Genomic DNA, 111571 nt, shown 5'->3' with positions numbered 1-111571 from the left:
CCGGCATCCCGCTGGCCGACGGCCGGCCGCCGGCGGCCCCGGCGGTGGCGACCGGGGTCACGGCCACCGTCGCTGTCGCGGTGGCGCTGCTCTGGCGGCGGGCGGCGCCGCTGACGACCATCGGGATCGTGGCCGCGGCGCTGACCGCGGGCACCTGGGGCGTCCCGCCGGACGCCCTGCTGATCATCTCGCTCGCCGACCTGGTCGCGCTCTACAGCGTGGCGGTGCGGCGCTCACACCGGCTGACGCTGGGTGCCGGGGCCGCCGTGGTGCTGTGGCAGTGCGCGCTGATCGCCGCCGCCTCCGGCCTGGGCCCGGACTACCCGGCCGAGCTGGTGATCCTCCTGGTCGTCTATGCGAGCGTGGTGGCGTTCGGCCGGGCCCGGCACCGCTGGCACGCCGAACGCGGCGCCGCGGCGGCCCGGCTGGCCGAGGCCGAGGACCGCCGGGCCCGGGCGGCCGACACCGAACGCCACCATCTGGCCCGCGAGCTGCACGACGTGACCGCGCACCACCTGACGTCGATCGTGGTGATCGCCTCGGCCGCGCAGCGCCTCGGCGCGACCCGGCCGGACCTGGTCGCCGAGGCGCGCGACTTCGCCGCCCGGACCGGCCGGGACACCCTGGCGGCACTGCACCGGCTGGTCGCCCTGCTGCGGCTGCCGGACGAACGGCCCGGTCCGGCCGCCGCCGGCCTGACCGAGCTCGCCGAGGGCTTCCGGCTGCTCGGCCAGCAGGTGACCGTGCGGGCCGAGCCGGGCGACCTCCCGGCCGCGACGACGGAGGCGATCTGCGGGATCACCCGCGAGGCCCTGACCAACACCCTGCGGTACGCCCCGGCAGCCGCGGTGCGGATCAGGCTCACCCCGGTGGCCGGCGCCCTGGAACTGACCGTCGACGACGACGGCGCGCGGGCGGAGGGCGTCGCCACGATGGGCTCCGGCCGGGGCGTCACGGGCATGCGGGAACGGGCGACGGCCCTGGGCGGCACGCTGACCGCGGGCCCCCGGCCGGGCGGCGGCTGGCGCGTCCGGGCGGTCCTGCCGGCGGCGGGCACCCCACCCGAGCCGCGGCGCCGCCCCCGCCGGCCCGGCGCCGAGCGGGTGATCGACGTGGTGGTGTTCCTGGTGGCGCTGTTCCCACCGGCCGGCGCGCTGCTGCTCGGGGAGGACGACCCGCAGGTGACGGCGGCGTCCGTCCCGCTGCTCGTGCTCGTCTCGGCCATCCACGCGATCCCGCTGCTCTGGCGCCGCACCCACCCCTGGACGGCGCTCGGCGCGGTGGCGGCGACCGGGTGGATCGTGCCCGCGCTGATCGCCGCCGGCGTGGTCGCCCCGGCGCAGGGCTGGGTGCTCCTCGCCGGCCTGGGCGCGGAAGCGGCAGCCGTCTACGGGGTGGCCCGCTACGGCCGCCGCCCCGAACTGAGCGCGCTGGCGATCCCGCTCGCGCTCTCCTCGGCCGTGCTGGCCACCGCGGCCACGCTGGCCCTGGACCCGCCGCCGGAGGGCGACCTCCCGTACCTGGTGTGGGTGGTCGTGCTGGCCGCGATGGTCGGCTGCCCGGTCGGCCTGCCGATGGGCGCCTCCTGGCTGGCCGGCTACCTGGTCCGCCGCCGCCACACCACCATCCGGACCCGCGAGCACGACGCGGTCGCCGCGGCCACCGCCCAGGCGCTGCTGGAGGCCGGCCGCGAACGGGCCCGGGTGGCGGCGGGCCTGCGCGAGGCGGTGCTCCGCGACACGGCCCGGGTGGCGACGGCGGCCGACGCGGGCGACCTCGACCAGGTGCTGGCCTCGGCCCGGACGGCCCTGGACGCGATGCGCGGCCTCCTGAACGGCCTCCGCGACGACCCGGACCCGGCCCGCGACCCCCAACCGACCGCGGCGGCCCTGCCCGGCCTGGCCGACCGCTGGCGTGCCGGGGGACGCCGGGTGGCGCTGGAGATCCGGGGGGCGGGACGCCCGCTGCCGGCGGACGTGGACCTGTCGGTCTTCCGGGTGGTGGAGCTGCTGCTGGCCGGGGACACGGGGCCGGTGACGGTCCGGGTGGACCTGACGGGCGACCCGCTGCGGATCGGGATGCGGCCGATGCCGGCGGACGAGGGCGGGGAGATCGCAGCGGGGCTGCGGGCGCGACTGGCGGCGGTGGGCGGCAGCATGACCACGGCCGCGGACGGCCTCCCGGAGCTCCATCTCCCGGGCTCGTCCCCGGCCCCGGATCCTCATCCGGACGACTCCCGCCCGGATGAGCGTCGGAGTGATCCCGGAGCGGGCGAGGCCCACCCGAGCAGCGCGGACGATGCGGACCCTCCAGCCGGTGCGAGCAGTCCGACCGACGCGGCCGGCCCAGCCGGTGCGAGCAGCGCGACCGACGCGGCCGGCCCAGCCGGTGCGGGCAGCGCGACCGATTCCGCCGATGCGGGCGGGCCGGGCGGCGGGGGTGGGTCGCGGGTTGGGACCATTTCTGCCGGGGACGGGCCGGGCACGCCGGCCGGGGACGACAAGGAGGTGGCGTCATCGCCGTTCGCGTGATGGTCGTCGACGACCAGCTCATGGTGCGCGCCGGGATCGCCGCGATCGTTGCTGCCGAGGAGGGCCTCGAGGTCGTCGCGGAGGCGGCCGACGGGCAGTCCGCCCTTGATCTCGCGCTGCGGCTGCGGCCCGATGTGGTGCTCATGGACATCCGGATGCCCGGCATGGACGGCCTGACCGCCACCGCGCTGCTGACCGCCGCCGCGCCGGAGACCAAGGTGCTGGTGCTGACCACGTTCCACCAGGACCGTTATGTCTATGAGGCGCTGCGGGCGGGCGCCGCCGGGTTCGTGCTCAAGGATGTGCTGGCCGCGGACCTGCTCGCCGCCATCCGGGTGGTCGCCGACGGCGAGGCGATGCTCAGCCCGGCGGTCACCCGGCGGCTGATCGACGCGTTCGCCGGCGGTGGCCTCGGCGGGCCGGCCGAGCCGGACGAGCGGCCGGCCGGGCTCACCCCGCGCGAGCGTGAGGTGCTGGTCAGCATCGCCACCGGCATGTCCAACGCCGAGATCGGCGCGGCCCTGGGCATCACCACGGGCACGGTGAAGGTGCACGTGAACGCGTTGCTCGCCAAGCTCGGCGTCCGCGACCGGGTGCAGGCGACGATCGCCGCCTACGACCTCGGCCTGGTCCGCCCCAACCCCTGACCGGCAAGCGCCCGGTCGGCCGGATCGGCCCTGGCGGCGGGCGCCGTCCGGGTCGCACAGCGAGTCCGATCGAGATCAGTCGTTGCGGATCAGCATGGAACCGGTGGGTGGCTTGCACCCGCCCACCCGGACCGTTGCCAATCCTGGAGGACGAAGACATGGCCGACATGGAAGTTGCGCTCAAGGACGCGATGACGATCGAGGGCGCCCTCGGCGTCGCGCTGGTGGACCACACCAGCGGGATGGCGCTCGGCGTCGCCGGCGGCTCGCGGGACTTCGACCTCACCGTCGCCGCGGCGGGCAACACCGACGTGGTGCGGGCCAAGCTGCGCGCCATGGATCTGCTCGGCATCCAGGAGCAGGTGGAGGACATCCTGATCACGCTGGAGAACCAGTATGACCTGATCCGGCCGCTGCAGGCCCGGTCCGGGCACGGGCTCTTCCTCTACCTGGCGCTGAACCGCGACCGGGCCAACCTGGCGATGGCCCGCCACCACCTGCGCCGGATCGAGGCGGCGCTGGACATCTAGCCGGGGTCGGCCCAGGTGCGCAGCCGCACCGAGTTGTGGGTGAAGCGGGACCGGTACGCCGAGGCGCTGAGCCCGTAGTGCGCGCGGAAGCGGCGGGCGAAGTAGTTCTGGTCCGGCCAGCCGACGGACTCGCCGATCCGGCTGATCGCGTCGTCGGTGTGCAGCAGCCGCGCCGCCGCCAGCTCCACGCGGTGCCGGGACAGGTAGGCCATCGGCGGCAGCCCGGTCGCGGACTTGAAGAGCCGGACCAGGTAGCCCGGCGCCAGGTGCAGCGCCTCGGCCAGTTCCGTGAGCGTCCACTGGTGCGCCGGGCGCGCCTCCATCATCCGCATCGCGTCCATGACCGCGGGGTGGCTCTGGCCGGCGCCGGCCTCCACGCCGTCGACGACCGCCCGGGCCAGGCAGCTCAGGAACAGCGAGAGCCGCCCGATGATGTCGCCGCGGTGCCGGCTCACCGGCTGGAACCGCAGCCGGTCGAGGGCGTCCAGGTGCTCGACGCACTCGGCCAGCAGGTCCGGGCCGAGCCGGGTGGTGAGGATGCCGCGCCGCTGGTCGGAGTACGGCCCGGTCCAGAGCAGGTAGCCGAGCAGCGGATCGGCCCGGGTCCAGGCCAGCTCGCGCTGCAGCAGCTCGGTGGAGAAGCAGCAGTTGTAGAGGTCCAGGTGCCGGCAGTCGTCGTAGCCGTGCCACACCCCGGGACGCAGCAGGATCACGTCGCCGACCACCAGCCGCTGGCGCCCGGCAAGGCTGTGGTGCACGCCCTCGCCGCCGGTCATCACGGCCACCTCGACGAAGCTGTGCGTGTGCACCGGGTGCAGGCCCTCGTGCAGGTAGTGCCCGGCGTAGGCCAGCGAGCCGTCGGAGAAGTACAGCATGGCGTGCGAGTTCTCCACCGGGGGCTCGGCCATCCGCCGACCATACGACACCCCGGGGAAGCCGGCGCCAGGTGAATTTTGTCCTACCACCGGTGCACTGCGGGCTATGTCACACCCGGCGCCGGGCGCAGGATCGAAGGCAGACGTAATCCTCCCGAAACACCTTCGACAGCGTGGCACCGCGGTGCTGTTGAATCGTTTCAGCACGTTAGGAGCGCCCATGCCCCCCGCTGCCGCCCCCGTCGGGGTCCGCTTCGAGCACCACACCGGCGACGGCCCCGTCCTCGGCATCGGCTCCCCCGCGCCCCGGCTCTCCTGGCACCTGCCCGCCGCCCCGGACGCCTACCGGCAGAGCGCGTACCAGGTCGAGGTCACCCGCGGCCGGGGGCCGGTGGAGCTGACCACGGTCGCCTCCGCCGAACAGGTGCTGGTGCCGTGGCCCGGCGCCGCGCTGGCCGCCCGCGAGCCGGCCCGGGTGCGGATCCGGGTCTGCGACGCGGCCGGCGACTGGAGCGAGTGGAGCGCGCCGGCCACGGTCGAGCGGGGCCTCGACGACTGGGCCGCCCGGTTCATCAGCCCGGCCGCCATCGGCGGCGAGGGCATGCCGGCCCCGGTGCTCACCGGCCGGATCGTGCTGCCCGGCGGGATCGTCCGGGCCCGGCTGTACGCGACCGCCCACGGCCTCTACACCGCCGAGCTCAACGGCGTCCGGGTCGGCGACCACGAACTCGCCCCCGGCTGGACCAGCTACCAGCACCGGCTGCGCTACCAGAGCTACGACGTCACCGGCCTGGTCCGGCCCGGCCAGAACCGCCTGGACGTGCTGCTGGGCAACGGCTGGTTCCGCGGCCGGCTCGGCTTCCAGGGCCGCCGCGGCCTGTACGGCGACCGGCTGGCGCTGCTGGCCCAGCTGGAGGTGACCACCGCGGACGGCACGGTGCACCGGCTCACCACCGACAGCTCGTGGACCGCGGCCGACAGCGGGGTGCTCGCCGACGACCTGTACGACGGCCAGCGCACCGATCTGCGCGACGGCGCCCGGCGTACCGATGCCGTCGAGGTGATCGACGCGGACCTGGGCCGGCTGGTCGCGCCGGACGGCCCGCCGGTCCGGGTCACCGAGGTGCTGGCGGCCCGCCGGGTGTGGACCTCGCCGGCCGGGCACACCCTGGTCGACTTCGGCCAGAACGTGGTCGGCCGGGTCCGGCTGCGGGTCCGCGGCCGGGCCGCCGGCGACGAGGTCGTGGTACGCCACGCCGAGGTCCTCGAGAACGAGGAACTGGGCGTGCGCCCGCTGCGCACCGCCCGGGCCACCGACACGTACCTGCTGGCCGGGCCGGACGAGGCGGTGCTGGAGCCGACGCTGACCTTCCACGGCTTCCGCTACGCCGAGGTGACCGGCGTGCCGGACCTGCGGGCGGCGGACGTCGAGGCGGTGGTGATCGGCTCCGATCTGCGCCGTACCGGCTGGTTCGAGTCGTCGCACGCGTTGCTGAACCGCTTCCACGACAACGTGGTGTGGGGCATGCGCGGCAACTTCGTGGACGTGCCGACGGACTGCCCGCAGCGCGACGAGCGGCTCGGCTGGACCGGCGACATCCAGGTCTTCTCCCCCACCGCGAGCTTCCTGTTCGACAGCGCCGGCCTCCTCGCCGGCTGGCTCGCCGACCTCGCCGCCGAGCAGCAGAAGGACGGCTCGGTGCCGTACGTCATCCCGGACGTGATCCGCCGGCCCGGGCCGGCGACCGCGGCCTGGGGCGACGCCGCGACGATCGTGCCGTGGGTGCTCTACCGGCGCACCGGGGACCTCGGGCTGCTCGCCCGCCAGCTGCCCAGCATGCGGGCCTGGGTGGACCGGATGGCCGAGCTGGCCGGCCCGGACCGGCTCTGGTCCGGCGGCTTCCAGTTCGGCGACTGGCTCGACCCGACCGCGCCGCCGGACTCGCCGTTCCAGGCCCGGGCCGACCCGGACGTGGTGGCGACCGCGCACCTGGCCCGCTCGGCCGAGATCGTGGCCCGGGCCGCCGCGCTGCTCGGCGACACCGCCGGGGCCCGGCAGTACGACCTGCTGGCCGCGCAGGTCCGGGCGGCCTTCGCCCGCGAGTACGTGACCAGCACCGGCCGGGTCCTCGGGGACGCGGCAACCACGTACGCCCTCGCCCTGCAGTGGTCGCTGCTGCCGGCCGAGGCGCAGCGCCGGCACGCCGGGCGGCGGCTGGCCGACCTGGTCCGGACGGCCGGCTTCCGGATCGGCACCGGCTTCGTCGGCACCCCGCTGATGACCGACGCGCTCACCGACGCCGGCGAGCCGGAGCTGGCCTACCGGCTGCTGCTGCAGACCGGCTGCCCGTCCTGGCTCTACCCGGTGACGATGGGCGCGACGACGGTCTGGGAACGCTGGGACAGCATGCTGCCCGACGGCGGCATCAACCCCGGCGAGATGACCTCTTTCAACCACTATGCCCTCGGTGCGGTGGCAGACTGGCTGCACCGGCGGGTCGCCGGGCTGGCCCCCGCCGCCCCGGGCTACCGCCGGCTGCTGGTCCGGCCGGTGCCGCACCGCCGGCTCACCTTCGCGGCGGCCCGGCACCTCACCCCGTACGGCGAGGCCGCGGTCTCGTGGCGGCGGGCGGACGGCCGGCTGCGGCTCAGCGTCACCGTGCCGGTGGGCACCGAGGCGGAGGTGCACGTGCCGGGCGCCACGGCAGCGGTCGAGGTGCGCCACGGCACCCACGAGTGGACCGTCGCCGATCCGTACGCCGAGCCGCCCGCGCTGCCCGCCGAGCCGACCATCCGCGAGGTCATGGACCACGAGCCGGCCTGGGACCAGGTCGTCGCGGCGGCCGCGGCGGCCGGCGGCGGCGACGAGGCGCAGGTGGCGCGGCGGCTGGGGCCGTACCTGGACACCACCGCGACCGGTCTGGTCGACGCCCTCACCGCCGGGGGTTTTGTGCCCGGCGCCGCAGACCTGCAGGCCCGGCTCGCCGGGCTGTCCTTCCTGTAGCGAACCCACTCCCCCGGAGGCCCCCCGATGAAGAGATTCCGACCCCTGATAGCCCTCGCCGTCACGTCCCTGGCCCTGTCCGCGTGCAGTGCCGGCAGCCTCGGCTCCAGCGACGACGAGGGCGGCGGCAAGGTGACCTTGTCCTTCCTCGTCGACAACTCCTCCGACGGCGTCCGGATCGGTGAGCAGCTCGCCAAGGACTTCACCGCCGCCAACCCGGACATCACCGTCAAGGTGGAGACCCGGCCCCAGGGCGGCGAGGGCGACAACCTGATCAAGACCCGGCTGTCCACCGGCGACATGACCGACGTGTTCCAGTACAACTCGGGCTCGCTGTTCCAGGCGCTGGCGCCGCAGAAGAACCTGGTGCCGCTGGACGACCAGCCGTGGACCGGCCGGCTCGACGACAAGTTCAAGACCACCGTGTCGGTCGGCGGCAAGACCTACGGCGCGCCGTGGGGCGGCTTCATCGCCGGCGCGATCATGTACAACCGGGCCGTCTACGCCAAGCTCGGCCTGCAGGTCCCGAAGACCTGGGGCGAGTTCATGGCGAACAACGCCAAGATCAAGGCAGCCGGGGTGGACCCGGTGATCCAGACCTACCAGGACACCTGGACCTCGCAGCTGTTCGTGCTGGGCGACTTCCACAACGTCACGGCCGCCGAGCCGGACTTCGCCGGCAAGTACACCAAGAACCAGGCCAAGTACGCCACGTCACCGGCGGCGCTCAAGGGCTTCCAGCACCTGCAGCAGGTGCACGACGCCGGCTACCTGAACAAGGACTTCGCGTCGGCCAAGTTCGACGACGGGCTCAAGAAGCTGGCCCAGGGCAAGGGCGCGCACTACCCGATGCTGTCCTCGGCGATCAGCACCGTCGTGGCCAACTTCCCGGACCAGGCCAAGGACGTCGGCCTGTTCGCCATCCCGAGCGACGACCCGGCCCGCAACGGCCTGACCGTCTGGTCGCCGGCCGGCGTCTACATCCCCACCTCGACCGAGGGCGCCGCGCTGGACGCGGCGAAGAAGTTCCTCGCCTTCATCGCGAGCCCGGCCGGTTGCACCTCCGCCGGCACCGCGAGCACCCCGGTCGGCCCGTACGCGGTGAAGGGCTGCACGCTGCCGGCCGACGTCACCCAGGTCGCCAAGGACACCCAGCCGTATCTCGACCGCGAGGGCGGCTCGGGGCTGGCGCTGGAGTTCCTCTCCCCGATCAAGGGCCCGGCGCTGGAGCAGATCACCGTCGAGGTGGGCTCGGGCATCCGCAAGGCCGCCGACGGCGCGGCGCTCTACGACAAGGACGTGCAGAAGCAGGCCCAGCAGCTCGGGCTCGAGGGCTGGTAGGAACCGCGGTGGCGCCCCGGCCCGCGGGACGGCGGGCCGGGGCGCAGGCCAAGGAGGACCCATGGCGACGACAACCATCCAGCAGACGCCGGCCCGGCCCGGGACCACCTCGGCACGGACCACCGGCGGGCGGGCGCGCAGCCCGTACCCGTACTGGTTCTACCTGCCCGCGGCCGTGGTCTACGGCCTGCTGTTCGTCATCCCGACCGTCACCGCGTTCTACTTCAGCCTGACCCGGTGGACCATCTTCGACTCCCGGTTCATCGGCTTCGACAACTACGTGACGTTCTTCCGGGAGCCGGCGCTGGTCTCCGGGCTGACCCACACGCTGATCTACGCGGTGGTCACGTCCGCCGCCAAGGTCGTCCTCGGCATGCTGCTGGCGATCCTGCTCACCTCGCAGATCATCGGGCGCGGCTTCCTGCGCTCGGTGGTGTTCTTCCCGGTGCTGGTCAGCACCATCGGCGTCGGGCTCACCTTCACCGTGCTGATGGACCCGGAGCAGGGCCTGATCAACGACGCGCTCGCGGTGGTCGGCATCAACGGCCCGGCCTGGCTCACCGATCCGCGGTACGCGCTGCTGTCGGTGGCCCTGGTCGACGTCTGGAAGGGCGTCGGGCTGGCCACCGTCATCTACATCGCCGGCATCGTGTCCATCCCGAGCGAGTACTTCGAGGCCGCCAAGGTGGACGGGGCGGGCGCCTGGGACACCTTCCGCCGGATCATCCTGCCGCTGGCCCGCCCGGCCACGGTCACCGTGATCCTGCTGTCGCTGATCGGCGGCCTGCGCTCGTTCGACCTGATCTGGGCGATGACCCGGGGCGGGCCGGGCTTCACCTCCGACGTGATCGCCTCGGTCATCTACAAGCAGTACCAGGCCGGCTTCTACGGCCTGTCCACCGCCGGCAACGTGGTGCTGTTCCTGGTCGTGACGGCGATCGTGTTCCCGCTCTGGCGGCTGCTCAACCGCAAGGAGGTCGACCTGTGAGCAGCCCCGTGCGACGCCCGAACTACCTGCTCAGCACCGTCGCGATCCTGGCCGCGCTGGTGCTCTTCGTGGTGCCGTTCGTCTTCATCCTGCTGACCGCGGTGAAGGACCGGCGGCAGGCGGCGGAGTTCGACTTCTCCTGGCCGCAGCGGTTCCAGCTGGTGCAGAATTTCGTCGACGTGATCCAGGCCCGCGACTACCTGCTGATCATCGCCTACATCAACAGCACCGTCCTGACCGTGGCCAGCGTGACCATCATGGCCGTCACCTCGGCGATGGTCGCGTACGTGCTGCAGCGCCGGCGCAGCCGGTGGAACGGGCTCGTGCACTTCCTGGTGCTGTCCGGGCTGATCATCCCGCCGGCCGTGGTGCCGACCATCTGGGTGCTGCAACGGCTCGGGCTGTTCCGCACGATGCCCGGCCTGATCCTCGTCGAGGTGGCGTTCGGGCTGGCCTTCTGCGTGCTGCTGTTCCAGGCGTTCATCGCGACGATCCCGCGCGAGCTGGACGAGGCCGCGGTCATCGACGGCGCGGGCCCGGTCCGGCTGTTCTTCCGGGTCATCTTCCCGCTGCTGCGCCCGGTGATCGTCACGGTGGTGCTGGTGCAGTCGGTCTTCGTCTACAACGACTTCGTGAACCCGCTGTACTTCCTGCCCGGCGAGCAGAACGCGACCGTGCAGCTGACCCTCTACAACTTCAACAGCCAGTTCAACACCCAGTACAACCTGCTGTTCATGGACATCCTGCTGATCACCGTGCCGCCGCTGATCATGTTCCTGGCGTTCAACCGGCAGATCGTGGCCGGCATGACGGCGGGGGCGGTCAAGGGCTGACCGGCGGGGCCGGCCGGGTCCGGGCCGGGCGCTCCCCGGCGACCGCGTGCCGGCGCCCGCCGGTGCCCGCCCACCACGCGGCGAGGACGGCCGGCTGTTCCCCCGCGATCCGCGCGGCGGCGCCGGAGCTCCGGCGGAGGTGGATCGCCCTGCGGCTGCTCGACGACGTCGAGGTGTCCGCGCGGGCCCTCGACTCCGGTGGGCGGGAGCGGCTCGTCGCCGCGTTGCGCACACTGTCGGAACACCTGCTGGAACACCTCGACGTCGAGGAGCGGACGGTGGTCCGGGCCTGCTCAGCCGGGAGCACCGGCTCGGGTCAGGAGCCGTCGGTGGCCGGCGCGGTCGGGGTGACCGCCGGCTCGGCGGTGGGCGAGCCGGTGACGGCCGGCGGCGGGATGGCGGCATCGGTCGCCGTCGGCTCCGGTGCCGGGCCGGTCGTGGGCTCAGCCGTCGGCGCCGCAGTCGGCTCAGCCGTCGGAGCCGCAGTCGGCTCAGCCGTCGGAACCGCAGTCGGCTCAGCCGTCGGAGCGCTGGTCGGTGCAACGGTCGGCTCGGCAGTCGGAGCCGCGGTGGGCTCAGCCGTCGGAGCCGCAGTCGGCTCAGCCGTCGGAGCGCTGGTCGGTGCAACGGTCGGCTCCGCAGTCGGAGCGGCAGTGGGCGCAGCGGTCGGCACCGCGGTCGGGTCGACGGTCGGGGCCGCCGTCGGGTCGACGGTCGGGGCCGCCGTCGGTGCGGCGGTGGGGACCAGTGTGGGCGCAACAGTCGGTTCAACCGTCGGAGCGCCGGTCGGTGCAGCGGTCGGCTCGGCCGTCGGGCCCGCCGTCGGCGTCGGGGTCGGGGTCGGGGTCGGGCCGCCGGTGGCGGGTGGTTGGTGGCCGCCCATCGGCCAGCCCGGCAGCCAAGGCCAGGTCAGATGCCCGGTGAAGATGATGATCAGGGTGCCGGTGAGGCCGCCGGACTCGTGCTGCGGGCATCCCGCGCTCGGCGCGGCCGGTCCGGTGGCCGGGTCCGGGGCGCAGGCCGTGGCGCCGTGCGGGTCCGGCGAGCCGGCGCCGCCCTGCGCCAGTGCCGCCTGGCCCGGGGCCATCGCCACCGCGACGCCGGTGGCCAGGCAGATGCCGGCCCGGGTCAGACTGCTGATTCCGCTGCTCATGACAATCCCTTCGACGAGTGGGTGCGACCTGCCCAGCACAGCACCGCGGTGGTGCGATCTCGGGCGTTCCGCGGAATCCGCGGGAACCTGGGACGGCTGGCGGTCACCCGTGCGGAAGGGGCCGCATGGGCTCAGAAAGCCCGGCCCGGCATGCGTTTCCGGCGCGGCGGCGGGTAGTGACGCAGCTGTTGACCCCCACACCCGGCGGCACTAGCGTTTCCCCCACGTTTCGGGGCGAACAGCTGTTCGCATGCCGAACACACTCGGGAGGTGGCTCGTGACCCAGTCCAGAAGCCTGCTCATCGGCGGCGAGGAGGTGGCCGCCGCGGACGGCCGCACCACCGAGGACCTGAACCCGCACACCGGCGCCGTGGTCGCCACGGTCGCGGCGGCCTCCCCCGCCGACGTCACCCGGGCGGTCGACGCCGCGGATGCCGCCTTCGCCTGCTGGGCCGCCACCGCGCCCACCGAGCGCCGGCGGATCCTGACCCGGGCCGGCGACCTGCTCGAGGAGCGCGGCGCCGACGCCGCGGCGCTGATGGCCCGCGAGACCGGCGGCACGCTCGGCTGGTCGCTGTTCAACGTCGGGCTGGCCGCGAGCATGTTCCGCGAGGCCGGGGCCCTGACCACGCTGCCGGTCGGCGAGGTGCTGGCCGGCGCCGACCCGGACGCGCTGTCGCTGGCCATCCGGCAGCCCGCCGGGGTGGTCGCCGCGTTCGCGCCCTGGAACGCCCCGCTGATCCTGGGCGCCCGGGCGGTGGCCGCGCCGCTGGCCGTGGGCAACACCGTGGTGGTCAAGGCCAGCGAGGACGCGCCGCTGGCCTGCGCGCTGTTCCTGGCCGACCTGCTGCGCGACGCCGGGCTCCCGCCGGGCGTGCTCAACGTGCTCACCAACGACCGCGCCGACGCGGCCGCCGTCGCGGAGACGCTGATCGGCGACCGGCGGGTGCGGCGGGTCAACTTCACCGGCTCCACCGGGGTCGGCCGGCGGATCGGCGAGCTCGCCGCCCGCCACCTCACCCCGGCGGTGCTCGAGCTGGGCGGCAAGAACTCGGTGCTGGTGCTCGACGACGCCGACCTGGAGCATGCGGTGAACGCGGTCGCCTTCGGCGCGTACCTGAACTCCGGGCAGATCTGCATGTCGGCGGACCGGGTGATCGTGCACCGGTCGCTGGCCGAGGAGTTCGGCGCGCGGCTCGCCGAGAAGGCCAAGGGCCTGCCGGCCGGCGACCCCGCCGACCCGCACACGGTGATCGGACCGCTGATCAGCGCCGGCGCGGCCGGGCGGGTGGCGGCGCTGGTCGACCAGGCGGTCGCGGCCGGCGCGCGGGTGCTCAGCGGCGGCGGCACGCCCGACGGCGCGCACTACCCAGCGACCGTGCTCGCGGACGTGACCCCGCAGATGCGCATCCACACCGAGGAGATCTTCGGTCCGGTCGCCACCGTGCTGACCGTGGCCGACGAGGAGCAGGCCGTCGCGGTTGCCAACGACAGCCCGTACGGGCTCACCGCGGGCGTGCTCACCCGCGACGTCAACCGGGGTTTCGCCGTCGCCCGGCGGCTGCGCACCGGCATCGCGCACGTCAACGACCAGTCCGTGGACGACGACCCGACCGCGCCGTTCGGCGGGGTCGGCGACTCCGGCTACGGCCGCTTCGGTGGCCGCGCCGGGGTGGAGGCGTTCACCGATCTGCGCTGGATAACTCTCCAGCAGCGCCCGAAGCACTACCCGTTTTAGCCGCCTGGATCTGCGAATAGACGCGGGTGCGCTGCGCGGCGAAGCGCGGATCCGCCCGGGTGTGCAGCTGGTCGCGCTCGGCGGGCAGGTCGACGACCAGCTCGTCCTGCACGACCGTCGGCGACGCCGAGAGCATCAGCACGCGCTGGCCGAGGTATACGGCCTCGTCGATGTCGTGGGTGACGAACAGGATCGTCATCCCGAGTCGCTGCCACAGCGCCCGGACCAGATCCTCCAGGTCCGCCCGGGTCTGCGCGTCGACCGCCGCGAACGGCTCGTCCATCAGCAGGATCGACGGCTCGTAGGCCACCGCCCGGGCGATCGCGACCCGCTGCTGCATGCCACCGGACAACTGCCAGGGGTACGCGGACTCGGTGCCCGCCAGCCCGACCGCGGTCAGCGCCTCGTCGACCAGTTCGCGGCGGCGCGCCTTCGGCACCTTCTTCTGCCGCAGCGGCAGGTCGACGTTGTCCCGCACCGACATCCACGGGAACAGGCTGCGCCCGTACTCCTGGAAGACGATCGCGAGGCCGGCCTCGTCGCCGACGGTGACCTGGCCGCCGGTCGGTTCGAGCAGGCCGGCGATGCAGCGCAGCAGCGTGGTCTTGCCGCAGCCGGACGGGCCGACCAGGCAGACCAGCTCGCCCTCCGCGACTGTGAAGGTCAGGTCGCGCAGCGCCTCCACCTCGCGGTTGCCCGACCGGTAGACCTTCCGCAGGCCCTTGACCTCGAGCATCGTGGTTCCCTTCCTCAGGAGCGGCGCTGGGCGTCGCGCAGGCCGTGGTACCAGCCCAGGGCGCGTCGCTCGGCGAGCCGGAACAGCTCGGACAGCGCGAAGCCGAGCAGCCCGAGCAGGATGATGCCGCTCCACATCTCCGGGATCGCGAAGCTGCGCTGGAACTGCACGATGGTGAAGCCCAGGCCGTTGCTGGCGGCGAACATCTCGCTGATCACCATGAGGATGATCGCGATCGACAGCGCCTGCCGCAGCCCGGCGATGATCTGCGGGGACGCCGCGGGCAGCAGCAGGTGGCGCAGCCGGGCCGGGCCGGTGATCCGGTACGCGCGGGCGGTGTCGGACAGCACGCCGTCAGTGGCGCGCACACCCTCGACGGTGTTGAGCAGGATCGGCCAGACGCAGCCGGACACGATCACGATTACCTTCATGCCGTTGCCGATGCCGGCGAACAACATGATCACCGGGACCAGCACCGGCGGCGGCACGGCCCGGAAGAACTCCAGGACCGGCTCGACGGCCGCGCGCAGCCGCGGGTTCGCCCCGATCGCGACCCCGGCGGCGATGCCGATCAGCGCCGCCAGCAGGTAGCCGGCGCCGAGGCGGGCCAGGCTGGGCAGCACGTCGGCCCGCAGCCGGTCGAGGGTCCAGGTGTCCGCGAAGGCCACCAGGATCTGCCGCAGCGGGGGCGCGTAGAAGTTCTCGCTGTCCGCGCTGGCCAGGTACCAGCTCAGGAACAGCGCGACCGGCAGACCCAGCACCAGCAGCAACCGCTTGATCATGCGGTGCAGACCGGGCATGGCCTTGCCGCCCTCGCGGTCACGGCCGCTGCCGACTTGCGGCGGGCGACGCTCGGCGCGGGCGGTCACGCCGCCACCTCCCCGCGGACGGACTGGTGCCAGGCCAGGAAGTGCCGCTCGGCGTAGCGGGCGGCCAGGTTGATGGTCACGCCGAGCAGGCCGGTGACCACGATCAGGGCGTACATGGTGGGGATGGCGTTCGAGGTCTGCGCGACGGCGATGACCGAACCGAGGCCGGGGGCGCCGATCACCAGCTCGGCGGTGACCGCCAGCACCAGCGCCACCGAGGCGGCCAGCCGGATGCCGGTGAAGACGTACGGCAGGGCGGTCGGCCAGAGCACGTGCCGGACCCGGGCAAGGGCGCTGAAGCGGAAGCTGCGGGCGGTCTCGTCGGCGACCGGGTCGACGTCGGCGACGCCGTACAGGACCTGGACCAGCACCTGCCAGAAGGCCGCGTACACCACCAGCAGCAGGGTCGAGCCCAGGTCGGAGCCGTAGAGCAGGACCGCGAGCGGGATCCAGGCGACCGACGGGATGGGGCGCAGGAACTCCACGGTCGAGGCGGTGACGGCCCGCAGCACCGGCACCGCGCCGATCAGGATCCCGGCGGCCACCCCGGCGACCACCGCGATGGCCAGCCCGGCCGCCCACGCGGTGAGGGTGTCGCCGACAGCCACCCAGAACGCGCCGGTGACCGCCTCGTCGCCGAGGGCGGCCAGGATCCGGCTGGTCGGCGGCAGGTAGTCGGCGGACACGATCCCGGCGCGGGGCAGCACCTCGACCAGCAGGAGCAGGCCGGCCAGGCCGGAGAGGCCGAGCAGAGCCCGGCCTCCCGGCAGCGTGCGCGGTGCCCCCGCGCCGAGCGCGGTCACGGAAGGATCTTGGCCAGGTCGGGGGTGGCGCCGCCGAAGATGCCGTCCTGCGCGCCGAGCTTGGCGATCGTCTCGACCGACGGCTTGTTGATCTCGGTGGGCCACTTCGGCAGGGTCAGCTCCGCGCGCACCTTAGGGTCGATCTTGGTGTACGTGCCGAGCACCTCCCGCACCTCGTCGGGGTGCGCGTCGGCGTAGGCCAGCGACTCGTTCACCGCCTCGGTGAACCGCTTGACCAGGTCCGGGTCCTCGCCGATGAGCTTGGCGGAGGCGAAGTAGCCGGCCACGGTGAGGTTCGGCGCCGCGTCGACGAAGTTCCAGGCCACCACCCGGCCACCGGCGGCCTTCACCGCCGACAGCGACGGCTCGACCACCCAGGCGGCGTCCACCTGGCCGGCCTCGACGGCCGCGGGCATGTTCGGGAACGGCATCTCGACGAAGTTGATCCCGGCCGGGTCGCCGCCGGCCTTGCGGACCGACTCCCGCACCGTGGTGTCGCCGATGTTCTTCAGCGTGTTCACCGCGATCTTCTTGCCGGCCAGGTCGGCGGCCTTGGTGATCGGGCTGTCCTTCTTGACGACCACCCCGCCGAAGTCCTTGCCGGCCTCGCCGGTCGAGGCCACGCCGTTGGCGACCACCTTGATCGGCACGTTCTTGGTCTGCGCGATGAGCAACGAGGTGATGTTGCTGAAGCCGAACTGGAACTGGCCGCTGACCACGCCGGGCACGATGGCCGCGCCGCCCTGGCCGCTCTCCATGGTCAGCTCGATCTTGCGGTTGCCGAAGAAGCCCTTCTTCTGGCCCAGGTAGATGGGCGCCACGTCGACGATCGGGATGACACCGACCTTGACCTTGTCGGTGCCGCCGGTGGTGGCGGCATCGTCGTCGGCGGACGACCCGCAGCCGGCCCCGGCTCCGACGAGGGCGAGCACGGTCATCCCCGTGATGAACCGGCGCATTCTGCTGACCTCCAGTAGGTTGTTCTTGTGCGCACTCCGCACGTAAGTTCTCAGGGAGAACGTAGGGTGTGGCCTGGCCCACGTCAACGACCAACATCGATTTGGAGGCCGGGATGCGCACTCAGGTCGGCATCGTGGGGGCCGGTCCGGCCGGGCTGGTGCTCGCCCGGCTCCTGCACCGGGCCGGGATCGACGCGGTGGTCCTCGAACGCCGCTCGCGATCCTATGTGGAAAGCCGGGTCCGCGCGGGGGTGCTCGAGCACGGCACCGCCGAGCTGCTCGACGAGCTGGGCGTGGGGGCCCGGATGCGCCGCGAGGGCATGGTGCACCGCGGCATCGAGCTGCGCTTCGGCGGCGCGGGGCACCGGATCGACCTGGCCGGGCTGACCGGCCGGACGATCACCGTCTACGGCCAGCAGGAGATCGTCAAGGACCTGATCGCCGCCCGGCTCGCCGACGACCTGCCGCTGCACTTCGAGGCCGAGGTCACTGCCGTCGACGGCACCACGCTGGAGTACGAGCAGGACGGCGTCCGCCACCGCCTGGAGTGCGACTTCGTGGCCGGCTGCGACGGCTCGCACGGCGTGGCCCGGCTGGCGCTGCCGGACGGGGCGCTGCGCACGGCCGAGCGGGTGCACCCGTACGCGTGGCTCGGCATCCTGGCCCGCTCCCCCGCCGCGGCCGACGAGCTGGTCTACGCCTACCACGAGCGTGGCTTCGCGCTGCACAGCATGCGTACCCCGGAGATCACCCGGCTGTATCTGCAGGTGCCGCCGGAGACCGACCTGGCCGGCTGGCCCGACGCCCGGATCTGGGACGAACTGCGCACCCGGCTGGACCTGCCGCTGAAGGAGGGCGAGATCCTGGAGCGCGGGGTGACCGCGATGCGCAGCTTCGCGGTCGAGCCGATGCGCCACGACCGGCTCTTCCTGGCCGGCGACGCGGCGCACATCGTGCCGCCGACCGGGGCCAAGGGGATGAACCTGGCGATCTCCGACGTCCGGGTGCTGGCCGAGGCGCTGACAGCGCACTACCGCGAGCGCACCGACACGCTGCTGGACGGCTACTCGCGGACCTGCCTGAAACGGGTCTGGCAGGTGCAGCGCTTCTCCAACTGGATGACCACGATGCTGCACCGGCACGTCGGCGACGACGCCTTCGGCCACCGGGTGCAGCTGGCCGAGCTGGAGTACGTGACCAGCTCCACCGCCGCGGCGACCACGCTGGCCGAGAACTACGTCGGGCTGCCCCGGTGAGCGCCCGGATCGTCCCGCTCGCCGACGCCGTCGCCGAGCTGGTGCACGACGGCGACACGGTCGCGCTGGAGGGCTTCACCCACCTGATCCCGGTCGCCGCGGGCCACGAGATCATCCGGCAGGGCCGGCGCGGGCTGACCCTGGTGCGGATGACCCCGGACATCGTCTACGACCAGCTCATCGGCGCGGGCTGCGCGGCGAAGCTGGTGTTCTCCTGGGCCGGCAACCCGGGCGTCGGCTCGCTGCACCGCTTCCGCGACGCGGTCCAGCACGCCTGGCCGGCGCCGCTGGAGATCGAGGAGCACAGCCACGCGGGGATGGCCAACCGGTACGTGGCCGGCGCGTCCGGGCTGCCGTTCGCCGTCATGCGCGGCTACCTCGGCACCGACCTGCCCGAGCACACCGCCACCATCGCGCCGATCACCTGCCCGTTCACCGGCGAGACGCTGACCGCGGTGCCGGCGCTCAACCCGGACGTGGGCATCGTGCACGCCCAGCGCGCCGACCGGGCCGGCAACGTGCAGTTCTGGGGCATCACCGGGGTGCACAAGGAGGTCGTGCTCGCCTCGGCGCGCTCGCTGGTCACCGTCGAGGAGGTGGTCGACGAGCTGACCCCGGTGGCCGGGGCGGTGGTGCTGCCCGGCTGGGCGGTCACCCGGGTCGCCCTGGTGCCCGGCGGCGCGCATCCCTCGTACGCGATGGGGTACAGCGACCGCGACAACGACTACTACCGGGCCTGGGACACGATCAGCCGGGACCGGGACGCGTTCACCGGATGGCTGGCGGGGGTGACCGGATGAGCTGGACCGCGGACGAGATGATGACCGTCGCGGCGGCCCGGGCGCTGCGCGGCGACACCCGCTGTTTCGTCGGCATCGGGCTGCCCAGCACCGCGGCCAACCTGGCCCGCCGTACCCATGCTCCGGACCTGGTCCTGGTCTACGAGTCCGGCACGATCGGCGCCAAGCCGGACCGGCTGCCGCTGTCCATCGGCGACGGGGTGCTGGCGGCCACCGCCGACGCGGTGGTCAGCGTGCCGGAGATGTTCAACTACTGGCTGCAGCCGGGCCGGATCGGCGTCGGCTTCCTCGGTGCCGCGCAGATCGACCGGTACGGCAACATCAACACCACCGTGATCGGCGACGACTACGCCGACCCCCGGGTCCGGCTGCCCGGCGCGGGCGGGGCCCCGGAGATCGCGGCGTCCTGCGGCGAGGTCATCGTGGTGGTGCGGCAGAGCCCGCGCACGTTCGTCGAACGGGTCGACTTCGTCACCTCGGTCGGCCACGGCAGCGGGCCGGGCGACCGGGCCCGGCTGGGCCTGCGCGGGCGCGGGCCGGTGCTGGTCATCACCGACCTGGGGGTGCTGGAGCCGGACCCGGCGGACCGCGAGCTGACCCTGACCCGGCTGCACCCCGGGGTCACCGCCGAGCAGGCCGTGGCGGCCACCGGCTGGAAACTCCGGGTCGCCGCCACCGTGACGACCACCGAGGCGCCGGACGAGCGGGAACTGACCGCCCTGCGCGCGTTGACCGCAAGTGAGGAGCCCGCATGACCAGCCCGCACCCGCCGCTGCTGTCCCCCGGCTACAAGTCGACGATCTTGCGGGCGCCGCAGCAGACGCCGATCCTGCTCCCGCACACCCTGACCGAGCTGACCGGGCCCGCGCTGGGCGAGGGCCCGGTGGCCGCCGCGGACGCCGACCTGACCCTGGACGGCGCCGGCGAGGCGCTGGGCCAGCGGATCGTGGTGCACGGCCAGGTCCGCGACGCCGACGGACGGCCGGTGCCGGACACCCTGCTGGAGGTGTGGCAGGCCAACGCGGCCGGCCGCTACCGGCACAAGTGGGACCGGCACGACGCCCCGCTGGACCCGCACTTCGCCGGCGTGGGCCGCACGATGACCGACGCGCGGGGCCGCTACCGGTTCGTGACGATCAAGCCGGGCCCGTACCCGTGGGGCAACCACCCGAACGCCTGGCGGCCCGCGCACATCCATTTCTCGCTGTTCGGCCGCGCGTTCACCCAGCGCCTGGTGACCCAGATGTACTTCCCGGACGACCCGCTGTTCGCCTACGACCCGATCTACAACTCGGTGCCGGAGTTCGCCCGGGACCGCCTGGTGGCCGGCTTCGACCTGGCCGCCACGGTCGAGTCGTGGGCGCTGGGCTTCCGCTTCGACATCGTGCTGACCGGTGCGGCCGCCACCCCGATGGAGACGAAGTGACCGCCCCCGGCACGCCGTCGCAGACCGTCGGGCCGTACCTGTCGATCGGGCTCACCTGGGCCGAGGGCCCGCACGTGGTCGCGGCCGACGCGCCCGGGGCGGTATGGATCCGCGGCCGGGTCCGCGACGGCGCGGGCCAGGCGGTGCCCGACGCGCTGGTGGAGACCTGGCAGCCCGACCCGGCCGGGCGGTTCCACACGCCCGGCTTCCGCGGCCTGGGCCGCTGCCCCACCGACGACGACGGCCGGTACGCGATCCGCACGGTCAAGCCCGGCGTGGTCGAGGACCAGGCCCCGCACCTGGCCGTGACGGTGCTCGCCCGCGGGCTGCTGCACCGGGTGGTGACCCGGATCTACTTCGCCGACGAGCCGGCCGCGAATGAGGCGGACCCGGTGCTCGCCGGGGTCCCGGCGGAGCGGCGCGGCACGCTGATCGCGGAGAAGTCCGAGGACGGCTACCTTTTCGACATCACCCTGCAGGGGCCCGATGAGACCGTCTTCTTCACCGTCTGACCGCCACGGCGACGCGGGCCTGTTCGACGGGGTGCTGGCGGCCGGGCAGGTCCGCGCCGCCGTCGACGACCACGCCTGGGTGCGGGCGATGCTGGACGCCGAGGCGGCGCTGGCCCGCGCGGCCGCCCGGACCGGGACCGCCACCGCCGCGGACGCCGAGGCGGTCGCGGCCGCCTGCGCGCGCCTGGACGTGGACCCCGGCGAGCTGGGCGCCGAGGCGGCCGGCACCGGCAACCCGGTGGTCCCGCTGATCCGGCGGCTGCGGGCGGCCCTGCCCGAGCCGGTCGCGCCGCTGGTGCACCGGGGCGCCACCAGCCAGGACATCATGGACACCGCCGCGATGCTGGTCGCCCACCGGGCGCTGGCGCCGCTGCTGGCCGACCTCGCCGCGTCGGTCTCGCTGACGGCCGCGCTGGCCGACCGGCACCGCGGCACGGTGCTGGCCGGGCGCACGCTGCTGCAACAGGCGCTGCCCACCACCTTCGGGCTGGTCGCGGCGGGCTGGCTGACCGGCCTGGACAGCGCCCGGCGCCGGCTGGCGGAGGTCCGCGAGCACCGGCTCGCCGCCCAGCTCGGCGGCGCGGCCGGCACCCTGGCCGCCTACGGCGACCCGCCCCCGGACGCCGCGGCCCCGGACGCCGCGGGACCAGTCGGCGCGGGACCGGCCGGCGCGGATCACGCGGGGCCGGTGCGCGGCGGTGGCGGGCCGGGCGGCGCGGGACCAGCCGGCGCGGATCACGCGGGGCCGGTGCGCGGCGGCGTCGGGACGGGCGGCGCGGGACCAGCCGGCACGGGACCGGACGGCGCGGACCGCGCGGGGCCGGTGCGCGGCGGCGTCGGGCCGGGCGGGGATCCCGGGCTGCTGATGCTGGCCGCCTTCAGCGCCGAGGTCGGGCTGGCCGAGCCCGAGCTGCCCTGGCACACCGAGCGGACCCGGATCGCCGAGCTGGCCGGCGCGCTCGGCGCCGCCGCCGGTGCGGTCGCCAAGGTGGCCCGCGACCTCACCCTGTTCGCCCAGACCGAGGTCGGCGAGCTGGCCGAGGGCGGCGACGCCGGCGGCTCCTCGACGCTGCCGCACAAGCACAACCCGATCGCCGCGGTCAGCGCCGCCGCCGCGGCCGCCCAGGCCCCCGGGCTGGTCGCCACCCTGCTCGCCGCGATGGCGCACGAGCACCAGCGGGCGGCCGGCGCCTGGCATGCCGAGTGGCAGCCGCTGCGCGCGCTGCTCGTGGCCACCGGCTCGGCCGCGTACCAGCTCCGCCGCGCGCTCGACGGGCTGCGAGTCGACGCCGGCCGGATGCGCGCCAACCTCGACCTCACCCACGGTGCGCTGCTCGCCGAGCGGGTCGCCGGGGCGCTGCGCCCGGCGCTGGGCACCGGGGCGCACGCCGCGGTGCGCGCGGCCGTCGCCCGCGGCGCGCTGGGCACCGACCCGGCGATCACCGCCCACCTGGACCCGGCGACGCTGGCCGGCCTGCTCGACCCCGGGAGCTACCTGGGCAGCGCGGACGCGCTGATCGACCGGGCGCTGCGGGCGGCCCGCCGATGAGCGCGGTCGCGGTGCACCACCGGGTGGACGGGCCGGCGGAGGCGCCCGCCCTGCTCATGATCAACTCACTGGGCGCGGACCTGAGCATGTGGGAGCCGCAGCTGCCCGCGCTCACCGGCCGGTTCCGGGTGATCCGGTACGACGCGCGCGGGCACGGCCGTTCCCCCGTACCCCCGGGTCGTTACGCCCTGGCCGATCTCGGGCGCGACGCGCTCGCGTTGCTGGACCGGCTCGGGGTCGGGCGGGCCCACGTCTGCGGGCTGTCGCTGGGCGGGATGACCGCGATGTGGCTCGCCGCGCACGCCCCGGAGCGGGTCGACCGGCTGCTGCTGTTCTGCACGTCCGCGCTGCTCGGGCCGCCGTCCGGCTGGGCCGAGCGGGCCGCCACGGTGCGGGCCGCCGGCACCGGCGCGGTGGCCGGCGCGGTCGTCGACCGCTGGCTCACTCCGGCCTACGCCGCGGCCCACCCGGCCGAGCGGGACCGGCTGCGGGAGATGATCGCGGCCACCCCGGCGCCCGGGTACGCGGGCGCCTGCGCCGCCATCGAGGAGATGGACCTGCGTCCCGACCTGCCCCGGATCGTCGCGCCCACGCTGGTGGTGGCCGGCGCGGACGATCCGGCCACCCCGCCGGAGCACGGCGCCGCCATCGCCGCCGCGGTGCCCGGCGCCCGGCTGGAGGTGGTGCCCGCCGCGGCGCACCTGGCCAGCTGGGAACAGGCCGGCGCCGCCAACCGACTCATCCTGGAGGCCCTCGATGGCTGACGATCTCACCGACGGTATGGCCGTGCGGCGCGAGGTGCTCGGTGACGCGCACGTCGACCGGGCGGTCGCGGCCACCACCGCCTTCACCGCGCCGTTCCAGGAGTTCATCACCCGCTCGGCCTGGGGGCAGGTGTGGACCCGCGACGGGCTGGACCGGCGTACCCGCTCGTGCGTCACGCTGGCCCTGCTGACCGCCCTGCAGTGCCACGACGAGCTGGCCATGCACGTGCGGGCCGCCCGCCGCAACGGGCTGAGCCCCGACGAGATCGGCGAGGTGCTGCTGCACACCGCCGTGTACGCGGGCGTGCCCGCCGCCAACGCCGCGTTCAAGATCGCCGAGGCCGTGCTGGCCGCCGACGACGGGCCGGCGGCGTGACCGGAGCGATGAGCGAACCGGCCCGCGAGCCGCACTTCGTGCAGTCCCTGGAGCGCGGGCTCGCCGTCATCCGGGCGTTCGACGCCCACCACCGGGAGCTGACGCTCAGCGAGGTGGCCCGGATCTGCGACCTGACCCGGGCCGCCGCGCGGCGTTTCCTGCTCACCCTCACCGACCTGGGCTACGTGCGCACCGACGGGCGGCTGTTCTCGCTGACCCCGCGGGTGCTGGAGCTGGGCTACGCGTTCCTGTCCAGCCTGTCGCTGCCGGATGTGGCCGAGCCGCACCTGGAGCAGCTCTCCGCCGAGGTGCACGAGTCGTCGTCGGTGTCGGTGCTGGACGGCGACGACATCGTCTACGTGGCCCGGGTGCCGACCCGGCGGATCATGGCCGTGGCGATCAACGTGGGCACCCGCTTCCCGGCGTACGCGACCTCGATGGGGCGGGTGCTGATCGCGCACCTGCCGGCCGAGCGGGTGGCGGCGTACCTGGCGCGGGTGCGGCTCGACCGGCTCACCGACCGCACCGTCGGCACGGTCGCCGAGCTGCGCGCCGAGCTGGACCGGATCCGCCGGCAGGGCTACGCGATCGTGGACCAGGAGCTGGAGGAGGGGCTGCGCTCGATGGCCGCGCCGGTCCGCGACCGGGCGGGCGCGGTGACCGCCGCCGTGAACGTCTCGGTGCACGCCAGCCGCACCTCGGTGGCCGCGATGCGCGCCGAGCTGCTGGCGCCGCTGCTGGCCACGGCCGAGCGGATCACCGCCGACCTGCGGGTCACCAGACCGGCGCGCTGACCCGCCGCTTCTCCCGGTACATCTCCGCGTCGGCGGTCGCGGCCAGCCGGGCGAAGTCCTCGCCGGCCCGGCCCAGGGCGTACCCGATGCTGGCACCGACCTGGTGCATGCCGCCGGGGCCGCGGATCGGCTCGCGGATCGCCTCGCGCAGCCGCTGCGCGGTCTCCGGCAGCGCCCGGGTCAGGTCCTCGCCGACCAGCACGGCGACGAACTCGTCGCCGCCGGTGCGGGCCAGCACGTCGTCGGGGCGCAGATGGTGCTGGAGCCGCTGGGCGACGATCCGCAGCACCTCGTCGCCGGCCTCGTGCCCGGCCTCGTCGTTGACCTTCTTGAAGCCGTCCAGGTCGACCACCAGCACCCCGACCTGCGGGGCGCCCTGCTCGGGCAGCGCCTCCACCCGGGAGCGGAGCAGCGCCCGGTTGGCCAGGCCGGTGAGGCTGTCGTGGGTGGCCGCATACTCCGCGTCGGCCTGGCTGCGCTCCAGCTGCGAGTGCAGCCGGGCGTGCTGGATGGCGATGGCCGCGTGCTCGGCGAAGAACGACAGGATCTCCTGCTGGTGGGCGTCCGGGCGGCGGCCGTCGTCGGGCAGGTCGACGCTGAGCACCCCCAGCCACTCCCCCGACGGGGCCATCAGCGGCGCGAACAGGCTGTCTAGCGGGTGCCACAGCGCCGGGTCGTCGGTGGCCTCGATGTCGGGCACCCAGAAGTAGAGCGACTCCGGCACGCCGGTGTTGTGGTCGACGAAGTACAGCGGGCCCCAGCGCTCGGCCGCGTTGAGCAGCTCCCGCCAGTTCTCCGCGGAGCCGCGGGTGCCGAGCAGCTCCCGGCGCAGGTCGTCGCTGCCGGCCACGGCCACCGTGCTGTAGTCGCCGTTGTCCTCGGCGAGGTTGACCGCGGCCAGGCCGAAGCCGGCGGCCTCGACCACCCCGGTCGCCACGGCGTCGAGGGTCTGGGTGAGGTCCAGGCTCGCGTGCACCCTCTTGGTGACCGCGTGCAGGGCGCGCAGCGCCTGCAGGTGCGGATCGGAGGCTGTCACCCACGCTCCCTTCGCCACCTCGTGATCAACCGACCGTAGTGCATCCGGCTACGGTTCGTGGACCCGGTTCATCGGCTCCGCCCGGGCCGAGCTGAGCAGTTCGGCCGCGGCCACGGTGTCCGCGAGCGTGTCGTGCACGATCAGGCCGGGGCGAGCCAGGGCGAGCTGCACCCGGACGTCGAGCCGGCGCGGGTAGGCCGGGTCGGCGCCCACCGCCAGCGGGACCCCGCGGGTGACGTGCACGCCCAGCTCGTACAGGGTGATCGGCTGGACGCTGCCGCCGGGGGCGAACCAGAACAGCACCACGTCGGCGCGGTGCAGGTGGGTGTGCTCCCAGGTGATCTGCTCGGTCGCGACGGCCGGGTCGGCGAGGTCGAAGGCCGACCGGCGCGGATCGAGCACGGTCAGCCCGGGCGCGTCCCGCAGCAGCGCCACGGCCTCGGCCTGCCAGTCGGCACAGCCGGAGATGCCGCCGGCCAGGAACAGCACCGGACCGGGACCCGTATACGGCTGCGGCGCCTGCACATATCGCACGGTCACCACGGTATCCGTCACACAACCGTCATGCGGCCGGTGGCGGATCGCCATGTCCGTCCCCGACCATGGGCCCGGATGACGCGGTCGCGTGGCCGCGCCGCTCCTGTGCCCCCGGGACCGGCGGCGCCCGCGACCGCGGCATCCCCTGCCGGCCCGGTGAGGTCAGGCGGCGGGCTCGGCGCGCAGCCACTCCAGCGCCGCCTGGCAGTCGTCGAAGACCGGGAAGAGCCCGTCCACGTGCATGGTGTGCAGCACGGTGAGGACGAACCGCGACGGCCCGGCGAAGATCACCATCCCGTCCCGGCGGCGGGCCCGCCGGTGCGCGCGGACCAGCAACCCCAGCCCCACGTCGTCCAGCGTCGGCGCGGCCGACAGGTCCACGATCACGTACGGATGCCGATCGACCGCCTCGCTGAGCGTCTCCCGCAGGGTCGGCGCCACCGCGGCGTCCAGATCCGCCCGGACGTGCACGACCGCGGCGTCCGGCCGCTCGACGAGTACCACCTCAGGTGCGGTCATCGGGCCTCCTCGACCTCCAGCACGTGATCCACGCGGGCCAGGCCCAGCATCCGGCGCACCCGCGCCACCGGGGCGCGCAACGTCAGCCGGGCATCGGCGCGGATCAACTCCCGGTGCAGCTGCAGCAGCATCACGATGGCAGCCGCGTCTATCCGTGGGCTGTGCCGCAGGTCCAGGATCAGCCGCGCCGGACGCCCGGCCACGGCGTCGCCGAACCGGGCCCGCCACCGGTCGACCGTCGCGCCGGCCAACGCCTCGGTGACGACCACGGTCGTCTCCCGCACCGCGTGCTCGCTCACGTCTGTCAGGTTCGCCCCGGCGTGTGGCGGCGGCTCCGCGGCTGTATGACGGTTCCGTGACAGTCCGGCCGGCCGCGCACTCCGGCTTTCCGCGGCCGCGGCCGAGCGGGGATGATGCTGGCATGTCAGCGGTACTGGTGATCGAGGACGACGACCGGATCCGGCTGTCGCTGGTGCTCGCGCTCGAGGACGAGGGCTACGACGCCACCGGCGCGCCGACGGCCGAGGAGGGCATCGCCGCGCAGCGCCGCCGGCCCGCCGACACCGTGCTGGTCGACCTGATGCTGCCCGGCATCGACGGCTTCGAGTGCATCCGGACCCTGCGCCGCGGCGACGACGTGCCGATCGTGGTGATCAGCGCCCGCGACGACACCCACGACATCGTCGCCGCGCTGGAGGCCGGCGCCGACGACTACCTGGTGAAACCGGTCGCCGTGAAGGAGCTGACGGCGCGGCTGCGGGCGCTGCGCCGGCGGGCCCGGTCCGGCGCCGGCGACGAGGTGCCGGTGCTGCGCTTCGGCGACCTGGAGATCTCCCCCGAGGCCGGCGAGGTGCGGCTGGCCGGCGCCCCGGTGCCGGTCACCCGCACCGAGTTCCAGCTGCTCTGCGAGCTGGCCGAGCATCCCGGCCGGGTGCTGTCCCGCCAGCAGCTGCTGCAGCGGGTGTGGGGCTACGACGGCGGCGACGAGCGGCTGGTGGACGTGCACGTCGGCCGGCTGCGGCAGAAGATCGAGGACGGCGCGGGCGGCCCGCGGCACCTGGTGACCGTCCGCGGCCTGGGTTACAAGCTGCAGCGATGAGGCGCGCCGGGCTGCGGGTACGCGTCGTCGCCGGGTTCGCCGCCGGGGCGCTGGCGCTGTCGGCGACGATGGCGCTGGCCTCGTACCAGGTGGCCCGGCAGTCGCTGGTCAACGAGCGGGAGCGCACCGCCGTCCGGGCCGCGTACGACGACGCGGCGGTGGTCCGCACCGGCCTGGGCGCCACCAGCCGCCCGGACGTCGCCGCCGTCCTGCGCGTGCTGGACGCCGGGGAGAACCGGCGGGTGCTGCTGCAGCGCCAGGGCGAGTGGTACGCGCTCAAGGCCGACCGCGGCAGCACCGGCGCGATCCCGGTGGCCCTGCAACGCCAGGCCGCCGCGGGCGCGGTCGCGGTGCAGCGGGTCCGCACGGACGGGCACGTCAGCATCGTGGTGGCGGTGCCGCTGGCCCCCGGCGACATCTTCTACGAGATCGACTCGCTGCGCGAGCTCGAGCACACGCTGCGCGTGCTGACCGTCGTGCTCACCCTGGTCGCCGTCTGCACGGCGGCGCTCGGCGCGCTGCTCGGCTGGTACGCGAGCCGCTACGTGCTGCGCCCGCTCAAACGGGTCGCCGACGCCGCCCAGGAGATCGCCGGCGGCGCTTCGAGATACCGGCTCGACCCGGCCGCCGAGCCGGACCTGACCCGGTTGACCACGTCGTTCAACCACATGGTCGACGAGCTGTCCGCCCGGCTGGAACGCGACCGCCGGTTCGCCGCCGACGTGAGCCACGAGCTCCGCTCCCCGCTGCAGACCCTGGCCGCGGCGGCGAGCGTGCTGGAACGCCGCCGCGAGCACCTGGACCACCGCACGGCGACCGCGGCCGGCCTGGTCACCGCGGAGATCGCGCACTTCCAGCAGCTGGTCAACGACCTGCTGGAGCTGTCCCGCGGCGACCGCCCGGCCACCCGCACCAGCACGGACGTGGCGGACCTGGCCCGGCAGATGTGCCGCGAGCGCCAGGTGCCGGCGACCATCGTGGCGGCCGACGGCGAGTCGCGGTGGTGCGTGGACCGGCGCCGGGTCGGCCAGCTGCTCGGCAACCTGCTGGACAACGCCCGCGCGTACGGCGGCGGTGCGGTCGCGGTCCGGCTGCGCCTGCACGGCGACGTGGGCCGGATCGACGTCGACGACGAGGGCCCCGGGGTGAGCCCGGAGGACAAGCCGGTGATCTTCGACCGCTTCGTCCGCGGCCGCTCGGCGGGCGCCCGGGCGGACGCGGGCGGCGCGGGCCTGGGCCTGGCCCTGGTCGCCCAGCACGCGGCGGCGCACGGCGGCACGGCGGCGGTGCTGGACCGGCCGGGCGGCGGCGCCCGCTTCCGGGTCGACCTACCGGGATGCCGGCCATGAGCCGTGCGGTGCCGGTCCGGTGCCGGGTGGTGACCGGGCTGCTGGTGCTGGTCGCGCTGGTCGCGCTGGCCGCGGCCGGGTGCGGGGTGCCGGTGGACGCCGAGCCGCGCCGGCTCGGCGAGCCCGGGCGGGTGGACGCCTCCGGCGGGCCCGCGCCGAACGCGGCCGGCTCGACGGTGCTGCGGCTCTACCTGGTGCGCGACGGCCGGCTGGTGCGGGTGCCCCGCCGGGTGCCGGCCCCGCTGACCGCCGCCCAGCAGCTCGACAACCTGCTCGCCGGCCCGACCGCCGAGGAGAGCGAGGACGGGCTCGGCAGCGCGCTGTCCACCATGACGGTGACCAGCGTGAGCGTGGCCGACCGGCGGGCCACCATCACCCTGGGCGACCGCGCCGGGCAGGAGTTCCGCAGCGACGAGGTGCTCGCCTTCGGGCAGATCGTCTGCACGCTGACCAGCCTGCCGGACGTGGGCACGGTCTCGTTCGTGGCCGACGGCGCGCCGCTGTGGGTGCCCCGGGCGGACGGCTCGCTGGCCGACACCCCGCTGACCATCGCCGACTACAGCGGACTGCTGGACTGACGAGCCCGCATGTCCGGGCCCGCCGCGGCCCGGCCCCGCTGCCGCCGGACGCGCAGATCGACGTGGTGCTGCGGGCCGCCGTGACGTTCGACGACGCCCGACGGAACCGCTATCGGGTGCCCAGCAGGCGGCCCATCCGGCGGGCGGCCTCCAGCAGCCGGTCCGGCGGCAGGGCCGCGTAGCCGAGCACCAGGCCCGGCGGCCCGGGGAGCTGCCGGTGCCAGGACAGCGGATGGGCGCGCACCCCGGCCTCCTCGAGCCGGGCGGCCAGCTCGAGGTCGCCGGCCGGGCCGGGCAGGGTGATCAGCAGGTGCAGCCCGGCGGCGACGCCCTCGACCCGGGCCTGCGGCAGGTGGTCGCGCAGGCCCCTCAGCAACGCGTCGCGGCGGCGGCGCTGGCGGAGCCGGACCGTGCGCAGGTGGCGTTCGTAGTCGCCGCCGGCCAGCAGCCGGGCGAAGATCAGCTGGGGCAGCGCCGGGTTGCCGAGGTCGCTGGCGTGCTTGGCGGTGACCAGGTCGGCGTGCAGCGCGCGGGGCGCGATCAGCCAGCCCAGCCGCATGCCCGGGGCCAGCGACTTGGAGACGCTGCCGGCGTAGGCCACCCGGTCGGGGGCGGAGGCCTGCACGGCGGCGACCGGGGCGCGGTCGTAGCGGTGCTCGGCGTCGTAGTCGTCCTCGATGATCAGGCCGGGCCGGGCCAGCAGCGCCCGGCGGCGGGCCGGGCTGAGCACCACCCCGGTCGGGAACTGGTGGGCCGGGGTGAGCAGCACCGTCTCCAGCCCGGTGGCGGCCAGCCGGTCCACCCGCAGACCCTCGTCGTCGACCGGCACCGGCACCGTCCGCAGCCCCCAGTGCGCCAGCTCGTCCCGGGTCCCCCGCGAGCCCGGATCCTCCACCGCGACCCGGCTGACGCCCCGCGCCCGCAGCGTCTGGGACAGCAGCGCGAGGGCCTGCGCGACCCCGTTGACCACGATCAGGTCGTCCGGGCCGGCCTGCACGCCGCGGGTGCGCGCCAGCCAGCCGGCCAGCTCGGCGCGCAGCAGGGGGCTGCCGCGCGGGTCGCCGTACCCCAGATCGGTGCTGGTCGCGGCCGCGAGCACCGCGCGCTCGGCGCGCAACCAGGCCGTGCGGGGAAAGGCCGACAGATCCGGTACGCCCGGAGAAAGGTCAAGATCGATGCCGGGCGCCGGCGGCAGCGGCAGCCGCAGTCCCGACGCGGCCCGCGGGCGCCCCTGCGGCAGCGGCGCGGTGCCGAGCCCGGTCACCACCGTGCCCGCCCCGGTACGCCCGCTGAGCAGCCCCTCGTCGGTCAGCCGCTGGTACGCCTCGACGACCACGCCCCGGGACAGCCCGAGATCGCCGGCGAGCACCCGGGTCGCGGGCAGCCGGGCCCCGGCCGCCAGCCGGCCGTCCGCGATGGCCGTGCGCAGCACGTCGACCAGCCACGCGGTCACGCCGTGGGCGGGCGCCGCGCCGGGATGCAGCTCCAGGAAGTCGATTTGGTCCACTCCTCCGGCCCGCGATTGGTCCTTTTGACAGGACCATACCCGGGTCGAGCATGGTCTGCGTGTCCCGATTCCTGCCCCTCGCCGCCGGGTCCGCGGCCATGACCTGCGTCGGCGGCAGCGTCGCCGTCTCCGCCGAGATCGCCGACGCCCCGCTGTTCACCATCCAGTCACTGCGGTACGCCCTGGCCTGCCTGCTGCTGCTCGGCTTCGCCCGGCTCACCCGGGCCGGCCTGGTCCGCCCCCGGGGCGCCGAGTGGCTCTGGCTGACCGGCATCGCCGGCACCGGGCTGGTGATCTTCAACCTGGCGCTGGTGCAGGGCGCCCGGCACGCCGAACCGGCGGTGCTGGGCGTCGCGGTCGCCTGCGTGCCGCCGCTGCTGGCGGCGCTCGGCCCGCTGCTGGAGGGCCGCGGCCCGGCCCCGTCGGTGCTGGCCGGAGCGGTCGTGGTGACGATCGGGGCGGGCCTGGTGCAGGGCCTGGGCCGCACCGACGGCACGGGCCTGGCCTGGGCGGTGGTGGCCTTCGCCTGCGAGGCGGCGTTCACCCTGCTCGCGGTGCCGGTGCTGGGCCGGCACGGACCGGTCGGGGTGTCCGTGCACACGACCTGGCTGGCGGCGGCGCTGCTGGCGGCGCTGGGCCTGGCCCACGAGGGCCCGGCAGCGGCCCTCCGGCTGACCGGCGCCGACCTGCTCGCCGGGGCGTACCTGGCGGTGGCGGTGACGGCGGTGGCGTTCGTGCTCTGGTACCTGTGCGTGTCCCGGGTCGGCGCCGGGCGCGCCGGGCTGCTCACGGGGATCGCCCCGATCGCAGCGGCCCTGGCGGGCATGGCCCTGGGCGGGCCGGCGCCCCGGCCGCTGGTGTGGGCGGGGATCGCGGTGGTGGGCCTGGGCCTGGCGATCGGCCTAAGCACCACCGGCCCACAGCCCGGCGCGGTCGGCCCACCGGCCGCAGTCGGCCCACCGGCCGGCGCCTCGCACGCCCACCCGGCCCGCGCCCCCGGCGACCTGCAGGCGCTCGCTGCTCCTGGCACGGCCGCGCCGCACGCTCTCGCCCGGGCTCTGCCCGCGGGTGCCGGCCACCCGGCCGGCGGGGTGGCCGCGCCGAGCGGGGAGGTCGCCTGATGTTCCGGCACCACGACACGGTCTGGCGGGACTTCCCGGCCCTCGCCGCCGGCGCCCTGCTCGTCCCCGCCCCGCCCGGCCCGGATCACGTCGACGACCTGATCGCGCGGCACGTCGACGTCGCCCGCAAGCGGCTCGCCGCCGGGCCCGAGGGTCAGCTCCCCGAGATCCAGGCGTGGCGGCGGGCCTTCACCGCGATGGGCGTCAAGCCGACCCAGTACCGCTGCGCCTCCGAGTCCCTGTTGCGCCGGCTGCGCCGCGACGGCGAGCTGCCGCGGGTGCATCCGCTGGTCGACGTCTGCAACGCGATCTCCGCCGCCTTCGCCATCCCGGTCGCCGCGCTCGACCTCGGCCGGGTCGCGGGTGATCTCGAGGTGCGGCCCGCCACCGGCGACGAGGTCTATCTGACCTTCGGCGGCGAGCGGGAGCATCCGCGGCCCGGCGAGATCGTCTTCGCCGACGCGGCCGGCAACGCCCACGCCCGGCGGTGGACCAACCGGCAGAGCGGGCTCTCCGCGGTCACCGCCGGGACCACGGTCGCGCTGGTCGTCACCGAAGCGCTGCACGGCACGGCGGCCGCCGATGTCGCCCGGATCACCGGCGCGCTGGCCGAGGCGCTGGGTGCGACTCGCGCAGCGGTGCTCACCCGGGCGGTGCCCCGGTTCGCGACACAGTGAGCAGCTGGCCGGGTGACCGGTGTCCGACCAGGTGCGCGGAGCGTCCGGTCAGCGGAACGCGGCCCGAGCCGACTGATCGGCGACCGTCCTCAGCTGCGCGTCGGTGAGGCCGGTGGCGTAGCGGGCCAGCGCGTGCTCCTGGGAGAGCGTGACGTCGCTGACCCGGGGGTTGTCGGTGTTCAGCGTGACCGCCACCCCGGCGGCCAGCAGGGTGTGGATCTGATGGTCGCGGTAGCCCGGCGCCGCCCCGGTCTGGGTGTTGCTGGTCAGCGCCACCTCCAATGTCACCCCGGCCCGGGCGAGCTGCTCCAGCAGGCGGGGGTCCTCCGCGGCCCGGACGCCGTGGCCGATCCGCTGCGCGCCCAGGTGCTCGACCGCCACCCGGACGCTCTCCGGCCCGGCCGCCTCCCCGGCGTGCACCGTGACGGGCAGCCCGGCGTCGCGGACCCGGGCGAACGCGGGCGCGAACAGCGGGGCGGCGTACCCGGCCTCGTTGCCGGCCAGGTCGATGCCGCACCACACGTCGCGCCGGGTCAGGAAGGTGCTGACCTGCTCGTCCGCGCGTTCCGGGCCGAGGTCGCGCAGGATCGTCGCGATCAGGCCGACCGGCAGGCCGGTGCCGCGGCTGCCGGCCGCGACCCCGTCGGCGACCGCGTCGATCACCGCGGCCGGCGCGAGCCCGGTCTGCTGCCGGATGAAGTACGGGCTGAAGCGCACCTCCACGTAGTCGAGCCCGTCGTCGAAGGCGTCCTCGACCGCCTCCCGCCCGGCCCGCCGCCAGTCGTCCAGGGTGCGGAACACCCCGATCTGGTCATCGACCTTCGCCAGGTACGGCAGCAGCCCACCCAGCACCCCGCCGGCGACCAGCAGCTCCCGGGGCCGGTCCGCGCGCGCCAGCGGATGCCCGTCGCGGCGGGCCACGTCCAGGAAGGTGCTGGAGCGGATCGAGCCCTCCAGGTGCCGGTGCAGGTCGATCAGCGGATACGTGGCCACAGTCGTGCGCTCCTCCGGCGAGCTCGGGTGCGAAACGGTTGTTTCCCCCGTGTCGCCTCTCACGGATGGATCTTGTCAGCCGGTCCGCGGCGCGCGCCGATGGGGCAGGGGTGGCCGGCACGCCCGGCCGTCACCCCACCCCGACGACCGGAATTGGATCATGCACTCCATCGCACTGCTCGGCTGGCTCGGCGCCGCTCTGTCCATCGCTCTCCCCTGGCCGCAGGTCTGGCGCTCGGTCGTTCGCGGCCGCACGACCGGGCTGTCCGCCACCGCGTGCTGGCAGGGTGCGGCGATGCCGGTGGGCTGGATCACCTACGGCCTGCTGACCGGGGAGACCGTGCAGGTGGTGACGAACACCGTGACGGGCCTGGCAGGCCTGGCGGTGCTGGTGATGGTGCTGATGAAGCAGGGCGAACTACGCACCCGCCGCAGCCTGACGGTCAGCGCGGCCGGCGCCGCGGCGGTCCTGACGGCAGCCGCGATCAGCGCGGCCACCGGCCAGCTGACCAGTGTCGGCAGCACCCGCGCGGCCGGCTGCCTCGGCGCGGTGCTGGCGTGCACCGCGATCCTGGGCGCGATCCCCCAGCCCCTGTCGCTGCTGCGCGACCGCGGCCAGGACCTGGCCGGCCTGTCCCCGCTGCGCTGGTGGCTGGCGGCGGCGGCATGCAGCTCGTGGTGCGGCTACGGGCTGGCGACCGGGCAGCCGGCGGTGTGGTCGTCGGCGCTGGTGGGCCTGGGCAGCGCCATCATCGTGTGCTGGGTCCTGCTCACCGACCGCCGCACGAGGACCGCCACGGCCGGCATCGCTCCCGCCCTGACCGCCACCGCCCCCGCAGCCACGCCGGCTGGCGCCGCCCACATCCCGGCCCGGGTCGTCCGCCCGGCGATCGCCAGGGTGGCGGTCCCGGCCGCGGCCCGCGCCACGCACCCGGCGTCGGCCCGGCAGGTCTACGGCACCGCGGGAGTCGCCCGCCCGACGTCAGCCCGCCTGGCGTCAGCCCGCCTGGCGTCAGCCCGCCCGGCGTCAGCCCGCCTGGCGTCAGCCCGGCCCGCTCGGGGCGTGGCCCGCGTCCCCCGCTCGGCCGACCGCGCCACGTTGGTCATGACAAGGGAGTTCGCCCCCGCCTGACCACCTGACCGCCTGCCGCCGGTCAGGCGGGAGATGGCGCGAGGGCCGAAGCATGCCCGCCGCAGTCGCGGCGGGCCCGGGCCACGCCGGCCGCGCAGACCTGCTCCCAGAGGTCGGCCGGCAGCCGCGCCGCGGACAGCGGGTGCAGGACCCGGCCGAGGTGCCCGCCGACCACCGAGGGGCAGGCCGGCGGGGAACGGGGTCGGCGAGTCCGGGCACAGCCGGCGCGGCCAGCACGGCGTCGCGGCCAGCACGGCGTCGCGGCCAGCACGGCGTCGCGGCCAGCACGGCGTCGCGGCCAGCACGGCGTCGCGGCCAGCACGGCGGCGCGGCCAGCACGGCGGCGCGGCCAGCACGGCGGCGCGGCCAGCACGGCGGCGCGGCCAGCACGGCCGGCGCCGTCGACCCGCGCCGACCGGTAGCCGCCGCCGAGGTCCGCGTCCGCCCCGGCGGCCACCGCGCCGCCCGCCTCGACCAGGGCCCGGAGCTGCCGCAGGCGTCCAGCGAAATACGTTCCGCAACCGGCCGACCGCTCATGCCCGGACCCCGGCCGCCGATCAGGCTTGCCGAGAAGGTTGACGAGACAGGAGTTCGATCATGCGCGGTTGGCTGCCGACCGGCGGCGGCTTGCGCGACGAGGACTGGTCTCGTCGCCACCGGCTGCTGACGCTGCTGCTCGGGTCGACCGTGCCCGGCCTGACCTTGTTCGGCGCGGCGCGCGACGGGCTCGACTCGGACTGGCTGTTCACCGTGCTGCTGATCCTGCCCTGCATCGTGGGCGCGGTGACGCTGCCGGCGCGCCGGCTGCCGTCGATCGCCGTCGCGCTGGGCTTCACCGTCGCCTGCGCGGGGTTCGTCGCCATGTCCGACGGCCTGACCGAGTCGCACTTCAGCTTCTTCATCGCCGTCGCCGCGCTGGCGCTCTACCGCGACTGGGCGCCGTTCGGGGCGTTCCTGATCGGCACCACGCTGCACCACGCGGTCTTCGGCACGATCGTCAGCGACCACACGTACGACCACCAGAGCGCCCAGGTGCACCCGTGGATCTGGGCGCTGCTGCACGGGCTCGGTGTGCTGCTGGCCGCGGCGTTCCAGGTGGTCGCCTGGGGGCTGACCGAGGCCGAGGAGCGGCGGGCCGAGGACAACCTGGCGGAGAGCCGGGCGCAGCTGACCGTCGCCTTCGACGAGACTCCGGTGCCGATGGCGATGCTGGCCCCGGACGGGCGGCTGTTGCGCACCAACTCGGCGTACCGGTCCTGGCTCGGGCTGCCGGCCGAGCTGCCCGCCGGTTTCTCCGTGGCCGACCTGCCGCTGAGCCCGCTGGACCCGGCCGACGACGGCATCTTCGACAAGCTCACCCGCGCCACCGAGCCGATCACGGTCACCGCGGCCTACCGCCGGCACGACGACGGCTCCGTGATGTACATCGAGATCCACAGCAACGGCCTGCGCGACCGCAACGGCAAGCTGCGGCTGGTCTTCGTGCACTGCCTGGACGTCACCCGGCAGCAGGAGCACGAGGCCGCGCTGCGCCGCCAGGTGCGCCAGGACTCGCTGACCGGGCTGCTGTCCCGGGCGGCGTTCGAGGTCGACCTGACCGCGCTGCTCAGCGCCGGGGCCGGCCCGGTGTCGGTGCTGTACCTGGACGTCGACCGGTTCAAGACGATCAACGACGGGTCCGGGCACGCCGCCGGCGACGAGCTGCTGCGCGGGCTGGCCGCCCGGGTGGCGCGGACCGTGCCGGCCGGCTCCCTGGTCGCCCGGCTCGGCGGCGACGAGTTCGTGGTGGCGCTGCCCGGCCCGCTCGAGACCGGCCTGGACGTGGGCCGGTCGGTGCTGGCCGCGCTCGCCGAGCCGCTCCCGGTGGCCGGCGCCCAGCTGCAGATCGCGGTGAGCATCGGCCTGGCCGTCGCACACGGGCCGCGCCAGGCCGAGCAGACCGTGCTGGCCGCCGACACTGCCATGTACGAGGCCAAGCGCGCCGGCGGCAACCGCCTGGAGATCTTCAACGAGCGGATGCGCATCGCGGTGCAGCAGCGGATCACCGCCGAGTCCCGGCTGCGGCAGGCCCTGGACGGCACCCGCGAGGCGACCCTGCCGGTGTGGTTCCAGCCCATCGTGTCGCCCGCGACCGGGCGGATCGTCGGCGCCGAGGCGCTGGTCCGGATGTGGACCACCGAGGGTGAGCTGCTGGCGCCCGGCCACTTCATCAGCACCGCCGAGGAGACCGGCCTGGTCATCCCGCTCGGCGAGCACGTACTGGCCCAGGCCCTGCGCCACCTGTACCACTGGCGCCACGAGCTGGGGTACGTGTCGGTCAACGTCAGCCCCCGGCAGCTCGCTGAGCCCGGCTTCGTGCCGATGCTGGCCGGGCTGCTGGCGGCCGCCGGCCTGGACGACCCGTCCCGGCTGGTCCTGGAGATCACCGAGACGGCCCTGCTGGCCAACTCCGTGGACCTGCAGGACCGGCTGCACGCCCTCAAGGCCCTCGGCGTCCGGATCGCCCTGGACGACTTCGGCACCGGGTACAGCTCGCTGACCTGGCTGCAGTCGGTGCCGGCCGACATCGTCAAGCTGGACCGCTCGTTCGTCGCCGGGCTGGCGCACGACACCCGCAAGTCCTCGATCATCTCGGCCGTGTTGTGGCTGGCCCGCTCGCTGGGCATGTCGGTGGTCGCCGAGGGCGTGGAGGACGTCGAGGACTGGGACGCCCTGCGGGTCGCCGACTGCCCGGCGATCCAGGGCTACTACTTCAGCCGTCCGGTCACGCCGGGCGACATGCAGGCCATGCTCACGCGCTCCGGCGCGGTCGCCCTGGCAGCGGTGTAGCCCGCCGCGTCCTGGGCGGGATGCCGGTACGGCATGATCGACACATGCTGCCCGTGGAGTTCGGACTGGACACGTTCGGCGACGTCACCGTCGGGCCGGACGGCGAGACACTGCCGTACGCGCAGGTCATCCGCAACGTCGTCGAGCAGGCCGTGCTCGCCGACGAGGCCGGGGTGGACGCGTTCGGGCTCGGCGAGCACCACCGCGACGACTTCGCGGTCTCGGCGCCGGAGATCGTGCTGGCCGCGATCGCCAGCCGCACCCGGCGGATCCGGCTCGGCACCGCGGTGACCGTGCTCAGCTCCGACGACCCGGTCCGGGTCTACGAGCGGTTCGCCACCCTGGACGCGGTGTCGAACGGGCGGGCCGAGATCACCCTGGGCCGCGGCTCGTTCACCGAGTCGTTCCCGCTGTTCGGCTACGACCTGGACGACTACGACCGGCTCTTCGCCGAGAAGGCCGACCTGATGGCGGAGCTGCTCCGCGAGGACGCGGTGACCTGGCACGGCACCGTACGGCCGCCGCTGACCGGCCAGCAGGTCTACCCGAAGACCGCATCCGGGCGGATCACCACCTGGGTCGGCGTCGGCGGCAGCCCGGAGTCGGTGGTCCGCGCGGCCCGGTACGGCTTCCCGCTGGTGCTGGCGATCATCGGCGGCGACCCGGCCCGCTTCGCCCCGTACGTGGAGCTGTACCACCGCGCGCTGGACCAGTACGACCGGGAGCCGCTGCCGATCGCGGTGCACGCGCCCGGTTTTGTCGCCGCGACCGACGCCGAGGCGGTCGAGACGCTGTGGCCGCACGCCCGGGCGTCGATCACCCGGATCGGCGCGGAGCGTGGCTGGCCGCCGCTGACCCGGGAACGCTTCGAGGCGGACATCGCCGAGGGGGCCTGGCACGTCGGCTCGCCGGAGACGGTGGCGCAGAAGATCGCGCGCACGGTGAACGTACTGGACGTGCAGCGCTTCGACCTGAAGTACTCGGCGGGCACGCTGCCGCACGAGGCGATGATGACCGCGATCCACCTCTACGGCACCGAGGTCATCCCCCGGGTCCGCGAGCTGCTGGACAACCAGGACTGACCGCGGGGCCTCAGGGCTTGCGGGCCAGGGCGGCGACCACCGCCATGTCGCCCGGGTCGTCGTCGCCCCGCGGGCCGGCCGGCCACTGGTGCACCCAGACCAGGCCGGGCGGCACCAGTTCGGTGTCGCCGAAGAAGCGCAGGATCTCCGCGCGGCTGCGGCCGGTCGCGGTCGACACGTCCGTCCGCCGGTAGAGGTCGGCGACGCCGTCGCCGGCCGCGTCGGCCGGGGTCTCCGAGACGCCGTGCGAGATCGCCACGTAGGAACCCGCCGGCAGGCCGGCGAGCAGCCGTTCCACCGCCGGGTACGCGTCGTCGTCCGGCACGAAGTGCAGCATCGCCACCAGCAGCAGCCCGACCGGCTGGTCCGGGTCGAGCAGCCGGCGCACGCCCGCGTGGCCGAGGATCGCCTCGGGGAACCGCATGTCGGCCTGCACCGCGGTGGCGAACGGGTTGTCCCGCAGGATCTCGCCGGCGTGCGCGACCGCCACCGGGTCGATGTCGACGTAGACCACCCGGGCCTCCGGGACCCGGCGCTGGGCGATCTCGTGCACGTTGCCGACCGTCGGGATGCCGCTGCCGATGTCGAGGAACTGCCGCACGCCCGCGTCGAGCATGAACCGCACCGCCCGGTGCAGGAACGCGCGGTTGGCCCGGGCCATCTCGCCGGCGGCGGGGATCATCGACAGCAGCCGCTTGGCCGCCTCGCGGTCGGCCTCGAAGTTGTGGCTGCCGCCGAGCAGCGCGTCGTAGATCCGGGCGCTGCTGGGCCGGCTGGAAAAGTCCGCGTCCGCGTTCCCCATGCCGAGGAAGCTTACTCCACTGTGGTCGGTCACGAGGCGGCCCGCCGGTCGCCCACCGCGACGAGCTTGCCGGCCCCGCGCAGCAGCGCGGACACCTGGTGCGGGGTGCCGGGCGGACCGAACCGCAGCCCCTCGGCCCCGTCCACGCCGGTGCCGGTCATCCGGGCCCGGGCGTCGTCGTCGTCGACGCCGTGCACGGTCAGGGTCAGGCCCAGCGCGTGCGCGACGCGGGCCATCCCGGCGAGCAGCTCGCGGTCGGTGTCGACGCCGGCGGCCGGGGACTGCACCAGGGCCGCCGGGCTGCGCAGCCCGTGCACCGGCAGCTCCCGCAGATAGGTCAGGCTGCCGGTGCCGGCGCCGGAGCCGAAGTCGTCCAGCTCGAGCCGCACGCCGAGCGCCGCCAGCGCGTTCAGCACGGTGAGGCTGTGCTGCCCGGCCGGCACCGCGTCCAGCCCGGACAGGTGCAGGTGCAGGCGTTCCGGCGGCAGGCCGCTGCCGGTGAGCGCCTCCCGGACCAGCTCGACGATGTCCGGGTAGCCGATCTGGTACACCGGCAGGTCCAGGCCGATGAACGGGCCCGTGCGGCCGCCGTCCCAGCTCATCGCCTGGCGGCAGGCCTGCTGGAGCAGGCTGCCGGCGAGCCGGGTGGTGGTGTCCCGGTCGCCGGTGAGCTGGCCGATCCGGTTCAGGTCGAGGATGCCCAGGTGCGGGTGCCGCCAGGCCATCCGGGTGTGCAGCCCCGCGACGCGCCCGGTGCCCAGCAGCACGATCGGCTGGTACGAGGGCGGCCCGGTCACCAGCCCGGAGACGCTGGTGGCGGCGCCCGGCCCCGCGGGCTGCGGGTCGTACGCGGCCCAGCCCGCCGTGCCGGCCCGGGCCATCCGCAGGGCGATCTCGGCGTCCACCAGCACCCGGGTCACGTCGAGCCCGCCGGCCGGCACGTCGACGACACCGACGGCGGCGTGCAGCGGCGCGGTCAGCCCGGTGCCGGGCAGCGAGGCCGGCTCGGCCAGCGCCCCGATGATCCGCTCGGCCAGCTCGGCCAGGTGGGCCAGGCCGCCGCTGTCCTGCACCAGCAGCACGAACGCGTGCGCGCTGTGCCGGGCCAGCAGGTACTCCGGGTGCCGGGCGAGCCGCTGCAGCCGGCGCCCGGCCTCGGTCAGCACGTGGTCGCCCGCGTCGGCGCCGAACTGCTCGCCGACCGCCGCGAGCCCGCCGAGGTCGATCAGGCAGAGGCCGATGTGCCGGGCCGGGTCGTCGCCGTTGGCGGCCTGCCGCAGCCGCTGCACCAGGCGGGCCTTGTTGGCCAGGCCGGTCACCGGGTCGTAGTAGGCCAGCCGGTGGTAGCGGGCCTCGCTGTGCTGCAGGGCGGACTGGAACTCCCGGGCGGCCCGGTGGGTGGCCCGGTGCAGCGACTCCTGCTGGGCCAGGGTGCGGGCCTGCAGCGCGGCGGCGAAGCCCGCGGCGAACGCGCCGGCCACCTGCCGGGCCGGGCGGCGCACCGCGTCACCCTCGCTGAGGTGGTCGAGCATCAGCGTCATGCTGGCCGGCAGCGCCTCGGGCCGGCTGACGCCGAGCGCGACCACCTCCACGCCGACCCGGTACGCGGCGTCCAGGTCGGGCGGGGTGGCCCGGGCGGCGTCGTGCAGGCAGCTCGCGAACACCCCCAGGGTGCGGGCCGCGGCGTCCTCGGCGATCGGCAGGTACACCCCCGCGGCCGCGGTGGCGGCGAACCAGATGTCACCGACGCTCTGCGCGCCCGCGCCCTCCGGGCCCGCCCCGGTGGCCGGCGGCAGCGCGCCCGGCTCCAGCGGCCCCGCGGCGGCCGGTAGCCGGACGAGCGTCCCCCGGGCGCTGAGCACCGTGCGGGCGGCCTGGTCGAGGGCGGCGTCCGTGTACTGCACCGCGGTCTCCAGGGCCGCGGCGACGATCCCGTCGGCGCGCTGCCGGGCGTCCTCGATGAGCCGGTCGGCAGGGTGATCGGCGGTTTGATCGGCGGGGTGGTCGGCGCAGGCCGGCTCGTCCTCGTCGTCGGGGACCGGGTCGTAGCCGCACTCGGCGAGGATCCCGTTGAGCGCCGCGATCATCATCGCGTGGGTCAGGCCGTCGTCCGGCTGGTGCGGCTCGTCGTGCACGGTCATGACCGGCCCCCCTCCGGCTCGGGCGCGGGCGCGGTGCCGGGCACCGGGCCGCGCTGCGGTGGCACCGCCTCCCACATCGCCACGGCCTGCTTGCGGCCGAGCTTGAGCGCCGTGCGGACCGCCTCCGGCGTCTTGCCGACCCGCCGGGCGATCTCGGCCGGGGTGAGGCCCTGCGCGGACAGTTCGAGCGCCTCGCGGCGGGCCGGTGGCAACTGGGCCAGCACCCCGGCGAACCACTCCTGCAGCTCGAAGGCCTCCAGGTCGGGGTCGGCGCGCCCGGCACCCAGCTCACTGAGATCGGCGACCAGCACCTCGAGCTCGCCGCGGCCGGCGCTGCGCCGCTGCCGGAGCCAGTGTGACCGGGCCGCGGTGCGCACCCAGGCCACCGGATGGGTCAGCTCCGACCAGCGGCGCAGCGCCTCCCGGATCGCCTCGGCAACGGCGTCCTGGGCCTCCCAGCGGTCGGCGCCCTCGCGCAGCAGGCTGCGGACGAGGCCCGCCCAGTAGCGCCGGAAGAACTCTTCGATCTGCGCGGCGGGCGGCGGATCGGGGATGGCCGCCGGGGGTGCCGCGGGTGCCGCGGCACTGTCCACATCGTCCACGTCGTCCGTGTCGACCACCGATGTCTCCGTTCGCCCGTGAACTCCCACCTAGTTAGGTGTCGGGGAGCCGGTCGGCGTGACATCGAACAGCAAGATTCTTTACGGAGGGGCGGCGGTGAGCCGCCGGAGGATCAGCTCGCGATCGTCCGGATCAGCCAGTTGCCGCCGAGCATGAGCACGTCCGCGCCGGCCACCAGGGCCATCGCCAGGTGCATCCGCCGGCTGGTCAGCTCGGGGTCGGAGCCGGTCATGCCCAGCCCGGCGATGACCAGCGCGAGCAGCACCAGCGGGATCGCGAAGATCAGCAGCACCCCGACCGACCCCGGCGTCCGGTCCTGCACCACGAGCAGGGTGAGCATCACCGCCGGACCGATGCCGAAGACCAGCACGGCGAGCCCGCCGAACCACCGCAGCGACCGCGTCGCGTCCGTCACCATGCACCTCCGATGCGGTGGTCATGGTATCGAGACCGGGGTGCGGCTCAGTGGCCGCGGGTCCGGAACATCGACCGGTACGCCTGCGGGGTGGTGTCCAGCCGGTGCCCGAAGTGGTGCCGCAGCGTGGCGGCGCTGCCGAAGCCGGCCCGCACCGCGATCGCGTCGACACCCAGGTCGGACTCCTCCAGCAGCCGGCGGGCCAGCAGCACCCGCTGGCCGGTCAGCCAGTCGTGCGGGGTCGCACCGGTCTCGGCCCGGAACTTGCGGGCGAACGTGCGCGGCGCCATGTGCGCCCGCGCGGCCAGCGTGTCCACGGTGTGCGGCCGGTCCAGGCTCGCCAGCACCTCGGTGAGCAGCGGTTGCAGCGTCTCGCACTCGACCGGCTGCACCGGTGTCTCGATGAACTGGGCCTGGCCGCCGTCGCGGTGCGGCGGCACCACCATCCGGCGGGCGATCTGGGTCGCCACCGCGGAGCCCTGCTCCTCGCGGATCAGGTGCAGGCCGCAGTCGACCGCCGCGGCCGTGCCCGCGCTGGTGATGACGGTGCCGTCGGCCACGTAGAGCACGTCCGGGTCGACCTTCGCCAGCGGGAACCGGGCCGCGAGCGCGTCGGCATGCCGCCAGTGGGTGGTGCAGCGGCGGTCGTCGAGCAGCCCGGCCGCGCCGAGCGCGAACGCCCCGGTGCACACGCTCATCACCCAGGCGCCGCGGGCGTGCGCGCGGCGCAGCACGTCGAGGACCTCCTCCGGCGGGTCCAGCTCGGTGTTGCTCGGCACGACCGCGACCAGGTCGGCCTCGTCGGCCGGGCCCAGGTCGTGCCCGGGCGCGATGGTGAAACCCGCATGGGTACGGACCGGAGCACCGTCCACACTGCAGACCGCGAACTCGTAGCCGGGCAGCCCCTCGGCGGTGCGGTCGTAGCCGAAGAGCTCACAGAGCACGCCCAGCTCGAAGACGGCCACGTCCGGCAGGGCGATGACGGCGATGCTGCGCAACATGCCGCCAGCCTACGACGCGTTGGCAGGATTTTGAAGATGTGTGGCATCTCTGCCACTGTCGGCCGTACCGGCGGCGGGCCATGCTGGTGACGAGCAACCCGGTGCGCACCGGCCAACCACTCGCCGGAACAAGGGTGTGAACGTCATGGGTATCGCCATCCTGCTCTTCTTCATCGCCATCGCCGTCGCCTCGGGCACGGGCCTGACCTTCGACAGCCGCGACAGCGGCGACTGGAAGCCCACCGCCGACGGCGTGCGTGCGCCGGATCGATGGTGACCGGGCCACCGCACGGCACCGGCCCGCCCCGCGCGTGAGTGCGGGACGGGCCGGTGCCGTGCGGTGCGGTGCGCCTAGTTCCTCGTCGTAGCGTCCTGCTCCTCGGCGGCCTGCTCGTCGGCGCCGGCCTGCTCGTCGGCGCCGGCCTCGCCCTCGGCACCGGCCTCCTGGCCGGCCTCGTCCCCGGCGCCCGCCTCGTCGCCGGCGGCGCCGGCCGCGGCGGCCTTGGCGGCGGACAGGTCCAGGCAGGCGACCAGCAGCGCGGCCCGGGTGTCGGTGACGGCCGCGTCGAGATCCGCGGCGCCCGCCTCTTCCGCGGCACCGGCCTCGTCCTCAGCCGCGCCCGCTTCCTCGGCGGCCTTGTCCTTGCCCATGCCCTTGGCGTACTTCTTGGCCACCGCCTTCTTGGCCTTCTTGCTCATGTGGGCGGGAGCAGCCTCGTCCGCGGCGGCGCCTTCCGCACCGGCGGCCTCTTCCCCGGCGGCACCGGCGGCTTCGGCGTCCGCGGCGGCCTGGTCGATCGCGAACTGGTCGCACGAATCCTCGAGCGCCTGCGCCGACGCGGCGGCGGCCTCGGCGGCGCCGATCTCGCCTTCCGGCGCCAATTCCTCGCCGTCACAGATAACGGCGCCCACGTTGATTTCGAGTTTCTCGCAACCCGCGATGTCGAAGTCCTGCCCGTCGACCACCACGATCTCGGCCGCCTGCGCCTGCTCGCCCGCCGAGGCCAGCTGCAGACCGGTGACACCACCCACCACCAGCACGCCAGCGATGACCGCGCCGCCGATCGCCTTCCGGTTGACCCCGGTCCTGCCGGTTCCGATGCGTCGTCGCTGTCGCAGTCTCATCACCACTCCTCGTCGTCGGTCATCAATGTCGTACGGGATCAAGTACGCGACCGCACCGCATCCGGGTTCAGTTCCGCGGCGAATTCACCCGGTTCAAAAAATCGGCGATTATTTTCCGCACATCATGAGCACGGCGGCCGGCCTCACCGCACCGGGCCGGCCGGCGGCGACCAACCCCCCGGCAAACCGGTGAATGGTGCGGGCATGGCGACGGAGAAGACCGTGTTCGTACTGTTCGGGGCCACCGGCGACCTGGCGCGGCGGATGGTGCTGCCCGCCTTCTACACGCTGGCCATCGAGGGGCTGCTGCCGGCCGGCTGGGCGCTGGTCGGCAACGGGCGCGGCGACGTCGCCCACGAGGACTTCCGCAAGCATGTGCACGACGTGCTGGTCGAGTCCGGGCCGCACCCGGACAAGGGGCCCTGGCGCGAGTTCGAACGGCGGCTGTACTTCGCCGGCGGCGGCTTCGACACCGACTCCCCCGGCAGCCTGCTCGACGTCATCAACGAGGCCCGCCGCGAGCTGGGCCCGCGGCCGGAGCTGGTGCACTACCTCGCCGTCCCGCCGCAGACCTTCCCGGAGCTGACCCGCGCAGCACCGCGCCGACACCGGGCCGGCCGCCGCTCGGCCGGCACGGCCTGGCCGAGGACGCCCGGGTGGTCTACGAGAAGCCGTTCGGCACCTCGCCGGCGGGCTTCCGGGCGCTCAACCGGACGGTGCACCGGGTGCTGGACGAGTCGCAGGTCTACCGCATCGACCACTTCCTGGGCAAGGAGTCGACCCAGAACCTGCACGTGCTGCGCTTCGCCAACGAGGTCTTCGCGGCGATGTGGAACCGCGAGCAGCTGCGCACCGGCAAGCGGATGGCGGCGAGCGAGCAGCGGGTGACGATCGTGCTGCGCACCCCGCAGCACCCGCTGCCGGGCCTGCCGCCCCAGGCGAACGCGCTGTCGCTGTCGCTGGCCGGCGACGGCGAGATCGCGCTGCGGCTGCTGGCCAAGAAGCCCGGCGTGGAGCTGGACGTGCAGCCCGCGACGATCGGGGTGCCGCTGGCCGAGCTGCCGCACGCCGAGCCGCTGCCGCCGTACGTGCGGCTGATCCACGACGTGCTGCTGGGCGACCGGTCGCTGTTCACCCGCCCGGACGGGCTGGCGGCGGCGTGGCGCACGGTGCAGCCGATCCTGGACGCGCCGCCGCGGCCGGCGACGTACCCGCAGGGCTCGTGGGGCGGCGGCGCGGAGGCTGGCGGCGCCGTACCGGTGGCTGGCCGGGCAGTAGAGTCCTGCGACGGCGGGCCGTAGCGCAGAGGTCGTCGCGCCGCACTGCACATGCGGAGGATGCCGGTTCGATTCCGCCGGTCCGGCGACGAGGGGCCAGAAGCGTGCGTCGAGGAGGGCTAGGAGTGCCCTCTTTCGGCCACGTCGGCCATCCGGGCAACCTCACGGATTCTCTCCGGGTGAGAACTCAATACCCGCGGTCACGGAAGAGCCGTCGGGCCGCCTTGCTTCGCTCTTTCCAGATCCGCCGGTTCTCCCGGGCCGCGGTCGGATCGTCACGCCGCAACTCGAACTCGAGCTCTCGCCGGAGCTTGCGATAGTTCGCCAGGCGCCGCCCGTCAAGCTTCCCCTCACGCTCCGCGGCGAGCACGGCACAGTCAGGCTCATGCTCGTGTCGGCAGTCCCCGAACCGGCAGTCGGCAGCGAGGGTCTCGATGTCGGGGAAGGCCGCGGCCACCCCGCCGCGGTCGATGGTGAGGGACAGACTGCGTAGCCCGGGGGTATCGATGATCACGCCACCGGTGGGTATGGCGTACAGGCCTCGGCTGCTGGTCACGTGCCGACCTCGATGGTCGCTGGGCCGGACCTGGCCCGTGGTCGCTGCCCCGCGCCCGAGCAGCAGGTTGGCCAACGAGGACTTGCCGGCCCCCGAGGGCCCGAGCAGCACCGCCGTGAGTGCCGGCCGCAGCATCTCGGCAACGTCGTCAGCCCCCACGCCGGTCACGGTGCTCACCGGCACAACCTCGACACCCGCAAGGCGGGAACGCAGCTCCTCGGCGAGTCCCGGGGGTGCCAGGTCGGACTTGGTGAGCAGTACGACGGGTCGTGCCCCACTGTCCCATCCCAGTGTTACCTCACGCTCCACGCGAGCGACCGACAACCTGTCGACGGGTGCCGTGACGAGCACCAGGTCGACATTCGCCGCCAGCACCTGGCTGCGCCCGGTGGGGTCGCGGCGGTCAAGCTCGGACCAGCGGGGAGCGACGCCTACGACGACAGCGTCGTCCTCCTGGACATGGACGACGACCCAGTCGCCCACCGCCGGTAGCTCCCGTGCGCGGGACCGGCAATCGCCCGCCTCCGTTGCGACCACCACGGAGTCGAGGTCAACGCGAACGACCCTCCCGGCGGCGCAGCCGGGAGCCATGACCTCCGCGACCGCCCGGGCCGCTCGCTCGTCCCAGCCCAGGGACGACAGCCCACCAGCGCCCATGTCTCCATGTTCCTACGAGAGACCGGTGCCGTACACCTGGATTCGAGGTAGGCGAACGGTGGCAGGGCGCGCCCCCACTCGACCTCATCTCGGCAGTTCAGGCAGCGGGGCGCCACGGACAGCCGGCTTGCGGCCAGTTCCTCAAGGACTACCGGAGCGTGCCCTGGTGAGCCGGCGCACCGGCCGGACCGGAATATCCGGTGCCTCCGCGCGCTTCTCCCCGGTGGATCCCGAGGAGGACTGAGACACATGAAGACTGGAATCCACCCCACCTACGGCCACGTCGTCTACCGTGACCGCGGCGCCGGCTACGCGTTCCTCACCCGGTCCACCGCGACCAGCGACAAGACGGTCGAGTGGACGGACGGAGACACGTACCCGGTCCTGGACGTCGACATCTCCAGCGGCAGCCACCCGTTCTGGACCGGCAAGCAGCGGCTGCTCGACACCGCCGGCCGGGTCGAGAAGTTCCGCGCCAAGTACGCCCGCGCCCGCGCCGGGAAGTAGGCCGTACCGGAAACGGCGGCGGCCCCTCAGCGGGCCGCCGCCGGTGCCGACAGCTCACGGACCGCCGCCCTGATCTCGCCCAGCGCGCGCTGCTCGGCCGCGTAGTCCCGGGGCCGCGGCCGGTCCGGGTTGGGGTCGAGGATCACCTCGGCCGCACCCAGCGCGGCCAGCGCCGCCACGTCCCCCACGATCTGCCCGAGCGAGCCCACCCCGGCCGGGCGTTCCGGGCCGGCCGGCTCGGCCCGCAGCCGGGCCTTCATCCGCACCACCAGCTCCGGCACCGGCCGGCCCTGCTCGGCGGCCTCCGCGCGCAGCGCCGGCAGGCCCCGGTCGCGCAGCCAGCCCAGGTCCGGGTTGATCGGATGCCAGGCGCCGCCGGAGCGGACCGCCCGCCGGATCGCCCGCCGGGAGGCGCCGCCGACCCAGACGGGCACCCGGCCCCCCGCCGGCCGCGGCCCGGTCCACGCCCCGTCCACCTGTTCCCGCGCCCACGCCTCGGTGATGGTCGCCAGGTACTCGTCGGTGACCGGGCCGCGCCGCGCGTAATCGGCGCCCAGCGCGGCGAACTCGGTCGCCGACCAGCCGGCGCCGACCCCGAGCACGAACCGGCCGCCGCTCATCAGGTGCAGCATCGCGCTCATCCGGGCGGTGTGCAGCGGATGCCGGTACGGCAGCAGCACCACCGACGTGCCGAGCCGCACCCGCGAGGTCTGCCCGGCCAGCCACCCCAGCAGCACGAACGGGTCGTGGAACGGCTCGGGATAAACGGCGGCCACCTCCGGGGTGAGCACCACGTGGTCGGAGACGACAAACGTGTCGAAGCCGCCGTCCTCGGCGAACCGGGCCCAGCCGAGCAGCGCGTCGTAGGTGGACTCCGGGCCGAAATTGGGCACGTTGACCCCGAGCCGGATCACCGCGCGTACCGGCGGAACGGCGCGGCCACGTCGGCGCCGGTGCGCCCGGCGCGCGCGATGCCCGGCAGCACCCCGGTGACCGCGTCGATGAGCCGGGCCGTGGTCACCGGATCGCCGTCGATCGCGGCCGGCACCAGCTCCTTGCCGGCGGCGTAGACGATCTCGCCGATCCCGGCGGCCGCGGCGACCAGCCGGCAGATCGCGCACGGCTCGCAGCTGGAGTAGACCACCGCGCCCGCGAGGTCGGTGGTGCCGAGCCGGCGGGCGGCGTCGCGGACCGCGACGACCTCGCCGTGCGCGGCCGGGTCGTGGTCGTCCCGCACGGTGTTCGCCCCGGCGCCGAGCACGACGCCGTCGCGCACGACCAGCGCGGCGAAGGGCAGGCGGCCGGCCGCGGCCCGGGCGAGAGCCAGTTCGACGGTACGGGCCAGAGCGGCGTCCTCGGCCAGCCGGGCGCCGATCAGTGGACTGACATCAACGGTGGTCATACCGTGAGGCTAAGAGTTGACATCGGTGTGAGGGGCAAGCGCGTGGTGATGCGGATCGGCGACCTGTCCGCCCGTACCGGGGCGAGCGCCCGCTCGATCCGCTACTACGAGGAGCAGGGCCTGCTCACCGCGGCGCGCTCGGGCAGCGGCCAGCGCACGTACCCGGAGGCGGCGGTGGACCGGGTGCTGCTGATCCGCCGGATGTTCGACGCGGGCATCGGCAGCCGCACGATGGCCGAGCTGCTGCCCTGCATGAGCGACCCGTCGATCCGCACGCCGTGGCTCACCGACCGGCTGCGCGCCGAACGGGAACGCATCGTGGCCGAGATCACCGAGCTGACCCGGACGGTCGCCGCGCTCGACACGGTCATCGGCGACCTGGCGCCGGGAACACCGCCTCGGTGACGGTGGCGGTGCCGGCGACCGCGCGGTGCTCGTACATGGTGATCCGGTCCCCCGGCCGCAGGTGCTGCCACCGTGTGGCGGTCAGCGGGGCGAGCCGCACCGGGCCGGCGCCGCCGGGCGGCAGCTCCGGGGCGAACTCGACCCAGATCAGCGCGACGGCGCGATCCGGCGCCCCGGCGGGCGAGACCAGGCCGATGTCCCACAGCGCCCGGACCCGCCCGGCGCCCGGGATCGGCACCCGCCGCACGCCGGGGACCAGCCGCAGCTCGGCCCGGATGACACCGTGCAGCACCTCGCGGCGGCGCCAGGCACACCAGGCGGCGCTGCGGCCGAGCCGCATCCGGTGCGCGGCCTCCTCGAGGGTACGGAAGAACGCCGTCGTCGCCGGGTAGTCGTCGCCCCGGTCGAGCAGCACGTCGAGGGCGAGCTCCCACTCGTCGTGGGCCAGATAGTCGTCGAGGTCGGCCCGGGGCAGCCAGTCGGGCAGCTCGCTCGCCGCCGTCCGCAGCAGCTCGGGCACATCCACGCCGGCGATTGTGCCCGGCCCCTCGCGGGCGCCCGTCAGCGGTCGCCCGCCGGGTAGGCCACCGCGCCGCCGCTCAGCCGGTGGATGACCCGGTCCAGCACGGTGCGCACGCCTCGGCGTAACCGGACGGCGCCAGGTGCCAGGGCAGGATCACGCCGGCCGCACTGCCGTCCGTCTCCACGGTCAACCGGCGCAGCGCGGATCCGGCCGGCGGGGGCGCCTGCGGCCGGTCCGGGAAGCCGGTCCGGGAAGCCAGTCCGGGAAGCCGGCACGGGCGAGTGCGCCCGCCAGGGCCCGCAGCGCCGCCGGCTGCACCTGCCCGGTCCAGCCGTGCGCGCCCGGCGTGACCGGGAAGCGGTGATGCAGCGAGGCCGTCCCGTACGGATCACCCGGGTCGTGCTCGTTGCCGACGCTGTAGCGGCACCGGCGTGCGGTCACGACCCGGACTCCCAGCGGGGTATCAGGGCCGAGACCCCCAGCCCCACCGCGGCCAGGGCCACGGCCAGCGCCGGCCCGCCGACCAGCTCGGCCCCGGCCCGCCAGGCCCACACGCCCAGCCCGGCGAGCGCGAGCGCGTCCGCCAGCGCCGCCACGCCGACCAGGGTGAAGCTGCGCACCGTGCCGAGCCCGCCGCAGACGAACGCCACCGAGCCGCCGAGCAGCGCGAGCGCGCCGACCGGACCGCCGGCGTCCAGGAGCGCAAACCCGGCGACGACGGCGGCGGCGCCGAGCCCGACGACCGCCCCGGCGAACAGCAGGGCGTCGGACCGGAGCACGCCGACTCCACCCAGGACGGTCGCCAGCCCGATCACCGCGATCGCCACGCCCGCCAGGACACCGCCGGGCCGGGTCACGAGCCCGCCGCAGGCCAGCAGGACGCCGAGCGCGGCGACCGCGACGCCGCCGGGCACCCGGCTACTCATGCGGGCCGCCGGCCGGCTCGACGGCGTCCCAGGTGAGCTCCCGGGAGTCGTCGGGTACGGCCGGCGCAGCCGGAGGGCCGGCGACGGGTTCTGGAAGTGCGTGCCGACCCGCAGCGCGCCCGGGCCGTGCAGCAGCATCGGCCTCCGCCGCGGCGCGCACCCCGGCGGCCGGCGCCTGCCGCAGGTCACCGGCCACGGCGGCGTGCAGGCAGTCCGCGACCACGCCGCGGGGCGTTCCACCGGCTCGGCCGCCGGCGCCGCGGCGTGCTTCCGGCGCAGCACGTCGGAGCGCGTGTGCCGGTGCAGGTGCGCCAGCAGCGGGCGCGCCCTCGATCGCCTCGACCCGCACCACCGGCGACGGATCGGCGAGGAAGCGCCGGGTGAGCTCCCCGCTGCGGTGCGGCGAGAGCACGGTCGAGAAGGACATGAAAACCTGCCGGGCGGTGGTGGGAACGGTCCGTGCGGTACGCACCCAGCAATCCAGAGCTGCCCGGCCGCCACCGACTACCCCCATCGTGCCGGGTGGGCCGTCGGACGTTGGCAGACGCGCCGAGGATCCGGTGTGGACGCGAGGATCAGCCGCTGCCGCGCCGTCCCCGCCAGGCGGCGTGGCCGGCCGGAGGTCAGGGAGGCGGAGTGCCCGCGCCGGCGCCCAGCCGCACCATGGTGCGGCGTCGCCGCGGCGCCTGCCGGCCCGGCCGGGCGCGTCCGGAAGCCGGCAGCCCCGCCCGTACGGAAGCAGGCGCCGCGACCGGAGGCCGCACCCGCGCCGGAGCCGGCGGCCGCATCCGCGCGGGGGCACGCGCCCCGACCGGCATCTCGCGGAGGCCCAGCTGATCGTGCAGGTCGCCGGGGTCCCGGCGATGCGCCCGCACCGCGAGGTCCTCGAGGAAGTCCAGGTACAGCCCGCCCCGCCGGGCACGTTCGGCGCGGATGAAGGGCTCCAGGGTCCGCCAGATCCGGCGGATCCGGTGGTTGATGGAGGCCAGCACCAACTCCTCCTCGACGCAGCCGAAGGAGACCAGGATGCCCATCGAGTCGTAGAAGTTGATGACCTGAATTGCCGACGAGTGCAGCGGTTCCGGCAGGCCCGACACGCCGCCGGCCGGATCGGCGGCCGGCAGCTCGGCCAGGATGCGGCGCTCGGTGCGCTGGAACTCGGGCCTGCCGTAGTCGCGGGTCAGCAGCTCGATCGCCACCGGTAGGTGGTTGGCGCTGCGCATCGACTTGAGCTGCCGCCACGACATCACCGAGGACACTGCCAGCGCCGCCAGCGAGATCACCACGGCACCGGCCGAGAGCATGATCTGGAGAAACATGAATACATGGTGTCACCGACATGCCACCGAAAGTGAGCTGCCCGGCGGGGGGCGTCCTGCCGGGCAGCACAACGTCGAGCTCAGCGGGCCCGTCTGGTGACCAGCCGCTGGAGCACGATGAACGCGAACAGCAGGATGCCGATCACGATCTTCGTCCACCAGGAGCTCAGCGTCCCCTGGAAGGTAATGATGGTCTGGATGAGGCCCAGCACCAACACGCCCAGCACCGTGCCGAACAGGTAGCCCGAGCCACCGGTCAGGATCACGCCGCCGATCACCACCGCGGCGATCGCGTCCAGTTCCATGCCCTGGGCGTGCAGGCTGTAGCCGGACAGCATGTAGAAGCTGAGCAGCACCCCGCCCAGCGCCGAGCAGAAGCCGCTGATCGTGTAGACCGCGATCCGGGTCCGGCCCACCGGCAGGCCCATCAGCAGCGCCGAGTCGGCGTTGCCGCCGATCGCGTAGACGGTACGGCCGAAGTGGGTGTACGCCAGCACGTACGCCCCGATCAGCACCACCACCAGCGCGATCACCACGCTCGTGGAGATGAAGATGCCCGGGCCGAAGCGGATCCGCTCCTGGGCCATCCCGGTCCAGAACGGGTCGGTGATCGGGATGGAGTTGCGGTTGATGAGCAGCGACAGCCCGCGGGCCAGGAACATGCCGGCCAGCGTGGCGATGAACGGCTCCACCTTGAAGTAGTGGATCACCAGGCCCATGCCCAGGCCCAGCGTGGTGCCGATCAGCAGCACCAGCGGCAGCACCACCACCGCCGGCCAGCCGCCGTTGAGCAGCGTCGCGGCGACCACCGTGGTCAGGGCGACCACCGCGCCCACCGACAGGTCGATGCCGCCGGTGAGGATCACGAAGGTCATCCCGGCCGCGACGACGAGCAGGAACGCGTTGTCGACGAAGACGTTCAGCAGGACCTGGGTGTCGGAGAAGTTGTCGTAGTTGGCCGTGCCGATGACGTACATCAGGACGAGCAGGGCCAAGGTGGCCAGGACCGGGATGTGCCGCCGGTCGAGACCACGGCGCCGGCGCGGCGCCGCGGTGGTGGTCTCCGGCTGGGGAGGTGCACTGACGTCGATCATGCGGGGACCTCGGCTGCGGGAGTGACGGGCGCGGTACGCCGGCGGCGGAACACCGCGGCGCGGAAGGCGGCGGACTGGCTCAGGCAGAGGATGACGACCACGACCGCCTTGAACAGCAGCGTGGTCTCGGCCGGCACCCCGATGGTGTACGTCGTGATGTCCAGCGCCGAGATCAGCACCGCACCGAGCACGCTGCCCGCGATCGAGAAGCGGCCGCCGGTCAGCGCCGTGCCGCCGATGACCACCGCCAGGATCGCGTCCAGCTCGATCAGATTACCGGCCGCGTTGCTGTCCGCGCTGGCCACGTTGGAGCTGAAGATCAGGCCCGCGATGCCGGCACAGAACGCCGCGAAGACGTACGCCCCGATGGTCAGGCCGCGGGCCCGGATGCCGGCGAGCCGGCTGGCGGTCGGGCTCGCGCCCACCGCCTCGACCAGCACGCCCAGCGCCGAACGGCGGATGAGCAGCACGGCGACGGCCACCACGACCGCGACGATGATCACCGAGACCGGGATGGCCAGCGCGTAGCCGGCGCCGATCACCCGGTACGGCGGTGACGAGACGTTGATGATCTGCCCGTCGGTGAGCAGCTGGGCGATGCCGCGGCCGCCCACCATCAGGATCAGCGTGGCGATGATGGGCTGGATGCCGATCACCGAGACCAGGATGCCGTTCCAGACGCCGGCCACCGCGGCCAGGGCCAGCGCCAGGCCGACCGCCAGCAGCACGCCGCCGACGCTGCCCTGGTCGCTGAGGTCGCCGATGAACAGGCAGGCCACCGCGCCGGAGATCGCCATCACCGAACCGACCGACAGGTCGATGCCGCCGGTGGCGATCACCATCGTCATGCCGAGCGCGACCAGCGCCAGCGGGGTCGCCGAGCGCAGCACGTCGATCAGCGAGCCGTACAGGTGGCCGTCCTGCAGCGTGATGGTGAAGAAGCGCGGTGCGAAGAAGACGTTGCTGACCAGCAGCAGGACGAGCACCACGGCGGGCCAGAAGAGCCGGTGCCGGACGAGTGTGGTCACGGGTTCGCTCCGCTCGCGATGGCCTGCATGACCCGGTCGGCGTCCACGCCGCCGCCGGTGTTGTCGAGCTCCTCGACCAGGTGCCGTTCGCGCAGCACCTCGATCTTGTGGCTGAGCCGGAGCACCTCCTCGAGCTCGGCGCTGACGAACAGCACCGCCATCCCGCCGTCGGCGAGCTCGACCAGCAGGCGCTGGATCTCGGCCTTGGCGCCGACGTCGATGCCGCGGGTCGGCTCGTCGACGATGAGCAGCCGGGGCTCGGTGATGAGCCAGCGGGCCAGCAGCACCTTCTGCTGATTGCCGCCGCTGAGGTTGCGCACCGCGACGTCCGGGTCGGCCGGCCGGATGCCCAGGGTCTTGATGTAGCGCTCGACCAGCTCGTCCTGCTTGCGCCGTGGGATCGGCCGGGACCAGCCCCGGGACGCCTGCAGCGCGAGCACGACGTTCTCCCGCACGCTGAGCTCGCCGACGACCCCCTCGGTGCGGCGGTTCTCCGAGGAGAACCCGATGCCGTGGCCCATCGCCGCCCGCGGCGTCCGCAGCGTGACCGGCTTGCCGTCGATCGCCAGGCTGCCGTGGTCGGGCCGGTCCGCGCCGAACAGCAGCCGGGCCAGCTCGGTGCGCCCGGAGCCGAGCAGGCCGGCCAGCCCGACGATCTCCCCGCCCCGGATGGTGAGCTGGAACGGCGCGATGGCGCCGGTCCGGCCCAGCCCGTGCGCCTCGACGATCGGCTCCCGCGGCGCGTCGGCGGTGACCGTGCGGGGCTCCTCCTCGAGCCGTTCCAGCACCGTCAGCTCCTTGCCGATCATCTTGGTGATCAGCTGCATCTGGGTGAGCTCGGCGGTCGGGTACTCGCCGATCAGCGTGCCGTTGCGCAGCACCGTCATCCGGTCCGCGACGGCGTACACCTGGTCCAGGAAGTGCGAGATGAACAGGATCGCCACGCCGTTGCGCTTGAGCCGGCGCATCACCTCGAAGAGCCGCTCCACCTCGGAGGCGTCCAGGCTGGAGGTGGGCTCGTCCAGGATCAGCACCTTGGCCGAGACGTCGACGGCCCGGGCGATGGCCACCATCTGCTGGATCGCCAGCGAGTACGTGCTCAGCGGCGCCGCCACGTCCAGGTGCAGGTCAAGGCCGGCCAGCAGGGCGGCCGAGCGGCGGCGCATCTCCGACCAGCGGATCTTGCCGAACCGCCGGGGCTCGCGGCCGATGAAGATGTTCTCCGCGACGGAGAGGTTCGCGCAGAGGTTGACCTCCTGATAGACCGTGCTGATGCCGGCCTGCTGGGCCTGCAGCGGCCCGGCGAAGCGCACCGGCGCGCCGTCCAGCGTGATGTCGCCGGCGTCGATGCCGTACACGCCGGTCAGCACCTTGATCAGGGTCGACTTGCCGGCACCGTTCTCGCCCATCAGGGCGTGCACCTCACCCGGGCGCAGGGTGAAGTCGACGCCGTCCAGCGCCACGACGCCGGGGAAGGTCTTGCGGATGCCGGTCATCTGCAGGATCGGCGGGTCAACCATGGTTGTGCTCCTTGTCGACGGCGGGCCGCCCCGGCTTACCGGCCGGGGCGGCCCACCCGTACGGAATCAGTACTTGCGGTCCGCCAGGACGGCCTTGGCCTGCTCCTGGGTGAAGGTGGTCTCCTCGGTGAGCACGCGCTGCTCCACCGTCTCGCCGGCCTTGACCTTCTTGGCCAGGTCCATCAGCTGTGGGCCGAGCAGCGGGCTGCACTCGACGATGAAGTTGATCTTGCCCTCGGAGAGCGCCGTCATGCCGTCCTTGACCGCGTCGACCGTGATGATCTTGATGTCGGTGCCGGGCTTCTTGCCGGCCGCCTCGATCGCCTCGATCGCACCCAGGCCCATGTCGTCGTTGTGCGCGTAGAGCACGTCGATGTCCGGGTGGGCCTTGAGGAACGCCTCCATGACCTCCTTGCCGTCGGTCCGGGTGAACTGACCGGTCTGCGAGGCGATGACCTTGAACTTCGGGTCGGCCTTGATCACGTCGGCGAAGCCCGCTTTGCGGTCGTTGGCCGGGGCCGCGCCGGGCGAGCCCTGCAGCTCGACGATGTTGACCGGCTCGGTCTTGCCCTCGTACTCCTTGACCAGCCACTCGCCGGCCTTCTTGCCCTCGAGCACGAAGTCCGAGCCGATGAAGGTCTTGTACAGGGTCTTGTCCTGCGAGTCGACCGAACGGTCGGTGAGGATCACCGGGATGTTCGCGTCCTTCGCCTCCTTGAGCACCGTGTCCCAGCCGGACTCGACGACCGGCGAGAACGCGATCACGTCGACCCGCTGGGCGATGAAGGACCGGATCGCCTTGATCTGGTTCTCCTGCTTGCCCTGCGCGTCGGAGAACTTCAGGTCGATGCCGGCCGTGGCGGCGGACTCCTGAATCGACTTGGTGTTCGCCGTGCGCCAGCCACTCTCGGCGCCGACCTGGGAGAAGCCCATGGTGATCTTGTCGTCGCCGCCGCCACCGGTGCTGCCGGCGTCGTCGCCGCCGCATCCCGCCAGGGCGCCGACCGCCAGCGCGCCGGCCAGGACCGCAGCGGACCATTTCTTGAGCACAACGTCCTCCAGGAATCTCATTTGTTAGCGTTCACAATCTGAACTTCGGGGGGCTCGGGGATCAGGGACAGGATGAGGGAGCGGCGGTCCCGCGGCATCAGGGGTGTGAGCGCGCGGAGCAGCCTGACGGTCGCCATGCCGCTCTATGCAGTGGCTCCCGTCACACGGTGCGTTTCAGGAGTGTTACCGTTCCCAAACCCGGCGTCAAGAGATCATTGCCGATTGTCGCCGAGAATCCGCCAACGCGCACCTGCCGGCGAGGTCAGGGGCACTGTTCGGAAACTTGTGAGAACTACACTGTGGGGCGACAACGGCGGCGATGAGGGGAACTGCGTGCCAGTGAAGAAGCCGGCGGCGGTCATGCGTGACGTCGCCAAGCTCGCGGGTGTCTCCCACCAGACGGTGTCCCGGGTGCTCAACGAGCATCCGAACGTCCGCCAGGAGACCCGGGCCCGGGTGCTGGAGGCGATGGAGTCGCTGGACTACCGCCGCAACCTGGCGGCCCGCACCCTGGTCACCCGCCAGTCCCACACGCTGGGCATCATCGGCTTCGAGACGACGCTGTTCGGCCCGGCCTCCATGCTGTACGGCATCGAGGACGCCGCCCGCACAGCCGGCTACCTGGTCAGCATCGCCACGGTCCGCAACCTGGAACAGCGGCCGGTGATCGAGGCGGTCGACCGGCTGCGCCAGCACGCGGTGGACGGCATCATCGCGATCGCGCCCAAGCCCGCCGTGACCGACGGGCTGATGCAGGCGCCGTCCGGGCTGTCCTGCGTGGCGGTCGGCGGCGCCGGCGCGGGCGACGGGGTGCCGACCGTCCGGGTGGACAACGCCGGCGGCGCCCGGCTCGCCACCCGGCACCTGCTCGACCTGGGCCACCGCACGGTGCACCACGTGGCCGGGCCGGCCGACTGGCCGGAGGCCCAGGAGCGCATCGCCGGCTGGCGCGACACCCTGATCGAGGCCGGCGCCGAGGTGCCCCCGGTGCTGCCGCAGTCCTGGAACGCCGAGACCGGGTACGTGCAGGGCCAGGCGCTGGCCCGCGACCCGGCGGTCACGGCGATCTTCTGCGCCAACGACCGGATCGCCCTGGGCGTGCTGCGCGCCCTGCACGAGGCCGGCCGCAAGGTCCCGGAGGAGGTCAGCGTCGTCGGCTTCGACGACATGCCCGACTCCGGATACTTCCTGCCCCCGCTGACCACGGTGCACCAGGACTTCGCCGAACTCGGCCGGCTCAGCCTGGCGCTGCTGCTGGAGCACATGGCGGGTCCGGAGTCCCCGGCGCACGTCGTGGTCACCCCCCAGCTGGTGGTCCGGGCCAGCACCGCCCGCCCGGCGACCGGGCGGGACGGGACGTGAGAAGGCCCGGAGCGCGTTCGCGCCCCGGGCCTCCGCCTCAGGTCAGGCCGTCGTGCAGGTCAGGTTCTGCACCGTGGTCGGTGTCGAACCCGTGCCGGTGAAGCCGAAGGTCGTATAGCTGTTGGCCGCGATCGAGCCGTTCCACGACTCGTTCGTCACCGTGGCCATCGACCCGCTCGCGGTCAGCTTGCCGCTCCACAACTGGCTGATCGTCTGCCCGCCGGGGAACGTCCACGACACCTTCCACTTGGCCACCGGGGTGGCGGCGGCGTGCACCATCACCTCGCCCTGGAAACCGCCGCCCCAGGAGCCGACGACGTTGTACATCGCGGAGCACCCGCTGCCCGCCGGCGGCGGGGTGGTCGGCGGGGTCGTCGGCGGGGTGGTCGGCGGGGTCGTCGGCGGCGTGGTCGGCGGCGTGGTCGGCGGTGTCGTCGGCGGTGTCGTCGGCGGGATGGTGCTGTCGCCGACGCCGGTCACCTCACCGTTGCCGCCGTCGAAGGTCACGTCCGAGCAGCCGTAGAAGGTCTCCTGGCTGTCCGACCGGGACCAGACCGAGTAGATCAGGTGCTTGCCGGACTTGCCCGAGGGCAGCCGCCCGGTCCACGAGTACCGGCCGTCGTTGGTGCCCGGTCCGCCCACCGACTCCGGGTTGACCACCTGGGAGAACGGGGTCGGCTCGAGGTCGCTCCAGGCCAGCGGACGGGTCGGGCTCCAGCTGTCCTTGGTGATGTAGAGCGAGAACGTGCCGGGGTGCTTCGCCCAGTTGTTGTAGTCGAACCGCATGCTGGCGCCCGCCGTGAGGTGGGTCTGCGGCCAGTCGTTGCGGGCCAGGTTGTAGCCGGTGAAGTCGTACGGGCCACCGGTGCCGCCGCTGCACAGCTGGCCGTCCGGGATGAAGCCGGCCATCCGGCCGCCACCGTCCGAGCGCAGCACGGCGAACCAGTTGTAGAGCGGGGTGGTGCCGCTCTGCGCCACCGCGGCGGCGCAGGCCGGGTTCTTCGGGATGATCGCCCCGTTGGTCCCGGAGAGGCCGTCCTTCCAGCAGAAGTAGGTCCGGCTGCCCGGGACCATCATGGCCCCGTGCGCCTCCGCCGCGGGCTGCAGCACGGTCACCCCCACGCCGGTGGCGAGCAGCACCGCGGCCGCGTACAGGAATCTCTTCTTCATCTCGGTCCTCTCAGCCGTTCGGGAACAGCCGGGCGTAGTCCGCGTAGCCGGTGGCGACGTCGACCTGGGCCCAGAATCGGTGGTAGTTGAAGGTCGGCGCGGCGCCGCCCTTGAGGTAGGCGTCGACCTTCGGGAAGTCCGGGTCGTTCTTGTAGAAGGAACGGATGTCCAGGAAGGACTTGCCCGGTGCGATCACGTCGCCGTTGGGCATCTTGCCGGTCCAGCCCGGCGGGATGTAGAGGCCCTGGCCGGTGGACGCGTTGTAGACGTCGTCGAACCGGTTGTAGTCCGCGCGCGTCTCGGTGACCGAGACACCCTTCGAGTCCTTCTTCGTCCAGATCGCGTCGAGCAGGTTCTTCGCCGCCGTCTTGGCCGCGGCGTTGCCGGACTTCGCGGCGTAGTAGGTGAGCAGCTTGGCGAACGAGCCCGCCACGCCGAGGTCCTGGCCCTTGCTGGTCACCGTGACGTGCAGGTTGGTGTTGGCGGCCGGGTTCGACGCGTTCCAGGTGGCCGGTGCGCCCGACCACTCCATGTCCGACGGGATGGAGAAGTCGGTCGCGCTGATCGTGCTCTGGCTCAGCGCCCACGGCACCCACTTGTCGAGCACCGACTTGGCCTTGGCGTCGCCGGTCGTGTAGTAGTACTCGGCCAGCCGCTCCAGCGACCAGGTCTGCATGCCGAACCAGCGGTTCGACGGCGGGTCCTCGTAGACCGGCGCCACGACGTAGGACATCCCGTAGAACGTCGGGGTGCCGGCCGGCGGTGCCTGGTAGGCGCCGTTCCAGCTGTTGGTCGCGCCGCCGGCGATGGCGCCCTCGGACGACTGCAGCCACTGGTAGAACTCCAGCTGCCGGTTGAGGCTGGCCTGCCAGTCGGCCTTGGCCGTGGGCGACTTCGGGGCGAACGCCGAGACGTTGGACAGCACGTACGCCGCCATCGGGTTCTGGTAGCCGAAGTGGCTGGTACTGGAGCCGATCCGCCAGGCCCAGCCGGCCTGGGTGTCGGTGGCCCCACCCCAGGCGTAGTACCAGGACATCAGGTTGCTCGAGCTGCTCTTGCCGCTGCCCGCGGCGCAGGACGTCGAGGTGCAGCCCGGGTTCTTGAAGTACTTGTCGTAGAAGGAGTACCGCAGGTAGTCGCCCATCTTCGCGGCGTTGGCCACGGCGGTGGACAGCTGCGACTGCTTGCCCTGCGCGGTCGCCCAGGTCAGCGCCCAGTAGGCCGCCTGGACGGCGCGCGAGTCGGCGTCCGGGGCGTTGGTGTACTTCCACTGCTTGGCGTACGACGCGTCCTTGGTGAACAGGTCGAGGTAGCCGTTGGGGCCGCCGTGCGCGAACGTGTCACAGGACGGCTGCGGCACGGTCTCCCAGGTGGACTCCTGCGGCCCGCGCTGGAAGGTGTTGATGTAGGTGACCCGGCTGGTGCCGTCACCGCAGTGGCCGAAGCCGTAGACGTTGTCCACATCCAGCAGCCAGTGCATGCCGTAGATGTCGGAGGTGCCGTACGCGCTCTTGAGCTCGTTCGCCAGCGGGTCCGTGCCCACCGACACACCGGTCTCCAGCTGCGACGGGTACTGCGACGGCAGCGGGTGCTCGGCGGCGTAGGTGGCCGGCTTCGACGGGTCGTACTTGTCGTTGGTGGGCTGGTCGGCGTGCGACGGGATGATGTACTTCTCCATCGTCGTCCAGGCCGAGTTGAACGGCGCCCAGTCCCCGGTGGCCTGGCCGTGCTCGGCCTCCAGCCACAACCAGTAGCTGAACGCCTCGGACGTGGTCTCGTGGCCCTGGTCGGGCGCCTCGTCGATCAGCGTCTCGATCGAGTGGTACGGCACCCCCTCGGGGCTGAAGTAACCGTTGGCCGGGTTCTTGATGTCGTTGTAGAGCTGGGTGAACCGGGCGTCCACGCTGCCCTCGGCCACCACGGTCGCGGTGACGCTGGCCGCGGTGTGCCCGGTGGCCGACGCCGTGAACGTGGCGGTGGAGTCCACGGCCGCCGCGGCGGTCGCGGCCACCGTGACGGTCTGCGCGGTGTTCCAGTTGGCCGTCGTGAAGGTCAGCGACGCCGGGGTCGCCGAGACCGTGGTGGCGCCGGCGCTGCGGGCGATCGTGACGGTGGTGTTCGCCGTGGGCGCCTTGGACAGGGTCACCTTGAACGTCGCCGTCTTGCCCGGCGAGACGGTGATCCCGGTGGCGTCGGCGAGGACCGACGGGGTGGTGGTCGCGTCGACGAAGACCGGCACGTCCGCGGTCGGGCTCTTCACCCCCGCCGCGTCGTACGCGATGGCCTGCAGGTGGTAGGCCGCGGTCTGCGCCGGGACGCTGCCCCAGGTGTACGCGTACGGCGCCGCCGTGTCGGTGTTGAGCAGCAGGCCGTCGTGGTAGAACTCGACCTTGCTGATCGTGGTGCCGCTCGCCGCGGTCGCGGTGGCCGCGATCGGGATCGAGGCGGGCGAGGTGAACCGGGTGTTGGCGGCCGGGCTGGTGATCGACACCGTCGGCGCGGCGGCGCCGTTGCACGGCGTGCCGTTGAGGGTGAACGCCGTCGGCACCGGGTTGGCGGAGCCGAACGAGCCGTTGAAGCCCGTGCTGATCGTGGCGCCGGTGCCCAGGGTGCCGTTCCACGCCGCGTTGGCGACCGTGACGTGCCGGCCGCTCTGGGTGTACGTGCCGTTCCAGCCCTGGGTGACCCGCTGCGCCGCGTCGGGGAAGTCGTACTCGAGGCGCCAGCTGGTCACCGGGTCACCGGAGTTGGTGATGGCGATGTCACCGGTGAAGCCGCCGCTCCATTGGCTCTGTACGCGGTAGACGACCGTGCAGCCGGCGGCCGCCTGCGCGGGCGACGACCCGGCGACGACCAGGCCGGCGCCGAGCAGTGCCGCGGCCGCGGCGGCGAGACCGCGTCGATAACGCGATCGGGGGGACAGGGGGGATCTCATCGCGGGTCCTTCCTGAGGGTGGGGCGGGTCATGACGTGACCGCACAGGTGATCGGCGCGGGGACGGGGTTGGTGCCGGTGATGGAGGCGAGGAACCCGAACGTGGTGGACGCGTTCGGGGCCAGGACGCCGTTCCAGCCGGCGTCTCGCACGGTGACCGCCGTGCCGGTCTGACCGCCGGTGCCACCCCACACCTGGTTCATGACCTGGCCGGCGCCGAACGTCCAGCCGACGGACCAGGCCCTGGTGGGAGCGGTGCCGGTGTTCTTGACGGTCACCTCGCCCTGGAACCCTCCGGTCCAGGATCCGGTGATCCGGTAGGTCGCCGAGCAGCCGGACGCCGGTGCGGGCGTGGAGGCCGAGGGGGACGGCGAGGCCGAGGCCGACGGCGGGACGGAGACCGACGGCGAGGGGGACGGCGAGGACGACGCCGTGGTGGACGGGGTGGGCGACGAGGTGGCGCCGCCGGTGCGGTCGGCGTAGAGGATGCCGCGGCCGTTGGTGCCGAGGTAGACCCGGCCGTACACCCGGGGGTCGCCGGCCAGCGCCTCCCCCGCGTTGCCGTACTGGTGGGCGTCGTCGTTGATCCGCACCCAGGCCGCGCCGCCGTTGTCGGAGCGGAACACCCCGGCCACGCCGTCGACCGTGCCGATGGTGAACACCGCCGGGTACGCGGCGCCGGGCGCGGCCTTGCCGGTCGAGACGTTCAGCGCCTTGCCCACCCCGGCGACCGCGGTGAACGTGGCCCCGGCGTCGGTGGAGTGCAGCAGCCCGGTCTCCCCGGCCAGCCACACGTCACCGGCCCGGCCGGCCACGGTGTGCAGCTTGACCGGCCCGGTCGCGGGGACGGTCGCGGCCGAGGCGGTGAAGGTGGCGCCGCCGTCCTTGCTGATGTAGAGCTTGCCGGCCGCGTACCCGTAGAAGGTCTTCGGCTCGGCCCGGTCGCTGACGATCTCGGCGCCGGCCGGCAGGCCGGCGGATTTCGTCCAGGAGCTGCCACGGGTGGTCGAGTAGTGCACGTCGGTCCCGGCCGGGGCCCAGACCACCGCGTTCGCGTCGGCGCCGACCGCGACCTTGCCACCGCCGGTGACGCCCGCCGGTTCCTGGCCGTTGTACCAGTTCTTGCCGCCGTCGCTGGAGACGCCGATGTGCGGCGCCGCCGAGTTGTTGCCCACCCGGACGAAGAAGCCCGGGCTGGTCTCGGCGAAGTCCAGGCTGGTGTTGCTGCCCAGGCTCGGGGTGTCGTGGAAGCTCGCCGGGACCGTGTCGAGGTCGGCGTGGTGGAAGCCGCCGATGTCGCCGAGCGCGCTGACCAGCGGGGCGCCGGACGGCGGGCTGGCCAGGTCGAGGACCGCGGTCTCCTCCAGGCCCTTGGCCATCGGCTTGATGGTGAAGGTGGTGTTGCTGTCCCAGTTGGTCAGCTGGGTGGTGCCGTAGACGGTGGCGCCGGTGCCGTAGAGCATCCGGGCGGAGTCGAACGGGTCGATCTCCAGCGACTCGTTCATCCAGCCGAGCTTGGGGGTCGACTCCGGCGGCTGCGGGTTGGTGTTGAAGTCCAGCCACGGGTTCGCCGAGATGTCCATCGTGTACCGCTTGGACACCGACGGGTAGCCGGCGAAGTCCCAGATCCGGGTCCAGGTGGCGCCGCTGTCGGTGCTGCGGAAGAAGATCGCGTCGGGCCACCAGGAGATCTGCGTGGCGACCATCAGCGTGCCGGGCTTCTGCCGGTCCACGGTGAGTCCGGAGTAGCCGTAGTACAGGTCGTCGCCGGCGCTGAGCTTGACCGGGCTGACGTCGGTCCACTCCCCGGTCACCGTGTTGAGCCGGGACACCTGCCCCTTGCCGCCCTCGTACGGGCCGCCGGTGTCGCTGGTGGCCACGTACAGGTAGTGGTTGACCGAGTCCAGCACGCCCTTGTGCGGGACGTAGCCGGTGGGCTGGCCGGGGATCCGCGCCCAGGTGGTGCCGCCGTCGGTGGAGCGGTAGACGTTGTTCTGCTTGTCCGCCACGCCCACGTAGACGTCGCGGGTCACGTCGTCGAACGTCACCCAGGTCAGGCCCTGGTTCTGGTTCAGGTAGCCGTTGGTGTCGGCCGGGTCCTGCACGTAGTTGCCGGCGTTCGGGAACGCGCTGACCTTGGCCCAGGTGGCGCCGCTGTCGGTGCTGCGCCAGAGCCCGTTGCCACCCTCGGCGGCGTAGAAGACGTGGGTGTTGTCGTGCGGGTCGACGGCCAGCCGCTCGCCCATCCCCCGGCCGGGCATGTTGCCGCCGTTCTTGAACGGCAGCTTGGTGACCTGCCAGCTCGCGCCCCGGTTGGCCGAGCGCAGGATCGCGCCGTTGTTCGGGTCCCAGCTGTTGGTGTACATACCGACCGCCGCGTAGACCCGGTCGGGGTTGACCGGGTCGGTGGCGATGCTGGTGACGCCGTTGTAACCCCAGTTGTCCTGGCCCACCCAGTCCAGCAGCGGCACCCAGCTCTGCCCGGCCTGGTTCCAGCGGTAGGCGCCGCCGATGTCGGTCCGGGCGTAGATCAGGTTCTTCTCCTTGCGGTTGAAGATCAGGCCGGGCACGAAGCCGCCGCCGTCGATGCGCACGTTCTTCCAGCTGTACGGTTCGACGGCGGCAGCCGTGGCGGCCCGGTCGGCCGACTGGACCACGAAGGTCATCGCGCCGATGAGCACGGCCGCGGCGGCCAGAGTGATGAATCTTGGACGTCGCAAAAGGATTCCTCTCCGGACACGTCTGCGGCGCCGGGGGTGCGCCATCGACGGACGTGAACATGGGAGCGCTCCCATGAATGTGGTCCCCGGACATCTCATTGTCAAGAGTCGGAAACAAATGACGCTCTGTTGACAACTACTGAACCGAGGAAGTAGGAAGATGCCCATCGATCGTGGGAGCGCTTCCGACATCGATGGAGGACTCTGTGAGACGCAAACTTCTCGGCGGCCTGGCCGCCCTGTTCGTGGCGGTGGCCGGCGTGGTCACCGTGGCGGCCCAGCCCGCGCAGGCGGCGGTGGGCTTCACCGTCAGCGGCGGCCGGATCCTGGACGCCAACGGCAACAACTTCGTGATGCGCGGCGTCAACCACGCCCACACCTGGTATCAGGACCGCACCCCGCAGGCGCTGGCCGACATCAAGGCGCTGGGCGCCAACACGGTCCGCATCGTGCTCGGCAGCGGGCAGCGCTGGGGCCCGGACAACGCCGCCAACGTGTCCACCGTGATCAGCCAGTGCAAGGCGAACCGGCTGATCTGCGTGCTGGAGGCGCACGACACCACCGGCTACGGCGAGCAGAGCGGCGCCGCCACCCTGGCCCAGGCGGTCGACTACTGGATCAGCATCAAGAGCGCGCTGGCCGGCCAGGAGCGCTACGTCATCCTGAACATCGGCAACGAGCCGTACGGCAACACCAGCACCGCGGGCTGGGTCGCGGACACCAAGAACGCGATCACCCGGCTGCGCGCCGCCGGCTTCGAGCACTCCATCATGGTGGACGCGCCGAACTGGGGCCAGGACTGGTCGTTCACCATGCGCGACAACGCCGCCTCGGTGTTCGCCACCGACCCGCAGAAGAACACCATCTTCTCGATCCACATGTACGGCGTCTACGACACGGCCGCCGAGATCACCGACTACCTGGGCCGGTTCCGCACCGCCGGGCTGCCGATCGTGGTGGGCGAGTTCGGCCACAACCACTCCGACGGCAACCCCGACGAGGACACCATCCTGGCCACCGCCCAGTCCCAGGGCATCGGCTACCTCGGCTGGTCGTGGAGCGGCAACGGCGGCGGCGTCGAGTACCTCGACCTGGTCACCAACTTCAACGCCGCCGCGCTGACCTCCTGGGGCGACCGGCTGTTCAACGGCGCCAACGGCATCAAGGCGACCTCCCGCGAGGCGTCCGTCTTCGGCGGCACCACGCCCACCACGCCGACCACTCCCCCGTCCTCCCCGCCGACCTCCCCCTCGACCCCGCCGTCCAGCCCGCCGCCCGCGGGCAAGACGTGCACCGCCACCTACGCGGTCATCGGGCAGTGGGGCGGCGGCTTCCAGGGCGCGGTCACCGTCAAGGCCGGCAACGCCGCGATCACCTCGTGGACGGTCACCTGGACGTGGCCCAGCGGGCAGCGCTTCACCAACACCTGGAACGCCACGGTCAGCGGCACCGGTGACGCGGTGACCGCCCGCAACGCGCCGTACAACGGCTCGGTGCCGGCCGGCGGCAGCACCAGCTGGGGCTTCACGGCCAGCTACACCGGCACGAACACCGCACCCACCGCCACCTGCGCGGCCGCCTGACCCCCCACCAGGGGCCGCCCAGCGGTCCGGCCCGTACAGCCCCGGGCCGGACCGCTACCCGGCCGCAACCGCCGCGCACCCGTGCTGCTCCCCCGGACCGCCAGTCTGGGGGGCCCTCCAGCCCTGGGAGCACCGTGACCACGACACACGCGCCGGTGGACGCCGGTCGCCTGGCCGACGAGCTGCTGACCCTGGAGATCGGCTTCACCGCGACCTTCCACGACGACGCGGCCACGGCCGCCCGCCTCGAGCACGACGCCGCCGGGCTGGGCCGCACCCAGCTGGAGCTGCGCGCCCGGGTGGCCCGGGCCGTCGTCATGCTGCGCGAGGGCGACACGGTCGCCGGGGGCCGGCTGACCCACCAGGTCTACCCGCAGGCCGTCGAGCTGGGCGACGGCTACGTGCTCTCCCGCTGCCACCGCGCGCTGTCGATCTTCTTCCGCCAGCTCGGTGACAACGCCACCGCGCTCGCCCACGCCGTGCAGTGCATGTCGCACACCCCCGGCGACGTGCCGCCGGCCATCCGCAGCCGGCACCTGATGTGCCTGGCCGTGCTGCTCGACGAGACCGGCTCGCCGGACGAGGCCCTGCGGGCGTTCGCCGAGGCGCTGGCCCTGGCCACCGCCCACGGCGACGGCCAGCTGGCGCTGCACCTGCTCAACAACATGACCTACACCGCGTACGAGCGGGGTGACCTGGCGGCCGCCGAGGAGCTGGTGCGCCGGATGCGGACCACCTCCGCGACCGCCGGGATCGGGCTCAGCGCCACCTGCCTGGACACCCTGGCCCGGGTCGCGATGCTGGGCGGGCGGCACGGCGAGGTGGCCGAGGTGCTGGCCCCGCTGCTCGTCGACGACGCGCCCCGGCACCTGATCGACGAGGGCAACGCGCTGGAGGAGGCCCTGCTCACCGCCGCCGAGGCGAAGCGGGAGCTGGGCCAGGCCGGCGACGCGCAGATCCTGCTGGACCGGGTGTTCCGGCTGTGCGCCGACCACGAGCTGGCCGGCCTGCAGGCCCGGGCCCGGGAGCAGCAGGCCCTGCTGCACGCCGCCACCGGGCGCTACCGGGAGGCCTTCGAGGAGTACCGGCGCTTCCACGTCGAGACGCAGGTGCTCACCTGCGCCCAGCAGGACGCCCGCTCCCGGGCGCTGCAGGCGGTGTACCAGGCGGAGGAGGCGCGCCGGGCCACGGAAACGTTCCGCGAGCTGGCCCACCGCGACGCCCTGACCGGCCTGCACAACCGGCGGCACGCGGACGAGGAGCTGCCCGCGGCGCTGGCGGCGGGCGCGGCGGACGGCACGCCGGTGTCGGTCGCGCTGATCGACCTGGACCACTTCAAGCGGGTCAACGACACGCTCTCGCACGCGACCGGGGACACCGTGCTGCGCCGCGTGGCCGGGCTGCTCACCGCGGCCGCGCCGCCGGGCGCCCTGGTCGCCCGGATCGGCGGCGAGGAGTTCGTGGTGCTGCTGACCCGCACGGAAGGCGCGGCGGCGGTCCGGGCCTGCGAGCGGATCCGGGCGGCCGTGGCCGGCGCCGACTGGTCCGCAGTCACCCGCGGCCTGCCGGTGACGTGCAGCATCGGCGTCACCACGGTGACCGGCGCCGGGCCCACCCCGGCCACGGCACTGGCCGCCGCCGACCGCAACCTCTACGCGGCCAAGCGCTCGGGCCGGGACCGGGTCTGCGGCGACCCGGTCACCGCTGCGGTGTGAAGCCGCCGCTCACCTTCGCGTCCTTGCCGCCCGCGCCGGCCGCGGCGGCGTAGCTGTCGTCCGCCGCGTCCCGCTTGCCGGCGGCGTGGTTGAACTGCACCGCGAACGTGTACTCGCCCGGCGCCAGGGTGAAGCCCTGCTGCAGAGTGAAGCGGTAGACCAGCATCTTGGCGGTCCGGCTGCTCGTCATCGCGAGCATGTTGGTCGGTACGTTGCTCCACCGGCCGGTCTCGACCACCCCGGCGGTGAGCGCGACCTCGACGGTGACGTCCAGGGCGGTGATCGTCCGGGTGGTCTCCAGCACCACGTTGCCCTGCGACCAGCCGTCGTTGGAGTGCGGGTCGACCAGCCCGGTCGAGGCGAGGAACCCGTCCCGGGCGGGATCCGGCGGGGTGCCGGCGGGCGAGCTCGGCGGCGGCGACGGCGTGCCGGTGGTGCTCCGGGACGGCCTGGTGGGCACCGTGGTGGTCGAGGTCGCCGTGGACGGCTTGGGCTGGGCCGTGGTGGCCGGGACCGACGGCGCCGGCCCGGCCGTCGGTGCGGCCGCCGGGGTGTCGTCCACCTCCGGCCCGCGGTTGCCCCAGCGGACCCCGGCGACGGCCAGCACCAGCACCACCGCCACGGCGACCGCGGCGGCGACCGGGCGCAGCAGCACCAGGAACCTGTCGAGCGGCCGGCGGGCCGGCGCGGACCGGCCCTGCGCGATCCGGGTCAGCATCGCCTCCCGGTCCGGCCGGTGCCGGTCGGCCTCCTCGCGCAGCGCCGTGCGGAGGTCGCGTTCGTCATGCTGACGCATGCAGTCCTCCCGTCGTCACCGGCAGATCCTTGAGGTGCTCGCTGAGCTGGGCCGCACCGCGTGAGGTCAGGCTCTTGACCGCGCCGATCGAGATGCCGAGGATCTCGGCGACCTCGCGCTCCGGCACGTCGAACGCGTACCGCAGGACCACGCACTCGCGGCGGCGCAGCGGCAGGTGACGCAGGGCGGCCCGGACGTCGAGCACCGCGGGGGTGTCCGGTTCGCCCCGGTCCCGGCGCAGCAGGCCCAGCCCGAGCAGGCCGGCCCGCTCCCGGCTCTGCCGCTTGATCCACTGGCGGGCCAGGTTGGCCAGGATGCCCCGGGCGTACGCGATCGGGCTGTCCGCCGCCTGGACCCGCTCCCAGTGCCGCCACACCTCGACGAACGCGTCCGCGGCCAGGTCGTCGGCCACGCCGGACTCACCCGTCACCAGGTAGGCCAGCCGCGACAGGTCCGCGTGGTGCTGCTCGAAGAAGCGCCGGAAGGCACGCTCCGCGTCCGGGTCCGTCACACGATCCTTTCCGATCCTCGGTACGGGGTACGGGCCGGCTACCCCGGCTGTGCGAATACACGGAACCGGAGCAGCCGGAGTTCAATCGCGCGGGCCGAGGTGTCGAGGGTGCCCGCGCCGGGGGACGGCGTCAAGAAACCCACGAGGAGGCCGGGTGAGGTCCTGATGGAACGGCCTCCTCGCGGGTCACTTGCCCCACTAGTGGCCGGCCCGGCCCGGAAGGTTGCCACCCGCCGCGAAGTTTTTTCCCGGTCGATCAGAATTCGAGAAGCGCGGGTGATCCGGCCGCACGTACCGTGGCCGCATGCCCAGAGCCAGCAGCCACGACGTGATCCGCGTGCACGGCGCGCGGGAGAACAATCTCAAGGACGTCAGCATCGAGATCCCGAAGCGGCAGCTGACGGTCTTCACCGGGGTCTCCGGCTCGGGCAAGAGCTCGCTGGTGTTCGGCACGATCGCCGCGGAGTCCCAGCGGCTGATCAACGAGACCTACAGCGCGTTCGTGCAGGGCTTCATGCCGACCCTGGGCCGGCCCGAGGTCGACGTGCTGGAGGGGCTGACCACCGCGATCATCGTCGACCAGCAGCGGCTGGGCGCCGACCCCCGGTCCACGGTCGGCACCGTCACCGACGCCAACGCGATGCTGCGCATCCTGTTCAGCCGGCTCGGCAAGCCGCACATCGGCTCGCCCCAGGCCTTCTCCTTCAACGTCGCCTCGATCAGCGGGGCGGGCGCGGTCACCCTGGAGCGCGCCGGGCGCACCGTGAAGGAGCGCCGGGAGTTCAGCATCACCGGCGGCATGTGCCCGCGCTGCGAGGGCCGGGGCCGGGTCTCCGACATCGACCTCGCCCAGCTCTACGACGCCTCGAAGTCGATCGCCGAGGGCGCGTTCACCATCCCGGGCTGGAAATCCGACAGCTTCTGGACCGTGCGCACCTACGCCGAGTCCGGCTTCGTCGACCCGGACAAGCCGATCGCCAAGTTCACCAAGCGGGAGCTGAACGACTTCCTCTACAAGGAACCGACCAAGATCAAGGTCCAGGGCGTCAACCTCACCTACGAGGGGCTGATCCCCAAGATCCAGAAGTCGTTCCTGAGCAAGGACAAGGAGGCGATGCAGCCGCACATCCGGGCGTTCGTGGAGCGGGCGGTCACCTTCACCGTCTGCCCCGAGTGCGACGGCTCCCGGCTCAGCGCGGCGGCCCGCTCCTCGAAGATCAAGAAGATCAGCATCGCCGACGCCTGCGCGATGCAGATCAGCGACCTGGCGGGCTGGGTGCGGGAGCTGCACGAGCCGTCGGTGGCGCCGCTGCTGGCCAAGCTGGCGCACACCCTCGACTCGTTCGTCGAGATCGGGCTGGGCTACCTCTCGCTGGAGCGGCCGTCCGGCACGCTGTCCGGCGGCGAGGCGCAGCGGGTCAAGATGATCCGCCACCTCGGCTCCCCGCTCACCGAGATCAGCTACGTCTTCGACGAGCCCACCATCGGACTGCACCCGCACGACATCCAGCGGATGAACAACCTGCTGCTGCGGCTGCGGGACAAGGGCAACACCGTGCTGGTCGTGGAGCACAAGCCGGAGACGATCGCGATCGCCGACCACGTGGTCGACCTCGGCCCGGGCGCCGGCACCGCCGGCGGCGAGGTGGTCTTCGAGGGCACGTTCGCCGGGCTGCGGGCCAGCGGCACGCTGACCGGGCGGCACCTGGACGACCGGAGCACGGTCAAGCCGTCGGTGCGGACCCGCTCGGGGGTGCTGGCGGTGCGCGGCGCCACCACCCACAACCTGCGCGACGTCGACGTGGACATCCCGCTCGGCGTGCTGGTGGTGCTCACCGGCGTGGCCGGATCGGGCAAGAGCTCGCTGATCCAGGGCTCGGTGGCGGGCCGGGACGGGGTGGTGACGGTCGACCAGGCGGCGATCAAGGGCTCGCGGCGCAGCAATCCGGCCACCTACACCGGGCTGCTCGAGCCGATCCGCAAGGCGTTCGCGAAGGCCAACGGTGTCAAGCCCGCGCTGTTCAGCGCCAATTCCGAGGGTGCCTGCCCGACCTGCAACGGCGCCGGCGTCACGTACGTGGACCTGGCGATCATGGCCGGCATCGCCTCGGTCTGCGAGGAGTGCGAGGGCAAGCGGTTCCAGGCCGAGGTGCTCGAGTACACCTTCGGCGGGCGCAACATCGCCGAGGTGCTGGCCATGCCGGTCGAGGAGGCCGAGGAGTTCTTCGCCGACGGCGCGGCGGCCACCCCGGCCGCCCGGGCGATCCTGGCCCGGATGGCCGACGTCGGCCTGGGCTACCTCACCCTCGGCCAGCCGCTCACCACGCTGTCCGGCGGCGAGCGGCAGCGGCTCAAGCTGGCCACCCACCTGGGCGAGAAGGGTGGGGTCTACGTGCTCGACGAGCCCACCACCGGCCTGCACCTCGCCGACGTGCAGCACCTGCTCGGCCTGCTCGACCGGCTGGTCGACTCCGGCAAGTCGGTGGTGGTCATCGAGCACCACCAGGCCGTCATGGCGCACGCCGACTGGATCATCGACCTCGGGCCGGGCGCCGGCCACGACGGCGGCCGGGTGGTGTTCGAGGGCACACCCGCCGACCTGGTGGCCGCCCGCACCACCCTCACCGGCGAGCACCTCGCCACCTACGTCGGCGCCTGACCCACCCGCCGTCAGCCCTGCCGCAGGCCGGTGGGGCTGACGGGGTCAGGCCGGGCGGTGCAGGACCACCACGCCCCGGGGCTCCAGCACTCCCGGGGCGCCGTGCAGGACCTCGCCCGGCAGGCCGGTGAGGTCCACCGGCTCCGCCGTCCGGTTGATCAGGAACCAGAAGTCGCCGCGGACCGCCAGCTCCACCCGGCCGCGCAGCCCGGGTGGCAGCTCGCTCGGCACGCCGGCACGGCCCAGCAGGTCGGCCAGCACCGGCGCCAGGCCGTCCGGCCCGAGCCGGGTGGAGACGTACGCCGCCGAGCCCGCCCCCGCCGCCCGCCGGGTGATCGCCGGGCCGCCGCCCCGGTACGACGCCAGCACCTCGACGCCGTCGCCGGTGACCGTGACGCCGTCGGTCCACAGGGTGCCGGTCAGCCCGTTGTCCAGCTCGGCCCGCTCGTCGTCGCCCAGCGGGGCGAACTCCTCGATCCGGATGCCCAGCAGCTCCCGCAGCGGGCCGGGATAGCCGTCCAGCCAGACGTGGTCGTGCTCGTCGACGATGCCGGAGAAGTACGTGGTCACCAGGTGCCCCCCGGCCGCCACGTACGCCGTCAGCCGCTCCGCCAGCGCGGCCGGCACCACGTGCAGCACCGGCGCCACCACCAGGTCGTAGCCGGCGAAGTCCCGGCCCACCGGCAGCACGTCGGCGCGCACGCCCAGCGCCAGGAACGCCGTGTACCAGTCCAGCGCCTCGCGGTGGTAGCGCAGCCGGTCCGTCGGGTGCGAGTCCTGCTCACTGGCCCACCAGGACGCCCAGTCGAACAGGATGGCGGCGCGGGCCGGGGTCCGTGCCGTACCCGCGATCGGGGCCAGCCGCCGCAGCGTCGCGCCCAGCCGGACCACCGACCGGAAGACCTCGCTGTGCGCGCCGGCGTGCGGCAGCATCGCCGAGTGGTACTTCTCCGCCCCGGCCCGCGACTGCCGCCACTGGAAGAAGCAGACCGCGTCGGCGCCGTGCGCCACGTGGGTGAGCGAGTCGCGGGCCAGCTCGCCCGGCTGCTTCGGCACGTTGATCGGCTGCCAGTTGACCGCGCTGGTGGAGTGCTCCATCAGGAACCACGGCCGGCCGCCGGCGAGGTTGCCGGTCAGGTTGGCCGAGAAGGACAGCTCGTCCAGGGCCCGCGGCCCGCGCTGCACGTAGTGGTCGTTGGCGATGAAGTCGACCTCGGCCGCCCAGTCGGCGTAGTCCATCGGCTTCTGCCCGCCCATCACCATGAAGTTGGTGGTGGCCGGCACGTCCGGGGTGAGCTCGCGCAGCACCGCCCGCTCGGCGCGCAGGTAGTCCTTGAGCGCGTCGGAGGAGAAGCGCTTGAAGTCCAGCTGCTGGGTCGGGTTGGGGTGGGTGGCCGCCTGCCGGGGCGGCAGGATCTGCGCCCAGTCGCTGTAGTGCTGCGACCAGAACGCGGTGCCCCAGGCCGCGTTGAGCGCGTCCAGGTCGCCGTACCGCGCGGCCAGCCAGGTGCGGAAGGCCGCCGCGGCGTCGTCGGAGTAGTCGTAGACGTTGTGGCAGCCCAGCTCGTTGGAGATGTGCCAGGCGGCCAGCGCCGGGTGCCGGCCGTACCGCTCGGCCATCGCGCGGACCAGCCGCAGCGCGTGCGCGCGGAAGATCGGCGAGGTGGGCCGCCAGTGCTGGCGGCCGCCCGGCCAGACCGTCGCGCCGTGCGCGTCGACGGGCAGGATCTCCGGGTGCTTCGCGGTCAGCCACGGCGGCGGGGACGCCGTCGCCGTGGCCAGGTCGACCGCGATGCCGCCGGCGTGCAGCAGCTCGATGACCTCGTCGAGCCAGCCGAAGTCGTACTTGCCCTCGACCGGTTCGAGCCGGGCCCACGAGAAGATCGCAAGCGAGACGACGGTGACCCCGGCGGCCCGCATGTGCCGGATGTCGTCGTCCCAGGTGGCGCGCGGCCACTGTTCAGGGTTGTAGTCGGCGCCGTACTCGATCCGGGGCCCGGCGGCGTCGGGCAGCTGCAGCCAGCGGTGGGGAGTCACTTGACCGTGAAGCCCTGCTCGGTGCCGTACTTGGCGGACTGGTCCTGCCAGGCCTTGAGGCCGTCGGCCAGCGGGGTCGCGGACACGTAGGACTTGCCCACGGTGTCGTTGAAGATGCTGTTCGCGTACACCTGGAAGGGCAGGTACGACCAGCCGGGCACCACGTTCTTGGCGGACTCGGCGAAGACCTCGTTGGCCTTCTGGCCGCCGAAGTACTTGAACTCGGTGCCGAGGAACTCGGCGTTGTCGATGTCGGCGGTGGTGGCCGGGAACGCGCCCTCCTTGATCCGCGAGTCCTTGCCGGCGTCGACGGCCGCGTACTTCAGGAACGCGTAGGCCAGCGCCTTGTTCGCCGACTTCTCCGGTACGGCCAGCGAGCTGCCGCCGTTCTCCGCGCTGGCCTTGCCGCCGGCCTCCCACTGCGGCATCGGGGCGACACGCCACTTGCCGGACGCGGCGGCCGCGCCGGTGACCAGGTTGCCCGGCATCCAGGCGCCGGTGGCCAGGCTGGCGATGGTGCCGTCGGCCAGCGCCTTGAACCACTCGTCGGTCCACGGCGGGATCGGCGCGACCAGCTTCTCGGTGATCATCGGCTGCCAGGTCGAGGCGAACTTCGCCGAGCCCGGGTCCGCGAGGTTGATCGTGACGTCGGTGCCCTGGGTCTGGAACGGCTTGCCGCCGGCCTGCCAGATCATGCTGGTGGTGAAGCCGGCGTCGCCGCTGTCGGCGGTCAGGTACGCCTTCGGGTCGGCCTTGTGCAGCTTGCGGGCGGCCTCGACGTACTCCGCCCAGGTGGCGGGCACGGCGATGCCGTGCTTGTCGAAGACCTCCTTGTTGTAGAACAGCGCCATCGGGCCCGAGTCGATCGGCAGGCCGTAGACCCCGCTGCCGCCGAGCGTCACCGCGTTCCACGGGCCGGGGGTGAAGGTGCTCTTCAGGCCGGACGCGCCGTACCCGCCGATGTCGGCGATCGACTTGGCGAGGGCGAACTGGGGCAGCGCGTAGTACTCGATCTGCGCGACGTCGGGCACCCCGCTGCCGGCCGCGATCGCGTTCTGCAGCGCCGTGTACTGCTTGTCGCCGGTGCCGGCGTTGACCAGCTCGACCTTGACGTTCGGGTATTTGGACTGGAAGGTGGCGACGACGTTCTTGAGCGTGTTGTCCCAGCCCCAGACCGTCAGCGAGCCGCCCTTGGCGAGGGCGGCGTCGACATCAGCCGCGGAGACGCCGCCGCCGGACGTACCGGTGTCGGTCTTGTCGTCACCGCTGCCGCAGGCGGCGAGCGCCAGCACGGCGGCGGTCGCCGCGGCGGCCACCGAGAGAAACCTTCTCATCTGTTGTCCTTTCGGGGGGTTCATTCTTTGACGCTGCCGGCCGCCAGGCCCGACTGCCAGTAGCGCTGCAGCAGGAGGAACGCCGCGAGCAGCGGCAGGATCGTCAGGAGCGATCCGGTGATGACGAGGTTGAACACGGCCTCGCTGCCCGCCGTCTGGGCCTGGGCGTTCCACGCGTTCAGGCCGATGGTCAGCGGGTACCAGTCCGGGTCCTTCAGCATGATCAGCGGCAGGAAGTAGTTGTTCCAGGTGACGACCATGTTGAAGAGCAGTGCCGTGACGATGCCGGGCCCCAGCAGCGGCACGGAGATGCGGAAGAAGGTGCGGAACTCCCCCGCGCCGTCCACCCGGGCGGCCTCGAGCATCTCGTCCGGGATGGCCTGCCCCGAGAAGGTCCACATCAGGTAGAGCCCGAACGGCGAGATCAGCGACGGGATGATCACCGACCACGGGGTGTTGGTCAGGCCCATCTTGCTGAACATCAGGAAGGTCGGCACGGCCAGCGCGGTGCCCGGCACGGCGACCGCGCCGATCACGACGGCGAAGACCGCACGCCGGCCCGGGAAGTCGAACTTCGCCAGCCCGTATCCGGCCAGGGTGGACAGCAGCGTCGCGCCGCCGGCGCCGACCACCACGTACAGCACGGTGTTGCCCAGCCAGCGGACGAAGACGCCGTCGTCGTAGGTGAACGTCTGGCGCAGGTTCGACCAGAGGGCGAAGTCCCCGTTGTCGAACCACAGGCCGAACGAAGAGAGCAGGCCCTCCTGGGTCTTGGTCGCGTTGATCACCAGCCAGGCCAGCGGGATCAGGCTGTAGATCGCGACCAGGCCGGTGAGCAGCGTCAGCACGATGCTGCGCCGCGGGGTGCGGCTGTGCCGCCGGATCCTGGCACGCGGGGCGGTGGCGGCGGGTGCGGCGGCCGAGGGCTGCACTGCGGTGGTCATCAGTTCTCCCTCGTGCCGCGCAGCTGCACGACGTAGGCGATGACCATCGTGATGAGGCCCATGATGATCGCCACGGTGGCGGCGTAGTTGTACTGCTGACCCGAGAAGGACAGCTGGTAGGCGTACATGTTCGGGGTGTAGCCGGTGGTCAGCACGTTCTTGGCCAGCGGGCGCAGGATGGCCGGCTCGTTGAAGAGCTGGAAGCTGCCGATCACCGAGAAGATGGTGGCGATCACCAGGGCGCCGCGGATGGCCGGCAGCTTGATCGCCGTGATGATCCGGAACGCCCCGGCGCCGTCGATCTCGGCGGACTCGTAGAGCGAGCCCGGCACCACGCGCAGCGCGGAGTAGAAGATCAGCATGTTGTAGCCGACGAACTCCCAGGTCACGATGTTGCCGATGGAGGCGAGCGCGAGGCTGCCGCCGAGCGGGTCGGGCAGCGTGACGCCCAGCGCCTCGTTGATGTTGCCGACCAGGCCGAACTGGGTGCCGTACATGAAGCCCCACATCAGCGTGGCCACCACCGCCGGCACCGCGTACGGCAGGAAGATCGTGACCCGGAAGAACGCCTTGCCGTAGAGCCGGCCGCTGTCGATGGCGAGCGCCACCAGCAGCGCGAGCACCAGCATGATCGGCACCTGGACCACCAGGAACAGCGCGACCCGGCCGAACCCGGCCCAGAACTGCTCGTCCCGCAGGGCCTGGGTGTAGTTGTCCAGCCCGACGAAGGAGTTCCCGCCGATGAGCCGGTTGCGGTACAGGCTCAGGTAGATCGAGTAGCCGATCGGGGCCAGGAAGACCAGGGCGAACACGGCCAGGAACGGGCCGACGAACTTCCAGCCCGCCCAGGACCGCCGTCGCTTGGTCACCACGAGGGTGTCGGTCATGCGGTCCCGTCCTTCCCGCCGGTCGCCGGCGTCCCGAGGCCCGGAGATGTTTGCGTGAACATGGCCGCCGGGGCCCCGTCCACCTGCACTACCGGGAATGTCGACGCACGGAAATGTTTACGTAAACATCGGGGTGATAGTTTCACCACGTTTCCGGCTCGTCAAGAAGGAGTTGCCAACGATGACCGCTGGCCGTACCCGCCGCCCGGGACGGGGAGTGTCGATGGCGGACGTCGCCCGGCTCGCCGGGGTGTCGTCGCAGACGGTTTCCCGGGTCTCGACCGGGCATCCCAGCGTGGTCGAGTCGACCCGGCAGCAGGTGCTGGCCGCCATGCAGCAGCTCGGCTACCGGCCCAACAGCGCCGCGCGGGCGCTCAAGCGGGGCGAGTTCCGCACCCTCGGCGTCATCCTGTTCACCCTGGCGACCACCGGCAACAGCCGCACGGTCGAGGCGATCGCGGGCTACGCCGCGACCGAGGGGTACGCGATCACGCTCATCCCGGTGGCGGCGCCGACCCAGGACGGGGTGCTCGGCGCGTTCAGCCGCCTCGGCGAGCTGGCCGTCGACGGGATCATCGTGATCATGGAGGTGCACCTGCTGGACGCGGCGAACCTGAACCTGCCGCCCGGCGTGCAGGTGGTGGTCGTGGACTCCGACGCCGGCGACCGCTACCCGGTGGTGGACACCGACCAGGCCGACGGCGCCCGCCAGGCCGTCCGGCACCTGCTCGAGCTGGGCCACGAGACGGTCTGGCACGTCACCGGGCCGGCCGAGTCGTTCGCGAGCGAGCGGCGCACCCAGGCATGGCGGCGGACCCTGCTGGAGGCGGGCCGGGCGGTGCCGCCGGTGCAGCGCGGCGACTGGTCGGCCGAGTCCGGCTACCGCGCCGGTCTGGCCCTGGCCGCGGAGCCGGCGTGCACGGCCGTGTTCGCCGCCAACGACCAGATGGCGCTGGGCCTGCTGCGCGCGTTCCACGAGCGGGGCCGCCCGGTGCCGCGGGAGGTGAGCATCGTCGGCTTCGACGACATCCCGGACTCCGGCTCCTTCATCCCGCCGCTGACCACCGTGCACCAGGACTTCGCCGAGGTCGGCCGGCGCTGCGTGCAGGGCCTGCTGCGGCAGATCCGCAACGAGCCGGAAGGCCCCGGCACGGTGCTCGTGCCGACCCGGCTGGTGGTGCGCGCCAGCACGGCTCCCCCGCGCGGCCGGTAGCGGGCCCGGCCCCGAAGACTGGCGGCATGGAGTTCTTCTGTTACCACCGCGACCGGCCGGGTGCCGCCGCCCTGCGCGACGTGCTGCTGGAGGACCACTGGTCCTATATGGACCGGTACGCGGCGGAGCTGATCGCCCGCGGCCCGACCTTCGCCGGCGACGGGGACCACGAGCCGCCCACCGGCAGTGTGCACATCGTCGACCTGCCCGATCCGGCCGCCGCCCGGGCGTTCGCCTTCGACGAGCCCAACTTCCAGGCCGGCGTCTACCGCGACGTGCTGCTGCGCCGGTGGCGCAACACGCTCGGGCGCACGATGTGGGACTTCCCCGGCGGGCGCACGGGCGGCAACCGCTACCTGGTGCTGGGGCTGGGCGCAGGGGAGCCGGCCGACCTCGCGCTGCCGGCCGGGCGGGACGGGCTCATCGCGTACGGGCCGCTGCTCTGCGATGACGGCGACGCCTGGCTGGGCACGGCGGCGCTGGTGCGGGCGGCCGGGCCGGGCGAGGCGGGCGCGCTGCTGACCGCGGACCGCTACGCCGCGGTCGAGGTGCACAGCTGGGCGGCCGGCGGGCGGCCGTCCTGAAGGGGCCCGGCTGCCCCACGGGGGCAAGGCAGCCGGGCCGGTCCTCAGAGCGACAGCCGCTGACCCGGGAGGATCAGGTGCGGGTTGCCGCCGAGCGCGGCGCGGTTGAGCTGGAACAGCGCGCGCCAGCCGCCCTTGACGTGGTGGGCGGCCGCGATCCTGGCGAGGGTGTCGCCGGACTTGACCGTGTACTTCTTGCCGGTGGCCCTGGCGGAGGTCGCCTTGGTGGCCTTCTTGTGCGCGGTGGACCGCGAGGTGGCGCCGCCGGCGTTCTTCGCCTTGTACGCCTTGCTCGAGCCGGCCTTCTTGCCGCAGGTCGGCCACGCGCCGATGCCCTGGCCCTTGAGCACCTTCTCGGCGATCCGGATCTGCTCGGCGCGGCTGGCCCTGTTGGCCGTGCTCGCGTACTTGCCGCCGCCGTACGCCTTCCAGGTGCCGCGGCTGAACTGCAGGCCGCCGTAGTAGCCGTTGCCGGTGTTGATGCTCCAGTTGCCACCGGACTCGCACTGCGCGATCGCGTCCCAGTTCACGCCGGCCCGGGCCTGGGCGGCGGTGCCCGGGGCGAGCAGGGCGAGGGTGCCCGCCGCACCCGCCACGGCCAGGCCGAGGGCGCGCAGGGACTGCTTGTGGATCTGTGCCATATGGGTGTGCCTCCACGCCTGCGAGGTCAGCTGTCGGGTTCGGGCTGAGGTGGCCCGGCCGCTCGGTCTCCGCGGCTTCACCCCGAGGCGCGCTCTCGCGCGCCGAGGAACCTGTGGGTCCCCCGCTCCATGCCTGAGGTTGATGTCCCAGCCCGGTCGGCGGCAGGACTCGGCGTTTACCGACCGCGGGGCCCGCGTCAGCGGACCGGCCGACGATAACCACGCACCCCGCCGGGCGGCCAAGCCGACAAGCGTGAACGTGAGGTTGTTCTCAGCTTCCGACCGATTCGATCTTGTCGAAAGATGGCGGTGAATCCGGATAAAACCTACCGGACCGCCGCCCGTTATTTTTAGTTATGCGGCTTTTGGTCCCCGCGCCCGCGACCGCCCGGCCGATCGTGCTAACGCCCCCGCCCGACCTGCGGCGCAGCGGTTCAGAGCGGGATCCACTCCGTCGCGGTGGTGACCGCGCGCAGCACCTCCGGCAGCGGCTCGACGCCGAGCCCCGGCCCGGTCGGCACCGCCAGATGACCGTCCTCGAGCACGAACGGCTCGGTCAGGTCGGTGCGGTAGTAGCGTTCCGACGCCGACGTGTCGCCGGGCAGCGTGAAGCCGGGCAGCGCGGCCAGCGCCACGTTCGCGGCCCGGCCCAGGCCGGTCTCCAGCATGCCGCCGCACCACACCGGCACGCCGTGCGCGGCGCACACGTCGTGGATCCGGCGGGCCTCCAGGTAGCCGCCGACCCGGCCCGGCTTGACGTTGACGATCGCCGCGGCGCCCAGCGTGATCGCGGCGGCCGCGCTGCGGGCCGAGGTGATCGACTCGTCCAGGCACACCGGGGTGGTGATCAGCCGGGCCAGCTCGGCGTGCCCCAGCAGGTCCTCCTCGTCCAGCGGCTGCTCGATCAGCAGCAGCCCGAACGGGTCCAGCCGGGCCAGGTGCCGGGCGTCCGCGAGCGTGTACGCCGTGTTCGCGTCCACCTGGAGCAGCACCCCGTCGCCGAAGCGCTCGCGGACCGCGCGCACCGGCGCGACGTCCCAGCCCGGCTCGATCTTCAGCTTGATCCGCAGGTAGCCCGCCGCCAGGTAGCCGCCCACCGCGTCCAGCAGCTCGCCGAGCGAGGACATGATGCCCACCGAGACGCCGCACGGCACCCGCTCGTGCACGGCGCCCAGCTCCCGGGCGAGCGGGCGGTCCTGGGCCCGCAGCTCCGCGTCGAGCACCGCGGTCTCCAGCGCGGCCTTGGCCATCCGGTGCCCCTTGAACGCCGCCAGCGCCGGCCCGACCGCGTACGCGTCGAGCCGCGGCACCGCGGCGAGCCGGGGGATCAGGTGCCGGCGCAGCACGTCGGCGGCGGCCTCGGTGTACTCGCTGGAGTACCGGGGGTCGGCCATCGCCACGCACTCGCCCCAGCCCTCGGCGGCCTCGGTGACCGCGCGCACCAGCAGCACGTCCCGGCTGGTCTCGGTGCCGAACGACGTGCGGAACGGCGCCACCAGCGGCATGGCGACCCGGCGCAGCTCGATACCCTGGAGTTTCATCGGCCGTACTCCTCCGTGCCGCGGGTGAGGACGTACCAGCCGTCCCGGTCGAAGCCGGCGAACCGCAGCCCGTCGGCGAGCAGCACGCTGAGCGTGTCGCGGACGGCGACCCGCCAGTCCTTGGCGGCGCCGGGCGCGCCCCGGCGCAGCGCCTCGATGTCCTCCGGGACCGCCACCGCCACGGTCTGCCCGCGGTGCGGACCGGGCACCGGGCCGCCGGCCGGCGACCGGCGCAGGGCCAACGCCGCGGTCGGCGGGCGGACGCAGCGCCGCGCCCGGCCGGCGCCGGCCGCGACCACCGCGGGCGCGGCGAGGTCCCAGCGCACCAGCAGCCGGTCGCTGTCGTCGTCGCCGTTGATCCGGTCGTGCATCGGGCCGTAGAAGTTCGGCAGGTACTCGGTCGGCAGCGCGCCCAGCTTGGTCAGGTTGAAGTAGGCGTTGCGGGCGACCAGCGGGTCGAAGGTCCAGCTGACCGTGGTGATGCCGCGCTGCAGCGCCCAGGCCCGCTGGTGCTGCTTGAGCGCGAAGCCGACGCTGCGCCCGGCCGCGCCCGCGGTCACCCCGGCGATGTGGCTGTGCAGCTCCCGTTCGCCCGGCGCGGCGAAGAACGCCACCGCGGCGCCGACCAGGGTGCCGCCGTCGAAGGCGCCGGCCACGTAGTTGCCGGACTTCGCCAGCGCCCGCAGCAGCTCGGTGGTGAGCAGCCGGCCGGTGGCGTCCTCCTGCCAGATGCCGGCCAGCATCCGGTCCAGGGTGGCCAGTTCGGCCAGGCTGCTCACCGGGCGCACCAGCACGCGCGCGGCCCGCGCCGCCGACCCGGCCGCCTCCAGCGCCGCGGCGATCACCCGGCTCACGGCCCGTCCTCCGCCAGCAGGTCGGCGATCAGGCCGGCGATCAGCGCGGCCCGGCCCGGCAGCGCGTCGACCAGCACGTGTTCGTCGTCGGCGTGCGCGCCGCCGCCGACCGCGCCGAGACCGTCCAGCGTGGGCGTACCGACGCCGGCGGTGAAGTTGCCGTCCGAGCCGCCGCCGACCGCCGCGCCGGCCGGGACCGGCAGGCCCAGCCCGGCGGCGACCCGCACGGCCCGCCGCAGCAGCGCGGCGGAGGCCGGCGCCGCCATCGGCGGCCGGTTGGGGCCGCCGGTCAGCTCCAGCCGCGCGCCGGGCAGCACCGGCCGCAGGGACCGCAGCGCCGCGTCGACCCGGGCCTGCTCGGCCGCGTCGCGGACCCGGACGTCCACCTCCACCTCGGCGCCGGCCGGCACCGTGTTCGCCGAGCTGCCGGCCGCCGCCATGGTCGGGGTCACCGTGGTGCCGCGGCCGGGGTCGGTCAGCGCGGTGAGGGCCAGGACCTGATGGGCCAGCTCGACGGTGGCGTTGACGCCGCGTTCCGGTTCCAGGCCCGCGTGCGCGGCGAGCCCGTGCACCCGGAGCCGGTAGCGCGAGACCCCCTTGCGCTCGGTCTTGAGCGCGCCGCCGGTCGCCGCCGCCTCCAGCACCAGCGCCGCCGCGCAACCGGCGGCGGTCTGCTCGACCAGCCCGCGCGAGGTCGGCGAACCGAGCTCCTCGTCGCTGGTGACCAGCAGCGTCACCCCGGCGGGCACGTCCAGCTCGGCGAGCGCGTGCAGGGCCAGCACCAGGCCGGCCTTCATGTCCACGCAGCCGGGACCGCGCAGCACGCCGTCACGCACCGCGTACGGGTGGGTGGCCAGCGAGCCGAGCGGCCAGACGGTGTCGTGGTGGCCGAGCAGCAGCACCCGGGCCGGGCCGGCGCCCAGCCGCCAGCGCAGGTGGACGCGGTCGCCGGCGCGGACCCGCTCGGGCGCCGCACCGAGGTGGCGCTTGCCGAGGTCGGCGACCAGATCGGTGCTGCGGGCCAGCGCGTCCTTGTCGCCCGCGGGCGACTCGCAGGTGACCAGCTCCTCGATGTCGGCGAGCAGGCCGGGCAGCCGCCGCGCCATCCGGGTCACCAGATCCATGCCGGCCCACCTCCGCCCGTGCCGTTGCTGCCAGCCTAGGCCCCGGCGGGGTTCCCCGGGGGACGGCGGCGGGCCGGGCAGGCGGTAGGGTTCCTGCCCATGTGCCCGGTCGTCGACGCAGGACGGACAGTCCGGTGACCAGCGCCCTGCGGCCCGGTGACCCACGGCGACTCGGCGGATACCGGATGCTGTCGCGGCTCGGCGCGGGCGGCATGGGCACGGTCTTCCTGGCCACCTCGGAACGCGACGACCGGCTGGTGGCCGTGAAGGTGATCCGGCCCGAGTTCGCCGACGAGGACGAGTTCCGGGCGCGCTTCCGCAGCGAGGTCAACCGGGCCCGGCAGGTGCCGCCGTTCTGCACCGCCGAGGTGCTCGACGCCGACCCCGGGCACGCCAGCCCGTACCTGGTGGTCGAGTACGTGGACGGGCCGAGCCTGGCCGAGGTGGTGCAGGAGCAGGGCCCGCTCACCGCCGGCAACCTGCACAGCGTGGCGATCGGGGTGGCCACCGCGCTGGCCGCGATCCACGGTGCCGGGGTCATCCACCGCGACCTCAAGCCCCGCAACGTGCTCTTCTCGCTGGGCACCCCCAAGGTCATCGACTTCGGCATCGCGCGGGCGTTCGAGGCGACCAGCCAGCACACCCGCACCGATCAGATGGTCGGGACGGTGGCGTACATGGCGCCGGAGCGGTTCGACGCGGACAACCGGGGCGTGACGGCCGCCGCCGACGTGTTCGCCTGGGGCGCCGTGGTCGCGTACGCGGGCACCGGCCGGACCCCGTTCGCCGCCGACTCCCCCGCCGCGACCGCGGCCCGCATCCTCACCCAGCCGCCGGAGATCTCCGGCCTGCCCGCCCCGCTGCGCGACCTGGTCGCGCTGACCCTGGCCAAGGAGCCGGCCGACCGGCCCACCGCGCACGAGCTGCTGGACCTGCTGCTCAGCGCCGGCCCGCAGGAGCCGCTGACGCCGGCCGACGCGGCGCTGCGGCACGCCGCCGAGGCCGCCCAGCACTCCGGCCGGCACTCCACCGGCGGCCGGCGGCGCCGCGGCCGGACGCTGACCGACCACGCCGGTCCGCCGCGCCGCCGCCGGCTCGTCCCGGCCGTGGCCGCCGGCCTGGCCGTGCTCACCCTCGGCGGAACGGCCGCGTTCTACGGCTTGTCCGACGTGGACACCGGCGGCGACCCGGCCGCCGGCCCGATCGCGGTCGCCGCGCCGGCGCCGCGGGCGGTGCGCGGACCGGGCATCGTGGACCGGCTGGACCGGCCGGCCCAGTGGACCGCACGCACCTCGGGCACCGAGGGGACCTGCGTCTTCGACGGCGAGCTCGTCATCACCACCGGCGACGCCGCCGAGGCCGGCTGCCCGGGGCCGACGGACAGCTTCGCCGGCGACCAGTCCATCGAGGTGGCCGTGACGGTCCGCAACCCGGGCAGCTGCGCGCTGGTCTGGTTCCGCGCCGTCGATCGCAGCGGCTACCGGCTGGCGGCCTGCCCCGACGTCGTACGGCTCGACCTGGCCGACGGCGGCAACGACACCACGCTGACCAAGGTGGCGTCGCGGGCGTTCCGGCTCGGGCACCGCGAGCGGCTGCGGATCGACCTGCGCGGCACGCTCGCCACCGTGACCATCGGGGACACGCCGACCTTCCAGACCCCGATCACCGATCCGGGGCTGGTCGCCGGGCAGGTGCGGCTGGGCGTGCGCAGCGAGACGGCCGAGGGCGCGGCGCAGGCCTCGTTCGCCGACGCGGAATTCCGGTCGCTGTGAACCGCCTGCCCGCCGCGCTCGCCGCCGCCGTCCTGCTGCTCGGCGCCGCCGGGTGCAGCCCGGAACCGGCCCGGGTCCCGCCTGCGGCCTCCGCACCGGCCCCGGCCGCGCCCACCCCCACGTTCGCCGAGGTGCACCGGGGCGACACGGAGTCCGTGGTCAAGCTGCACCGCTTCGACCCGCGGGCTCGCGCGGTGGTCGTCGAGCCCACGGTGTTCCTCCAGGGTCCCGACTTCTGCGCGGCGTTCCACCTGCCCGGCACCGATCCGCGCTGCGACCGGGCCTGGGCCACCGAGGACAGCCGGGTCAAGGTGACGCTGCCGGTCAGCGCCGACGCGGAGCTGCTGAGCATCCGCGACGGCTCCCCGGAGTGCCTCGACGACCGGACCGGGGCCGGCACCTGCCGGTGGCCCGCGAGCGCGCTGGCCGGCCGGGTGTCCGCCGACGAGGGCGGCCTGCTGGTCCGGCTGACCACCAAGGACGGTACGGCCACCCGGATCGCCGAGGTCTACGTGCCCTGACCAGCCGGTTCCGGCGAACTCGGGCAAAGTGCGGACATCGGGTGATCTCTTCGTCCCTACCTCGCGTATCTTGACGTATCCCCCACCGGAGGACGACAAGATGGCTGACGATTCCGAGCGCGACGACCCGGTGCTGGTCCGTCCGTACATCACCACCCAGCCGGGTGGCGGCGCCGCGGGGCCCGACGACCGGGCGGCGCAGACCTGGCCCGCCGGCGCCGACCTGCCGGAGGACGGCACCGCGGAGATGGCCGCCGTCGCGGCACCCGCCGCCGCCCCGGACCCGGTGGCCAAGACGACCGCGCTGCGCCGCCAGCAGCTGCTGGTGCTGGCCGGGATCGGGGTGCTCGCGCTGCTCGGCAGCGCCGTCCTGCTGCTGGCCGGGCCCGACGACCCGCCCGCCGCGGACCGGCCGGCACCGACCGCGACCGCGCTGACCGGCGGACCGGGCCAGGCGCCGGCCGCCAGCGGCGGCGCCCGCAGCCTGGCCCCGAGCAGCCCCGGCCGGGCGGCGACCGCCGCCCGGACGGCGACCCCCACGGGTACGGCGCCCGGCGCCCCCGGGCAGAACGGGACTCCGCCGCCGGCCTCCGGCGCGCCCGCGCCGACCCTGTCGCCGCCGCCCGACCCGGCGCGGACCGGCCCGATCACCGCGGCCGGGGGCCGCTGCCTGGCCCTGGGCAGCCTGCTCGGGCTCGACGGCAGCCCGGTGCAGACCGCCGGCTGTGCCGACGTCGCCTACTACCAGCGGTGGACGCTGGCGAGCGACGGCACGCTGCGGGTGGCGGACCGGTGCGCCGGGGTGGGCGCGGACGCGACCGTACGGATCAACCCCTGCGACGACACCCCCGCGGCCCAGTGGCGCGCCGGCCCGGACGGCTCGTTGGTCAACCCGGGGACCGGTCGCTGCCTCACCGACCCGGGCGCCGCCCTGAGCACCGTCACCGTCACCGCCTGCACGGGCGCCGCCGAGCAGCGCTGGACCTTGCCGTGACCGCGGACGCGGCTATCGTTCCGGGGTGCCTGCCGAGTCGAACGCCGCGGAACGGATGGCGTGGCTCGACGGCCTGCGGGCGGTGGCCGTGCTGCTGGTCGTCTACGCGCACCTGAGCCGCACGCTGTTCACCGGCGCCCGCGCGTTCAGCAGCGAACGGCTGCACGCCGGCACCGCCGGGGTCATGCTGTTCTTCCTGGTCAGCGGCTACATCATCCCGGCGTCGCTGGAGCGGCACGGCAGCCTGCGCACGTTCTGGGTGAGCCGGCTGTGCCGCCTGCTGCCGCTGTACGTGGTGGTGACCCTCGCCGTGGTCGCGCTGCACGCCGGCGGGCTGCTGCCGCTGGACCCGGCGCTCGCGGCCGACCCGCTGACCGCAGCCGTGGCGCACGTGACGATGCTGCCGCAGCTGCTCGGCGTCCCGCTGGTGACCCCGGTGCTCTGGACGCTGACCTTCGAGATGGCGTTCTACCTGCTGGTCGGCGCGCTGTTCGCGGTGCGGCTGCACGGCGCCGGCAGCCTGCTGGCGATGGTACTGGCCGGGCTGGCGGTCGGCACCGCCCCGCTGGCGCCGCTGCTGCTGGCCGGGACGCCGGCCGCCGCGCGGACCCTGACCCTGCTGGTGGCGGCGGCGCTGGTGGTCGGGCTGGGTGCGGTGGCCGGTGGCCGGCGCCGGGCCGTGGTGGCGGGGGCCGTGCTGCTCGGCGGGCTGGCGGCCACGCTGCTGGTCGCCGGCCAGGACCCGGCGCACGCCTGGGACGGGCTGCTCATCATCGCCGTCATGCTGGTCGGCACGGCGGTCCACCGCGCCGACCACGGCCGGATCCGCTGGTGGCAGGCGGGCGTGGTGGCCGCGGTGGTGGCGACCGCGCTGCTGGTGAACTGGTGCGCCGAGCTGGCGTCGCTGCACGCGCTGACCCCGCGGTACGTGGCCCGTTCGGTGCTCACGCTGGTCGTGTTCGCCGGCGCCTTCGCGCTGTTCCGGCTGACCCGCCGGTGGCGCACGCCGCGCCCGCTGGCCTGGGTCGGCCTGGTCAGCTACTCCGTCTACCTGGTGCACTACGTGCTGATCGAGCTGCTCCGGCCGGTGCTGACCGACCTCGGCGACCGGCTGCCCGCGCTCGCCGAGGTGCCGGTGGCGGCGGCGTACCTGGGCCTGGTCGCCGGGATCTCCTGGCTGACGTACCGGTTCGTGGAGCTGCCCGGGCAGCGCTTCGGCCGCCGGGCCGCGCGGTGGATGACCGCGCGCTGGGGCTCGGACGCCCGGCCGGCCGGTCCGGTGGCGGCTCAGCCGGCGAACCGGGACCCGCGGGCCATCGCCCGGTAGGCGGCGAGCGCCCGGGCATCGGTGTCCGGCCGGAAGTTGTGCGGGCTGTCGTCCTGCACGTCGGTGTCGAACCAGACCACGGCGCCCACGGCCGGGGTGTCCTCGACCCAGCCGGCAAGCTTGCGGATCCACGCCGCCTTGCTGCCCGCGCCGTGGTCGACCGCGGCGGTCTCGCTCAGGATGATCGGCTTGCGCTCGCCGTACGCGGCGCAGACCGCGCGGAACAACGTCCGCGGGGACTCGGCGAAGAAGTCGTAGCCGGAGACCCCCACCCAGTCGACGTGGTCGTCACCGGGGTAGTACCGCTGGAAGCTGTTCCAGGGCGAGTCCGGCGACGAGTTCCAGTTCGGGCTCCACACCCAGGCCACCTGGTCGGCGCCCTGCTTGCGGAAGATCCGGCGCAGCCGCCGCCAGGCCTCGACGTAGCCGGCCGGGTCGTCGCCGTTGTGGCTGCCGTCCCAGGCGAACCAGTCGCCGTTCATCTCCCAGCCCCAGCGCAGCAGGATCGGGCGGTTCATCCCGGCCAGCCGGCGGGCCACCCGGGCGATGGCCCGGTCCGCCGAGCCGTCCAGGATCGTCCGGTACGGCGCGCCGTGCCACGAGACCATCAGCGTGCTGCTCGCGGGCACGGCCGGCTCGGACGCGGGCACGTAGCCGTCCCACGGGTAGAAGACGTGCACGATGCGCTGGTCCCGGCCGAGCTGCCGGCGGCGCAACGCCAGCGCCTCCCGCAGCGACATCCCGCGCAGCGCCAGGTAGGAGCCGAACATCGCCCGGCCGGCCCGGAACGGCACCGGTCCCCCGCGGACCGGCGTCCGGGTGGCCGAGGGCTTCGGGGTCACGCCAGGTGCGGCGGACGGGGACGCGGTGGCGCTCGGCGTCGTGTGCGGGGCAGCGGGTGACGCCGGGGCGGTGGCCGGTGCCACGGTGGCCCGCGGCTCCGGCGGAGCGGCGGTGGAACACGCGGCGGGCAGCGCGAGCGCGGCCAGCGTCAGCAGCCGGCGCCGGGGCAGCCCGCGGCCGCCCGGGTTCTCGGCGGTCATGGCGGGCTCCCTCATCGGTACGCGGACAGGTCCGCCCCCACGATGCCCGCCGACCCGCCCTCCCCCCGTCGGCCGAACGCCCGCAACACCTGCCTGACCAGGCCTTTCACCGGTACGCAACGCGGTCATCCGGGGCCGGCGGGCCCGCAATCCGACATAGCCGACGGCGCCCTCAGCCGGTCCGCGCCTCGTGCGCCCGCACCACCGCGGCCATGTCGTCGGCGCCGTGGCCCAGCGCCAGCGCCTCGCCGTACAGCTCGTGGCAGACGTCCAGCAGCGGCGAGGCGATCCCGGCGGCCCGGGCCGCGTCCGCGATCAGCTGGTTGTTCATCAGCACGTCCCGCAGCGACGCCTGCGCCGTGAAGTCACCGCGGACCAGCTTGTCGGCCTTCACCCGGGAGACCGCGCTGGCCATCGGCCCGGCGTCGAGCACGCCGCGCAGCCGGTCCAGGTCGAGCCCGTGCCGCCGGGCGAAGTGCGTCGCCTCGGCCAGCCCGGTGACCATGCTGATCAGGTACAGGTTCACCGCCAGCTTCATCAGCAGCGCCTGCGGCACCGGGCCGCACTCCACGACCTCCCGGCACATCGGGGCGAGCAGCGGGCGGACCCGCGCCACCGCCGGCGCGTCGCCGGCCAGCATCGCGACCAGCTCGGCGCGCTCCGCCGGGATCCGCGACCCGGACACCGGCGCCTCCACATAGGAGCCGCCGGCGGCCCGGACGGCGGCCTGCAGGCCGGTGGAGTACTCCGGCGAGGTGGTGCCCATGTGGACGATCGTGTGCCCGTGCACCAGCTCGGCGAACCCGGCGGTGCCGCGGCCCAGGACCGCGTCGATCGCGTCGCCGCCGGCCAGCATGAGCAGCACGACCCGGGCCTCGGCGAAGACGTCCGCCGGCCGGGCCGCGAGCCACACCCCGGGGACCTCCCGCGGGGTACGCGACCACGCGACGACCGGCAGGCCCGCCGCGGCGAGGTTGCGGGCCATGGGCTCACCCATGATGCCCAGGCCGAGAAAACCCACGTTCCCGCTGTGCTCCATGGCCGTACGGTAGAGCGCCGCGGGCCCGGCGGCTCCGGCCAATTCGCGGATCGCGGCCTGCCGGTCAGCCGGCGCCGGCCGGCGCCAGCGCCTGCCGGAGGTTGTGCTCGGCGATCCCCCGCATGAACTCGCGGCGGGGGTAGTCGCCGTCGAGCAGGCGCAGCGGGCCGGCGGTGAGCGAGAGCCGCTGGGCGAGCAGGTAGAGCGCGAGCCGGTCCGCGTCGAGCCCGGCCACCGCCAGCCGCCGGTCGTCGTCGTGCAGCCGGATGCGCAGGAACACGTGCTCCCACTCGACGTCGAAGTACATCAGGTCCTCGATGTCGATCAGGACGGGGTGGCCGTCGCGGTCCACCAGCACGTGGTCCAGGCCCAGCTCGCCGTGGATGACCGAGTACTCGGCGCGGGGGCGGACCGCGGCGGCGAACAGGTCGAGCGCGGCGCCGGCCGCCCGCGCCAGGTGCTCGCGCGTCACACTTCCCGGCGCCACGATGCCGCCTCTCCGCCCGGTCAGCCGCGGCCGTTGGCGTAGACCGCCCGGAAGCCGAGGTGGTCCGAGAGCGCCGTCCAGCGCGACGAGCGCATCAGCCGCTCGGTGCTGTCGATCTTGCCGCCGTTGACCAGGGTGTTCAGGACCACCGTCTCGAAGGCCGCCGACTCCACCCAGTCGATCGACTTGGTGAAGCCGCAGAGCATCGCCGCCTTGGTCTCGTGCAGGAAGTCCTGCAGCACCCGGTCGGAGGCCCGCAGCACCGAGCAGCTGCCGAAGTAGAGCACCCGGCCCGCGCACCGGCCGGACATCCACGCCGCGATCTCGTCCAGCTCGACGGTCTGCTTGCTGGTCAGGCTGAGCTGGGTGGGCTGGCCGTGCAGCGCGAAGAAGCCGACCTTGTAGTCGGCGTACCGGCGGGAGAGCCAGGTGTCCAGGTAGTAGTGCAGCTCGTCGGCGGTGGCCGTGTCGCGGTGGATGTAGCGGATGCTGCCGAGCCGTTCGAGCAGTTCCAGCGTCGGCAGCACCGAGCCCCGGCTGTTGAGATCGTCTTCCCACTGACCCTCGACGCAGAACACTCCCCCGGCCTTGGCCACGACTCCCCCTGACGGCTCGGCACGAAAGGTCGACGCTAGTCCACCCGGAGCTGATCGAGGGGACCGGCCGACCTATCGGGCGAATGCCGCGTATGCCGCGCATGCTTACCGTGAGGTGCGTCCTTAACGATCTCCGATTTCCGACGCATGATGGGTCGGTGACCGACGAGAAGACCGCACCCGCCCCGCCCCCGCCGCCCCCGCCGGGCATCCCGCCGCCGCTGATCGTGCTGGGCGACCGGGACGCCGCGACCTGCACCGACGGGACGTGTGGCTGAGGTGGCCGGCGTGCTGGTGGAGATCTGGTCCGACATCGTGTGCCCGTGGTGCTACATCGGCAAGCGGCGCCTGGAGACCGCGCTCGGCACGTTCGAGCACGCCGGCGACGTCGAGATCGTGTGGCGCAGCTTCCAGCTCGACCCCTCGATCCCCCGGGGCACGGCCGAGCCGGTCTACGACGCCCTGGCGAAGAAGTTCGGCGGGTCGAAACAGCAGGTCAAGGCCATGACCGCGCAGGTGGCGCAGCTGGCCGAGGCCGAAGGGCTGCACTATGACTTCGATCATGCGGTGAGCATGAACACCTTCGACGCGCACCGGCTCATCCACCTCGCCAAGACGCACGGCCTGGGCGCGGCGGCGCACGAGCGGCTGATGCGGGCCTGCCTGATCGAGGGCGCGACGCTGGACACCCCCACGCTGGTCCGGCTGGGCGCGGAGATCGGCGTGCCGGCCGCGGCGGCCGAGCGGGTGCTGGCCGGCGACGACCACACCGCCGACGTCGAGGCCGACATCCGCCAAGCCCGCGCGTACGGGGCCACCGGCGTGCCGTTCTTCGTGCTGAACCAGGCCTACGGCGTCTCCGGCGCCCAGCCGGCCGAGGTGTTCCTGCAGGCCCTGCGCACCGCCTCCGAGGCGGCGCCGGCCCGCTGAGTCACTGCCCGGGCGGGCCCAGCACGAACTCGGCCGGCCCCGAGCGCACGCCGTTGACCTGGAGCTCGACGGCGTGCGCGCCCGGGTGGTACCGGCGCGTGGTGATCTCCTGGAACGAGTGCCGGCGCTCGACGGCGAACCGCTGCCCCGGCGCGAGGGTGACCGTGGTCAGCTTGAAGGTCTTGCCGGTCCGGGTGCCGTTGGCCTTGCGGTGGTGCACCACGTAGTCGATCGCCAGCGTCGCCGCGGCGTCGCCGGTGTTCACCACGGTCGCCGTGAAGGCCAGCTCACCGCCGTACGGCACCTCGGCGCGGGCGGGGACCGGCCCGATGATCTCGACCGTGGCCGGGGCGAAGCCGAGCAGCGCCAGCGCGCCGGGGTGGCCCTGCTTGATGAGCGTGCGCAACCCGTGCCGGACCAGCCGGGGCGTGTGCCGGTCGGGTGCGGCGAGCCAGGCCGCCGCGGTCGCCACCACCAGGTCGGGCCGCACCCGGCTCAGGTCGTTGAGGTGGTTGGCGACCGAGCGCCGGACGTACTCGCTGTCGTCGCGGTAGAGCGCGGTGACGATCGGCAGGGTGCGCTCGGGGTGGGCCAGCAGCGCCGGCACCCGCCGCGCCCAGGGCAGGAACAGCCGGGTGCCCTCGGAGGCGAGCCGGCGCACGTGCTCGTCCGGCGAGCCCGGCCAGTCCGCGACGATCTCCAGCGCCCGGTCCAGGTCGTGGCCCAGCAGCACCCGGAGGGAGAACTCCGAGGTCAGCCGGCCGGTGAGGGCGGCCAGCAGGGCCATCGCGTCGGCGAACGCCGTACCCCCGCCGTCGGCGACCGCGCGGGCCGCGACCGCGCCGGTGACCGGCCAGATCAGCCACCCCTGGAAGGGCAGCGGCCCGGCCGCGGCGGCCCGGACCGTCGCGGCCAGCTCCGGGTAGCCGCCGGGCAGGTCGGTCAGCAGCGCGTCGCGCAGCAGGTCGCTGCGTTCCCGCAGCGACCGGTCGGCCAGCTGCCCGGCGGCGGAACGCAGCGCCGGCAGTGGCCGGCCCGGCGCGGCCGCGGCCACGGCGGCGAGCAGGGCCTCGACGGCATGGTCACCGAGAAGCTCGTCGGCGAACGGCACGATGGCTCTCCCCTGGTGGGCGGCTGCGGACACCGGCCATCGTGCCACCCGTCAGAGCAGGCCGGAACGCCGCCACAGGGCCATGCCGGGCCCGCCGATCAGGTCCAGCTCCCGCAGGTACGCGACGATCTTCTCGCCGGCCCAGCGCATGGTCTCGCGGTGGTGCGGGTTGTCCCGGGCGGCCCGCCGGCCCACCTCCGGCGCGATGCCGACCGACCGGTAGACCTCCGGCGCGATGATCCGCCGGCCGGTCAGGTACGCGGCCCGCGCGATGATCAGCCGGTCGTGGGCCAGCCGCCGAGGGCCGGCCGCGCGCACCTGGCGGGCCAGCTCCTCGCGGGCGTACCGGACGTGCCGGGCCTCCTCGATGACGTGGATCCGGGACACCATCCGGACCAGCGGCTGCACCGTCTCGTCGGCGGCGGCCTCGCGCTGCAGGGCGTCCAGGATCTCCTCGGCGATCAGGATGGCCGCGTACATCCGGGGCCCGGTGGCGGTGGCCGCGATGAACTTGCCGAGCGCGTCGTCGAGCCGGCCGACCCGGTAGACCGGGCAGCCCAGCTTGGCGATCATCCGGCCGAACATCACCGAGTGCCGGCACTCGTCGGCGACCTCGGTGAGCGCGTACTGGGAGTGGGCGGTGGTCGGGTCGGCGCGGTAGTACTCGCGCAGCAGCAGCTGCATCAGGATCGTCTCGAACCACACCCCGAGGCCGGCGATGCTGGCTACCTCGTGCCGGGTCAGGGTGATCCGCTGGGCCCGGGTGAGGCCGTCCCAGAGCGCCGTGCCGTAGAGGCTGGACCGGTGCTCCGGGGTGTAGAACAGGTCGTCCGCCGGCGGCGCCGCCCAGTCGATCTCCACGTCCGGGTCGTACGAGTGCTCGGCGGACGAGCGCAGCAGCCGGGTCGCGGTCCGGTCGCGGTCGGAGACGACCATGGAGACCTCCAGGGGGTTGACGTTACCGGAAGTAACAGCTACTTCTCGTACTATGAATGCTGTCGATGAGGGCGTCAACCGTCCCGACGGGCGCAGCCGCCGCTGGGCCGACCACCGCGAGCGGCGCCGCGCCGAGCTCGTCGAGGCGGTGATCGAGGCGATCCGGGAGCTCGGCCCGGAGCCCGGCATCGACGCCGTCGCCGCGCACGCCGGGGTCAGCAAGCCCGTGCTCTACCGCTACTTCACCGACAAGTCCGGGCTGTGGCTGGCGGTGGGCCGGCAGGCGGCGGCCACGGTGGTCGAGGCCATCGCGCCCGCGGTCGCCGCCGTGCGCGAGGAACGCGACGTGGTCGCCGCGGCGATCGACGCCTACCTGACCTTCATCGAGGCCGACCCGCACGTGTACCGCTTCGTGGTGCACCAGCGCGGCATCGCCCGCGACACCGACGTGGTCGCCGACGCGATGGACACCGTGGCCAGCGGGCTGGCCCGGATCCTCGGCGACCGGCTGCGGGCGCTGGGGCTGGACGCCGGGCCCGCGCTGCCGTGGGCGTACGGGATCGTCGGTTACGTCCAGACGGTCGGCGACTGGTGGCTGCGCCAGCGGCAGCCGATCAGCCGGAGCGCCCTGGCCGACTACCTGACCACGTTCCTCTGGGGCGGGATCGCGGGCATCCGCACCGCCGCCGACACCCCGGGCGGGCTGGCGGTGACCGGCCGATGAGCGGCGACCCGGCGGACCGCGACGAGGACTACCGCGGCGCCGCGACGATCGAGACGGGCGAGCTCAGCGTCACGGTCGCGGTGCGGCTGTCGGCCCGGTTCGAGCCGATCGAGGGCCGGTACCGGTGGGCCGGGCGGGCGGCGCCGGACGAGGTGCTGACCGCCCAGCTGCGGGCCGGGCTGCGGGAGGCGACCGTGCGGATCGGCGCGGTGGCGGTCCGGGCCCGGCTGGGCGAGCCGGACCCCTGGGGCGGCGTCCGCCTCACCGGCACCGGCCGCCCACCCTGGCACCCCGCCCCGGCGAGCTGACCCCCTACGCCGGCCCACCGCCCCGGCGGGCCGGGCCGGGCCGGGCCGCGCGGTTACCGGGGCCTGGTGTCCGCCGCCGCGCGCAGGGAGCGTGGGCTGGCGCCGAACCAGCGCCGCGCCGCGCGGCTCAGCGCCGACTGCTCGGCCAGCCCGACCATCGCGGTGACCTGGGCGAACGGCAGGTCGGTCCGGGTGATCAACCGGGCCGCGGTGGCCCGCCGCACCTCGTCCAGCAGGGCCTCGAAGGTGGTCTGCTCGGCCGCCAGCCGGCGCTGCAGCGTCCGCGGGTGCATCCGCAGCAGCCGGGCGATCGCGCCCACCTCCACCGGCGAGGTGCCCAGCGCCTGGGTCAGCAGCAGCCGCACCCGGTCGGCGACGCTGCGGCCGGGCGCCGGGAAGTGGCTGGTGATGTAGTCCACCGCGATGTCGCGCAGCACCTGGTTGCCGCCGGGCACCGGCATCGCGGCCAGCCCGCCGGGCACCCGCAGCACCGCCTCCGGCCGGTCGAAGCGCACCTCCGCGCCGAAGAACCCGGTGTAGCCGGCGGCCGGGGCCACCGCGGCGTGCGGCAGGTGCACCGAGCGCAGCCCGTACGGGCCGCCGTGCAGCAGCACGATGATCCGGTGGAACAGGCCGAGCCCGAGGTCGACGACCTGCGGCGGCAGCGGCTCCACCTCGGTGCCGCGGTACAGCAGGCCGACCACGCCCGGCCGGCCGGACGGGTCGGGGATCTGCGAGACGGTCAGCGCGGGGCTGTGCACGAACAGGAACCGGTTGGCCGTCTCCAGCGCGTCGCCGAACGTCGGCGAGTTCTCGATGGCCAGCGCCAGCGGGCCGAGCACGGTGGCGTTCTGCTGCCCGGCCAGCCGCAGCCCCAGGTCGGGGCAGTCCAGCTCGGCCGCGGCCGTCTCCAGGATCTGCGCGGCCGCCGCCGACGGGATCACCGCGTCGTCGGACTCCAGCGCCGGGACCGGCACCCGGAACCGGGCGAGCAGCGCCGCGCCGTCCCCGCCGAGGGTGTCGACCAGCGGCAGCAGCCCCCGCAGCGAGGCGGCCCGGACCATCGAATCCATGCCGCAGGATAGCCGCGTGTCGCACAGAGGTAAATGAGTGTCGCGCCGGGACAAGTCCGGCGCGGCCCGGGTGACCAAGACTGACGGCATGGCCGAACACTTCGACGTGCTCATCATCGGCGCGGGCCTGTCCGGGATCGGCGCGGCGTGGCGGCTGCGGCAGCACCGGCCGGGCAGCAGCTACGCCATCCTGGAGGCGCGCGCCGCGATCGGCGGCACCTGGGACCTGTTCCGCTACCCCGGCGTGCGCTCGGACTCCGACATGTTCACCCTCAGCTACCCGTTCCGGCCCTGGCAGGGCGACCGGTCGCTGGCCTCGGGCGCGGACATCCGCGCGTACATCCAGGACACCGCGGACGCCGGCGGCATCACGCCGCACATCCGGTTCTCCGCCCGGGTGGTCGCGGCCGACTGGGCCGGCGACCGCTGGACCGTCCGGCTGGCCGGCGGGCAGACCCTGACCTGCGGCTTCCTGTACGCCTGCGCGGGCTACTACGACTACGCCAAGGGCCACGAGCCGGACTTCCCGGGGCTCGCCGACTTCACCGGACGGCTGGTGCACCCGCAGTCCTGGCCCGCCGGCCTGGACCACGCGGGCCGTCGGGTGGTGGTCATCGGCAGCGGCGCCACCGCCGTGACCCTGGTGCCCGCGATGGCCGGGACGGCCGCGCACGTGACCATGCTGCAGCGCTCGCCCTCGTACATCACTCCGCTGCCCGGCCGGGACGCGGTCGCCGACCTGCTGCGCCGGCGGCTGCCCGCCCGGGCCGCGCACAAGCTGGCCCGGGCCAAGAACATCCTGCTCTCGCAGGGCTTCTATCAGCTGGCCCGGCGCCGCCCGGAACGGGTCAAGGCGGTGCTGCGCCGCTTCGCCGTCCAGCACCTGGCGGACCCGGCATACGTCGACGAGCACTTCACGCCCACCTACCAGCCGTGGGACCAGCGGCTGTGCATCATCCCGGACGGCGACCTGTTCGAGGCGATCAAGGCGGGCCGGGCCGACGTGGTGACCGACCACATCGACCGGTTCGTGCCCGAGGGCATCCGGCTGCGCTCGGGGCGCACGCTGCCCGCGGACATCGTCGTCTCCGCGACCGGCCTGTCGCTGCTGGCGATCGGCGGGGTCACGCTCACCGTGGACGGCCGGGCCGTCGAGCCGGGCCGCAGCGTCGCCTACCGCGGCGTGATGCTCAGCGGGGTGCCGAACTTCGCCTACTGCATCGGCTACACCAACGCGTCGTGGACGCTGCGCGCCGACCTGTCCCACCGTTACGTCTGCCGGCTGCTGGCCCACCTGGACCGGCACGGCTACGCCAGCGCCACGCCGCGCGAGACGCCCGGCAACCGGCGCCCGCTGCTCGACCTCACCTCCGGCTACGTGCAGCGGGCCCTGGACCGTTTCCCGCAGCAGGGCGACAAGGACCCGTGGACCGTCCGGCAGAACTACCTGCTCGACGCGCTCACCACCCCGCGTGCCGACGTACGCCGGGACATGACGTTCACCCGCCGCACCGCACCCGTCCTCGAGGAGATCCGATGACCCGGCTGTCCCCGTACCGGTTCCGGGGCCGGACGGCCGTGCTGACCGGCGCCGCCAGCGGCATCGGCGAGCAGCTGGCGTACGGCCTCGCCGCGCGCGGCAGCGGCCTGGTGCTCCTCGACCGGGACGCGCTGCGGCTCGACGCGGTCGCCGAGCGGATCCGGGCCGGGCACCCCGGGCTCGCGGTCGAGACGCTGGTCGCCGACCTGGCCGACCGCGCCGCCGTGCTCGACCTCGCGGCCGGCCTCCGGGAACGGCACCCCGAGCTGGGCCTGCTGGTCAACAACGCCGGCACGGCCCTCGGCGGCCGCTTCGACCAGCTGAGCCTCGCCCAGTTCGAACGGGTGATGGCGGTCAACTTCACCGCCCCGCTGCTGCTGACCCACCACCTGCTGCCCGCGCTGACCGCGGCGCCGGGCAGCCACCTGGTCAACGTCTCCAGCCTGTACGGCCTGATCGCGCCGCCGGGGCAGTCCGCCTACAGCGCCAGCAAGTTCGCCCTGCGCGGGTTCAGCGAGGCGCTGCGGGGTGAGCTGCTCGAGTCCGGGGTGGGCGTCACGACGGTGCACCCGGGCGGGATCCGTACCCGGATCGCGGAGAGCGCGGAGGTCGGCGCGGGCGTGCCGGCCGCCGAGGTCGAGCCGCAGCAGCGGGTCTTCGCCGCGCTGCTCACCTACCCGCCGGAGCGGGCGGCCCGGGAGATCCTCGACGGCGTCGAGCGGCGGCGCGGGCGGGTGCTCATCGCCGCCAGCGCGAAGCTGCCGGACCTGCTGGCCCGGTTGCTGCCGGTCAGCCACATGCGGGTGATCGGGCGGCTGACCGCGGCGGCCGGCCGGCGGGCCCGGACGGCGGTGACCCGATGATCCGGGAGCTGACCGTGCGGGGCGCGCGTATCCGGGTCCGGGAGAGCGGCGACCCGGCGCACCCGCCGCTGCTCCTGCTGCACGGCATCGGCCGCAGCCTGGAGGACTGGGACCCGCAGCACGACCGGCTGGCCGGCGAGCACCGGGTGATCAGCGTCGACCTGCCCGGCTTCGGGCTGTCCGAGCCGATGCCGGGCCGGGTCACGCTGGCCGGGCTGGCCGACGGGGTGGCGGCGACCGTGGACGCGCTCGGCGAGCGGCGGCCGCTGCACGTCATGGGCAACTCGCTCGGCGGCGCGGTGGCGATGCGGCTGCTCGCCGGCGCACCCGCGCGGGTGGCCACGCTGACGCTGGTGAACAGCGCCGGATTCGGCAAGGAAGTGGCGCTGGCGTTGCGCATTCTCGCCGTTCCCGGGCTCGGGAAACCGCTGCTGCGGCGGATCGACGCCCGGTCGGCGTACCGGATCGAGCGCAGCCTGTTCCACGACCGCGCGCATGTCACCCCGGAACGGGTGGAGTTCGCGGTCCGGGTCGCCGCCCGGCCGGAGAATGCCCGGGTGTTCCTCCAGACGGCGCGCGAATTGGGCACACTTCGCGGCATCCGGGCGCCCTGGCGGGAGACCCTGCTGGGGCAGGTCGCGGCCCATCCCCGGCCGGCGCTGATCGTCTGGGGCGAGCGCGACCTGATCCTGCCGGCCGCGCACCTGGCCGCGGCGCGGGCGGCCTTTCCGCACGCCAGGACCCATCTGTTCGCGGACACCGGGCACATGCCGCAGATCGAGCGCGCCGACGCGTTCGCCGACCTGAGCCGGCTGTTCCTCAGCGCCCATTCCCCCGCCCTTTAGCACACCGTCAGCAGACCGTTCCGGAGCGCAAGAGGTATTGGCGCGTGCAACTTAGGATGCGATTCGCTCGTCTTGTTGCATGAGCCGTACACCCCGGGAGGACTGTGCTTTTGCGACCACGCTCCGCCACGATGCTGCTGCTGTTCGTCCTGTCGGTGCTCGCCACCGGGTCGCCGCCCACGCCGGCCAGGGCGTCCGCCCGGCCGCCCGTGATCGCGAACGGTCAGGACGCCGCCCAGGGCCGGTACGGCTTCGCGGTGAAGCTCACCATGACCGGCATCCCCGAGGCGGGCGGCGGGCGGCGGAACAGCTCGTGCACGGGTGCGCTGATCGCGCCCCGCTGGGTGATCACGGCAGGGCACTGCTTCAAGAACACCCGGGGCACCCACGTGTCGCGGACGGTGGCCCGGCTGACCACCGCCACCGCCGGCCGCACCGACCTCACCGGGACGGCCGGGCACAAGGTCAAGGTGATCGCGGTCCGCCAGTCCCCCAGCACCGACGTGGCGCTGGCCAAGCTCGCCGAGCCGATCACCGACATCGTGCCGGCCCGGCTGAACCGCAGGGCGCCGCGGGTCGGCACGGTCGTCCGGCTGGCCGGCTACGGCCGTACCGTCGACGACGACCCGTCGAGCCTGGTCACCCGCCTGCAGACCGGCCAGTTCAAGGTCGCCTCACTGTCCCGCGGGTACGTGGGCATGACCGGTTACGCCCCCCGGCGGACCACCAGCCCGTGCTCGCAGGACTCCGGTGGGCCCTACTTCACCCAGCGCGGCGACGACGCGGCCGTGCTGGTGTCGGTGGTCAGCCACGGCCCGTCCTGCCCGCACTCGCGAGTGGACCAGGCCGGGCGGATCGACACCATCGCCGGCTGGATCACCGGCATCGTCGGCAAGCCGGCCCCGGCCACCAAGGCGCCGAAGCCGCCCGCCCGGAAGCCCTCGGCCGCGCCGCCGAGCGCGCCGGCCGGCGACGACCGCGCCCTGGTCGGCGGCGACCGGCCGGGCCTAGCCGCCGACCCGGCGGTCCGTACGGCGCTGGCCGCCATCGTGGTCGTCGGCTTCGGCGGGGTGCCGCTGCTGGTCCTCGGCAGCCGCCGGCGCCGGGGTCAGCGGCGCGGCGGGGTGCGCCGGCACCGGCGGTGACCGGCGCCGGGCGCCGCTCCGTTCGCCGCGGGCCCGGTGTGATGGAACAATGCGCTGATGGACGCGGTCTCGTCCCGCTGCGCCGGGGACTCTCCGGAGCATGCCGGCCTCGCGGGCGACGACACCGACGAGCTCTACGACAACGCGCCCTGCGGCAACCTCGCGACGCTGCCGGACGGCACCATCGTGAAGATCAACCGCACCCTGCTGGGCTGGCTCGGGTTCACCCGCGCGCAGGTCGTCGGCCACCGCCGCTTCCGCGACCTGCTCACCGTCGGCGGCCAGGTCTTCCACGAGACCCACCTGGCGCCGCTGCTGCGGCTGCGCGGCGAGATCAACGGCATCGCCCTGGAGCTGCGGGCCGCCGACGGCACCCGGCTGCCGGTGCTGGTCACCGCCACGGTCAAGGCCGGCGCCGACGGCGAGCCGCTGGTGACCCGCATCACGGTCTTCGACGCCCGGGAGCGCCGCGAGTACGAACAGGAACTGCTCCGGGCCCGGCAGGGCGCCGACGGCGACCGGGAGCGCCTGCGCGGGCTCGTGGCGGGGCTGCAACGCAGCCTGCTGCCGGCGAGCCTGCCCACGCCGGCCGGCATGCGGACCGCCGGGCACTACCGGATGGCCTCGGCCGACGAGGTGGGCGGCGACTTCTACGACCTGTTCCCGCTCAGCGAGGGCCGCTGGGGCTTCTTCCTGGGCGACGTCTGCGGCAAGGGCGTGGAGGCGGCCGCCGTCACCGCCGCCGCCCGCTACACGCTGCGCGCCGCCGCCGTCTACGACCCCACCCCGGCGGCGGTGCTCGGCAACCTCAACTCGGTGCTGTACCAGGAGTACCGCAGCCAGGCGCACCGGCACTGCACGGTCGTCTTCGGCCTGCTGACCCCGGACGGGGACGGCTGGAAGGCCACCATCGCCGGCGGCGGGCATCCCCCGCCGCTGCTGCTGGGCGCCGACGGCACCGTCGCCTACCAGGACACCACCGGCGGCACCCTGATCGGGATCATCGCCGACCCGCCGCTGGTCAGCCGCACCCTGCGGCTGGGACCGGGCGACACCCTGGTGCTGTACAGCGACGGGCTCACCGACGCGCGGACCGGCGAGGACCGCTACGGCGGTGACGCGCTGGAGGCGTACGCCCGCGGGCTGGGCCCGACCGACGCGCCGGGCGCCGTCACGGCCCTCACCAGGCTGCTGTCCGGCTTCGCCGAGCTCGACGACGACATCGCCCTGATGGCGCTGAGCGTCGACCCGCCCGGCGCCGCGGCGGGATCCGCCGCCACGATCCCGCCGGCCGCCCTACAGTGATCCAGATGTCCCCCTGGCCGACGAACCCCGCCCATCACCGCTGGCTCGACCAGCACACCCGGGACCTGCTGGCGTTCGGGCGCCGGACCGCCGACCCCGCCGGCGGCGCCCGCTGGCTCGGCGCCACCGGCCTGCCGGACCCGGACCGTCCGGCCTCCACCCTGCTCAGCGCCCGGATGACCCACGTGTACGCGGTCGGCACCCTGCTCGGCGTGCCCGGCGCCGCGCCGATCGCCGAGCAGGCGCTGCGCGGGCTCACCGGCCGGCTGCACGACCCGCGGCACGGCGGCTGGTTCCCCTCGACCGCCGACCGTACGGTCAAATCCTGCTACGACCACGCGTTCGTGCTGCTCGCCGGCGCATCCGCGACCAGCGCCGGGCTGGCCGGCGGGGCCGAGCTGCTCAGCGCGGCCGAGGCGGTCTTCGAGGAGCGCTTCTGGGACGAGCCGGCCGGCCGCTGCCCCGACACCTGGAACGCCGACTTCACGATCCTGGACGGCTACCGCGGCATCAACGGCAACATGCACGCGGTCGAGGCGATGCTGACCGCCGCCGGGGTGACCGGGAACGACGCGTGGCTGGACCGGGCGCTGCGGGTCTGCCGGTTCGTGGCCGACACCGCCGAAGCGCACGACTGGCGCATCCCGGAACACTACGACCAGCGGTGGCGCCCCCTGCCGGAGTTCCACCGCGACCAGCCGGACCACCCGTTCAAGCCGTACGGCGCGACGGTCGGCCACGGCCTGGAATGGTCACGGCTGTTCCTGCACGCCGAGGCCGCCCGCCCGGCGGAGTCCTGGCTGGCCGGGGCCGCCCGCGCGCTGTTCGACCGCGCGGTGACCGACGGCTGGGCGGTCGACGGCCGCCCCGGCTTCGTCTACACCACCGACTGGTCCGGCACCCCGGTGGTCCACGACCGCATGCACTGGGTGACCACGGAAGCGATCAGCGCGGCGGCGGCGATGTACCGCCGCTTCGGCACCGAGCAGGACGCAACGTGGTACCGCACGTGGTGGGACTACGCGGCGGCGTACCTGATCGACCACGAGCAGGGATCGTGGTTCCACCAGCTGGACGCGGAGAACGTGCCGACGGAGACGGTGTGGCCGGGCAAACCGGACCTCTACCACAGCCTGCAGGCGACTCTGACCGCCCGGCTGCCGTTGACGCCGATGCTGGCACCGGCGGTCGCCCTGACCCTGGCCGAGGCGGAACCGCGGTAAACAACGGCCGCGGCCAGATCCCGGTCACGGCATCCCGCGCGCGACAGGAGCGCCATCCGCACGCAGCACGTGCGGCATCCCCGCGCGGCATCCGCGGCACGGGCGGGCATCCGCAGCACGGAGCTGCTTGCCCGCGCGGCATCCGCGGCACGTTGCGGCTTGCCCGCGCGGCATCCACGGCACGTAGCGGCTGCCCGCGCGGCATCCACGGCACGTAGCGGCTGCCCGCGCGGCATCCACGGCACGTAGCGGCTGCCCGCGCGGCATCCGCAGCACGTGGCGGCTACCTCACGCGGCACGGGCGGCATCCGCGGCACGTTGCGGCTTGCCCGCGCGGCATCCGCGGCACGTAGCGGCTTGCCCGCGCGGCACGTAGCGGCTTCCTCACGCGGCGCACCACGATGGCGGTCGAAAGGGTGCGCGGCTGACAGGTCTTGGAGCACCCGGGCCCTACCAGGAGTCTTCCGCCCGACCGTCTCAGCGGTGACGGCGGCAGCCAGGCTCTAGGTGACGAACTCAGCGAGCAGCCTGCAACGAAAGTCCGAAATACCCTTTCTCTGCAGAACCCTTGGGCTCCGATAAGAGACGATACGGGCGATTCGTGGCTGGTCGTTGGTGGATCATGTCGACTTCTGGTCAGCTCCGAACCTTAAGTCCACAAGATCGACAATTCGCTGCCCGCTTCGTGACTTTTACGCTCTTTGTTCCGTTAGGATTCCTGCGATGTGAGAATCCTGCTCAATATGTGGGCCAGTGCTGCGGGTTCGGCGGCGGGCAGGCCTCCGGCAATGCTTGGCGCGGCCGTTTCGGCGCGGCAGAAGCGTGTCGCCCGTCCGGGAGATGGCGATCGATCATCACAACAGCCATGCAAAAGACTCAGCTCCGCACCAGTGCGCTACAGATCTGTGGCCATCGCGCCGGGAGGGCGGCAAGGGGCGGTGAGGGGTTGTTCGGCACCGGGAAATGGCCGGTTCGCGGCCGGGCGATCGTCCGCGCCTCAGCCGCAGGTGCGCCACCGACCGAGACCCGAGACCTGTCCACCGACGACGGTCGTCACGGCAACTCGCGAGGAACGCCACCCGGCGGACCTGTGGCGATCAACCGCGTCCAAGATCCACTCAGCGGTCGGCGGGGACACGGTGCCGACCGTTGAGCCTGCGGGTCCCGGCCGGACAACCCGGTGACACCGCGATGCGGCCATCGGGACGCCATTGCGACACCGCGACGGCCACGGCAACATCGCCACCGGTCGCCACCCGACACGGCCGCCACCCGACACAGCCGACTCGTCGCGACCGCCACCCAACACAGCCGCCACCCGACACAGCCGACTCGTCGCGACCGCCACCCAACACAGCCGCCACCCGACACAGCCGACTCGTCGCGACCGCCACCCAACACGGCCGCCACCCGGCGCGGCCGACTCGTCGCCGGCGCCACCCGGCACAGCCGCCACCCGGCACGGCGTACTCGTCGCGGGCGTAAGTGCTCGGCTGCGGCGGCACGGTGTCCGCGCCCGGCCGCCCGGACCGTATGGTCCGGGCGGCCGGGGCGGGTCAGACGCCGGCCAGCTTGCGCCCCGACGAGCGCAGGTAGACCGCCCACGTCACGAACACACACAGTGCATAGAACGCGATGAAGGCGATGTAAGCCGCGTCCGCCGTCTGGTAGGCCAGGAACGACTGCCGGAACGCCAGGTTCACCAGCACCCCGCCGAACGCGCCGATCGCGCCCGCGATGCCGATCACCGCGCCGGACAGCCGGCGGGCCTCGTGGGCGTCGCCCGGGTTCTTCAGGGCGAAGATGCGCGGGATCATCTTGTACGTCGAGCCGTTGCCGATGCCGCTGAAGATGAACAGCGCGATGAAGCCCACCAGGTACAGCGGCAGCGAGCGCAGCTGCGAGGCCAGCAGCACGATGCTCGCGCCGGCCGCCATCGCCACGAAGTTCCAGAAGGTGACCCGGGCGCCGCCGAGCCGGTCCGCCAGCGCCCCGCCGACCGGGCGGATCAGCGAGCCCAGCAGCGGGCCCAGGAAGGTCAGGTAGGCGGCCTTGACCGGGGTGCTGAAGTCCTCGGCGAACTGCACCTGGAGCACCTGGCCGAAGGCGAAACCGAAGCCGATGAACGAGCCGAACGTGCCGATGTAGAGCAGCGCCATGATCCAGGTGTGGCCCTCGCGGGCGGCGTCGCGCATGCCGCGCTTCTCGTTGCGGGCCTGCGTCAGGTTGTCCATGTAGAGCGCCGAGCCGAGGGTGGCGAGCACGATCAGCGGGATGTAGATGCCGGCCACGATGCCCGGGTGCCCGGCGCCGAAGACCGCGAGCACGAACAGGCCGACCAGTTGCAGCGCCGCCACGCCCAGGTTGCCGCCGCCGGCGTTGATGCCGAGCGCCCAGCCCTTGAGCCGGTCCGGGTAGAAGGCGTTGATGTTCGCCATCGACGAGGCGAAGTTGCCGCCGCCGACGCCCGCCACCGCGGCCAGCAGGATCAGCGTGGTGTAGGAGACGCCCGGCTGGATCAGGAACGCGGCCAGCACGGCCGGGATCAGCAGCAGCGACGCGCTGATGATCGTCCAGTTGCGACCGCCGAACCGGGCCACCGCGAACGTGTACGGGATCCGCAGCACCGAACCGACCAGCGCCGGCACCGCGGTGAGCAGGAACTTGCCGGCCGGGTCGATGTTGTACGCGGGGCCGAGGAACAGCACCAGCACCGACCACAGTGTCCACACCGAGAAGCCGATGTGCTCGGAGAAGATCGAGAAGATCAGGTTGCGGCGGGCGATCGGGGCGCCGGTGGTGTCCCAGAACTCCCGGTCCTCCGGGCGCCAGTCGTCGATCCAATGACCGCGGACGGTCCGCGCCGAGGGACGCTCAAGGGTGGTAGCGGTCATGACGGGACCTCCGAGGCAGTCAGCGAGGAGATGACGAGGTGACCGTCGGCGTCGACGGTGACGGGGTAGACGGTGAGGTCGCTCAGCCCGGACAGCGAGCAACCGGTGGTGATGTCGAAGGCCATGAGGTGCATCGGGCAGACCAGCACCTTGTTGTCGATCTGCCCGTCCGCCAGCGGCCCGCCGCGGTGCGGGCAGACCGCGGACAGCGCCCGCACCGAGCCGTCGCGCAGCCGGAACACGGCGATCATCTCGCCGTCCACGTCGTAGGTGCGGCCCTCGCCCAGCGGGATGTCGGCGACGGGCCCCAGCACGGTCATCGGACCGGCACCTGAGGGAGCACGACCAGCGGCAGCGACGTGCGGAACTGCCCGGGTGTCGCAGGTTCGGCGCGTTCCTTCCACGGGTCGCGGTAGGCCGCCACCGACGCCGCCATGGCGGCGTCCAGGTCGGCCGCGATGCCCTCGGCGTCGTCGACGACCACCGCGCGGATGTGCTCGATGCCGACCCGCGGCACCCAAGCGTAGGTGCGCTCCAGCCAGTTCGCGCTCTGCCGGTAGTACTGCAGGAACCGGCCGGTGAGGGTGATGACCTCCGCCGGCGAGTCCACTGTGGCCAGCAGGTCGCCCTTGCGGACGTGGGCGCCGGCCGCGCCGCCGACGTAGAGCTCCCAGCGGCCGCCGTCGATGGCCACCACGCCCAGGTCCTTCACGTACGCCTCGGCGCAGTTGCGCGGGCACCCGGTGACCGCGAGCTTCATCTTGCCGGGGCCCTCGATGCCCTGGAAGCGTTCCTCGATCGCGATGCCCAGCGCGGTGGAGTCGCCGACGCCGAAGCGGCAGAAGTCCGAGCCGACGCAGGTCTTCACGGTGCGGAAGCTCTTGCCGTAGGCGTAGCCGGACGGCATGTCCAGGTCGGCCCAGATCTTCGGCAGCGTCTCCTTCGGCACCCCGAGCAGGTCGATCCGCTGCCCGCCGGTCAGCTTCACCATCGGTACGGCGTGCTTCTCGGCCACCTCGGCGATCCGCTTGAGCTGCGCCGGCGTGGTGACGCCACCCTTCATCTGCGGCACCACCGAGAACGTGCCGTCGCGCTGGATGTTGGCGTGCACCCGGTCGTTGATGAAGCGGGCGTCCCGCTCGTCGACGTAGTCGGCGCCCCACATCATCTTGAGCAGCGACGCCAGCCCCATCTTGCTCTTGGCGTCCTCCTCGCCGCCGGGCACCAGCTTGGCGAAGACCGACGACACCGACCGCAGGTCGTGGGTGCGGATGGCGGCCATCAGCTCGGGCTTGGGCATCGGCACGCCGGGGACGTACCAGCTGGCCTTGGGGTCCTCCTCGACGGCGCCGCCGGCGGCCCACTCGACGATCTGCGCGACCAGACTCTTGCAGGTGCCGCAGCCCTTGCCGGCCCGGGTCCGGTCCATCACGCCGCTGACCGTCCTGCAGCCGCCGTGCACGGTCTCGGCGATGGTCCCCTTGGTCACGCCGTTGCAGTTGCAGACCTGCGCGTCGTCGGCCAGCTCGGCCGCGCTCACCTCGGCGGGCGGGCCGCCCAGGTCGAACATCAGCTCGACCCGGTCCTCGGGCAGCGCCAGCCCACGGTCGAAGGCCTGCATCAGGAAGGCGACCTTGCGGACGTCGCCGACCAGGGTCGCGCCGACCAGCCGGCCGTCGCGGATGATGATGCTCTTGTAGATGCCCTTGCGGGGCTCGCTGAAGACCAGCGTCTCGTCGTCGTCGCGTTCCGGCTCCTTGAGGCCCATCGAGGCGACGTCGACCCCGGCCACCTTGAGCTTGGTGGCGAGCCGGGAGCCGTGGTACGCGGCCTGGGTGTCCCGCCCGGTGAGGTGGTCGGCGAGCACCTTGGCCTGGTCCCAGAGCGGGGCGACCAGGCCGTACGTCTCGCCGCGGTGCTGGGCGCACTCACCCACCACGTAGATGTCCGGCTCGTCCACGGCGCGCATCTGGTCGTCCACCACGATGCCGCGCTCGACGGTCAGGCCGCTGGCGGTGGCCACCTCGACGTTGGCCCGGATGCCGGCGGCCACCACGACCACGTCGCACTCGATCACCCGGCCGTCGGCCAGCTTGACCCCGGTGACCGCGTGCTTACCGAGGATCTCGGTGGTCATCGCGTCGCAGACCACCTCGATGCCGAGCTGCTCCACGCTGCGCTGCAGGATCGCCCCGGCCTGCGCGTCCAGCTGGGTGTTCATCAGATGGCCCATGGCGTGCAGCAGCGTCACGTGCGAGACGTGGTTCTGCAGGCCGCGGGCCGCCTCCAGGCCGAGCAGGCCGCCGCCGATCACCACCGCGCGCTCGTGCTCGCGGGCGTAGCGGATCATGCTGCGGGTGTCGTCCAGCGTGCGGAACGCGAAGACGCCCTGGTGGTAGCCGCGGCCGGGGCGGTGGATGCCGGGGATCGGCGGGACGAACGCCCGGCTGCCGGTGGCGATGATCAGCTTGTCGTACGGAGTGGCCGTGCCGTCCTCGGCGTACACCTGCTTGGCGAACCGGTCGATCCGGCTGATCCGGCGTCCGGTGTGCAGGGTGATGCCGTTGTCGGCGTACCAGCCCAGGTCGTTGAGGAAGATGCCGGACTCGTCCTCGACGCCGGCCAGCAGGTTGGACAGCATGATCCGGTTGTAGTTGCCGTACGGCTCGTCGCCGAACATGGTGATGTCGAAGTCGCCGCCCCGGCTGAGGATCTCCTCCACCGTCCGGGCGCCGGCCATGCCGTTGCCGATGACGACCAGGCGCGAACTCATCAGACCTCCACCAGCCCGAGATCGATGATCACGGTGCCGGTGACGCCGGCGGGCGCGGCCAGCCACAGCTCCACGGCCGTACCGGAATCGAGGTCCTCGACCACCCGCAGCGGGATGTGGACGTCACCCTTGGCGCCGATCGGGAAGTACCGCATCGGCTTGCCGTCGCGCATCAGCACGACGCAGATCAGCTCGTCGCTGGAGTTGCCGCCGCGGAAGTACACGGCCTGCGCGACGACTCCGGGCGGCACGACGTAGCCGGACGCCACGCCGACCGGGGCCGGCTGGTCCAGGCCCTTGCCCTCGAAGGCCAGGACGCCTTGCAGGAAACGGGGTGTGGAGTGCACCTAGGTGCTCCTCTCGTGCTCGGTGACAGCGGAGACGGCGACAGCGCACGCCTTGAAAGCGGGCATCTTGGAATGGCGGTCCAGGGCGGGGTCGGTGAGCAGGTTGACGGCCTGCGCACCGCCCCAGTGGAAGGGCGCGAAGACGGTGTCCGGCCGGATGCCGGGGTTGAGCCGGGCCCGGAACACCGCCCGGCCGCGGCGGCTGCGCAGCTCGACCATGTCGCTGTCGGCGATGCCGAGCCGGCGGGCCAGGTCGGGGTGCAGCTCGACCCGGGGCTCGGGCAGCGCGACGGTCAGCGCGGGGACCCGGCGGGTCTGGTTGCCGCTCTGGTACTGCTGCATGTTGCGGCCGGTGGTCAGCACGTACGGGTACTCGCGGTCCGGCATCTCGTGCGGGTCCCGGTGCTCGACCCGGATGAACTTGGCCCGGCCGTCGGCGGTGGGGAACGTCTCGGCGAACAGCCGCAGCGTACCCGGGTGGTCCTCGGCCGGGCACGGCCAGAAGACGCCCTGCTCGGCCTCGATCCGCTCGTAGGTGATGCCGGCGTAGTCGGCGATCCCGCCGGCGCTGGCCCGGCGCAGCTCGTCGAAGACCGCCCGCGGGTCGGTGCTGAAGAACCGCCCGCGCCCCAGCCGGTCCGCCAGCCCGGCGAGGAACTCCAGGTCGGTGCGGACGTCCGGGGGCGGCGGGAGCGCCATCCGGCGGCGGATGACCCGGCCCTCCAGGTTGGTCATCGTGCCCTCCTCCTCGGCGAACTGCGCCGTCGGCAGCACCACGTCGGCGAGCTGCGCGGTCTCGGAGAGGAAGATGTCGGAGACGACCAGCAGGTCCAGCGCGCGCAGCCGGTCGATGACGTGCCCGGCGTGCGGCGCGGAGACGGCCATGTTGCTGGCCAGCACGAGCAGCACCCGGACCCCGCCGTCGGTGCCGAGGCGGTCGAGCATCTCGTACGCGGACCTGCCCGGCTGGGGCAGCTCGTCGGGGTCGATCCCCCAGACGCCGGCCACGTGCGCGCGGGCGGCGGGATCGTCGAGGCGCCGGTAGCCGGGCAGCTGGTCGGCCTTCTGCCCGTGCTCGCGTCCACCTTGGCCGTTGCCCTGCCCGGTGATGGTGCCGTAACCGGAGTACGGCCGGCCGACCAGACCCAGAGCGAGAGCGAGGTTCAGGTACGCCTGCGCGGTGTCGGTGCCGTTGCTGTGCTGCTCGGCGCCGCGGGCGGTGAGGATCATCGAGGGCTGTTCGGTGGCCAGCAGCCGGACGGTCTCGCGCAGGTGCGCCTCGCTGACGCCGGTCATCCGCTCGACCCGCTCGGGCCAGTAGGAGGCGACCGCGGCGCGGACCCCGTCGAAGCCGGTGGTCCGGTCCCGGATGTACTCCTCGTCGACCAGGCCCTCCCGGATCGCGATGTGCAGCAGGCCGTTGGCCAGCGCCAGGTCCGTGCCGGGCAGGGGTTGCAGATGCCGGTACGCGCCCGCGGCGGTCGCCGTGCGGCGCGGGTCGACGACGATGTGCCGGCCCCCCTCGGCGCGGCCGGCGTCCAGATACTGCATCGACGGCGGCATCGCGTCGGCCGGGTTGGCGCCGACCAGCAGCACCGTACGGGCCTGCGCCACGTCCTCCAGCGGGAACGGCAGGCCCCGGTCGATGCCCAGCGCCCGGTTGGCGGCGGTGGCGGCCGAGGACATGCAGAACCGTCCGTTGTAGTCGATCGACGCCGACCGCAGCGCCACCCGGACGAACTTGCCCAGCGTGTACGCCTTCTCGTTGGTCAGCCCGCCACCGCCGAACGCGCCGACGCTGTCCGGGCCGTACTCCTGCTGGCTGCGCACCACGGCCGCGACGATCCGCTCGTA

Annotated in this window: 104 protein-coding genes, 1 tRNA gene, 1 pseudogene and 1 riboswitch (2 of these 107 only partly in view); of the genes and pseudogenes, 50 read left to right on the top strand and 56 right to left on the bottom strand. The window is 73.8% G+C overall.

Annotated elements, in window-relative coordinates; genetic code table 11:
• The 3 genes from ACIBQZ_RS22365 to ACIBQZ_RS22355 form a co-directional block, all read left to right on the top strand.
• Nucleotides 1–2531, top strand: partial view of a histidine kinase gene (locus ACIBQZ_RS22365; RefSeq protein ID WP_396090671.1) — the 3' portion only. The gene continues 64 nt to the left of window position 1, outside the view; 2531 of the gene's 2595 nt are visible here — the last part of the coding sequence; its start codon lies off the left edge, out of view; its stop codon occupies nucleotides 2529–2531.
• Nucleotides 2531–3178, top strand: a complete 648-nt coding sequence (locus ACIBQZ_RS22360) for a response regulator (protein ID WP_396090670.1) — start codon at nucleotides 2531–2533, stop codon at nucleotides 3176–3178. The genes ACIBQZ_RS22365 and ACIBQZ_RS22360 overlap by 1 nt, the downstream gene beginning before the upstream one ends.
• Nucleotides 3179–3336: 158 nt before the next feature.
• The gene (locus tag ACIBQZ_RS22355; protein ID WP_396090669.1) at nucleotides 3337–3708 is read left to right on the top strand and encodes a hypothetical protein; all 372 of its coding nucleotides are present in this window, start codon (nucleotides 3337–3339) and stop codon (nucleotides 3706–3708) included.
• Here ACIBQZ_RS22355 and ACIBQZ_RS22350 read toward each other — a convergent pair.
• Nucleotides 3705–4616 carry an AraC family transcriptional regulator gene (locus tag ACIBQZ_RS22350; RefSeq protein WP_396090668.1) on the bottom strand — a complete coding sequence of 304 codons (912 nt, stop codon included), beginning with the start codon at nucleotides 4614–4616 and terminating at the stop codon, nucleotides 3705–3707. The genes ACIBQZ_RS22355 and ACIBQZ_RS22350 overlap by 4 nt on opposite strands.
• 187 nt (nucleotides 4617–4803) lie before the next feature.
• Here ACIBQZ_RS22350 and ACIBQZ_RS22345 point away from each other — a divergent pair, with 187 nt between their 5' ends.
• From ACIBQZ_RS22345 to ACIBQZ_RS22330, 4 genes are all read left to right on the top strand, one after another.
• Nucleotides 4804–7587 (top strand): family 78 glycoside hydrolase catalytic domain, encoded by a 2784-nt coding sequence (locus ACIBQZ_RS22345; protein ID WP_396090667.1) that lies wholly within the window; start codon nucleotides 4804–4806, stop codon nucleotides 7585–7587.
• Nucleotides 7588–7614: 27 nt separating this feature from the next.
• Nucleotides 7615–8928: an ABC transporter substrate-binding protein gene (locus ACIBQZ_RS22340; protein WP_396090666.1), complete on the top strand. Its 1314-nt coding sequence runs from the start codon at nucleotides 7615–7617 to the stop codon at nucleotides 8926–8928.
• Nucleotides 8929–8989: 61 nt separating this feature from the next.
• Nucleotides 8990–9916 carry a carbohydrate ABC transporter permease gene (locus tag ACIBQZ_RS22335; protein ID WP_396090665.1) on the top strand — a complete coding sequence of 309 codons (927 nt, stop codon included), beginning with the start codon at nucleotides 8990–8992 and terminating at the stop codon, nucleotides 9914–9916.
• Entirely contained in the window at nucleotides 9913–10749 is an 837-nt protein-coding gene (locus ACIBQZ_RS22330; RefSeq protein ID WP_396090664.1) for a carbohydrate ABC transporter permease, read from the top strand. Before ACIBQZ_RS22335 ends, ACIBQZ_RS22330 begins: the two co-directional genes overlap by 4 nt.
• Nucleotides 10750–11065: 316 nt before the next feature.
• On the opposite strand, the gene ACIBQZ_RS22325 is transcribed toward ACIBQZ_RS22330, so the two are convergent.
• The gene (locus ACIBQZ_RS22325; RefSeq protein WP_396090663.1) at nucleotides 11066–11902 is read right to left on the bottom strand and encodes a PT domain-containing protein; all 837 of its coding nucleotides are present in this window, start codon (nucleotides 11900–11902) and stop codon (nucleotides 11066–11068) included.
• A 277-nt stretch (nucleotides 11903–12179) separates the two neighbouring features.
• Here ACIBQZ_RS22325 and ACIBQZ_RS22320 point away from each other — a divergent pair, with 277 nt between their 5' ends.
• Nucleotides 12180–13640, top strand: coding sequence for an aldehyde dehydrogenase family protein (locus ACIBQZ_RS22320; RefSeq protein ID WP_396090662.1), 1461 nt, complete (start codon nucleotides 12180–12182; stop codon nucleotides 13638–13640).
• Here the strand turns inward: ACIBQZ_RS22320 and ACIBQZ_RS22315 are convergent.
• Genes ACIBQZ_RS22315 through ACIBQZ_RS22300 form a run of 4 tightly spaced genes read right to left on the bottom strand, consistent with a single transcriptional unit; the run spans nucleotide 13585 to nucleotide 17007 of the window.
• Entirely contained in the window at nucleotides 13585–14376 is a 792-nt protein-coding gene (locus tag ACIBQZ_RS22315; protein WP_396090661.1) for an ABC transporter ATP-binding protein, read from the bottom strand. The two genes, ACIBQZ_RS22320 and ACIBQZ_RS22315, sit on opposite strands and share 56 nt — an antisense overlap.
• A gap of 14 nt (nucleotides 14377–14390) precedes the next feature.
• A complete protein-coding gene (locus tag ACIBQZ_RS22310; protein ID WP_396090660.1) occupies nucleotides 14391–15245 on the bottom strand; it encodes an ABC transporter permease in 855 nt (284 codons plus the stop codon).
• Entirely contained in the window at nucleotides 15242–16048 is an 807-nt protein-coding gene (locus tag ACIBQZ_RS22305; protein WP_396090659.1) for an ABC transporter permease, read from the bottom strand. Before ACIBQZ_RS22305 ends, ACIBQZ_RS22310 begins: the two co-directional genes overlap by 4 nt.
• Nucleotides 16045–17007 carry an ABC transporter substrate-binding protein gene (locus ACIBQZ_RS22300; protein WP_396090658.1) on the bottom strand — a complete coding sequence of 321 codons (963 nt, stop codon included), beginning with the start codon at nucleotides 17005–17007 and terminating at the stop codon, nucleotides 16045–16047. The genes ACIBQZ_RS22305 and ACIBQZ_RS22300 overlap by 4 nt, the downstream gene beginning before the upstream one ends.
• A gap of 113 nt (nucleotides 17008–17120) precedes the next feature.
• On the opposite strand from ACIBQZ_RS22300, the gene ACIBQZ_RS22295 reads away from it, so the two are divergent.
• Genes ACIBQZ_RS22295 through ACIBQZ_RS22255 form a run of 9 tightly spaced genes read left to right on the top strand, consistent with a single transcriptional unit; the run spans nucleotide 17121 to nucleotide 24484 of the window.
• Entirely contained in the window at nucleotides 17121–18263 is a 1143-nt protein-coding gene (locus tag ACIBQZ_RS22295) for a 4-hydroxybenzoate 3-monooxygenase (RefSeq protein WP_396090657.1), read from the top strand.
• Complete coding sequence (locus tag ACIBQZ_RS22290; RefSeq protein ID WP_396090656.1) at nucleotides 18260–19063, top strand: CoA transferase subunit A; 804 nt, start codon at nucleotides 18260–18262, stop codon at nucleotides 19061–19063. Before ACIBQZ_RS22295 ends, ACIBQZ_RS22290 begins: the two co-directional genes overlap by 4 nt.
• Nucleotides 19060–19818 (top strand): CoA-transferase subunit beta, encoded by a 759-nt coding sequence (locus ACIBQZ_RS22285; protein ID WP_396090655.1) that lies wholly within the window; start codon nucleotides 19060–19062, stop codon nucleotides 19816–19818. Before ACIBQZ_RS22290 ends, ACIBQZ_RS22285 begins: the two co-directional genes overlap by 4 nt.
• Nucleotides 19815–20489: a protocatechuate 3,4-dioxygenase subunit beta gene (pcaH, locus tag ACIBQZ_RS22280; protein WP_396090654.1), complete on the top strand. Its 675-nt coding sequence runs from the start codon at nucleotides 19815–19817 to the stop codon at nucleotides 20487–20489. Before ACIBQZ_RS22285 ends, pcaH begins: the two co-directional genes overlap by 4 nt.
• Nucleotides 20486–21001, top strand: a complete 516-nt coding sequence (gene pcaG, locus ACIBQZ_RS22275) for a protocatechuate 3,4-dioxygenase subunit alpha (RefSeq protein ID WP_396090653.1) — start codon at nucleotides 20486–20488, stop codon at nucleotides 20999–21001. Before pcaH ends, pcaG begins: the two co-directional genes overlap by 4 nt.
• Nucleotides 20976–22550 (top strand): lyase family protein, encoded by a 1575-nt coding sequence (locus ACIBQZ_RS22270; RefSeq protein WP_396090652.1) that lies wholly within the window; start codon nucleotides 20976–20978, stop codon nucleotides 22548–22550. Before pcaG ends, ACIBQZ_RS22270 begins: the two co-directional genes overlap by 26 nt.
• Nucleotides 22547–23314 (top strand): 3-oxoadipate enol-lactonase, encoded by a 768-nt coding sequence (gene pcaD / locus ACIBQZ_RS22265; RefSeq protein WP_396090651.1) that lies wholly within the window; start codon nucleotides 22547–22549, stop codon nucleotides 23312–23314. Before ACIBQZ_RS22270 ends, pcaD begins: the two co-directional genes overlap by 4 nt.
• Nucleotides 23307–23690 (top strand): 4-carboxymuconolactone decarboxylase, encoded by a 384-nt coding sequence (gene pcaC, locus ACIBQZ_RS22260; RefSeq protein WP_396090650.1) that lies wholly within the window; start codon nucleotides 23307–23309, stop codon nucleotides 23688–23690. The genes pcaD and pcaC overlap by 8 nt, the downstream gene beginning before the upstream one ends.
• Before the next feature lie 8 nt (nucleotides 23691–23698).
• Nucleotides 23699–24484 carry an IclR family transcriptional regulator C-terminal domain-containing protein gene (locus tag ACIBQZ_RS22255; protein ID WP_396090649.1) on the top strand — a complete coding sequence of 262 codons (786 nt, stop codon included), beginning with the start codon at nucleotides 23699–23701 and terminating at the stop codon, nucleotides 24482–24484.
• On the opposite strand, the gene ACIBQZ_RS22250 is transcribed toward ACIBQZ_RS22255, so the two are convergent.
• The 4 genes from ACIBQZ_RS22250 to ACIBQZ_RS22235 all read right to left on the bottom strand — a co-directional run bounded on the left by ACIBQZ_RS22250 (nucleotide 24465) and on the right by ACIBQZ_RS22235 (nucleotide 26875).
• Entirely contained in the window at nucleotides 24465–25520 is a 1056-nt protein-coding gene (locus ACIBQZ_RS22250; RefSeq protein WP_396090648.1) for a diguanylate cyclase domain-containing protein, read from the bottom strand. The two genes, ACIBQZ_RS22255 and ACIBQZ_RS22250, sit on opposite strands and share 20 nt — an antisense overlap.
• Before the next feature lie 48 nt (nucleotides 25521–25568).
• Nucleotides 25569–26060, bottom strand: coding sequence for a nucleoside 2-deoxyribosyltransferase domain-containing protein (locus ACIBQZ_RS22245; RefSeq protein WP_396090647.1), 492 nt, complete (start codon nucleotides 26058–26060; stop codon nucleotides 25569–25571).
• Nucleotides 26061–26219: 159 nt separating this feature from the next.
• On the bottom strand, nucleotides 26220–26576 hold the full coding sequence (locus tag ACIBQZ_RS22240; protein WP_396090646.1) for an STAS domain-containing protein: 357 nt from the start codon (nucleotides 26574–26576) through the stop codon (nucleotides 26220–26222).
• A complete protein-coding gene (locus ACIBQZ_RS22235; protein WP_396090645.1) occupies nucleotides 26573–26875 on the bottom strand; it encodes an STAS domain-containing protein in 303 nt (100 codons plus the stop codon). Before ACIBQZ_RS22235 ends, ACIBQZ_RS22240 begins: the two co-directional genes overlap by 4 nt.
• A 122-nt stretch (nucleotides 26876–26997) precedes the next feature.
• Between ACIBQZ_RS22235 and ACIBQZ_RS22230 the strand changes: the two genes are divergently transcribed.
• From ACIBQZ_RS22230 to ACIBQZ_RS22220, 3 genes are read left to right on the top strand one after another with little or no spacing between them, the layout of a single operon-like run.
• The gene (locus tag ACIBQZ_RS22230) at nucleotides 26998–27675 is read left to right on the top strand and encodes a response regulator transcription factor (RefSeq protein ID WP_396090644.1); all 678 of its coding nucleotides are present in this window, start codon (nucleotides 26998–27000) and stop codon (nucleotides 27673–27675) included.
• Complete coding sequence (locus tag ACIBQZ_RS22225) at nucleotides 27672–29024, top strand: sensor histidine kinase (protein ID WP_396090643.1); 1353 nt, start codon at nucleotides 27672–27674, stop codon at nucleotides 29022–29024. Before ACIBQZ_RS22230 ends, ACIBQZ_RS22225 begins: the two co-directional genes overlap by 4 nt.
• Nucleotides 29021–29602: a GerMN domain-containing protein gene (locus ACIBQZ_RS22220; RefSeq protein ID WP_396090642.1), complete on the top strand. Its 582-nt coding sequence runs from the start codon at nucleotides 29021–29023 to the stop codon at nucleotides 29600–29602. Before ACIBQZ_RS22225 ends, ACIBQZ_RS22220 begins: the two co-directional genes overlap by 4 nt.
• A gap of 109 nt (nucleotides 29603–29711) precedes the next feature.
• Here ACIBQZ_RS22220 and ACIBQZ_RS22215 read toward each other — a convergent pair whose 3' ends face one another.
• Complete coding sequence (locus ACIBQZ_RS22215) at nucleotides 29712–31109, bottom strand: PLP-dependent aminotransferase family protein (RefSeq protein ID WP_396090641.1); 1398 nt, start codon at nucleotides 31107–31109, stop codon at nucleotides 29712–29714.
• A 59-nt stretch (nucleotides 31110–31168) separates the two neighbouring features.
• On the opposite strand from ACIBQZ_RS22215, the gene ACIBQZ_RS22210 reads away from it, so the two are divergent.
• Nucleotides 31169–32230, top strand: coding sequence for an EamA family transporter (locus ACIBQZ_RS22210; RefSeq protein ID WP_396090640.1), 1062 nt, complete (start codon nucleotides 31169–31171; stop codon nucleotides 32228–32230).
• The gene (locus ACIBQZ_RS22205) at nucleotides 32230–32907 is read left to right on the top strand and encodes a B3/4 domain-containing protein (protein WP_396090639.1); all 678 of its coding nucleotides are present in this window, start codon (nucleotides 32230–32232) and stop codon (nucleotides 32905–32907) included. The genes ACIBQZ_RS22210 and ACIBQZ_RS22205 overlap by 1 nt, the downstream gene beginning before the upstream one ends.
• Nucleotides 32908–32955: 48 nt before the next feature.
• On the opposite strand, the gene add is transcribed toward ACIBQZ_RS22205, so the two are convergent.
• Entirely contained in the window at nucleotides 32956–33900 is a 945-nt protein-coding gene (gene add / locus ACIBQZ_RS22200) for an adenosine deaminase (protein ID WP_396090638.1), read from the bottom strand.
• Between the two features lie 160 nt (nucleotides 33901–34060).
• Here add and ACIBQZ_RS22195 point away from each other — a divergent pair, with 160 nt between their 5' ends.
• Nucleotides 34061–35032 carry a SemiSWEET transporter gene (locus ACIBQZ_RS22195; RefSeq protein ID WP_396090637.1) on the top strand — a complete coding sequence of 324 codons (972 nt, stop codon included), beginning with the start codon at nucleotides 34061–34063 and terminating at the stop codon, nucleotides 35030–35032.
• A gap of 22 nt (nucleotides 35033–35054) precedes the next feature.
• On the opposite strand, the gene ACIBQZ_RS22190 is transcribed toward ACIBQZ_RS22195, so the two are convergent.
• Nucleotides 35055–35489, bottom strand: a complete 435-nt coding sequence (locus ACIBQZ_RS22190; RefSeq protein ID WP_396090636.1) for a hypothetical protein — start codon at nucleotides 35487–35489, stop codon at nucleotides 35055–35057.
• A gap of 140 nt (nucleotides 35490–35629) precedes the next feature.
• Between ACIBQZ_RS22190 and ACIBQZ_RS22185 the strand changes: the two genes are divergently transcribed.
• Together ACIBQZ_RS22185 and ACIBQZ_RS22180 are read left to right on the top strand one after the other, a co-directional pair.
• Nucleotides 35630–37861: a putative bifunctional diguanylate cyclase/phosphodiesterase gene (locus ACIBQZ_RS22185; RefSeq protein WP_396090635.1), complete on the top strand. Its 2232-nt coding sequence runs from the start codon at nucleotides 35630–35632 to the stop codon at nucleotides 37859–37861.
• Between the two features lie 44 nt (nucleotides 37862–37905).
• On the top strand, nucleotides 37906–38943 hold the full coding sequence (locus tag ACIBQZ_RS22180) for an LLM class flavin-dependent oxidoreductase (RefSeq protein WP_396090634.1): 1038 nt from the start codon (nucleotides 37906–37908) through the stop codon (nucleotides 38941–38943).
• Between the two features lie 10 nt (nucleotides 38944–38953).
• Here ACIBQZ_RS22180 and ACIBQZ_RS22175 read toward each other — a convergent pair whose 3' ends face one another.
• From ACIBQZ_RS22175 to ACIBQZ_RS22155, 5 genes are all read right to left on the bottom strand, one after another.
• On the bottom strand, nucleotides 38954–39745 hold the full coding sequence (locus ACIBQZ_RS22175; protein WP_396090633.1) for an SAM-dependent methyltransferase: 792 nt from the start codon (nucleotides 39743–39745) through the stop codon (nucleotides 38954–38956).
• A gap of 29 nt (nucleotides 39746–39774) precedes the next feature.
• On the bottom strand, nucleotides 39775–41886 hold the full coding sequence (locus ACIBQZ_RS22170; protein WP_396090632.1) for an EAL domain-containing protein: 2112 nt from the start codon (nucleotides 41884–41886) through the stop codon (nucleotides 39775–39777).
• Complete coding sequence (locus ACIBQZ_RS22165) at nucleotides 41883–42506, bottom strand: RNA polymerase sigma factor (protein ID WP_396090631.1); 624 nt, start codon at nucleotides 42504–42506, stop codon at nucleotides 41883–41885. The genes ACIBQZ_RS22170 and ACIBQZ_RS22165 overlap by 4 nt, the downstream gene beginning before the upstream one ends.
• 113 nt (nucleotides 42507–42619) lie before the next feature.
• Nucleotides 42620–42925 (bottom strand): hypothetical protein, encoded by a 306-nt coding sequence (locus ACIBQZ_RS22160; protein ID WP_396090630.1) that lies wholly within the window; start codon nucleotides 42923–42925, stop codon nucleotides 42620–42622.
• A 44-nt stretch (nucleotides 42926–42969) separates the two neighbouring features.
• Nucleotides 42970–43923, bottom strand: coding sequence for a GlxA family transcriptional regulator (locus tag ACIBQZ_RS22155; RefSeq protein WP_396090629.1), 954 nt, complete (start codon nucleotides 43921–43923; stop codon nucleotides 42970–42972).
• Between the two features lie 145 nt (nucleotides 43924–44068).
• Here ACIBQZ_RS22155 and ACIBQZ_RS22150 point away from each other — a divergent pair, with 145 nt between their 5' ends.
• Nucleotides 44069–44200, top strand: coding sequence for a hypothetical protein (locus ACIBQZ_RS22150; RefSeq protein WP_396090628.1), 132 nt, complete (start codon nucleotides 44069–44071; stop codon nucleotides 44198–44200).
• Between the two features lie 74 nt (nucleotides 44201–44274).
• On the opposite strand, the gene ACIBQZ_RS22145 is transcribed toward ACIBQZ_RS22150, so the two are convergent.
• The gene (locus tag ACIBQZ_RS22145; RefSeq protein WP_396090627.1) at nucleotides 44275–45048 is read right to left on the bottom strand and encodes a hypothetical protein; all 774 of its coding nucleotides are present in this window, start codon (nucleotides 45046–45048) and stop codon (nucleotides 44275–44277) included.
• A 204-nt stretch (nucleotides 45049–45252) separates the two neighbouring features.
• Here ACIBQZ_RS22145 and ACIBQZ_RS22140 point away from each other — a divergent pair.
• The 3 genes and pseudogenes from ACIBQZ_RS22140 to ACIBQZ_RS22130 form a co-directional block, all read left to right on the top strand.
• Nucleotides 45253–45582, top strand: a pseudogene (locus tag ACIBQZ_RS22140) (glucose-6-phosphate dehydrogenase); the annotation flags it as partial.
• Nucleotides 45583–45704: 122 nt separating this feature from the next.
• Nucleotides 45705–46349, top strand: a complete 645-nt coding sequence (locus ACIBQZ_RS22135; RefSeq protein WP_396090626.1) for a hypothetical protein — start codon at nucleotides 45705–45707, stop codon at nucleotides 46347–46349.
• Nucleotides 46340–46411 (top strand) — tRNA-Cys (locus ACIBQZ_RS22130). The genes ACIBQZ_RS22135 and ACIBQZ_RS22130 overlap by 10 nt, the downstream gene beginning before the upstream one ends.
• Before the next feature lie 101 nt (nucleotides 46412–46512).
• Here the strand turns inward: ACIBQZ_RS22130 and rsgA are convergent.
• Nucleotides 46513–47364, bottom strand: a complete 852-nt coding sequence (rsgA, locus tag ACIBQZ_RS22125; RefSeq protein WP_396090625.1) for a ribosome small subunit-dependent GTPase A — start codon at nucleotides 47362–47364, stop codon at nucleotides 46513–46515.
• Between the two features lie 423 nt (nucleotides 47365–47787).
• Between rsgA and ACIBQZ_RS22120 the strand changes: the two genes are divergently transcribed.
• Nucleotides 47788–48045 (top strand): type B 50S ribosomal protein L31, encoded by a 258-nt coding sequence (locus ACIBQZ_RS22120; RefSeq protein ID WP_396090624.1) that lies wholly within the window; start codon nucleotides 47788–47790, stop codon nucleotides 48043–48045.
• 26 nt (nucleotides 48046–48071) lie between these two features.
• Here ACIBQZ_RS22120 and ACIBQZ_RS22115 read toward each other — a convergent pair whose 3' ends face one another.
• Nucleotides 48072–48959, bottom strand: coding sequence for a TIGR03619 family F420-dependent LLM class oxidoreductase (locus ACIBQZ_RS22115; protein ID WP_396090623.1), 888 nt, complete (start codon nucleotides 48957–48959; stop codon nucleotides 48072–48074).
• The gene (locus ACIBQZ_RS22110; RefSeq protein ID WP_396090622.1) at nucleotides 48956–49447 is read right to left on the bottom strand and encodes a nucleoside deaminase; all 492 of its coding nucleotides are present in this window, start codon (nucleotides 49445–49447) and stop codon (nucleotides 48956–48958) included. Before ACIBQZ_RS22110 ends, ACIBQZ_RS22115 begins: the two co-directional genes overlap by 4 nt.
• Nucleotides 49448–49495: 48 nt before the next feature.
• Here ACIBQZ_RS22110 and ACIBQZ_RS22105 point away from each other — a divergent pair, with 48 nt between their 5' ends.
• The gene (locus tag ACIBQZ_RS22105) at nucleotides 49496–49852 is read left to right on the top strand and encodes a MerR family transcriptional regulator (protein ID WP_396090731.1); all 357 of its coding nucleotides are present in this window, start codon (nucleotides 49496–49498) and stop codon (nucleotides 49850–49852) included.
• On the opposite strand, the gene ACIBQZ_RS22100 is transcribed toward ACIBQZ_RS22105, so the two are convergent.
• The 9 genes from ACIBQZ_RS22100 to ACIBQZ_RS22060 all read right to left on the bottom strand — a co-directional run bounded on the left by ACIBQZ_RS22100 (nucleotide 49815) and on the right by ACIBQZ_RS22060 (nucleotide 57333).
• Nucleotides 49815–50378: a hypothetical protein gene (locus ACIBQZ_RS22100; RefSeq protein WP_396090621.1), complete on the bottom strand. Its 564-nt coding sequence runs from the start codon at nucleotides 50376–50378 to the stop codon at nucleotides 49815–49817. The genes ACIBQZ_RS22105 and ACIBQZ_RS22100 overlap by 38 nt on opposite strands.
• 183 nt (nucleotides 50379–50561) lie before the next feature.
• A complete protein-coding gene (locus tag ACIBQZ_RS22095) occupies nucleotides 50562–50816 on the bottom strand; it encodes a hypothetical protein (protein WP_396090620.1) in 255 nt (84 codons plus the stop codon).
• Nucleotides 50813–51301, bottom strand: a complete 489-nt coding sequence (locus ACIBQZ_RS22090) for a hypothetical protein (protein WP_396090619.1) — start codon at nucleotides 51299–51301, stop codon at nucleotides 50813–50815. The genes ACIBQZ_RS22095 and ACIBQZ_RS22090 overlap by 4 nt, the downstream gene beginning before the upstream one ends.
• Nucleotides 51294–51773, bottom strand: coding sequence for a hypothetical protein (locus ACIBQZ_RS22085; RefSeq protein WP_396090618.1), 480 nt, complete (start codon nucleotides 51771–51773; stop codon nucleotides 51294–51296). The genes ACIBQZ_RS22090 and ACIBQZ_RS22085 overlap by 8 nt, the downstream gene beginning before the upstream one ends.
• Before the next feature lie 151 nt (nucleotides 51774–51924).
• The gene (locus ACIBQZ_RS22080) at nucleotides 51925–52620 is read right to left on the bottom strand and encodes a hypothetical protein (RefSeq protein WP_396090617.1); all 696 of its coding nucleotides are present in this window, start codon (nucleotides 52618–52620) and stop codon (nucleotides 51925–51927) included.
• A gap of 80 nt (nucleotides 52621–52700) precedes the next feature.
• Nucleotides 52701–53714, bottom strand: coding sequence for a galactofuranose ABC transporter, permease protein YjfF (gene yjfF / locus ACIBQZ_RS22075; protein ID WP_396090616.1), 1014 nt, complete (start codon nucleotides 53712–53714; stop codon nucleotides 52701–52703).
• Entirely contained in the window at nucleotides 53711–54742 is a 1032-nt protein-coding gene (locus ACIBQZ_RS22070) for an ABC transporter permease (RefSeq protein WP_396090615.1), read from the bottom strand. The genes yjfF and ACIBQZ_RS22070 overlap by 4 nt, the downstream gene beginning before the upstream one ends.
• Entirely contained in the window at nucleotides 54739–56262 is a 1524-nt protein-coding gene (locus ACIBQZ_RS22065) for a sugar ABC transporter ATP-binding protein (protein WP_396090614.1), read from the bottom strand. Before ACIBQZ_RS22065 ends, ACIBQZ_RS22070 begins: the two co-directional genes overlap by 4 nt.
• 66 nt (nucleotides 56263–56328) lie before the next feature.
• Nucleotides 56329–57333, bottom strand: coding sequence for an ABC transporter substrate-binding protein (locus ACIBQZ_RS22060; protein ID WP_396090613.1), 1005 nt, complete (start codon nucleotides 57331–57333; stop codon nucleotides 56329–56331).
• 339 nt (nucleotides 57334–57672) lie between these two features.
• On the opposite strand from ACIBQZ_RS22060, the gene ACIBQZ_RS22055 reads away from it, so the two are divergent.
• Nucleotides 57673–58674, top strand: coding sequence for a LacI family DNA-binding transcriptional regulator (locus ACIBQZ_RS22055; protein ID WP_396090730.1), 1002 nt, complete (start codon nucleotides 57673–57675; stop codon nucleotides 58672–58674).
• 42 nt (nucleotides 58675–58716) lie between these two features.
• On the opposite strand, the gene ACIBQZ_RS22050 is transcribed toward ACIBQZ_RS22055, so the two are convergent.
• Genes ACIBQZ_RS22050 through ACIBQZ_RS22040 form a run of 3 tightly spaced genes read right to left on the bottom strand, consistent with a single transcriptional unit; the run spans nucleotide 58717 to nucleotide 65498 of the window.
• Entirely contained in the window at nucleotides 58717–59844 is a 1128-nt protein-coding gene (locus ACIBQZ_RS22050) for a lytic polysaccharide monooxygenase (RefSeq protein ID WP_396090612.1), read from the bottom strand.
• Nucleotides 59845–59854: 10 nt separating this feature from the next.
• On the bottom strand, nucleotides 59855–62779 hold the full coding sequence (locus tag ACIBQZ_RS22045) for a glycoside hydrolase family 48 protein (protein ID WP_396090611.1): 2925 nt from the start codon (nucleotides 62777–62779) through the stop codon (nucleotides 59855–59857).
• 28 nt (nucleotides 62780–62807) lie between these two features.
• A complete protein-coding gene (locus ACIBQZ_RS22040; protein ID WP_396090610.1) occupies nucleotides 62808–65498 on the bottom strand; it encodes a cellulose binding domain-containing protein in 2691 nt (896 codons plus the stop codon).
• Nucleotides 65499–65704: 206 nt separating this feature from the next.
• On the opposite strand from ACIBQZ_RS22040, the gene ACIBQZ_RS22035 reads away from it, so the two are divergent.
• Both ACIBQZ_RS22035 and ACIBQZ_RS22030 read left to right on the top strand, forming a co-directional pair.
• Complete coding sequence (locus tag ACIBQZ_RS22035; protein ID WP_396090609.1) at nucleotides 65705–67081, top strand: cellulase family glycosylhydrolase; 1377 nt, start codon at nucleotides 65705–65707, stop codon at nucleotides 67079–67081.
• Between the two features lie 134 nt (nucleotides 67082–67215).
• The gene (locus ACIBQZ_RS22030; RefSeq protein WP_396090608.1) at nucleotides 67216–68796 is read left to right on the top strand and encodes a diguanylate cyclase; all 1581 of its coding nucleotides are present in this window, start codon (nucleotides 67216–67218) and stop codon (nucleotides 68794–68796) included.
• Here the strand turns inward: ACIBQZ_RS22030 and ACIBQZ_RS22025 are convergent.
• The gene (locus ACIBQZ_RS22025; RefSeq protein ID WP_396090607.1) at nucleotides 68780–69592 is read right to left on the bottom strand and encodes a hypothetical protein; all 813 of its coding nucleotides are present in this window, start codon (nucleotides 69590–69592) and stop codon (nucleotides 68780–68782) included. The genes ACIBQZ_RS22030 and ACIBQZ_RS22025 overlap by 17 nt on opposite strands.
• Nucleotides 69579–70103 (bottom strand): SigE family RNA polymerase sigma factor, encoded by a 525-nt coding sequence (locus ACIBQZ_RS22020; protein ID WP_396090606.1) that lies wholly within the window; start codon nucleotides 70101–70103, stop codon nucleotides 69579–69581. Before ACIBQZ_RS22020 ends, ACIBQZ_RS22025 begins: the two co-directional genes overlap by 14 nt.
• Before the next feature lie 304 nt (nucleotides 70104–70407).
• Here ACIBQZ_RS22020 and ACIBQZ_RS22015 point away from each other — a divergent pair, with 304 nt between their 5' ends.
• Nucleotides 70408–72762, top strand: coding sequence for an ATP-binding cassette domain-containing protein (locus ACIBQZ_RS22015; RefSeq protein ID WP_396090605.1), 2355 nt, complete (start codon nucleotides 70408–70410; stop codon nucleotides 72760–72762).
• A 45-nt stretch (nucleotides 72763–72807) separates the two neighbouring features.
• Here ACIBQZ_RS22015 and ACIBQZ_RS22010 read toward each other — a convergent pair whose 3' ends face one another.
• The 4 genes from ACIBQZ_RS22010 to ACIBQZ_RS21995 are packed head-to-tail and all read right to left on the bottom strand — an operon-like array spanning nucleotide 72808 to nucleotide 77964.
• On the bottom strand, nucleotides 72808–74799 hold the full coding sequence (locus ACIBQZ_RS22010; RefSeq protein WP_396090604.1) for a beta-galactosidase: 1992 nt from the start codon (nucleotides 74797–74799) through the stop codon (nucleotides 72808–72810).
• A complete protein-coding gene (locus ACIBQZ_RS22005; RefSeq protein ID WP_396090603.1) occupies nucleotides 74796–76133 on the bottom strand; it encodes an ABC transporter substrate-binding protein in 1338 nt (445 codons plus the stop codon). The genes ACIBQZ_RS22010 and ACIBQZ_RS22005 overlap by 4 nt, the downstream gene beginning before the upstream one ends.
• A gap of 20 nt (nucleotides 76134–76153) precedes the next feature.
• A complete protein-coding gene (locus ACIBQZ_RS22000) occupies nucleotides 76154–77077 on the bottom strand; it encodes a carbohydrate ABC transporter permease (protein ID WP_396090602.1) in 924 nt (307 codons plus the stop codon).
• On the bottom strand, nucleotides 77077–77964 hold the full coding sequence (locus tag ACIBQZ_RS21995; protein WP_396090601.1) for a carbohydrate ABC transporter permease: 888 nt from the start codon (nucleotides 77962–77964) through the stop codon (nucleotides 77077–77079). The genes ACIBQZ_RS22000 and ACIBQZ_RS21995 overlap by 1 nt, the downstream gene beginning before the upstream one ends.
• A gap of 223 nt (nucleotides 77965–78187) precedes the next feature.
• On the opposite strand from ACIBQZ_RS21995, the gene ACIBQZ_RS21990 reads away from it, so the two are divergent.
• Both ACIBQZ_RS21990 and ACIBQZ_RS21985 read left to right on the top strand, forming a co-directional pair.
• Nucleotides 78188–79177, top strand: coding sequence for a LacI family DNA-binding transcriptional regulator (locus ACIBQZ_RS21990; protein WP_396090600.1), 990 nt, complete (start codon nucleotides 78188–78190; stop codon nucleotides 79175–79177).
• A 26-nt stretch (nucleotides 79178–79203) separates the two neighbouring features.
• Nucleotides 79204–79761: a YciI family protein gene (locus ACIBQZ_RS21985; RefSeq protein WP_396090599.1), complete on the top strand. Its 558-nt coding sequence runs from the start codon at nucleotides 79204–79206 to the stop codon at nucleotides 79759–79761.
• A 44-nt stretch (nucleotides 79762–79805) separates the two neighbouring features.
• Here ACIBQZ_RS21985 and ACIBQZ_RS21980 read toward each other — a convergent pair whose 3' ends face one another.
• The 4 genes from ACIBQZ_RS21980 to ACIBQZ_RS21965 form a co-directional block, all read right to left on the bottom strand.
• Nucleotides 79806–80402: a transglycosylase family protein gene (locus tag ACIBQZ_RS21980; RefSeq protein WP_396090598.1), complete on the bottom strand. Its 597-nt coding sequence runs from the start codon at nucleotides 80400–80402 to the stop codon at nucleotides 79806–79808.
• Between the two features lie 5 nt (nucleotides 80403–80407).
• Nucleotides 80408–80587, bottom strand: a riboswitch (cyclic di-AMP (ydaO/yuaA leader).
• A gap of 249 nt (nucleotides 80588–80836) precedes the next feature.
• Complete coding sequence (menC, locus tag ACIBQZ_RS21975) at nucleotides 80837–81943, bottom strand: o-succinylbenzoate synthase (protein WP_396090597.1); 1107 nt, start codon at nucleotides 81941–81943, stop codon at nucleotides 80837–80839.
• Entirely contained in the window at nucleotides 81940–82797 is an 858-nt protein-coding gene (locus tag ACIBQZ_RS21970; protein ID WP_396090596.1) for a GNAT family N-acetyltransferase, read from the bottom strand. Before ACIBQZ_RS21970 ends, menC begins: the two co-directional genes overlap by 4 nt.
• Complete coding sequence (locus ACIBQZ_RS21965) at nucleotides 82794–83921, bottom strand: M20 family metallopeptidase (protein ID WP_396090595.1); 1128 nt, start codon at nucleotides 83919–83921, stop codon at nucleotides 82794–82796. The genes ACIBQZ_RS21970 and ACIBQZ_RS21965 overlap by 4 nt, the downstream gene beginning before the upstream one ends.
• 134 nt (nucleotides 83922–84055) lie before the next feature.
• On the opposite strand from ACIBQZ_RS21965, the gene ACIBQZ_RS21960 reads away from it, so the two are divergent.
• The 4 genes from ACIBQZ_RS21960 to ACIBQZ_RS21945 all read left to right on the top strand — a co-directional run bounded on the left by ACIBQZ_RS21960 (nucleotide 84056) and on the right by ACIBQZ_RS21945 (nucleotide 88535).
• Nucleotides 84056–85693, top strand: coding sequence for a serine/threonine-protein kinase (locus tag ACIBQZ_RS21960; protein ID WP_396090594.1), 1638 nt, complete (start codon nucleotides 84056–84058; stop codon nucleotides 85691–85693).
• Nucleotides 85690–86214: a hypothetical protein gene (locus ACIBQZ_RS21955; RefSeq protein WP_396090593.1), complete on the top strand. Its 525-nt coding sequence runs from the start codon at nucleotides 85690–85692 to the stop codon at nucleotides 86212–86214. The genes ACIBQZ_RS21960 and ACIBQZ_RS21955 overlap by 4 nt, the downstream gene beginning before the upstream one ends.
• A gap of 100 nt (nucleotides 86215–86314) precedes the next feature.
• Nucleotides 86315–87208: a ricin-type beta-trefoil lectin domain protein gene (locus ACIBQZ_RS21950; RefSeq protein ID WP_396090592.1), complete on the top strand. Its 894-nt coding sequence runs from the start codon at nucleotides 86315–86317 to the stop codon at nucleotides 87206–87208.
• 25 nt (nucleotides 87209–87233) lie between these two features.
• Entirely contained in the window at nucleotides 87234–88535 is a 1302-nt protein-coding gene (locus ACIBQZ_RS21945; RefSeq protein WP_396090591.1) for an acyltransferase family protein, read from the top strand.
• On the opposite strand, the gene ACIBQZ_RS21940 is transcribed toward ACIBQZ_RS21945, so the two are convergent.
• The 4 genes from ACIBQZ_RS21940 to ACIBQZ_RS21925 form a co-directional block, all read right to left on the bottom strand.
• The gene (locus ACIBQZ_RS21940; RefSeq protein ID WP_396090590.1) at nucleotides 88496–89578 is read right to left on the bottom strand and encodes a glycoside hydrolase family 26 protein; all 1083 of its coding nucleotides are present in this window, start codon (nucleotides 89576–89578) and stop codon (nucleotides 88496–88498) included. The two genes, ACIBQZ_RS21945 and ACIBQZ_RS21940, sit on opposite strands and share 40 nt — an antisense overlap.
• Before the next feature lie 172 nt (nucleotides 89579–89750).
• Nucleotides 89751–90617 carry an NAD(P)-dependent oxidoreductase gene (locus ACIBQZ_RS21935; RefSeq protein WP_396090589.1) on the bottom strand — a complete coding sequence of 289 codons (867 nt, stop codon included), beginning with the start codon at nucleotides 90615–90617 and terminating at the stop codon, nucleotides 89751–89753.
• Nucleotides 90618–90681: 64 nt separating this feature from the next.
• Nucleotides 90682–91104, bottom strand: coding sequence for a hypothetical protein (locus tag ACIBQZ_RS21930; protein WP_396090588.1), 423 nt, complete (start codon nucleotides 91102–91104; stop codon nucleotides 90682–90684).
• A 20-nt stretch (nucleotides 91105–91124) separates the two neighbouring features.
• Nucleotides 91125–91700, bottom strand: coding sequence for a DUF6642 family protein (locus ACIBQZ_RS21925; RefSeq protein WP_396090587.1), 576 nt, complete (start codon nucleotides 91698–91700; stop codon nucleotides 91125–91127).
• 270 nt (nucleotides 91701–91970) lie between these two features.
• On the opposite strand from ACIBQZ_RS21925, the gene ACIBQZ_RS21920 reads away from it, so the two are divergent.
• The gene (locus ACIBQZ_RS21920) at nucleotides 91971–92630 is read left to right on the top strand and encodes a DsbA family oxidoreductase (RefSeq protein ID WP_396090586.1); all 660 of its coding nucleotides are present in this window, start codon (nucleotides 91971–91973) and stop codon (nucleotides 92628–92630) included.
• Between the two features lies 1 nt (nucleotide 92631).
• Here ACIBQZ_RS21920 and ACIBQZ_RS21915 read toward each other — a convergent pair whose 3' ends face one another.
• Nucleotides 92632–93741 carry a DNA alkylation repair protein gene (locus ACIBQZ_RS21915; protein ID WP_396090585.1) on the bottom strand — a complete coding sequence of 370 codons (1110 nt, stop codon included), beginning with the start codon at nucleotides 93739–93741 and terminating at the stop codon, nucleotides 92632–92634.
• A 51-nt stretch (nucleotides 93742–93792) separates the two neighbouring features.
• Nucleotides 93793–94677 (bottom strand): diiron oxygenase, encoded by an 885-nt coding sequence (locus ACIBQZ_RS21910; RefSeq protein WP_396090584.1) that lies wholly within the window; start codon nucleotides 94675–94677, stop codon nucleotides 93793–93795.
• 52 nt (nucleotides 94678–94729) lie between these two features.
• On the opposite strand from ACIBQZ_RS21910, the gene ACIBQZ_RS21905 reads away from it, so the two are divergent.
• Entirely contained in the window at nucleotides 94730–95401 is a 672-nt protein-coding gene (locus ACIBQZ_RS21905; protein ID WP_396090583.1) for a TetR family transcriptional regulator, read from the top strand.
• Entirely contained in the window at nucleotides 95398–95709 is a 312-nt protein-coding gene (locus ACIBQZ_RS21900; protein ID WP_396090582.1) for a DUF4873 domain-containing protein, read from the top strand. Before ACIBQZ_RS21905 ends, ACIBQZ_RS21900 begins: the two co-directional genes overlap by 4 nt.
• 53 nt (nucleotides 95710–95762) lie before the next feature.
• Here the strand turns inward: ACIBQZ_RS21900 and ACIBQZ_RS21895 are convergent, their stop codons facing one another.
• The gene (locus ACIBQZ_RS21895) at nucleotides 95763–96782 is read right to left on the bottom strand and encodes an AraC family transcriptional regulator (RefSeq protein ID WP_396090581.1); all 1020 of its coding nucleotides are present in this window, start codon (nucleotides 96780–96782) and stop codon (nucleotides 95763–95765) included.
• Nucleotides 96783–96870: 88 nt separating this feature from the next.
• Between ACIBQZ_RS21895 and ACIBQZ_RS21890 the strand changes: the two genes are divergently transcribed.
• The 6 genes from ACIBQZ_RS21890 (at nucleotide 96871) to ACIBQZ_RS21865 (ending at nucleotide 103703) form a co-directional block, all read left to right on the top strand.
• Nucleotides 96871–98322, top strand: coding sequence for a flavin-containing monooxygenase (locus ACIBQZ_RS21890; protein WP_396090729.1), 1452 nt, complete (start codon nucleotides 96871–96873; stop codon nucleotides 98320–98322).
• A 5-nt stretch (nucleotides 98323–98327) separates the two neighbouring features.
• Nucleotides 98328–99185, top strand: coding sequence for an SDR family NAD(P)-dependent oxidoreductase (locus ACIBQZ_RS21885; protein WP_396090728.1), 858 nt, complete (start codon nucleotides 98328–98330; stop codon nucleotides 99183–99185).
• Complete coding sequence (locus ACIBQZ_RS21880) at nucleotides 99182–100030, top strand: alpha/beta fold hydrolase (protein WP_396090580.1); 849 nt, start codon at nucleotides 99182–99184, stop codon at nucleotides 100028–100030. The genes ACIBQZ_RS21885 and ACIBQZ_RS21880 overlap by 4 nt, the downstream gene beginning before the upstream one ends.
• A 131-nt stretch (nucleotides 100031–100161) precedes the next feature.
• Nucleotides 100162–101175, top strand: a complete 1014-nt coding sequence (locus ACIBQZ_RS21875) for a S1 family peptidase (RefSeq protein WP_396090579.1) — start codon at nucleotides 100162–100164, stop codon at nucleotides 101173–101175.
• 57 nt (nucleotides 101176–101232) lie between these two features.
• Nucleotides 101233–102480 carry a PP2C family protein-serine/threonine phosphatase gene (locus ACIBQZ_RS21870; RefSeq protein ID WP_396090578.1) on the top strand — a complete coding sequence of 416 codons (1248 nt, stop codon included), beginning with the start codon at nucleotides 101233–101235 and terminating at the stop codon, nucleotides 102478–102480.
• Between the two features lie 5 nt (nucleotides 102481–102485).
• Entirely contained in the window at nucleotides 102486–103703 is a 1218-nt protein-coding gene (locus ACIBQZ_RS21865; RefSeq protein WP_396090577.1) for an AGE family epimerase/isomerase, read from the top strand.
• Nucleotides 103704–105259: 1556 nt separating this feature from the next.
• Here ACIBQZ_RS21865 and ACIBQZ_RS21860 read toward each other — a convergent pair.
• The 5 genes in view from ACIBQZ_RS21860 to ACIBQZ_RS21840 are tightly spaced (each overlapping or abutting the next) and all read right to left on the bottom strand, a layout consistent with a single transcriptional unit that may run on beyond the window.
• Nucleotides 105260–106597 carry a nitrate/nitrite transporter gene (locus ACIBQZ_RS21860; RefSeq protein WP_396090576.1) on the bottom strand — a complete coding sequence of 446 codons (1338 nt, stop codon included), beginning with the start codon at nucleotides 106595–106597 and terminating at the stop codon, nucleotides 105260–105262.
• The gene (locus tag ACIBQZ_RS21855; protein ID WP_396090575.1) at nucleotides 106594–106917 is read right to left on the bottom strand and encodes a Rieske (2Fe-2S) protein; all 324 of its coding nucleotides are present in this window, start codon (nucleotides 106915–106917) and stop codon (nucleotides 106594–106596) included. The genes ACIBQZ_RS21860 and ACIBQZ_RS21855 overlap by 4 nt, the downstream gene beginning before the upstream one ends.
• The gene (gene nirB, locus ACIBQZ_RS21850) at nucleotides 106914–109370 is read right to left on the bottom strand and encodes a nitrite reductase large subunit NirB (protein ID WP_396090574.1); all 2457 of its coding nucleotides are present in this window, start codon (nucleotides 109368–109370) and stop codon (nucleotides 106914–106916) included. The genes ACIBQZ_RS21855 and nirB overlap by 4 nt, the downstream gene beginning before the upstream one ends.
• A complete protein-coding gene (locus ACIBQZ_RS21845) occupies nucleotides 109370–109717 on the bottom strand; it encodes a molybdopterin oxidoreductase (protein ID WP_396090573.1) in 348 nt (115 codons plus the stop codon). Before ACIBQZ_RS21845 ends, nirB begins: the two co-directional genes overlap by 1 nt.
• Nucleotides 109718–111571 carry the 3' portion of a molybdopterin oxidoreductase family protein gene (locus tag ACIBQZ_RS21840; protein ID WP_396090572.1) on the bottom strand. The gene runs 243 nt beyond the window's last position, so the window shows 1854 of its 2097 coding nt (coding positions 244–2097); the start codon falls outside the window, past its right edge; the stop codon is at nucleotides 109718–109720.

This window comes from Actinoplanes sp. NPDC049599, from assembly GCF_044465625.1.
Taxonomy (GTDB): domain Bacteria; phylum Actinomycetota; class Actinomycetes; order Mycobacteriales; family Micromonosporaceae; genus Actinoplanes.
The sequence above is the reverse complement of the archived record's forward strand: the minus strand, read 5'-3'. Positions and strand labels throughout refer to the sequence as shown.

Bases quoted from the DNA above. Each gene is read 5' to 3' on its own strand.
- menC (WP_396090597.1), bottom strand. From the start codon at position 81,943: ATGAAACTCCAGGGTATCGAGCTGCGCCGGGTCGCCATGCCGCTGGTG.
- ACIBQZ_RS22295 (WP_396090657.1), top strand. From the start codon at position 17,121: ATGCGCACTCAGGTCGGCATCGTGGGGGCCGGTCCGGCCGGGCTGGTG.
- ACIBQZ_RS22225 (WP_396090643.1), top strand. From the start codon at position 27,672: ATGAGGCGCGCCGGGCTGCGGGTACGCGTCGTCGCCGGGTTCGCCGCC.
- ACIBQZ_RS22045 (WP_396090611.1), bottom strand. From the start codon at position 62,779: ATGAGATCCCCCCTGTCCCCCCGATCGCGTTATCGACGCGGTCTCGCC.
- ACIBQZ_RS22055 (WP_396090730.1), top strand. From the start codon at position 57,673: ATGCGTGACGTCGCCAAGCTCGCGGGTGTCTCCCACCAGACGGTGTCC.
- ACIBQZ_RS22090 (WP_396090619.1), bottom strand. From the start codon at position 51,301: ATGAGTAGCCGGGTGCCCGGCGGCGTCGCGGTCGCCGCGCTCGGCGTC.
- nirB (WP_396090574.1), bottom strand. From the start codon at position 109,370: ATGAGTTCGCGCCTGGTCGTCATCGGCAACGGCATGGCCGGCGCCCGG.
- ACIBQZ_RS22195 (WP_396090637.1), top strand. From the start codon at position 34,061: ATGCACTCCATCGCACTGCTCGGCTGGCTCGGCGCCGCTCTGTCCATC.
- ACIBQZ_RS22105 (WP_396090731.1), top strand. From the start codon at position 49,496: ATGCGGATCGGCGACCTGTCCGCCCGTACCGGGGCGAGCGCCCGCTCG.
- ACIBQZ_RS22060 (WP_396090613.1), bottom strand. From the start codon at position 57,333: ATGAGATTCCTGGAGGACGTTGTGCTCAAGAAATGGTCCGCTGCGGTC.
- ACIBQZ_RS22255 (WP_396090649.1), top strand. From the start codon at position 23,699: ATGAGCGAACCGGCCCGCGAGCCGCACTTCGTGCAGTCCCTGGAGCGC.
- pcaH (WP_396090654.1), top strand. From the start codon at position 19,815: ATGACCAGCCCGCACCCGCCGCTGCTGTCCCCCGGCTACAAGTCGACG.
- ACIBQZ_RS21905 (WP_396090583.1), top strand. From the start codon at position 94,730: ATGAATGCTGTCGATGAGGGCGTCAACCGTCCCGACGGGCGCAGCCGC.
- ACIBQZ_RS22000 (WP_396090602.1), bottom strand. From the start codon at position 77,077: ATGACCACCGCAGTGCAGCCCTCGGCCGCCGCACCCGCCGCCACCGCC.
- ACIBQZ_RS21865 (WP_396090577.1), top strand. From the start codon at position 102,486: ATGTCCCCCTGGCCGACGAACCCCGCCCATCACCGCTGGCTCGACCAG.
- ACIBQZ_RS22025 (WP_396090607.1), bottom strand. From the start codon at position 69,592: ATGCGTCAGCATGACGAACGCGACCTCCGCACGGCGCTGCGCGAGGAG.
- ACIBQZ_RS22360 (WP_396090670.1), top strand. From the start codon at position 2,531: ATGGTCGTCGACGACCAGCTCATGGTGCGCGCCGGGATCGCCGCGATC.
- ACIBQZ_RS22205 (WP_396090639.1), top strand. From the start codon at position 32,230: ATGTTCCGGCACCACGACACGGTCTGGCGGGACTTCCCGGCCCTCGCC.
- ACIBQZ_RS22185 (WP_396090635.1), top strand. From the start codon at position 35,630: ATGCGCGGTTGGCTGCCGACCGGCGGCGGCTTGCGCGACGAGGACTGG.
- ACIBQZ_RS22050 (WP_396090612.1), bottom strand. From the start codon at position 59,844: ATGAAGAAGAGATTCCTGTACGCGGCCGCGGTGCTGCTCGCCACCGGC.
- ACIBQZ_RS22230 (WP_396090644.1), top strand. From the start codon at position 26,998: ATGTCAGCGGTACTGGTGATCGAGGACGACGACCGGATCCGGCTGTCG.
- ACIBQZ_RS22285 (WP_396090655.1), top strand. From the start codon at position 19,060: ATGAGCTGGACCGCGGACGAGATGATGACCGTCGCGGCGGCCCGGGCG.
- ACIBQZ_RS22180 (WP_396090634.1), top strand. From the start codon at position 37,906: ATGCTGCCCGTGGAGTTCGGACTGGACACGTTCGGCGACGTCACCGTC.
- ACIBQZ_RS21890 (WP_396090729.1), top strand. From the start codon at position 96,871: ATGGCCGAACACTTCGACGTGCTCATCATCGGCGCGGGCCTGTCCGGG.
- ACIBQZ_RS22005 (WP_396090603.1), bottom strand. From the start codon at position 76,133: ATGAGAAGGTTTCTCTCGGTGGCCGCCGCGGCGACCGCCGCCGTGCTG.
- ACIBQZ_RS21895 (WP_396090581.1), bottom strand. From the start codon at position 96,782: ATGGATTCGATGGTCCGGGCCGCCTCGCTGCGGGGGCTGCTGCCGCTG.
- ACIBQZ_RS21965 (WP_396090595.1), bottom strand. From the start codon at position 83,921: ATGGATCTGGTGACCCGGATGGCGCGGCGGCTGCCCGGCCTGCTCGCC.
- ACIBQZ_RS22325 (WP_396090663.1), bottom strand. From the start codon at position 11,902: ATGAGCAGCGGAATCAGCAGTCTGACCCGGGCCGGCATCTGCCTGGCC.
- ACIBQZ_RS21940 (WP_396090590.1), bottom strand. From the start codon at position 89,578: ATGACCGCCGAGAACCCGGGCGGCCGCGGGCTGCCCCGGCGCCGGCTG.
- ACIBQZ_RS21910 (WP_396090584.1), bottom strand. From the start codon at position 94,677: ATGGTCGTCTCCGACCGCGACCGGACCGCGACCCGGCTGCTGCGCTCG.
- ACIBQZ_RS22150 (WP_396090628.1), top strand. From the start codon at position 44,069: ATGGGTATCGCCATCCTGCTCTTCTTCATCGCCATCGCCGTCGCCTCG.
- ACIBQZ_RS21870 (WP_396090578.1), top strand. From the start codon at position 101,233: ATGGACGCGGTCTCGTCCCGCTGCGCCGGGGACTCTCCGGAGCATGCC.
- pcaC (WP_396090650.1), top strand. From the start codon at position 23,307: ATGGCTGACGATCTCACCGACGGTATGGCCGTGCGGCGCGAGGTGCTC.
- ACIBQZ_RS21875 (WP_396090579.1), top strand. From the start codon at position 100,162: ATGCTGCTGCTGTTCGTCCTGTCGGTGCTCGCCACCGGGTCGCCGCCC.
- ACIBQZ_RS22315 (WP_396090661.1), bottom strand. From the start codon at position 14,376: ATGCTCGAGGTCAAGGGCCTGCGGAAGGTCTACCGGTCGGGCAACCGC.
- ACIBQZ_RS22155 (WP_396090629.1), bottom strand. From the start codon at position 43,923: ATGTTGCGCAGCATCGCCGTCATCGCCCTGCCGGACGTGGCCGTCTTC.
- ACIBQZ_RS21990 (WP_396090600.1), top strand. From the start codon at position 78,188: ATGGCGGACGTCGCCCGGCTCGCCGGGGTGTCGTCGCAGACGGTTTCC.
- ACIBQZ_RS22080 (WP_396090617.1), bottom strand. From the start codon at position 52,620: ATGTTTCTCCAGATCATGCTCTCGGCCGGTGCCGTGGTGATCTCGCTG.
- ACIBQZ_RS22350 (WP_396090668.1), bottom strand. From the start codon at position 4,616: ATGGCCGAGCCCCCGGTGGAGAACTCGCACGCCATGCTGTACTTCTCC.
- ACIBQZ_RS21985 (WP_396090599.1), top strand. From the start codon at position 79,204: ATGGAGTTCTTCTGTTACCACCGCGACCGGCCGGGTGCCGCCGCCCTG.
- ACIBQZ_RS22015 (WP_396090605.1), top strand. From the start codon at position 70,408: ATGCCCAGAGCCAGCAGCCACGACGTGATCCGCGTGCACGGCGCGCGG.
- ACIBQZ_RS21935 (WP_396090589.1), bottom strand. From the start codon at position 90,617: ATGGAGCACAGCGGGAACGTGGGTTTTCTCGGCCTGGGCATCATGGGT.
- ACIBQZ_RS21860 (WP_396090576.1), bottom strand. From the start codon at position 106,597: ATGACCGCTACCACCCTTGAGCGTCCCTCGGCGCGGACCGTCCGCGGT.
- ACIBQZ_RS22345 (WP_396090667.1), top strand. From the start codon at position 4,804: ATGCCCCCCGCTGCCGCCCCCGTCGGGGTCCGCTTCGAGCACCACACC.
- ACIBQZ_RS22220 (WP_396090642.1), top strand. From the start codon at position 29,021: ATGAGCCGTGCGGTGCCGGTCCGGTGCCGGGTGGTGACCGGGCTGCTG.
- pcaD (WP_396090651.1), top strand. From the start codon at position 22,547: ATGAGCGCGGTCGCGGTGCACCACCGGGTGGACGGGCCGGCGGAGGCG.
- ACIBQZ_RS22065 (WP_396090614.1), bottom strand. From the start codon at position 56,262: ATGGTTGACCCGCCGATCCTGCAGATGACCGGCATCCGCAAGACCTTC.
- ACIBQZ_RS22160 (WP_396090630.1), bottom strand. From the start codon at position 42,925: ATGGTGACGGACGCGACGCGGTCGCTGCGGTGGTTCGGCGGGCTCGCC.
- ACIBQZ_RS22145 (WP_396090627.1), bottom strand. From the start codon at position 45,048: ATGAGACTGCGACAGCGACGACGCATCGGAACCGGCAGGACCGGGGTC.
- ACIBQZ_RS22175 (WP_396090633.1), bottom strand. From the start codon at position 39,745: ATGGGGAACGCGGACGCGGACTTTTCCAGCCGGCCCAGCAGCGCCCGG.
- ACIBQZ_RS21950 (WP_396090592.1), top strand. From the start codon at position 86,315: ATGGCTGACGATTCCGAGCGCGACGACCCGGTGCTGGTCCGTCCGTAC.
- ACIBQZ_RS22240 (WP_396090646.1), bottom strand. From the start codon at position 26,576: ATGACCGCACCTGAGGTGGTACTCGTCGAGCGGCCGGACGCCGCGGTC.
- ACIBQZ_RS22110 (WP_396090622.1), bottom strand. From the start codon at position 49,447: ATGACCACCGTTGATGTCAGTCCACTGATCGGCGCCCGGCTGGCCGAG.
- ACIBQZ_RS22170 (WP_396090632.1), bottom strand. From the start codon at position 41,886: ATGACCGTGCACGACGAGCCGCACCAGCCGGACGACGGCCTGACCCAC.
- ACIBQZ_RS21855 (WP_396090575.1), bottom strand. From the start codon at position 106,917: ATGACCGTGCTGGGGCCCGTCGCCGACATCCCGCTGGGCGAGGGCCGC.
- yjfF (WP_396090616.1), bottom strand. From the start codon at position 53,714: ATGATCGACGTCAGTGCACCTCCCCAGCCGGAGACCACCACCGCGGCG.
- ACIBQZ_RS22340 (WP_396090666.1), top strand. From the start codon at position 7,615: ATGAAGAGATTCCGACCCCTGATAGCCCTCGCCGTCACGTCCCTGGCC.
- ACIBQZ_RS21880 (WP_396090580.1), top strand. From the start codon at position 99,182: ATGATCCGGGAGCTGACCGTGCGGGGCGCGCGTATCCGGGTCCGGGAG.
- ACIBQZ_RS21900 (WP_396090582.1), top strand. From the start codon at position 95,398: ATGAGCGGCGACCCGGCGGACCGCGACGAGGACTACCGCGGCGCCGCG.
- ACIBQZ_RS22300 (WP_396090658.1), bottom strand. From the start codon at position 17,007: ATGCGCCGGTTCATCACGGGGATGACCGTGCTCGCCCTCGTCGGAGCC.
- ACIBQZ_RS22270 (WP_396090652.1), top strand. From the start codon at position 20,976: ATGAGACCGTCTTCTTCACCGTCTGACCGCCACGGCGACGCGGGCCTG.
- ACIBQZ_RS22335 (WP_396090665.1), top strand. From the start codon at position 8,990: ATGGCGACGACAACCATCCAGCAGACGCCGGCCCGGCCCGGGACCACC.
- ACIBQZ_RS22355 (WP_396090669.1), top strand. From the start codon at position 3,337: ATGGCCGACATGGAAGTTGCGCTCAAGGACGCGATGACGATCGAGGGC.
- ACIBQZ_RS22120 (WP_396090624.1), top strand. From the start codon at position 47,788: ATGAAGACTGGAATCCACCCCACCTACGGCCACGTCGTCTACCGTGAC.
- ACIBQZ_RS21980 (WP_396090598.1), bottom strand. From the start codon at position 80,402: ATGGCACAGATCCACAAGCAGTCCCTGCGCGCCCTCGGCCTGGCCGTG.
- ACIBQZ_RS21995 (WP_396090601.1), bottom strand. From the start codon at position 77,964: ATGACCGACACCCTCGTGGTGACCAAGCGACGGCGGTCCTGGGCGGGC.